The sequence below is a fragment of the Micromonospora kangleipakensis genome (genome assembly GCF_004217615.1).
Taxonomy (GTDB): Bacteria; Actinomycetota; Actinomycetes; order Mycobacteriales; family Micromonosporaceae; genus Micromonospora; species Micromonospora kangleipakensis.
This window is the reverse complement of the sequence record NZ_SHLD01000001.1, coordinates 674,927-787,427: the sequence shown is the minus strand read 5'-3', so window position 1 is coordinate 787,427 and position 112,501 is coordinate 674,927. Positions and strand designations below refer to the sequence as shown.

At 73.4% G+C, this 112,501-nt stretch carries 109 protein-coding genes (2 of these 109 cut by a window edge); 44 read left to right on the top strand and 65 right to left on the bottom strand.

Annotation, left to right across the window (positions count from 1 at the left end):
* The 3 genes from sigM to murJ all read right to left on the bottom strand — a co-directional run.
* On the bottom strand, positions 1-743 hold the 5' portion of the coding sequence (gene sigM / locus EV384_RS03815; RefSeq protein WP_242623928.1) for an RNA polymerase sigma factor SigM. The gene continues 46 nt to the left of window position 1, outside the view; the window shows 743 of its 789 coding nt (coding positions 1-743); the start codon lies at positions 741-743; the stop codon falls past the left edge of the window.
* A 43-nt stretch (positions 744-786) separates the two neighbouring features.
* The gene (locus EV384_RS03810; protein WP_130330172.1) at positions 787-2,403 is read right to left on the bottom strand and encodes a protein kinase family protein; all 1,617 of its coding nucleotides are present in this window, start codon (positions 2,401-2,403) and stop codon (positions 787-789) included.
* Positions 2,404-2,855: 452 nt separating this feature from the next.
* Positions 2,856-4,598: a murein biosynthesis integral membrane protein MurJ gene (gene murJ / locus EV384_RS03805; RefSeq protein WP_130330170.1), complete on the bottom strand. Its 1,743-nt coding sequence runs from the start codon at positions 4,596-4,598 to the stop codon at positions 2,856-2,858.
* A 127-nt stretch (positions 4,599-4,725) separates the two neighbouring features.
* Here murJ and EV384_RS03800 point away from each other — a divergent pair, with 127 nt between their 5' ends.
* From EV384_RS03800 to EV384_RS03790, 3 genes are all read left to right on the top strand, one after another.
* Positions 4,726-6,186 carry a CCA tRNA nucleotidyltransferase gene (locus EV384_RS03800; protein ID WP_130330168.1) on the top strand — a complete coding sequence of 487 codons (1,461 nt, stop codon included), beginning with the start codon at positions 4,726-4,728 and terminating at the stop codon, positions 6,184-6,186.
* Positions 6,187-6,370: 184 nt separating this feature from the next.
* On the top strand, positions 6,371-8,401 hold the full coding sequence (locus tag EV384_RS03795) for a S8 family serine peptidase (protein ID WP_130330166.1): 2,031 nt from the start codon (positions 6,371-6,373) through the stop codon (positions 8,399-8,401).
* Positions 8,402-8,480: 79 nt separating this feature from the next.
* Positions 8,481-10,523, top strand: coding sequence for a S8 family serine peptidase (locus EV384_RS03790; protein WP_130330164.1), 2,043 nt, complete (start codon positions 8,481-8,483; stop codon positions 10,521-10,523).
* Positions 10,524-10,586: 63 nt separating this feature from the next.
* Here the strand turns inward: EV384_RS03790 and EV384_RS03785 are convergent, their stop codons facing one another.
* Positions 10,587-11,690 carry a TolB family protein gene (locus tag EV384_RS03785; RefSeq protein WP_130330162.1) on the bottom strand — a complete coding sequence of 368 codons (1,104 nt, stop codon included), beginning with the start codon at positions 11,688-11,690 and terminating at the stop codon, positions 10,587-10,589.
* Entirely contained in the window at positions 11,690-12,208 is a 519-nt protein-coding gene (locus tag EV384_RS03780) for a SigE family RNA polymerase sigma factor (protein ID WP_130330160.1), read from the bottom strand. The genes EV384_RS03785 and EV384_RS03780 overlap by 1 nt, the downstream gene beginning before the upstream one ends.
* A 155-nt stretch (positions 12,209-12,363) precedes the next feature.
* Here EV384_RS03780 and EV384_RS03775 point away from each other — a divergent pair, with 155 nt between their 5' ends.
* Positions 12,364-12,768 carry a hypothetical protein gene (locus EV384_RS03775; protein ID WP_130330158.1) on the top strand — a complete coding sequence of 135 codons (405 nt, stop codon included), beginning with the start codon at positions 12,364-12,366 and terminating at the stop codon, positions 12,766-12,768.
* Positions 12,769-12,813: 45 nt separating this feature from the next.
* Entirely contained in the window at positions 12,814-13,293 is a 480-nt protein-coding gene (locus EV384_RS03770) for a methylated-DNA--[protein]-cysteine S-methyltransferase (protein ID WP_130330156.1), read from the top strand.
* Positions 13,294-13,371: 78 nt separating this feature from the next.
* On the opposite strand, the gene EV384_RS03765 is transcribed toward EV384_RS03770, so the two are convergent.
* Positions 13,372-14,451: an inositol-3-phosphate synthase gene (locus tag EV384_RS03765; protein WP_130330154.1), complete on the bottom strand. Its 1,080-nt coding sequence runs from the start codon at positions 14,449-14,451 to the stop codon at positions 13,372-13,374.
* Positions 14,452-14,474: 23 nt separating this feature from the next.
* Entirely contained in the window at positions 14,475-15,113 is a 639-nt protein-coding gene (locus EV384_RS03760) for a PadR family transcriptional regulator (protein WP_130330152.1), read from the bottom strand.
* Positions 15,114-15,287: 174 nt separating this feature from the next.
* Between EV384_RS03760 and EV384_RS03755 the strand changes: the two genes are divergently transcribed.
* The 3 genes from EV384_RS03755 to EV384_RS03745 all read left to right on the top strand — a co-directional run bounded on the left by EV384_RS03755 (position 15,288) and on the right by EV384_RS03745 (position 20,402).
* Positions 15,288-15,752: a DUF5318 domain-containing protein gene (locus EV384_RS03755; protein WP_130330150.1), complete on the top strand. Its 465-nt coding sequence runs from the start codon at positions 15,288-15,290 to the stop codon at positions 15,750-15,752.
* 197 nt (positions 15,753-15,949) lie between these two features.
* On the top strand, positions 15,950-18,748 hold the full coding sequence (locus EV384_RS03750; RefSeq protein ID WP_130330148.1) for a transglycosylase domain-containing protein: 2,799 nt from the start codon (positions 15,950-15,952) through the stop codon (positions 18,746-18,748).
* 121 nt (positions 18,749-18,869) lie between these two features.
* The gene (locus tag EV384_RS03745; protein ID WP_130330146.1) at positions 18,870-20,402 is read left to right on the top strand and encodes a glycosyltransferase family 87 protein; all 1,533 of its coding nucleotides are present in this window, start codon (positions 18,870-18,872) and stop codon (positions 20,400-20,402) included.
* Between the two features lie 27 nt (positions 20,403-20,429).
* Here EV384_RS03745 and EV384_RS03740 read toward each other — a convergent pair whose 3' ends face one another.
* Both EV384_RS03740 and EV384_RS03735 read right to left on the bottom strand, forming a co-directional pair.
* A complete protein-coding gene (locus EV384_RS03740) occupies positions 20,430-22,577 on the bottom strand; it encodes a hypothetical protein (RefSeq protein WP_130330144.1) in 2,148 nt (715 codons plus the stop codon).
* Positions 22,574-23,365 carry a deoxyribonuclease IV gene (locus EV384_RS03735; protein WP_130330142.1) on the bottom strand — a complete coding sequence of 264 codons (792 nt, stop codon included), beginning with the start codon at positions 23,363-23,365 and terminating at the stop codon, positions 22,574-22,576. The genes EV384_RS03740 and EV384_RS03735 overlap by 4 nt, the downstream gene beginning before the upstream one ends.
* 674 nt (positions 23,366-24,039) lie before the next feature.
* On the opposite strand from EV384_RS03735, the gene rpsF reads away from it, so the two are divergent.
* The 4 genes from rpsF (at position 24,040) to rplI (ending at position 25,684) form a co-directional block, all read left to right on the top strand.
* Positions 24,040-24,330: a 30S ribosomal protein S6 gene (gene rpsF / locus EV384_RS03730; protein WP_130330140.1), complete on the top strand. Its 291-nt coding sequence runs from the start codon at positions 24,040-24,042 to the stop codon at positions 24,328-24,330.
* An 81-nt stretch (positions 24,331-24,411) separates the two neighbouring features.
* On the top strand, positions 24,412-24,942 hold the full coding sequence (locus EV384_RS03725; protein ID WP_207232227.1) for a single-stranded DNA-binding protein: 531 nt from the start codon (positions 24,412-24,414) through the stop codon (positions 24,940-24,942).
* 41 nt (positions 24,943-24,983) lie between these two features.
* Positions 24,984-25,223 carry a 30S ribosomal protein S18 gene (rpsR, locus tag EV384_RS03720; RefSeq protein ID WP_013289355.1) on the top strand — a complete coding sequence of 80 codons (240 nt, stop codon included), beginning with the start codon at positions 24,984-24,986 and terminating at the stop codon, positions 25,221-25,223.
* Positions 25,224-25,237: 14 nt separating this feature from the next.
* On the top strand, positions 25,238-25,684 hold the full coding sequence (rplI, locus tag EV384_RS03715) for a 50S ribosomal protein L9 (RefSeq protein ID WP_130330136.1): 447 nt from the start codon (positions 25,238-25,240) through the stop codon (positions 25,682-25,684).
* Positions 25,685-25,828: 144 nt separating this feature from the next.
* Here the strand turns inward: rplI and EV384_RS03710 are convergent, their stop codons facing one another.
* A complete protein-coding gene (locus EV384_RS03710; protein WP_130330134.1) occupies positions 25,829-27,361 on the bottom strand; it encodes a hypothetical protein in 1,533 nt (510 codons plus the stop codon).
* A 395-nt stretch (positions 27,362-27,756) separates the two neighbouring features.
* Here EV384_RS03710 and dnaB point away from each other — a divergent pair, with 395 nt between their 5' ends.
* Positions 27,757-29,160, top strand: coding sequence for a replicative DNA helicase (gene dnaB / locus EV384_RS03705; RefSeq protein WP_130330132.1), 1,404 nt, complete (start codon positions 27,757-27,759; stop codon positions 29,158-29,160).
* Positions 29,161-29,432: 272 nt separating this feature from the next.
* Here the strand turns inward: dnaB and EV384_RS03700 are convergent, their stop codons facing one another.
* From EV384_RS03700 to EV384_RS03680, 5 genes are all read right to left on the bottom strand, one after another.
* Positions 29,433-30,113 carry a maleylpyruvate isomerase N-terminal domain-containing protein gene (locus tag EV384_RS03700; RefSeq protein ID WP_130330130.1) on the bottom strand — a complete coding sequence of 227 codons (681 nt, stop codon included), beginning with the start codon at positions 30,111-30,113 and terminating at the stop codon, positions 29,433-29,435.
* Between the two features lie 94 nt (positions 30,114-30,207).
* Positions 30,208-30,588 carry a TFIIB-type zinc ribbon-containing protein gene (locus tag EV384_RS03695; RefSeq protein WP_130330128.1) on the bottom strand — a complete coding sequence of 127 codons (381 nt, stop codon included), beginning with the start codon at positions 30,586-30,588 and terminating at the stop codon, positions 30,208-30,210.
* Positions 30,589-30,611: 23 nt separating this feature from the next.
* Positions 30,612-31,244 (bottom strand): phosphoribosyltransferase, encoded by a 633-nt coding sequence (locus EV384_RS03690; protein WP_130340210.1) that lies wholly within the window; start codon positions 31,242-31,244, stop codon positions 30,612-30,614.
* Positions 31,245-31,254: 10 nt separating this feature from the next.
* A complete protein-coding gene (locus EV384_RS03685) occupies positions 31,255-32,601 on the bottom strand; it encodes a glycosyltransferase 87 family protein (protein WP_165439868.1) in 1,347 nt (448 codons plus the stop codon).
* 70 nt (positions 32,602-32,671) lie between these two features.
* Entirely contained in the window at positions 32,672-35,227 is a 2,556-nt protein-coding gene (locus tag EV384_RS03680) for a putative bifunctional diguanylate cyclase/phosphodiesterase (protein ID WP_130330126.1), read from the bottom strand.
* Positions 35,228-35,713: 486 nt separating this feature from the next.
* Between EV384_RS03680 and EV384_RS03675 the strand changes: the two genes are divergently transcribed.
* Genes EV384_RS03675 through EV384_RS03655 form a run of 5 tightly spaced genes read left to right on the top strand, consistent with a single transcriptional unit; the run spans position 35,714 to position 39,010 of the window.
* Positions 35,714-36,316 carry a hypothetical protein gene (locus tag EV384_RS03675; protein WP_130330124.1) on the top strand — a complete coding sequence of 201 codons (603 nt, stop codon included), beginning with the start codon at positions 35,714-35,716 and terminating at the stop codon, positions 36,314-36,316.
* 10 nt (positions 36,317-36,326) lie between these two features.
* Entirely contained in the window at positions 36,327-36,818 is a 492-nt protein-coding gene (gene moaC / locus EV384_RS03670) for a cyclic pyranopterin monophosphate synthase MoaC (protein WP_130330122.1), read from the top strand.
* Positions 36,815-37,285 carry a MogA/MoaB family molybdenum cofactor biosynthesis protein gene (locus tag EV384_RS03665; protein WP_130330120.1) on the top strand — a complete coding sequence of 157 codons (471 nt, stop codon included), beginning with the start codon at positions 36,815-36,817 and terminating at the stop codon, positions 37,283-37,285. The genes moaC and EV384_RS03665 overlap by 4 nt, the downstream gene beginning before the upstream one ends.
* Positions 37,286-37,322: 37 nt before the next feature.
* Positions 37,323-38,582 carry a molybdopterin molybdotransferase MoeA gene (locus EV384_RS03660; RefSeq protein ID WP_130330118.1) on the top strand — a complete coding sequence of 420 codons (1,260 nt, stop codon included), beginning with the start codon at positions 37,323-37,325 and terminating at the stop codon, positions 38,580-38,582.
* 14 nt (positions 38,583-38,596) lie between these two features.
* Complete coding sequence (locus tag EV384_RS03655) at positions 38,597-39,010, top strand: molybdenum cofactor biosynthesis protein MoaE (protein WP_423202943.1); 414 nt, start codon at positions 38,597-38,599, stop codon at positions 39,008-39,010.
* 52 nt (positions 39,011-39,062) lie between these two features.
* On the opposite strand, the gene EV384_RS03650 is transcribed toward EV384_RS03655, so the two are convergent.
* Both EV384_RS03650 and EV384_RS03645 read right to left on the bottom strand, forming a co-directional pair.
* Complete coding sequence (locus EV384_RS03650; RefSeq protein WP_130330114.1) at positions 39,063-40,508, bottom strand: glycosyltransferase 87 family protein; 1,446 nt, start codon at positions 40,506-40,508, stop codon at positions 39,063-39,065.
* A 204-nt stretch (positions 40,509-40,712) separates the two neighbouring features.
* Positions 40,713-41,261: a DoxX family protein gene (locus EV384_RS03645; protein ID WP_130330112.1), complete on the bottom strand. Its 549-nt coding sequence runs from the start codon at positions 41,259-41,261 to the stop codon at positions 40,713-40,715.
* Between the two features lie 145 nt (positions 41,262-41,406).
* Here EV384_RS03645 and EV384_RS03640 point away from each other — a divergent pair, with 145 nt between their 5' ends.
* Positions 41,407-41,958 (top strand): GNAT family N-acetyltransferase, encoded by a 552-nt coding sequence (locus EV384_RS03640; protein WP_130330110.1) that lies wholly within the window; start codon positions 41,407-41,409, stop codon positions 41,956-41,958.
* 18 nt (positions 41,959-41,976) lie between these two features.
* On the opposite strand, the gene EV384_RS03635 is transcribed toward EV384_RS03640, so the two are convergent.
* Together EV384_RS03635 and EV384_RS37180 are read right to left on the bottom strand one after the other, a co-directional pair.
* A complete protein-coding gene (locus EV384_RS03635) occupies positions 41,977-43,212 on the bottom strand; it encodes an ATP-binding protein (protein WP_130330108.1) in 1,236 nt (411 codons plus the stop codon).
* 139 nt (positions 43,213-43,351) lie between these two features.
* The gene (locus EV384_RS37180; protein ID WP_130330106.1) at positions 43,352-44,113 is read right to left on the bottom strand and encodes an LppU/SCO3897 family protein; all 762 of its coding nucleotides are present in this window, start codon (positions 44,111-44,113) and stop codon (positions 43,352-43,354) included.
* A gap of 85 nt (positions 44,114-44,198) precedes the next feature.
* Here EV384_RS37180 and EV384_RS03625 point away from each other — a divergent pair, with 85 nt between their 5' ends.
* Positions 44,199-45,239: an EamA family transporter gene (locus EV384_RS03625; RefSeq protein WP_130330104.1), complete on the top strand. Its 1,041-nt coding sequence runs from the start codon at positions 44,199-44,201 to the stop codon at positions 45,237-45,239.
* Positions 45,240-45,299: 60 nt separating this feature from the next.
* Here EV384_RS03625 and EV384_RS03620 read toward each other — a convergent pair whose 3' ends face one another.
* The 5 genes from EV384_RS03620 to EV384_RS03600 form a co-directional block, all read right to left on the bottom strand.
* Positions 45,300-48,491, bottom strand: coding sequence for a UvrD-helicase domain-containing protein (locus tag EV384_RS03620; protein WP_130330102.1), 3,192 nt, complete (start codon positions 48,489-48,491; stop codon positions 45,300-45,302).
* A 94-nt stretch (positions 48,492-48,585) separates the two neighbouring features.
* Positions 48,586-49,821 carry a metallophosphoesterase gene (locus EV384_RS03615; RefSeq protein WP_130340208.1) on the bottom strand — a complete coding sequence of 412 codons (1,236 nt, stop codon included), beginning with the start codon at positions 49,819-49,821 and terminating at the stop codon, positions 48,586-48,588.
* Between the two features lie 19 nt (positions 49,822-49,840).
* Positions 49,841-50,086, bottom strand: a complete 246-nt coding sequence (locus EV384_RS03610) for a MoaD/ThiS family protein (RefSeq protein ID WP_130330100.1) — start codon at positions 50,084-50,086, stop codon at positions 49,841-49,843.
* A 3-nt stretch (positions 50,087-50,089) separates the two neighbouring features.
* Positions 50,090-51,103: a GTP 3',8-cyclase MoaA gene (moaA, locus tag EV384_RS03605; protein WP_130330098.1), complete on the bottom strand. Its 1,014-nt coding sequence runs from the start codon at positions 51,101-51,103 to the stop codon at positions 50,090-50,092.
* Positions 51,100-52,014, bottom strand: a complete 915-nt coding sequence (locus tag EV384_RS03600; RefSeq protein WP_130330096.1) for a fructosamine kinase family protein — start codon at positions 52,012-52,014, stop codon at positions 51,100-51,102. The genes moaA and EV384_RS03600 overlap by 4 nt, the downstream gene beginning before the upstream one ends.
* Before the next feature lie 241 nt (positions 52,015-52,255).
* On the opposite strand from EV384_RS03600, the gene EV384_RS03595 reads away from it, so the two are divergent.
* Positions 52,256-53,308 carry a DUF4192 domain-containing protein gene (locus EV384_RS03595; RefSeq protein ID WP_130330094.1) on the top strand — a complete coding sequence of 351 codons (1,053 nt, stop codon included), beginning with the start codon at positions 52,256-52,258 and terminating at the stop codon, positions 53,306-53,308.
* 81 nt (positions 53,309-53,389) lie between these two features.
* Here EV384_RS03595 and fdhD read toward each other — a convergent pair whose 3' ends face one another.
* Positions 53,390-54,250 carry a formate dehydrogenase accessory sulfurtransferase FdhD gene (gene fdhD, locus EV384_RS03590; RefSeq protein WP_130330092.1) on the bottom strand — a complete coding sequence of 287 codons (861 nt, stop codon included), beginning with the start codon at positions 54,248-54,250 and terminating at the stop codon, positions 53,390-53,392.
* A 199-nt stretch (positions 54,251-54,449) separates the two neighbouring features.
* On the opposite strand from fdhD, the gene mobA reads away from it, so the two are divergent.
* The 3 genes from mobA to EV384_RS03575 all read left to right on the top strand — a co-directional run bounded on the left by mobA (position 54,450) and on the right by EV384_RS03575 (position 56,496).
* Positions 54,450-55,049 (top strand): molybdenum cofactor guanylyltransferase, encoded by a 600-nt coding sequence (gene mobA / locus EV384_RS03585; protein ID WP_130330090.1) that lies wholly within the window; start codon positions 54,450-54,452, stop codon positions 55,047-55,049.
* Positions 55,046-55,303: a DUF6457 domain-containing protein gene (locus tag EV384_RS03580; protein WP_130330088.1), complete on the top strand. Its 258-nt coding sequence runs from the start codon at positions 55,046-55,048 to the stop codon at positions 55,301-55,303. Before mobA ends, EV384_RS03580 begins: the two co-directional genes overlap by 4 nt.
* An 89-nt stretch (positions 55,304-55,392) precedes the next feature.
* Positions 55,393-56,496: a T3SS (YopN, CesT) and YbjN peptide-binding chaperone 1 gene (locus EV384_RS03575; RefSeq protein ID WP_130330086.1), complete on the top strand. Its 1,104-nt coding sequence runs from the start codon at positions 55,393-55,395 to the stop codon at positions 56,494-56,496.
* Between the two features lie 66 nt (positions 56,497-56,562).
* Here the strand turns inward: EV384_RS03575 and EV384_RS03570 are convergent, their stop codons facing one another.
* The 4 genes from EV384_RS03570 to EV384_RS03555 all read right to left on the bottom strand — a co-directional run bounded on the left by EV384_RS03570 (position 56,563) and on the right by EV384_RS03555 (position 61,559).
* Positions 56,563-57,621, bottom strand: a complete 1,059-nt coding sequence (locus EV384_RS03570; RefSeq protein ID WP_130330084.1) for an IS110 family RNA-guided transposase — start codon at positions 57,619-57,621, stop codon at positions 56,563-56,565.
* A 250-nt stretch (positions 57,622-57,871) separates the two neighbouring features.
* Positions 57,872-58,828, bottom strand: a complete 957-nt coding sequence (locus tag EV384_RS03565) for a zinc-binding dehydrogenase (RefSeq protein WP_130340206.1) — start codon at positions 58,826-58,828, stop codon at positions 57,872-57,874.
* Positions 58,829-59,038: 210 nt separating this feature from the next.
* The gene (locus EV384_RS03560) at positions 59,039-60,982 is read right to left on the bottom strand and encodes a beta-propeller domain-containing protein (RefSeq protein ID WP_130330082.1); all 1,944 of its coding nucleotides are present in this window, start codon (positions 60,980-60,982) and stop codon (positions 59,039-59,041) included.
* A 118-nt stretch (positions 60,983-61,100) separates the two neighbouring features.
* Positions 61,101-61,559 carry an Lrp/AsnC family transcriptional regulator gene (locus tag EV384_RS03555; RefSeq protein ID WP_130330080.1) on the bottom strand — a complete coding sequence of 153 codons (459 nt, stop codon included), beginning with the start codon at positions 61,557-61,559 and terminating at the stop codon, positions 61,101-61,103.
* Between the two features lie 59 nt (positions 61,560-61,618).
* Here EV384_RS03555 and ddaH point away from each other — a divergent pair, with 59 nt between their 5' ends.
* Entirely contained in the window at positions 61,619-62,452 is an 834-nt protein-coding gene (gene ddaH / locus EV384_RS03550; protein WP_341273616.1) for a dimethylargininase, read from the top strand.
* A 76-nt stretch (positions 62,453-62,528) separates the two neighbouring features.
* Here the strand turns inward: ddaH and EV384_RS03545 are convergent, their stop codons facing one another.
* Together EV384_RS03545 and EV384_RS03540 are read right to left on the bottom strand one after the other, a co-directional pair.
* Positions 62,529-63,734: an ABC transporter substrate-binding protein gene (locus EV384_RS03545; protein ID WP_130330078.1), complete on the bottom strand. Its 1,206-nt coding sequence runs from the start codon at positions 63,732-63,734 to the stop codon at positions 62,529-62,531.
* 49 nt (positions 63,735-63,783) lie between these two features.
* The gene (locus EV384_RS03540) at positions 63,784-64,611 is read right to left on the bottom strand and encodes an alpha/beta hydrolase family protein (protein WP_130330076.1); all 828 of its coding nucleotides are present in this window, start codon (positions 64,609-64,611) and stop codon (positions 63,784-63,786) included.
* Positions 64,612-64,696: 85 nt separating this feature from the next.
* Here EV384_RS03540 and EV384_RS03535 point away from each other — a divergent pair, with 85 nt between their 5' ends.
* Complete coding sequence (locus tag EV384_RS03535) at positions 64,697-65,293, top strand: bacterial proteasome activator family protein (protein WP_130330074.1); 597 nt, start codon at positions 64,697-64,699, stop codon at positions 65,291-65,293.
* A gap of 38 nt (positions 65,294-65,331) precedes the next feature.
* Here the strand turns inward: EV384_RS03535 and EV384_RS03530 are convergent, their stop codons facing one another.
* The 3 genes from EV384_RS03530 to EV384_RS03520 form a co-directional block, all read right to left on the bottom strand.
* Positions 65,332-66,144: an HAD family hydrolase gene (locus tag EV384_RS03530; protein WP_130330072.1), complete on the bottom strand. Its 813-nt coding sequence runs from the start codon at positions 66,142-66,144 to the stop codon at positions 65,332-65,334.
* Positions 66,144-66,965: an HAD family hydrolase gene (locus tag EV384_RS03525; RefSeq protein WP_130330070.1), complete on the bottom strand. Its 822-nt coding sequence runs from the start codon at positions 66,963-66,965 to the stop codon at positions 66,144-66,146. Before EV384_RS03525 ends, EV384_RS03530 begins: the two co-directional genes overlap by 1 nt.
* Before the next feature lie 170 nt (positions 66,966-67,135).
* Positions 67,136-67,870 carry a hypothetical protein gene (locus EV384_RS03520; protein ID WP_130330068.1) on the bottom strand — a complete coding sequence of 245 codons (735 nt, stop codon included), beginning with the start codon at positions 67,868-67,870 and terminating at the stop codon, positions 67,136-67,138.
* 144 nt (positions 67,871-68,014) lie between these two features.
* Between EV384_RS03520 and EV384_RS03515 the strand changes: the two genes are divergently transcribed.
* From EV384_RS03515 to EV384_RS03505, 3 genes are all read left to right on the top strand, one after another.
* The gene (locus EV384_RS03515) at positions 68,015-68,446 is read left to right on the top strand and encodes an OsmC family protein (RefSeq protein ID WP_130330066.1); all 432 of its coding nucleotides are present in this window, start codon (positions 68,015-68,017) and stop codon (positions 68,444-68,446) included.
* A gap of 128 nt (positions 68,447-68,574) precedes the next feature.
* Positions 68,575-68,919, top strand: a complete 345-nt coding sequence (locus tag EV384_RS03510) for a metallopeptidase family protein (protein WP_207232551.1) — start codon at positions 68,575-68,577, stop codon at positions 68,917-68,919.
* A 95-nt stretch (positions 68,920-69,014) separates the two neighbouring features.
* The gene (locus EV384_RS03505) at positions 69,015-69,737 is read left to right on the top strand and encodes an AIM24 family protein (protein WP_130330064.1); all 723 of its coding nucleotides are present in this window, start codon (positions 69,015-69,017) and stop codon (positions 69,735-69,737) included.
* Positions 69,738-69,780: 43 nt separating this feature from the next.
* Here EV384_RS03505 and pheA read toward each other — a convergent pair whose 3' ends face one another.
* The 5 genes from pheA to EV384_RS03480 all read right to left on the bottom strand — a co-directional run bounded on the left by pheA (position 69,781) and on the right by EV384_RS03480 (position 73,255).
* Positions 69,781-70,737: a prephenate dehydratase gene (pheA, locus tag EV384_RS03500; RefSeq protein WP_130330062.1), complete on the bottom strand. Its 957-nt coding sequence runs from the start codon at positions 70,735-70,737 to the stop codon at positions 69,781-69,783.
* A 10-nt stretch (positions 70,738-70,747) separates the two neighbouring features.
* Positions 70,748-71,239, bottom strand: a complete 492-nt coding sequence (locus EV384_RS03495) for a hypothetical protein (protein ID WP_130340200.1) — start codon at positions 71,237-71,239, stop codon at positions 70,748-70,750.
* 122 nt (positions 71,240-71,361) lie between these two features.
* The gene (locus tag EV384_RS03490; RefSeq protein ID WP_130330060.1) at positions 71,362-71,751 is read right to left on the bottom strand and encodes an ACT domain-containing protein; all 390 of its coding nucleotides are present in this window, start codon (positions 71,749-71,751) and stop codon (positions 71,362-71,364) included.
* A 75-nt stretch (positions 71,752-71,826) separates the two neighbouring features.
* Complete coding sequence (locus tag EV384_RS03485) at positions 71,827-72,285, bottom strand: PAS domain-containing protein (protein ID WP_130330058.1); 459 nt, start codon at positions 72,283-72,285, stop codon at positions 71,827-71,829.
* 232 nt (positions 72,286-72,517) lie between these two features.
* On the bottom strand, positions 72,518-73,255 hold the full coding sequence (locus tag EV384_RS03480) for a hypothetical protein (protein WP_130330056.1): 738 nt from the start codon (positions 73,253-73,255) through the stop codon (positions 72,518-72,520).
* A 163-nt stretch (positions 73,256-73,418) separates the two neighbouring features.
* On the opposite strand from EV384_RS03480, the gene EV384_RS03475 reads away from it, so the two are divergent.
* A complete protein-coding gene (locus tag EV384_RS03475) occupies positions 73,419-74,630 on the top strand; it encodes an arginine deiminase (RefSeq protein ID WP_130330054.1) in 1,212 nt (403 codons plus the stop codon).
* Between the two features lie 71 nt (positions 74,631-74,701).
* On the opposite strand, the gene EV384_RS03470 is transcribed toward EV384_RS03475, so the two are convergent.
* The 13 genes from EV384_RS03470 to EV384_RS03410 all read right to left on the bottom strand — a co-directional run bounded on the left by EV384_RS03470 (position 74,702) and on the right by EV384_RS03410 (position 87,296).
* A complete protein-coding gene (locus tag EV384_RS03470; protein ID WP_130330052.1) occupies positions 74,702-75,586 on the bottom strand; it encodes a DUF5926 family protein in 885 nt (294 codons plus the stop codon).
* Between the two features lie 61 nt (positions 75,587-75,647).
* Positions 75,648-76,064: an ATP-binding protein gene (locus EV384_RS03465; protein WP_207232225.1), complete on the bottom strand. Its 417-nt coding sequence runs from the start codon at positions 76,062-76,064 to the stop codon at positions 75,648-75,650.
* Between the two features lie 66 nt (positions 76,065-76,130).
* Complete coding sequence (locus EV384_RS03460; protein WP_130330048.1) at positions 76,131-77,585, bottom strand: sensor histidine kinase; 1,455 nt, start codon at positions 77,583-77,585, stop codon at positions 76,131-76,133.
* An 83-nt stretch (positions 77,586-77,668) separates the two neighbouring features.
* Entirely contained in the window at positions 77,669-78,460 is a 792-nt protein-coding gene (locus tag EV384_RS03455) for a glycerophosphodiester phosphodiesterase (protein ID WP_130330046.1), read from the bottom strand.
* A gap of 10 nt (positions 78,461-78,470) precedes the next feature.
* The gene (locus tag EV384_RS03450) at positions 78,471-78,806 is read right to left on the bottom strand and encodes a rhodanese-like domain-containing protein (RefSeq protein WP_130330044.1); all 336 of its coding nucleotides are present in this window, start codon (positions 78,804-78,806) and stop codon (positions 78,471-78,473) included.
* A 29-nt stretch (positions 78,807-78,835) separates the two neighbouring features.
* Positions 78,836-79,753 carry an LCP family protein gene (locus EV384_RS03445; protein ID WP_242623927.1) on the bottom strand — a complete coding sequence of 306 codons (918 nt, stop codon included), beginning with the start codon at positions 79,751-79,753 and terminating at the stop codon, positions 78,836-78,838.
* Positions 79,754-79,976: 223 nt separating this feature from the next.
* Entirely contained in the window at positions 79,977-81,170 is a 1,194-nt protein-coding gene (locus EV384_RS03440) for an LCP family protein (RefSeq protein ID WP_130330042.1), read from the bottom strand.
* 207 nt (positions 81,171-81,377) lie between these two features.
* On the bottom strand, positions 81,378-82,625 hold the full coding sequence (locus EV384_RS03435) for an LCP family protein (RefSeq protein WP_130330040.1): 1,248 nt from the start codon (positions 82,623-82,625) through the stop codon (positions 81,378-81,380).
* Positions 82,626-82,699: 74 nt separating this feature from the next.
* The gene (locus EV384_RS03430) at positions 82,700-83,680 is read right to left on the bottom strand and encodes an NAD-dependent epimerase/dehydratase family protein (protein ID WP_130330038.1); all 981 of its coding nucleotides are present in this window, start codon (positions 83,678-83,680) and stop codon (positions 82,700-82,702) included.
* Between the two features lie 93 nt (positions 83,681-83,773).
* Positions 83,774-85,447 carry a solute symporter family protein gene (locus EV384_RS03425; RefSeq protein WP_130330036.1) on the bottom strand — a complete coding sequence of 558 codons (1,674 nt, stop codon included), beginning with the start codon at positions 85,445-85,447 and terminating at the stop codon, positions 83,774-83,776.
* Complete coding sequence (locus EV384_RS03420) at positions 85,425-85,796, bottom strand: DUF485 domain-containing protein (protein ID WP_130330034.1); 372 nt, start codon at positions 85,794-85,796, stop codon at positions 85,425-85,427. The genes EV384_RS03425 and EV384_RS03420 overlap by 23 nt, the downstream gene beginning before the upstream one ends.
* 158 nt (positions 85,797-85,954) lie before the next feature.
* Positions 85,955-86,641 (bottom strand): flavin reductase family protein, encoded by a 687-nt coding sequence (locus EV384_RS03415; protein ID WP_242624431.1) that lies wholly within the window; start codon positions 86,639-86,641, stop codon positions 85,955-85,957.
* 430 nt (positions 86,642-87,071) lie between these two features.
* Positions 87,072-87,296, bottom strand: coding sequence for a hypothetical protein (locus EV384_RS03410; protein WP_130330032.1), 225 nt, complete (start codon positions 87,294-87,296; stop codon positions 87,072-87,074).
* A 196-nt stretch (positions 87,297-87,492) separates the two neighbouring features.
* Here EV384_RS03410 and EV384_RS03405 point away from each other — a divergent pair, with 196 nt between their 5' ends.
* Both EV384_RS03405 and EV384_RS03400 read left to right on the top strand, forming a co-directional pair.
* The gene (locus EV384_RS03405) at positions 87,493-88,278 is read left to right on the top strand and encodes a helix-turn-helix domain-containing protein (RefSeq protein ID WP_130330030.1); all 786 of its coding nucleotides are present in this window, start codon (positions 87,493-87,495) and stop codon (positions 88,276-88,278) included.
* The gene (locus tag EV384_RS03400; protein WP_130330028.1) at positions 88,275-88,466 is read left to right on the top strand and encodes a DUF397 domain-containing protein; all 192 of its coding nucleotides are present in this window, start codon (positions 88,275-88,277) and stop codon (positions 88,464-88,466) included. Before EV384_RS03405 ends, EV384_RS03400 begins: the two co-directional genes overlap by 4 nt.
* Positions 88,467-88,509: 43 nt before the next feature.
* Here EV384_RS03400 and EV384_RS03395 read toward each other — a convergent pair whose 3' ends face one another.
* From EV384_RS03395 to EV384_RS36660, 4 genes are read right to left on the bottom strand one after another with little or no spacing between them, the layout of a single operon-like run.
* Positions 88,510-89,004, bottom strand: coding sequence for an SRPBCC family protein (locus EV384_RS03395; protein WP_130330026.1), 495 nt, complete (start codon positions 89,002-89,004; stop codon positions 88,510-88,512).
* Complete coding sequence (locus tag EV384_RS03390) at positions 89,004-90,698, bottom strand: ABC transporter permease (RefSeq protein ID WP_130330024.1); 1,695 nt, start codon at positions 90,696-90,698, stop codon at positions 89,004-89,006. The genes EV384_RS03395 and EV384_RS03390 overlap by 1 nt, the downstream gene beginning before the upstream one ends.
* The gene (locus EV384_RS03385) at positions 90,683-91,447 is read right to left on the bottom strand and encodes an ABC transporter ATP-binding protein (RefSeq protein WP_130330022.1); all 765 of its coding nucleotides are present in this window, start codon (positions 91,445-91,447) and stop codon (positions 90,683-90,685) included. Before EV384_RS03385 ends, EV384_RS03390 begins: the two co-directional genes overlap by 16 nt.
* A 9-nt stretch (positions 91,448-91,456) precedes the next feature.
* The gene (locus EV384_RS36660) at positions 91,457-91,582 is read right to left on the bottom strand and encodes a hypothetical protein (protein ID WP_278045585.1); all 126 of its coding nucleotides are present in this window, start codon (positions 91,580-91,582) and stop codon (positions 91,457-91,459) included.
* Between the two features lie 83 nt (positions 91,583-91,665).
* Here EV384_RS36660 and EV384_RS03380 point away from each other — a divergent pair, with 83 nt between their 5' ends.
* Together EV384_RS03380 and EV384_RS34650 are read left to right on the top strand one after the other, a co-directional pair.
* Positions 91,666-92,010, top strand: a complete 345-nt coding sequence (locus tag EV384_RS03380; protein WP_130330020.1) for a VOC family protein — start codon at positions 91,666-91,668, stop codon at positions 92,008-92,010.
* 167 nt (positions 92,011-92,177) lie between these two features.
* Complete coding sequence (locus EV384_RS34650) at positions 92,178-92,345, top strand: hypothetical protein (protein WP_165439828.1); 168 nt, start codon at positions 92,178-92,180, stop codon at positions 92,343-92,345.
* A 34-nt stretch (positions 92,346-92,379) separates the two neighbouring features.
* Here EV384_RS34650 and EV384_RS03375 read toward each other — a convergent pair whose 3' ends face one another.
* From EV384_RS03375 to EV384_RS03350, 6 genes are all read right to left on the bottom strand, one after another.
* A complete protein-coding gene (locus EV384_RS03375) occupies positions 92,380-94,020 on the bottom strand; it encodes a sodium/solute symporter (protein ID WP_130330018.1) in 1,641 nt (546 codons plus the stop codon).
* 1 nt (position 94,021) lies between these two features.
* Complete coding sequence (locus EV384_RS03370; RefSeq protein WP_242623926.1) at positions 94,022-94,468, bottom strand: DUF485 domain-containing protein; 447 nt, start codon at positions 94,466-94,468, stop codon at positions 94,022-94,024.
* A 31-nt stretch (positions 94,469-94,499) separates the two neighbouring features.
* Entirely contained in the window at positions 94,500-96,188 is a 1,689-nt protein-coding gene (locus EV384_RS03365; protein WP_130330016.1) for a DUF4153 domain-containing protein, read from the bottom strand.
* Positions 96,185-97,246 (bottom strand): HAMP domain-containing sensor histidine kinase, encoded by a 1,062-nt coding sequence (locus EV384_RS03360; RefSeq protein ID WP_130330014.1) that lies wholly within the window; start codon positions 97,244-97,246, stop codon positions 96,185-96,187. Before EV384_RS03360 ends, EV384_RS03365 begins: the two co-directional genes overlap by 4 nt.
* Positions 97,243-97,920, bottom strand: a complete 678-nt coding sequence (locus EV384_RS03355; RefSeq protein WP_130330012.1) for a response regulator transcription factor — start codon at positions 97,918-97,920, stop codon at positions 97,243-97,245. Before EV384_RS03355 ends, EV384_RS03360 begins: the two co-directional genes overlap by 4 nt.
* 288 nt (positions 97,921-98,208) lie before the next feature.
* A complete protein-coding gene (locus EV384_RS03350) occupies positions 98,209-98,871 on the bottom strand; it encodes a DUF5701 family protein (RefSeq protein WP_130330010.1) in 663 nt (220 codons plus the stop codon).
* Positions 98,872-98,974: 103 nt separating this feature from the next.
* Between EV384_RS03350 and EV384_RS03345 the strand changes: the two genes are divergently transcribed.
* The 10 genes from EV384_RS03345 (at position 98,975) to EV384_RS35740 (ending at position 110,158) form a co-directional block, all read left to right on the top strand.
* Positions 98,975-99,715 carry a prepilin peptidase gene (locus EV384_RS03345; RefSeq protein ID WP_130330008.1) on the top strand — a complete coding sequence of 247 codons (741 nt, stop codon included), beginning with the start codon at positions 98,975-98,977 and terminating at the stop codon, positions 99,713-99,715.
* 221 nt (positions 99,716-99,936) lie between these two features.
* The gene (locus EV384_RS34645) at positions 99,937-100,128 is read left to right on the top strand and encodes a Flp family type IVb pilin (protein WP_165439866.1); all 192 of its coding nucleotides are present in this window, start codon (positions 99,937-99,939) and stop codon (positions 100,126-100,128) included.
* 104 nt (positions 100,129-100,232) lie between these two features.
* Positions 100,233-100,565 (top strand): TadE/TadG family type IV pilus assembly protein, encoded by a 333-nt coding sequence (locus EV384_RS03335; protein WP_207232224.1) that lies wholly within the window; start codon positions 100,233-100,235, stop codon positions 100,563-100,565.
* Positions 100,556-101,677 carry a pilus assembly protein TadG-related protein gene (locus EV384_RS03330; protein WP_130330002.1) on the top strand — a complete coding sequence of 374 codons (1,122 nt, stop codon included), beginning with the start codon at positions 100,556-100,558 and terminating at the stop codon, positions 101,675-101,677. The genes EV384_RS03335 and EV384_RS03330 overlap by 10 nt, the downstream gene beginning before the upstream one ends.
* Positions 101,678-101,712: 35 nt before the next feature.
* On the top strand, positions 101,713-102,495 hold the full coding sequence (gene cpaB / locus EV384_RS03325; RefSeq protein ID WP_130330000.1) for a Flp pilus assembly protein CpaB: 783 nt from the start codon (positions 101,713-101,715) through the stop codon (positions 102,493-102,495).
* Positions 102,496-102,500: 5 nt separating this feature from the next.
* Positions 102,501-103,673, top strand: coding sequence for a CpaE/TadZ family protein (locus EV384_RS03320; protein WP_130329998.1), 1,173 nt, complete (start codon positions 102,501-102,503; stop codon positions 103,671-103,673).
* Complete coding sequence (locus EV384_RS03315; RefSeq protein WP_130329996.1) at positions 103,670-105,040, top strand: TadA family conjugal transfer-associated ATPase; 1,371 nt, start codon at positions 103,670-103,672, stop codon at positions 105,038-105,040. The genes EV384_RS03320 and EV384_RS03315 overlap by 4 nt, the downstream gene beginning before the upstream one ends.
* Complete coding sequence (locus EV384_RS03310) at positions 105,037-106,935, top strand: type II secretion system F family protein (RefSeq protein ID WP_130329994.1); 1,899 nt, start codon at positions 105,037-105,039, stop codon at positions 106,933-106,935. Before EV384_RS03315 ends, EV384_RS03310 begins: the two co-directional genes overlap by 4 nt.
* Positions 106,936-106,938: 3 nt before the next feature.
* Positions 106,939-107,850 (top strand): type II secretion system F family protein, encoded by a 912-nt coding sequence (locus tag EV384_RS03305; protein WP_130329992.1) that lies wholly within the window; start codon positions 106,939-106,941, stop codon positions 107,848-107,850.
* A 163-nt stretch (positions 107,851-108,013) separates the two neighbouring features.
* Positions 108,014-110,158 (top strand): protein kinase domain-containing protein, encoded by a 2,145-nt coding sequence (locus tag EV384_RS35740; protein ID WP_242623925.1) that lies wholly within the window; start codon positions 108,014-108,016, stop codon positions 110,156-110,158.
* 12 nt (positions 110,159-110,170) lie between these two features.
* Here the strand turns inward: EV384_RS35740 and EV384_RS03295 are convergent, their stop codons facing one another.
* The 3 genes in view from EV384_RS03295 to EV384_RS03285 are tightly spaced (at most 40 nt apart) and all read right to left on the bottom strand, a layout consistent with a single transcriptional unit that may run on beyond the window.
* Positions 110,171-110,932, bottom strand: coding sequence for a LytR/AlgR family response regulator transcription factor (locus EV384_RS03295; RefSeq protein ID WP_130340191.1), 762 nt, complete (start codon positions 110,930-110,932; stop codon positions 110,171-110,173).
* Between the two features lie 26 nt (positions 110,933-110,958).
* Positions 110,959-112,182, bottom strand: a complete 1,224-nt coding sequence (locus EV384_RS03290; RefSeq protein WP_130329990.1) for a sensor histidine kinase — start codon at positions 112,180-112,182, stop codon at positions 110,959-110,961.
* A gap of 40 nt (positions 112,183-112,222) precedes the next feature.
* Positions 112,223-112,501: the 3' portion of a sugar transferase gene (locus EV384_RS03285; RefSeq protein ID WP_130329988.1), read on the bottom strand. The gene runs 1,227 nt beyond the window's last position; 279 of the gene's 1,506 nt are visible here — the last part of the coding sequence; the start codon falls outside the window, past its right edge; it ends in the stop codon at positions 112,223-112,225.

Below are 112,501 nucleotides of genomic sequence, written 5' to 3'. Positions count from 1 at the left end.
TCGACGCCCTCCGGCGGTCGCGGGTTCCCCGCAGTGACGCGCGGCATGTCGGCGGCCGTCCGGCCAACCGGGCGCGGCACCGGCGGCGGGGTGTCGACACCCGTCCGCAGGTGACCGAGGCGGGTGGCCAGCCGGGCGCGGCCCCGGGCGCAGCGGCTCTTGACCGTCCCCTCGGCGACGCCGAGGATGCGGGCCACCTCGGCCACCGGATAACCCTGCACGTCCACCAGGATCAGCGCGGCGCGCTGCTCGACCGGCAGCTCGGCCAGGGCCTGCCGCACCACCAGCGCGGTGTCGTGGTCCCGGACCGGAGCGGCCGGCTCGACCCCGCCGGTGTGCCGGCCGGGCTCGCCGTCGGTGTGCACGCCGTCGGGCAGCGGGACCGTGGCGTGCGCCTGACGCCGGCGGATGCGGTCCAGGCAGGCGTTCACCACGATCCGGTGCAGCCAGGTGGTCACCGCGGAGTCACCCCGGAAGCGGGCCGCCGCGCGGTGCGCGGAGAGCAGGGCGTCCTGGAGGGCGTCGGCGGCCTCCTCCCGGTCGCCGAGCGTACGCAGCGCCACCGCCCAGAGCCGGTCCCGGTGCCGGTGAAACAGCTCGGTGAAGGCGTCCCGGTCGCCGGCCACGTGGGCGCGGAGCAGCTCGATGTCGGTCGTCCCGGCGCCCGGTCCGGCGCGGGTCGGCACGGCCACCGGTGCGCCGCCCGCCGGCCCGCCGGCCTCTCCCTCGCCGCGGTCGTCCATCACCACGTCCGGCGGGAGTGGTGCCCGGACAGCGGCGGCCGGTTCACGACCCCTGGACGGTGATCTCCTGGACACCGATCTTGTAGCCCCGGTCGTTCGAGGGCAGCTCGGTGAGCCAGAAGAGCAGGTAGCGGTACTTCTTGTCCGGGTCGAAGCCGTTGCTGAAGATCAGCGTGCTGCCAGGGGCGGGCCTGAAGCCGTCACCGATCTGCGTCTTCACCGTCACGTACTCGTTGTACAGCTTCTTGTCGCCGGAGGAGCTGGAGCCCGGGTCGGTGGTGCCGGTGTAGAGCTGGGCGGTGGCGCCGCTGGCGGAGAGGACGGCCTTCACCGACTTGACCGTGTGCTCGGAGCCGAGGTCGATCCAGACCCCCATGCCCTTCTTGAGCCCGCCGAACTTCGGCCCGTTGTAGGTGTCGGTCTCCCAGCCCTCGTCCTCGCTGCCGTCGATCACCTTCTCGGCGTCGCTCAGCTCGTCCCGGCTCTTACTGTCCGGGTCGATGATCCGGACGTCCTCCACGGCCAGCTTGCGCGCGGCGGCGGCGGGCTGGGTGGGCTGGTCGGGTGGCGCGCTGCTGGACGGGCGGGCCACCGGCTCCGTCTTCGGGTCCTTGTCGTCGCCGCCCAGCGCGCTGATCCCGATGAGCAGGCCGACCAGGGCCACCGCGAGCAGCCCGGCGATGCCGAAGGCCACCTTGCGGCCACCGGCGGCGGCCAGCGGCGACGGCTCCTCCTCGGTGTCCGCCGTGAAGCGCAGCGGGCCGGCCTGGGCCAGGAAGTGCTCGTCGGCGGGGATGTCCAGCCGGCCCAGCTCGGCCGCGAGCACGTCCGAGGAGGTCGGGGCGATCTCCGGGTCGAGCAGGTCCATGGTCAGGTCGTCGAGGTAGGCGGGCACCCCGGCCCGGACCTGACGGGGGGCGGCGATCGAGCCGCCGGCGTCGCGTACGGCGTCCGGGAGGGCGGCCCGGCCGTGCCCGGCGGTGGCGCCGTGCAGCGGCGCCTCCCCGTGCGGCCAGTGCCCGGTCAGGGCGAAGTAGAGCACCCCGCCGACCGCCCGGATGTCGTTCTCCTGGCTGTCCGCGCCGTCGGTCCGCGCGTCGGCCAGTACCACCCGGCCGTCGTCGCTGATCATCACGGTGCCGGGGTGGACGTTGCCGTGCACCATGCCGGTCGCGTGCACCGCGGCGAGGGCGCTGGCGACGGCGTTGCCGATGGCGGTCGCCCGGGCCGGGTCCAGCGGCCCGTCGACGGTGACGAGCTCGCGCAGGGACTGGCCGTCCACCCACTCGCGGACCACGTACGCCCGGTCCGCCTCGTCGATCGCGTCGTAGACGCCGACCAGGTTGGGGTGGATGACCCGGCTGGCCGCGACGGCGGCCTGAAGCATTTCGGTGGCGGAGTCGCCACCCGGGTAGCGGAGGACCACCGCGACGGGACGGCGCAGCACGACGTCGACCCCGCGCCAGACCAGCCGGCCCGCGCTGTCGTTGTTGATGTGCTCGACCAGCTCGTACCGATCGGCAAGGATCTCACCGGCCGTGGGAGCACCGAAGGTCATGACCGGCGGAGCAGTCTCCTCCGCCTCCTGACCCTCGCCGACCTGGGTCACCCGTCCTCCCTCGGTGATCGTGTCGATCGATGGACCCGTGCTGCTGGGCATGTGGCTTCCCGCTCTGCCTTCGAAGGAACCGGCAGACCGGTGCCGACGCCCACGTCGGGACCTGCCGTACCCGTCGAGTGCGACCTTACCCGGGATGCCCGGTTCTCCGACATGTCATCTTCCCGCCGCGGCCGGTGGGGCACCAGCCACGGGCTGCCCGGTCCGGTTGCGACCGTTGTCAGCCACGTTGCTGGTACATGCACCAGCCAATCTAGAGGTTGACCGCAAGTAGTCGACGTAGGGGCGCACCGCGTGTGGCGACCTGCCGCAGCCCGGCCGAATTCCCCCCGATCGGCCCTGCACCCTCATCCGTACGGATGGTTGTCCACAGGCCGAGAGGGTGGTTGAGCGGGGAAACGCTGAGTTATCCACAGTCGCATCCCCAGGCTGATGATCCTCGTTCACGGTGCGTGGCCAACGGCCCGGGCGCCGGTGGACCGGGGCGGGCGGGGTCAGCGGCCGAGGCGGCGGCGGACCATCCCGACCACCTCGGTGATCTCGCCGATCCGGAGCGCCATGGCCAGCGCCAGGTACGTCCCGCCGATCACCGCGCCACCCACCACCAGCTGGACGACCGCCGCGAACCAGCTGAGGTCGGCCGGGTCGCCGGGGAGCAGCGCGACCACGATCAGGCCGACCGCGGCGGCGCCGAGCGCGGCCAGGACGACCCGGCCCATGGTCCGCATGATGCCGCCGAGCCCGATCCGGCCCACCCGGGGCCGCAGCAGCAGCGCGGAGATCACCGCGGCGGCCACGTACGAGATGGCGTTGCCGAGCATCATGCCGGCCGCCGCGAAGGTGGCGGAGAAGGCGAGGAAGAGCCCGATCTGGAGGAGCACCCGCAGCGCCACCACCGGAATGTTGATCAGGGCCGGGGTGCGGGTGTCCGGCAGCGCGTAGAAGGCGAAGGTGAAGAGCTGGCTGATCGCGAAGGGCACCAGCCCCACCGCCGCGACCAGCAGGACGGTCGAGGTGGCGGTCGCGTTCTCGCCGGTGAAGGCGCCGTAGCGGAACACCACCACGGAGATCGGGCCGGCCAGCACGGCGTAGCAGACCGCGATCGGGGCGAGCACCGCGGTGACCATCCGGGTGCCGCGCGACAGGTCGGCGGTCACGTCGCGGAACCGGCCGTCGGCGGCGGCGGCGCTCATCCGCGGCATCAGCGCGGTGATGATCGAGACGGCGATGATGCCGTGCGCCATCATCAGCAGCAGGAAGACGTTGTTGTAGATCAGGATGCCGGCGTTGTCCTCCCCGGCGGCCCGGGTGAGCAGGTTGACCACCACGAAGAGGCCGAGCTGGTTGACCGCCACGTAGCAGAACATCCAGGTGCCGAGCTTGGCCAGCTCGCGCAGCCCCAGCTCACGGAAGTCGAAGCGCCACTTCCACCGGAAGCCCACCTTGCGCAGCGCCGGCAGCAGACCGGCGGCCTGGACCGCCACACCGAGCAGGGTGCCGCCGCCGAGCAGCAGAATCCGGCCCCAGCCCAGCTCGGCGGGCTGGAGGTTCCGCGCACCGAAGGTCACGATGTACAGGCCGAAGGTGGCGATGACCACCAGGTTGTTCAGGATCGGTGCCCACATCGGGGCGGCGAAGTGGCCCCGGGTGTTGAGCACCGCGGCGATCAGCGCGCTGACGCCCGTGAAGAAGAGCATCGGCAGCATCAGGTAGGACAGGTTGTTGACCAGCCCGGTGTAGTCGCCGCCCTTGCCGCTGGCGTAGAGCGCGGTCAGCACCGGCGCGAGGACCACCGCGATCAGCGCCGCGGCGGCCAGCGAGATCACCGCCAGGGTGAGCAGCCGCTGCGCGTACGCCTCGCCCTTGTCCGCGTCGACCTTGCGCCGACGGACCAGCACCGGGATCAGCACGCTGGTCAGCACCCCGCCGAGCAGGAACTCGTACACCTGGTTCGGCAGGAACTGCGCGGTCGTGTACGCATTGCCGATCAGGTTGCCCAGGGCCGCCCCGACCATCAGGTTGCGGATGAAGCCCGTACCCCGGCTGACCAGGCTGCCGATCGCCATCACCGCGCTGTTCGCCGCGGCGCTGGCCTCCCCGACCTGCTCCGGCGGCGGCGCGGTGGCCTCCACCGCCGGCTGGTTGAGCGGCTCGGCCGAGATGAAGGTGGCCTCGTCCGTGGGAGGCACCGCGCCGTCCGGCGTGGCGTTCGCGCTGCGGTAGAGCCCGCCGCTCATGTCCAGCCTCCCAGGGGGTACGTCGGGGCCGGGCACCGTCCCGACGGTCAGAACCTTAGTCAACCTGTACCTCTTACCCGCGCCCGGCGGCGGAGTTCCCGGGCCGGACCGATAGGCTGGCGATCCCATGTCCGAAGCCTCCGCATCCCACGCCGCCGACCGCCGCGACCTCACCGCCGCGCAGCGCAACGCCGTCGCCGAGCTGCTCCGCGTCTCGCCGGTCGCCGACGAGCTCGGCCGCCGGTTCGCCGCGGCCGGCCACGAACTGCACCTGGTGGGCGGTTCGGTGCGGGACGCGCTGCTCGGTCGGCTCGGCGAGGACCTGGACTTCTGCACCGACGCGCACCCCGACCAGACGCTGCGGATCATCAAGGGCTGGGCCGAGTCGATCTGGGAGACCGGTCGGGAGTTCGGCACCATCGGCGCCCAGCACGACGGCCTCCGCCTGGAGATCACCACCTTCCGCGCCGAGGCGTACGACCAGGTCAGCCGCAACCCGATCGTCGAGTACGGGACCAGCCTCGAAGACGACCTCAAGCGGCGGGACTTCACCATCAACGCGATGGCGGTGAGCCTCCCCGACCACCGGTTCACCGACCCGCACGGCGGCCTGGCCGACCTCGCCGCCAAGGTCATCCGTACCCCGGGGACGCCCCGGCAGTCGTTCGGCGACGACCCGCTGCGGATGCTGCGGGCGGCCCGGTTCGTCGCTCAGCTCCGCTTCGCCGTCCACCCGGACGTCCGGGAGGCGATGAGCCGGATGGCCGCCGACCTGGACCGGATCACCGCCGAGCGGATCCGGGACGAGTTCACCAAGCTGCTCTGCGGTGCGGACCCGATCACCGGGCTGCGGCTGCTGGTCGACACCGGGCTGGCCGAGCGGTTCCTGCCCGAGCTGACCGGGCTGAAGCTGACGATCGATGAGCACGCCCAGCACAAGGACGTCTACGAGCACACCCTCACCGTGGTCGAGAACGCCATGTCGATGGAGGAGGACGGCTGCGACTTCGTGCTGCGGATGGCCGCACTGACGCACGACGTCGGCAAGCCGGCCACCAAGGCGATCGGCCCGGACGGGCGGGTCAGCTTCCACCACCACGAGGTGGTCGGCGCCCGGCTGACCAAGGCCCGGATGAAGGCCATGCGGTACCCGAAGGACGTCACCTCGAAGGTGGTCGCCCTGGTCGCGCTGCACCTGCGCTTCTACGGGTACGGCCGGGGCGAGTGGACCGACTCGGCGGTGCGCCGGTACGTCGCGGACGCCGGTGACCTGCTGCCCCGGCTGCACAAGCTGACCCGGTCGGACTGCACCACCCGCAACCGGCGCAAGGCGGCCGCGCTGGCCGCCGACTACGACGCGCTGGAGGAGCGGATCGCCCGGATCGCCGCCGAGGAGGACCTGGCCCGGGTCCGTCCGGACCTGGACGGCAACGCGATCATGGAGCTGCTCGGCGTACCGCCGGGGCCGGTGGTGGGCAGGGCCTGGCAGCACCTGAAGGAGCTGCGCCTGGAGCGCGGCCCGCTGGACCGCGACGAGGCCGAGGCCGAGCTGCGGCGCTGGGCCCGGGAGCAGGGCGTCCTCGACTGAGCGCGTCGCACCGGCGTAGGACGACACGCCGCCGTATCGACCGAACGGTTGACGCGCCCGGCGGTGATCTTCCCGCATGATGGACCGGCGTCCATCGGCCTGCTGACCGATCTGTCGCAGGCCGCGCCGATCGCCCGTCGCCCACAACCGGGGACGGCCGCTGATCCACGGGGAGAACACTCAAGTGCTACGCCGCTCCGCGCTGGTGGGGCTCGCCCTCGCCTCCGCGACCACCCTCGCCTGGGTCGCCACCGGCGGTCCGGCGGCCGCCGCTCCGACCGCCCCGCACAAGGTGCGGACCGCCGACGCCTCCGAGGCCGTACCGGGCCGCTACATCGTCGTCCTCAAGGACCGCAAGGCGTCGGCGCGGACCGTCCGGGCCACCGCCGCGTCGCTCGCCGACCGCGCCGGCGGGTCGGTCGGGCAGGTCTTCAGCAGCGCTCTGCGGGGCTGGTCGGCGCGGATGACCGAGGCGCAGGCGGCCCGGTTGGCCGCCGACCCGGACGTCGCGTACGTCGAGCAGGTGCGCCGCTTCTCCATCGCCGGCACGCAGAGCAGCCCGCCCTCCTGGGGCCTGGACCGGATCGACCAGACCACGCCGGTGCTCAACAAGGCGTACGGCTATCCGGGCACCGCGGCCGACGTGACCGCGTACATCGTGGACACCGGCATCGACATCGGCCACCGGGACTTCGGCGGCCGGGCCAGCTACGGCTACGACTTCGTGGACGACGACGCCGTCGCCGACGACTGCAACGGGCACGGCACGCACGTGGCCGGCACGGTCGGCGGCGGAACGTACGGCGTGGCGAAGGACGTGAAGCTGGTCGCGGTCCGGGTGCTCGACTGCATGGGCGAAGGGGGTACCAGCGACAAGCTGGTCGCCGCCATCGACTGGGTGACCGCGCACGCGGCCGAGCCGGCCGTGGTGAACATGAGCCTCGGCTTCGGCGTCGGCGTGCAGTCGGTGGACGACGCGGTCAACCGCTCCATCGCCGCCGGCCTCACGTACGCGGTCGCGTCCGGCAACGACGATCGCGACGCCTGCCTCGCCTCCCCGGCCCGGGTCCCCGGGGCCATCACCGTCGGCGCCACCGACCATCTCGACTTCCGCGCCTGGTTCTCCAACTACGGCTCCTGCGTGGACGTCTTCGCCCCGGGCGTCAACATCACCTCGGCGATCGGCGAGGCCGACGGCACGGCCGTGGAGAGCGGCACCTCGATGGCGTCGCCGCACGTCGCCGGCGCCGCCGCGCTGATCCTCTCGGCGCATCCGGACTGGACCCCGCAGCAGGTCCGCGACGAGATCGTCACCAGCGGCATCTCCGGCGCGGTGCACGACGCGCGGAGTTCGGTGAACCGCCTGCTGCACGTCGGGCCCCGCCAGCCGGCCCGCGCCTCGTATGGCCTCAAGGCGCGGATCAACGGCAAGCTGGTGACGGCGGAGAGCGCCGGCACCCTGCCGCTGGTCGCCCGCTCCACCGCCCTCGGGCCGTGGGAGAAGTTCGACGTGGTCGACACGGGTGACGGCTTCGTCGCCCTGCTCGCCAAGGCCAACGGCAGGTACGTCACCGCGCCGGCCTCGGGCACCTCGCCGCTGATCGCCAGCAGGACGAGCATCGGTGCCGCCGAGAAGTTCACCCTCGTGCAGAACACCGACGGCAGCGTCAGCCTCAAGGCGAACTCCAACGGCAAGTACGTGATGGCGGAGAACTACGGCAAGTCGCCGTTGATCGCCAAGGCGGCCAGCATCGGGAGCTGGGAGCGGTTCGAGTTCGCCGCGCCGGCCCCGACGGTCAGCATCAAGGCGTCCGCGAACGGCAAGTACGTGATGGCGGAGAGCGCCGGCAACCTGCCGTTGATCGCCCAGGCCGCCGCGGTGGGCACCTGGGAGCGGTTCGAGCTGGTCGACCTGGGCAACGGCTACGTGGCCCTGCGGGCGAAGATCAACAACAAGTTCGTCACCGCCGAGAACGCCGGCGCGGCCGCGCTGAAGGCCCGCGCCACCAGCGTCGGGGCGTGGGAGAAGCTCTGGGTGCTCGACTACAACACCGACGGCACGCTCTGGCTCGCCGCCGACGTCAACGGCAAGGTCGTCTGCGCGGACAGCTACGGCAACAAGCCGCTGATCGCCAACCGGACGATCAACTGGTCGAGCCCCACGCTCGGCCTGGGCGGCTGGGAGCGGTTCACCGTCACCGCTATCGCGCCCTGACGGATTCGACGACGCCCGCCGGGTCGACCCGGCGGGCGTCGTCGTCCCGCTCGACCACGTCAACGGGGAGACAAGTTCCATGACAGTGCTTGGCGCCCTGCGCCATACCGCGGCGGTGGGGCTCGCCCTCGCCTCCGCGACCGCTCTCACCTGCGCCCTCACCCCCGGCGCGGGGGCAGCGGCACCCCGCGTCCCGGCGGCGCCGCAGGCCACCGACGTCGACCCGGCCATCGTGCCGGGCCGGTACATCGTCGGGTTGACGGACGACCGCGCCTCCGCCAGCCGGACCCGCTCCGCCGTCGCGGCGCTGGCGCAGGAGAACGGCGGCGTCGTCCGCCGGGTCTTCACCGGCGCCCTGCGCGGCTGGTCGGCCGAGATGACCGCCGCGCAGGCGAAGCGGCTGGCCGCCGACCCCGAGGTGGCGTACGTCGAGCCGGTCCGCCGGTACACCACGAGCGGCACCCAGACCAACCCGCCGTCCTGGGGCCTGGACCGGATCGACCAGACCACCTCGGCGCTCAACCGCTCGTACACGTACCCGGCCACGTCGGCGAGCGGGGTCACCACGTACGTCGTCGACACCGGGATCAACATCGCCCACCAGGACTTCGGCGGCCGGGCCAGCCACGGCTACGACTTCGTCGACGGCGACCCGGCGGCGGACGACTGCAACGGCCATGGCACCCACGTCGCCGGGACCATCGGTGGCACCGCGTACGGCGTGGCCAAGGACGTGAAGCTGGTCGGGGTCCGGGTGCTCAACTGCGCCGGCGCGGGCACCACGGAGACCGTCATCGCCGGGATCGACTGGGTGACCGCCCACGCGGCGAAGCCGGCCGTGGTGAACATGAGCCTTGAGGCCCCGAAGGACGCGGCCCTGAACGCCGCCGTCTCCGCGTCCATCGCGTCCGGCCTGACGTACGCGGTCGCCGCCGGCAACGACCGGAACTTCGCCTGCGTCTACTCGCCGGCCTCGGTGCCGGAGGCGATCACCGTCGGCGCCACCGACAAGCTGGACATCCGGACCACCTGGTCCAACTGGGGATCCTGCCTGGACACCTACGCCCCCGGCGTCGGCATCACCTCGGCGAGCATCGGGAGCAGCACGGCGAAGGCGACCCTCGACGGCACCTCGATGGCCTCGCCGCACGTCGCGGGCGCCGCCGCGCTGCTGCTCGCCGCGCACCCGGACTGGACCCCGCTCCAGGTCCGCGACGCCATCGTCACCACCGGCGTCTCCGGTGCGGTCTTCGCCGAGACGGACTCCATCGACCGGATGGTGCACGTCGGACCGGCCCCGGTCACCCGCAGCTCGGTCGGCCTGCGGTCGCGCAGCAGCGGCGGCCTGGCCTCCCCGGGGGTCGACGGCAGCCAGCCGCTGCTGGCCAGCGGCTACGCCCTGGAGGCGTGGCACCGGTTCGACATCGTCGCCGCGGGCGGCGGGCTGGTGGCGTTCCGGTCGAAGGCCAACGGCAGGTACGTGACGGCGGAGAGCGCCGGGACCCGGCCGCTCGTCGCCCGGGCCGGCGTGATCGGGGCCTGGGAGAAGTTCCAGCTCGCCCACCTCCCCGACGGCAGCATCACCATCAAGGCCCAGATCAACGGCCGGTACGTGGTCTCCGACGCGGCGGTCGAGCGCCCGCTGATCGCCAGCGGCACCGGAATCACCCAGGACGCGAAGTTCGACCTCCAGGCGCCCAACCCGATCATCAGCCTCCGGTCCGGGGTCAACGCCCGGTACGTGACGGCGGAGAGCGCCGGGACGAAGCCGCTCATCGCCCGGGCCACGGTGGTCGGCTCGTGGGAGAAGTTCGAGCTGATCGACTGGCGGTACCACAAGTTCGCGCTGCGCGCCCTGGTCAACAACCGGTACGTGACCGCGCAGAGCGCCGGTGCGAAGCCGCTGCTCGCCCGGGGTACCTGGATCGGACCGTGGGAGCTGTACGAGATGATCGACCACAACCCCGACGGCAGCATCTACTTCATCGCGGACATCAACACCAAGGCGGTCTGCGCGGAAAGCCGCGGCACCCTGCCGCTGATCGCCAGCCGGCCCCTCACCTGGGACGCGCCGAACCGCGGCCTCGGCACCTGGGAGAAGTTCTTCCTCGCCGCCGCGTAGCGGCCGGCACCGCGGCGCCCGCCGAGCCCGCCCCTTCCGGGCCGGCCGGCGGGCGCCGTCGTCTCAGCGGGGCGCCACCGTGATCTCCCGTTCGACCAGCTCCTTCGGCAGCGGCTGGCGGACCAGCTCCCGCCCGGTCAGGTCGGCGAGCACGACGTCGCGGGCGCCGTACGGCCGGCGGTAGAGCAGCCGGTCGTCGGAGACCCAGACCACGTCGGCGGTGGGCAGGGTGCGGACCACCCGGCCGGTGCCCGTCTCGACCAGCAGCGGATCATGCTGCCCCTGGACCACCACCAGCTTCCCGTCCGGCGACCAGGCCCACGGTCCGGCCGGGTCGCCGGGCACCGGCACGAACCGGCTCGGCCGCCCGTCGTCGGCCGAGAAGAGCCGCACGCCCGCCCGGAGGTCCCGGAGGACCGACTCGTCGCTGCTGGACTGGCCGGTCTGCGGGAGCACCACCTCCGTGCCGTCCCGGCTCCAGGTGAAGTCGCAGTAGTCGGTGCAGAAGTACCGCTTCTCGTCCACCCGGAACGTACGTTTCGTGCCGTCCGCCGCCATGATGATGAAGCCGAAGTGGTCGAGCCGGTGGGTGGTGAGCAGCAGCCGCCGGCCGTCCGGCGACCATTCCGGGGCGGAGAGCGCCCGACCGACCTCGTACCAGCGGGTCGTCCCCCTGGCCAGGTCGACCAGGGCGACCTCCCGGGGTCGGTCCTTGTCCGTGACCGCGCTGAGCGCGCCGACGGGCGCCGGGAAGACCCCGTCGTACCCCTCGGCGGTGAGGTAGCGGCCCCGGGCGCGATCCAGCACGAAGCCCTTCCCCGCTCCACCGGCGAAGGTGCCCGCGGTCACCACCCAGTCACCGGGCAGGACCAGTGGCTTCGTCGACCAGTCCGGGCCGGGCATGGGGCGGGCCGGGGGTGCCGGGGTGGCCGTCGCGGTGGGGGCCGGCCTGGCGGGGTGCGGCGCCGGCTGCGGGCGGAGCAGCACGAACGGCAGGGCGACCGCGACGACCGCCACCAGGGCGGCGCCCGCCGCCACGGCCCGGCGCCGCCGCCGCAGCCGGCGGCCCCGGCCGAGCGCGCGGACGGCCAGGTCGGGCGCCGGCCGGACCCCGTCCGCGAGATCGTGTACGGCCACCCGCAGCGCGTCCTCCACCGGTCCGGTCATCACTTCACCTCCGAACGCGTGGTCAGCTCGTCGAGGGCGGGCACCAGATCCCGAAGCTTCGCCAGCGCCCGGGACGCCTGGCTGGCCACGGTGCCGGCCCGGCAGCCGAGGATCGCCGCGGTCTGCTCGACGCTCAGGTCCTCCAGGTAGCGCAGGGTCAGCACGGCCCGCTGCCGGGGCGGCAGCGCCCGCAACGCGTCCCGCAGCAGGAGCCGCAGGTCGGCGTCGTGGCCGCCGTCGCCCGCTGCCGGCCGCTCCGGCAGTTCCGCGACCGGCACCTCGGAGCGCCGCGCCCGGCGCCGCCAGCCGGAGACCTGGTCGTGGTAGAGGATCCGTTTCACGTACGGCTCCGCGTCGCCCCGGATCTTCGGCCACCGGGCGTACGCCTTGGCCAGCGCGTTCTGGAGCAGGTCCTCCGCGGCGTGCTGGTTGCCGGCGAGCGCGTACGCGACGCGCAGCAGCGCGTCACCCCGCTCGTTGACGAACGCGGTGAACTCCCCGTCGATGACCTCTGCCACCGTCCACCTCCGTACTACAGACGCACGGGGTCGGGGGAACTTTGCCTCACGGGCGAAGACGGTTGGGCGGGAGGCCGTGACGTCGGGCGGCATCCGGCTGTTCACACCAGTGACGCCCCCTGACCCCGCCGACAGGGACAAGACGGAGACGACCGATGTCATCGGACACGCTCACCACCGCGGGAATCCTGCTGATCACCGTCGTCGCGGTGGCCTACGGCGGCCTGACCCTGCTCACCCACCTGGCCCGGCGCAAACCCGGTTACCTGGACAACCCGGTCCGGCGCGGGCTGTGGACGGCCGGCCACGCGCACGCCGGCGTCCTCGTCCTGCTGGTCCTGGTCGCCCTGCCCTACCTCGACCAGGCCGAGGCGTCGGACGGGATGCGGACGCTGATCCGGACGCTGCTGGTCGCGGCGCCGGTCCTGATGCCATTGGGCTTCTTCCTCTCGGTGCCCCGTCCCACCGACACCCGGCCGAACAAGCTCATCTGGCTCACCGTCGCGGGCGGCGTGAGCCTGAGCGTCGGAGCGGTGCTGCTGGGTGTCGCGCTGCTCTGACGGCCCGGCGGTGGTGTTCCGGGCTCCGCGCGGGACAATCGGTTCATGCGCTGGACCGTGCTCGACTCACCGATCGGGGAGTTCTCCGTGGCCACCGACGACGAGGCGGTCTGCGGGGCGCACTTCGGGCGGGTGGAGTCGGCGACCGACGAGCCCGCCGACCAGCTGTCCCGTCGGGCGGTCGCTGAGCTGCGGGCGTACTTCGCGGGCGAGCTGACCGAGTTCACCGTTCCGGTGGTGGTTCGTCGTGGGTCGGATTTCGAACGGGCGGTCTGGCAGGAGATGACCCGCATCCCGTACGGGGAGATGCTCACGTACGGCGAGGTGGCAAAGGCGGTCGGTGACCCCGGGGCGGCCCGCGCGGTCGGGGTCGCCTGCAACCGGAACCCGATCCCGGTGATCGTGCCCTGCCACCGGATCGTCGGGGCGGGCGGCAAGCTGGTCGGCTTCGGCGGCGGGCTGCCGCGCAAGGTGACGCTGCTGGAGCTGGAGGCCCGGGTCGCCCTGCAACGCGCCTGGTCCTGACGTACCTCCGGGGCGGCGGAACGGCGAGGGCCGGGTCCGTGCGGACCCGGCCCTCGCCGGTGCGTGCTGGTCAGCGCGTCAGCGCTCGACCTCACCCTTGATGAACGCCTCGACGGCGGCGTGCGCGTCGTGGTCGGCGTACTGCTCGGGCGGGGACTTCATGAAGTACGAGGAGGCCGAGAGGATCGGGCCACCGATCTTGCGGTCCAGCGCGATCTTCGCGGCCCGGACGGCGTCGATGATGACACCGGCCGAGTTCGGCGAGTCCCACACCTCGAGCTTGAGCTCGGCGTTGAGCGGGGTGTCGCCGAAGGAGCGGCCCTCCAGGCGGATGTACGCCCACTTGCGGTCGTCGAGCCACGGCACGTGGTCCGACGGGCCGATGTGCACGTCGCTCTTGCTCATCTCGTGCGGGATCTGGGAGGTCACCGACTGGGTCTTCGAGATCTTCTTGGAGACCAGGCGGGTGCGCTCCAGCATGTTCATGAAGTCCATGTTGCCGCCGAAGTTGAGCTGGTACGTGCGCAGCAGCTCGACACCGCGGTCCTCGAAGAGCTTCGCCAGCGCGCGGTGCACGATGGTGGCACCGACCTGGCTCTTGATGTCGTCGCCGACGATCGGCAGACCCGCGTCCTCGAACTTCTTCGCCCACTCGGGGTCGGAGGCGATGAAGACCGGCAGGGCGTTCACGAACGCGCAGCCGGCGTCGATCGCGGCCTGGGCGTAGAACTTGTCGGCCTGCTCGGAACCCACCGGCAGGTAGGACACGACCACGTCGACCTGCGCGTCGCGCAGCGCCTTGGCCACGTCGACCGGCGCGGCGTCCGACTCCTCGACGATCTCGCGGTAGTACTGGCCCAGGCCGTCGAAGGTCGGACCGCGCTGCACGCTGACGCCGGTTGGCGGCACGTCGCAGAGCTTGATGGTGTTGTTTTCGCTGGCGACGATCGCCTCCGCGAGGTCCATGCCCACCTTCTTGGCGTCCACGTCGAACGCCGCGACAAACTCCACGTCCGAGACGTGGTAGTCGCCGAAGGTGACGTGCATGAGACCCGGGACGCGGTCGTTCGGGTCGGCGTTCCGGTAGTACTCCACGCCCTGTACGAGGGACGAGGCGCAGTTACCCACACCGACGATGGCGACGCGGACGGAGCCCATAGCGTCTGCCTCCTTCTTCTTCATCACGGCCGCTCTTTCCTGGACTCGCCAGGCGGGGGCGGGCTGTTGTCTTCTCGTCGGCCGCCGGCTGTCCCGGCTCGCGGGACGGTCGGGGCACGGCCGGAGCGCTCATTGGCGATGAGCTCCTCCAGCCAGCGGACCTCACGCTCACAGGCGTCGAGGCCGTGGCGCTGCAGTTCCAGGGTGTACGCGTCGAGCCGCTCGGCTGCCCGGCCGAGCACGTCGCGAAGACCTTCGCGACGCTCCTCGATCTTCCGACGACGCCCTTCCAGGATCCGGAGCCGGGTGGCCTGGTCGGTCCGGGCGAAGAACGCGAAGTGCACGCCGAAGCCCGTGTCGTCGTACGTCTCGGGACCAGCCTGCGCTATCAGCTGGGCGAAGCGTTCCTTGCCCTCCGCGGTAATGGTGTAGACCACCCGACCACGTCGGCTGGTCAGCGCGGGAACCTCCTCGGCGGACGCGGGTGTCTCGGCGGCTTCGGTGATCCATCCCGCCGCCTGCAGCCTGCGCAGGGTCGGGTAGAGCGAGCCGTAGCTGATCGCCGCCCGGATCGCGCCGAGCTTGGCGGTCAACTCCTTGCGCAGCTCGTAGCCGTGCATCGGAGCCTCCTGCAGGAGGCCGAGGATGGCGAACTCGAGCACGGGCCACCCCTTCTTACCCCCGGCGCGGAGCGGGTAACCGCCGCGATGTATCGGACCGATACATCGCACGTTAGCGGAGACCCATGATCAGGGCAAACCCCCGCTCCGAGGTGTTGCTGTCACGGATCGTCACGGTGGTCGCCTCGTCCCGCCGGACCGCGTACCCTTTGCCGCATGCGTACGCAGCGCCAGGTCGTCGACTACTCGCTCCAGAAGCGAGCGGTGCTGCGTGAGCTCCTCGCCGGCCGGGTCGGCACGTACGACGTCTGCGACGCATCGCCGTACCTGAAGAACGCCGCCCGGTTCCACGGCGAGCCCACCGAGCAGCGGTGCCCGATCTGCCGCAGCGAAAACCTGATCCACGTCCACTACATTTACGGGGACGAGCTCAAGCAGTCCGCCGGCCAGGCGCGTACCCGGGCCGAGTTGCCCGTCCTGGCGATGACGCTGCGTGAGTTCCAGGTCTTCGTGGTGGAGGTGTGCCTCGGCTGTGACTGGAACCATCTCGTCGAGCAGTTCCTGCTCGGCCGGGACGGGCTGGCCGGCGGCACGGAGGACGGGTCGGAGCAGGGTGCGGTGAGCGGCTCGTCCGCCCCGAACGGCTCCACCCCTCGTCGAAGGCGAGAGGCGCAACGGTGATTTCAGCTGTATCGGCCGCCCCCGGCCCGGGTGACGACGGGTGGGCGGACCGACAGCTTCGACGTCTGATTAGTCCGATTGCTTCGGATTCGACGCCTGCGCCCCGGCACGCCCGGGGTGTAGCGTCTCGTGGTCCAGCTCACGGCAACCCGGTGGTGGCTCTTCCGCGCCCCACCGCGACCGGCAGGGTGTGAGGAATGAACTACGGCGATCCCAGTTCTTCGCGTGGGCGGGCCCAGACCCCGGGTCCGAACGGCGACCCCGGGCACGGGAACGGCTGGTCATCCGCGCCGGACGGCGGGGCCTCGGCCCGCGCCTCCGTGCCGCCCCGAGGGTCCGCGTCCGGCGGACGGGCCTCGGTCGGCGGGGCGGCCCCGGCGCCGCGCGGCGGCGCGGCGGGCTCGGCCTCGGTGGGCCGGGCCGGCCCGGGACGGGCCTCCGTCCCGGTCTCCCCGGCGCCCGGCGGCGCCTCGGGTCGGGCCGGTGCCGGCCGGGCCTCGGTGCCGGTCTCCCCGGCCCCGGGCGGTCCGGCGGGCCGCGCCTCGGTCGGCGCGGCCGCGGTGGGCTCGGCCGGGCGGGCGAGCGTCGGCTCGGCGGCCGTGGGTGGTCGGGCCGCGGTGGCCCGCGCCGGGGTGCCGGGCATGGCGGGCGGCGGTCCGGGCGGTCCCGGTGGGCCGAACGGTCCGGGCCGGGGCGGTCGTGGTGGCCGTGGTGACGACCCGGGCGCGGCGGCGCGGGCGAAGAAGCGCCGGCGGATCAACATCCTGATCGCCAGCTTCGCCGTCTTCATCATGCTCGCCGGCATCGGCGTGGTCGGCTTCACCTACTACTCGACCAACGTGATCCTCCCCGAGGACACCACCCCGCCGCTGGCCAGCACCATCTACGCGGGCGACGGCAAGCAGATCATCGCCAAGGTCGGCGCGGAGAACCGCACCTTCGTCAACATCAAGGACATCCCGCCGTGGGTGCAGGACGCGGTCGCCGCCGCGGAGGACCGGAACTTCTACCGGCACTCCGGTGTGGACTACAAGGGCATCGCCCGGGCGGCCTGGAACAACCTCACCGGCGGTGACAAGCAGGGCGCCTCGACCATCACCCAGCAGTACGCCCGCAACGCCTACGACAACCTCCAGCAGGACACGTACGGGCGGAAGGTGAAGGAGGCGATCCTCGCCTCCAAGCTGAACGACCGGTACACCAAGCCGGAAATCATGCAGCACTACCTGAACGTCATCTACTTCGGGCGGGGCGCGTACGGCATCGAGGCGGCGGCCCAGACGTACTTCCACAAGTCGACGAAGAACCTGACCGTGGCCGAGGCCGCGGTGCTCGCCGCGTTGATCAAGCAGCCGGAGCCGAGCGCGACCCACAAGGGCTACGACCCGGCGATCAACCAGGAGGCCGCGTTCGACCGGTGGAACTACGTGATCAGCGGCATGATCACCGAGGGTTGGCTGGACGCGGCGGGGAAGCCGGCGCATCCGACCGAATATCCGACCAAGACGCTCCAGAAGCCCAACTCGAAGGGCGTCGGCGTCGACTTCGGCGTCAACACGCCGTACGGCAACGTGATCAACTATGTCGCGCAGGAGATGCGGGACATGAAGCTCTGCACCGACAACGACGCCGAGGTCACCGACAACAGGCCGCTCTGCTCGCAGGCGCTCGCCAAGGGTGGCTACCGGATCACCACCACCATTGACACCAAGGTGCAGAAGTCGGCGCTCGATGCGGCCCAGCGCGCCACCAAGGGCTCCGAGCTCTACGGCCAGCCGAAGAACCTGATGGCGGCCCTGGTGTCGATCGATCCGAGGACCGGCCGGGTGCTCGCCTACTACGGCGGTGACAACGGCACCGGCACCGACTACGCCGGCAAGAACTACGACAACGGCGTCGTCAGCGGTGGGCACTCGCCGGGATCGAGCTTCAAGATCTACACCCTCGCCGCGGCGCTGGATGCCGGCAAGTCGCTCGAGTCCCGATGGAAGGGCAAGGCGTTCACCCCCGAGGGGACCAAGTTCAAGGTCACCAACGCCGGCAACGACGCCTCCTGCGGCAACTCCTGCACCCTTGAGGTGTCGACGCTGAAGTCGCTGAACGTGCCGTTCTACTACATCACCCAGGAGATCGGCCCGGACAAGGTCGTCAACATGGCCAAGCAGGCCGGCGTCACGACGATGTGGCAGACGGACACCAACCCGGCGAAGGCCCACGACCTCACCAAGGAGAAGCCGGAGGACCTGGCGCCGGCGCCCTTCTACCACGTGGTCGGCTACGGCCAGTACCCGATCACCGTGCTGGACCACGCCAACGGCGTCGCCACCTTCGCCAACGAGGGCGTCTACAACAAGGCGCACTTCGTGAAAAAGGTGGAGAAGCAGGACCAGCAGACCGGCACGTGGCGCAAGCTGGGCGGTGAGAAGCTCGACCCGAAGCAGCGGATCAAGAAGGACGTCGTGCGCGACGTCACCTCCGTGCTGGAGAAGTACCCGGCCGCGGTGGGCCGCAAGCTCGACGACGGCCGGAAGGCCGCCGAGAAGACCGGTACCTGGGAGCTGAACGAGAAGACCCTCGACAACGGCGACGCCTGGATGATCGGCTACACGCCGCAGCTCGCCACCGCCGTCTGGGTCGGCAACGTCGGGGCCCGCAAGGCGATCAAGGACAAGGACGGCAACAAGATCAGCGGCGCCAAGATGCCGGGTGCCATCTTCCAGCGGTTCATGGACGACGCGCTCAAGGGCAAGGACAAGCTGGACTTCCCGGAGGCCGCACACGTCGGCGACCCGAACTCCGGCAACGGCGAGGCCCCGCCGCCCACGGCGCCGCCCGTGCCGCCGGGCTGCCCGGACCCGCTGAACCCGTTCTGCCCGCCCGTCAACGGTGGCGGCAACGGCAACGGCGGGAACACGAACCCGTTCGACCCGCGACCCGGCGGTGGCGGCGGTGGTGGCGGCATCCTGCCGACCACACCACCACGCCAGACGTACTGATCTCCACGCACCGCCGACGGCGGCCGGACCCCTGGTCCGGCCGCCGTCGGCGTATCCGCGTACCGGAATTGTGCGGTCGAGGCGGGACGCCGACCCCTGCCGTACGGCAGGATTCCTCTCCATGAGCACCCAGTCGACGGCAGGCATCGACGACGCCGGGACCACCGACCACCCGTCCCGCTCGGACGGCTTCGTCCGCGGCGTCTCCGAAGTGATCGGCGGACCGCTGGGCGACCACGCGGTCGCGCTGGACCGACCCGCCGGCCGGGAGGGCCGATTCTGGACGGCCGCCCGGATCGTGCTGGCCCTGGTCTGCCTGACCCTCGCCCTGCACTGGGTGCAGAAGTCGCCCTGCCAGGACGGCGCCTGGCAGAACAACGTGCAGTACACCCGGCTCTGCTACACCGACGTGCTGGCGCTCTACTACGCCGAAGGGCTCAACGAGGGCAAGGTGCCCTACGCCGACCACCCCGTCGAGTACCCGGTGCTGACCGGCTACTTCATGGGCGCGCTCGGGCTGCCGGTGCACGCCCTCGGCGTCGACAACCCCGGCATCAACCAGGGCCAGTGGTTCTACAACCTGAACGCGCTGGTGCTCAGCGCCCTGGCGGTGGCCACCGTGGCGGTCATCCTCGCCCTACGGCGCCGCCGGCCCTGGGACGCGGCACTCTTCGCGCTCGCCCCCGCGCTGCTGCTCACCGCCACCGTCAACTGGGACCTGCTCGCCGTCGGGCTGGCCGCGTTCGGCCTGCTGGCCTGGGCACGCTCCCGACCCAGCCTGAATGGTGCCCTGCTGGCCGCCCTGGCCGGGGTGCTGCTCGGGCTCGGCGGCGCGGCGAAGATGTGGCCGCTGTTCATCCTCGGGCCGATCCTGGTGCTCGCGGTCCGCGCCGGCCGGGTCTGGGCCGCACTCCTGTCCATCATCACGGCCGCGGTGACGGTGGTGTTGGTGAACCTGCCGGTGGCGATTCCCTACCGGGAAAGCTGGGGGCGGTTCTTCGAGCTGAACACCACTCGGCCGATCGACTGGGGCACGCTCTGGTACATCGGCCGCTACCTGGACGGCAAGGTCAGCCCGGCCGCGCCCGGCGACCTCGGGCCCTTCGAGTGGCTGAACGCCAACATCCCCACCCTCAACTGGCTGTCGTACCTCCTCTTCGGACTGGCCTGCGTCGGGGTGGCCGCGCTGGCGCTGCTCGCCCCGCGCCGGCCGCGGCTCGCGCAGCTCGCCTTCCTGGTGGTCGCCGCGTTCCTGATCTTCAGCAAGGTGTGGTCCCAGCAGTTCGTGCTCTGGCTGCTTCCGCTCGCCGTGCTCGCCCGCCCCCGCTGGGGCGCCTTCCTCGCCTGGCAGCTCGCCGAGGTCTGCTACTTCGCCGCCTTCTACGGCGAGCTGCTCGGCGCGGCGACCAGCCGGCCGGTCTTCCCGGAGGGCATCTTCGTGCTCGCCGCCAGCCTCCGGCTGATCACCGTCGCGGTGCTCTGCGGCTTCGTGATCCGGGACATCCTGCACCCCGAGCGCGACGCGGTCCGGCACACCTACGCCGACGACCCCGACGGTGGCGTCCTCGACGGCTCCCCCGACGCCCCCTGGTACCTCCGCTGGCGCGCCCGCTCCTCGACGGGCGCCGCCCCGGCCGATCCCGTCACGGCGTAGGCCGCCGACCCCGCAACCCGAGCAGGGTCAGAGGTGGTAGACGACCGCGTCGCCGACCTCCTCGCGGGTGACGCCCAGCCCGTCCACCGGGTTGTCGACGATCCGCTCCCACGGGGTGCCGGCGAGCTGGCCACGCAGGATCACCACGTTGCGGACGCCCAGGATGCGCAGGTAGTCGACGCTGGGCTGGTCCGGGAAGCCGAGGGTCAGCTCGCGGACCCTGGCGAGCGTGTCCGGGGTGAAGCCGCTGCCGCCGTTGACCAGGTCCTGGAACCGGCTGGTCGACCAGAGCATCACCGGCTGGTCCAGGTTCTGGCTGCTCGGCAGGACCAGCATCGGACCGTCCACGGTGCGCATCGCCGCCGGCTGCACCGGCACCACCGGGTGCGGGGTGGCGTTCAGCCCCTCGACGATCACCAGCAGCAGCGGTAGCAGGGTGGCCAGCCGCAGCCAGGGCCCGGGCCACGGCGGCACCCGCTCGGCGGCCAGCTCCCGTACCCGGGCGGCGAACGCGGTGACCGCGCCCGCGGCGAGCAGGCCGAGCAGCAGCGTGGTCCAGAGCATCATCCGGCCCGGCGTCCGCAGCCCGTTCCAGCCGGGCAGGTGCTCGAAGAGCGGCACGTAGGTGAAGGTGCCGTCGAAGAACCGGGTCCCCATGGCCAGGGCCATCGTCACCAGCACCCCGGCGAGCAGCAGCAGCCGGTGCCGTAGCCGCCAGACCGAGAAGAAGAGGCCGCCGGCGGCCAGCGCGTAGAGCACGAAGCCGGGCAGCAGGGTCATCTCCGGGTGCCAGGGCAGCGTGGCCCGCGCCCCCTCGTGCAGGTCGCCCCAGATCCGCGACTCCGCCGGCGCGGTGAAGAAGCCGCTCGCCGGCGGCGAGTAGATGGCGATGTCGCCGATGGTCCGCGCCGCGTTCGGGTGCAGCTCGGCGACCTGGAAGTACGGTACGGCCAGCAGCGCGCCCACCGCGGCGAAGAGGGCGCCGCCGATCAGGTCGGCGAGGAGCAGCCGGCTGCCGAACGGTCGCTTGGCCGGCCGGACCAGCCAGCGTCGGGTGAACCAGACGACGGCCGAGACCAGCACGATGCCGGCCAACAGGTACGCGAACGGCAGGCCGATGCCGAAGCCCAGGCTGAGCTGCCACGCGGCCACCATCCAGCCGGCGTACGCCCACCCCTCGTGCCGGCGCCCCGGCCGGTAGCCGTACCGCAGGGACCAGCCGTGCCCCCGGGCGAGCATGGCCATCGCCAGCGGGATGCCGCCGTTGGAGACGATGTGCAGGTGCCCGGCCTGGGCCAGCAGCCACGGGGCGTACGCGTAGCTGACCCCGGCCACCGCGGCCCCGATCCGGCCCGCGCCCAGCTGCCGCGCCAGCACGTACGCCCCGAACGTGGCGAGCGCGTGGGCCAGCACGAAGATGATGTTGTAGCGCAGCACCGCCGCCTCGGGGCCGGTGCCGATCATGCCGGCGGGGGCGTACCCGAGCAGGGTGTCGGAGAAGGCGAAGCTCCACTTCTCCGGGAAGAACGTGTTGGACTGCCAGAGCTGCGCCGGGTCGGTCAGCAGGATGTGCCCGGACCAGGCCATCTGCCAGGACTGCAGGCTCGGGTCCCAGTAGTCCTGCGGCAGGGTGTAGAGCGGGTAGCGCAGCGTCGGCCAGGTGAGCAGGACGGCCAGGGCCAGCGCGGCGACGACCGCCAGGGTCCACTCGTGCACCAGGAACCGGCCCACCGCGCGGACCGCCCGGCGGGGCCGGGTGAGCACCCGGTCGGGGGCGGGACCGAAGGCCGACCAGGGGTCGGCCTTCTCCGTACCCCCGGTGGGCGCATCGCTGCCCGCGGGCCCCTCCCTGCCGGCCTTCCCGGCGCCGTCGCCGGCGTCGGCGCCCGCCCCGGGGGTGGGCTTGTCCGCACCGGGCGTGGGCCCGCCCTTCGCGGTGGGCGCGTTCCGATCGGCGCCGTCCCCCTCGCCGGTCCTGCCGGCGGCCGGTCCGTCCCCGCCGGCCTGCCCCGCGGCCGGCTGGTCCTTCGTGGTCTCTCCGGGGGCGCTGTCGTCCGTCGCGCGGGCGGCGGCGCTGCTCCCGGTGCCGGTGGCCGCGGCGGGCAGCCGGGTGTCGTCGTTGCCGGTCGAGCCGGCCCGGCCGCCGTCCGTCGCGTCCGACTGGTCCGTGGTCATGCCGCCGACGTCCCCGTGCCGAGCTGCCCGCGCAGGAAGGCGATGTCCGCCGCCTGGCCGTCGACCCCGCCGGGCGTCTCCACGATGACCGGGGCGCCGGCCGCGCGGATCACCGCCACCACCAGCTCGGGGTCGATCGTGCCGCCGTCGAGGTTGTCGTGCCGGTCCTGCCCCGAGTTGAAGGCGCCCTTCGAGTTGTTCGCGTGCACCAGGTCGATCCGGCCGGTGATCGCCTTGACCCGGTCGACCAGCCCCAGCAGCTCCTCGCCGCCGGCGTGGGCGTGGCAGGTGTCCAGGCAGAAGCCCACCTCGTGGTCGCCGAGGGCGTCCCAGAGCCGGGCCAGCGCGTCGAGGTGCCGGGCGCAGGCGTTGTCGCCACCGGCGGTGTTCTCGATCAGGACCGGGAGCGGGAAGCCGCCGGAGTCGGCCGCGTACGCGAAGGTCTTGCGCCAGTTGTCGAAGCCGACCGCCAGGTCGTCACCGGCGTTGACGTGGCCGCCGTGCACGATCAGCCCCTTCGCGCCGATGGCCGCCGCCGCCGTGGCGTGGCCCAGCAGCAGCTTCCGGCTCGGGATCCGGATCCGGTTGTTGAGCGTGGCCACGTTGATGACGTACGGCGCGTGGACGTAGAGGTCGACGTCGGCGTCGCGCAGCCGCTCGGCGTCCTCCCGCGGCTTCGGGGCCTTCCATCCCTGTGGATCGGAGAGGAAGAACTGCACGGCCTCGGCGTCGCGGGCGGCGGCCTCGGCCAGCGGGTCGGTCGGATCGACGTGGGCTCCGATACGCATGCAGGGGAGCCTACGTCGCGCCCCCGACGTGCGGGGTGAACGGCGGCGACGATGTCCCGGCACCCGGATCGGCGGAGCGGGGGCGGGTGGATCGTGGCGGGATGCGTCACCCGGCGGGCGGGCGGTCGTTGTGCGAGGTGGATCGATGGTCGACGCTCCGCCCGGGCGCGGTCCACACCCGGCCCGGGCGGGTAAGACCCCCGAAAAGGGGCGCCCCGCCGTGCGGCCCGGCACGACGGGGCGGATCCGACTCGCGTCACCCGGCGACCGGTCGACAGATTGGTCGGGGCAATTCCTCCATTTGCCCCAAGAGGTGACGAGAGCCGTTGTATGGTCGGATCAGCTGACAACACGATAAAGCTCCGCGGGGCGTCCCGATCCAACCTCATCGGTGTGGTCGTTCCTCCCCAGGTCCCACCCAAGGAATGCGGACGGGACGCCCCGCGGCCTCGTGGACAGGGGTCCACCTCCGGTGCTCGACGCCGGCGGTGGACCCCTGTCCACCGCGCCCGGTCGGTCCCGCCCGACCGGCCCGGGCATGATCGTCCGGACCGGGTATCCTGGTCAGGTTGTCCCCGTCCGGCCGGGTTCCCCCGGAACCGGAGTGGGCCACGACGCAGACCTCCTGCCACGGAAGGACCGTGGCCGCATAGCCCACAGGAGGTGAGCACGTCTTGCGTCATTACGAGATCATGGTGATCCTCGACCCCAGCCTCGAGGAGCGCACCGTCGCCCCGTCGCTCGACACGTACCTGAACGTGATCCGGACCGCGGGTGGCTCGGTCGAGAAGACCGACGTGTGGGGCCGCCGGCGCCTCGCGTACGAGATCAGCAAGAAGGCCGAGGGCATCTACGCCGTCGTCGACCTGCAGGCCACGCCTGCGGCGGTCGCCGAGCTCGACCGTCAGCTGCGACTCAACGAGTCCGTGCTGCGCACCAAGGTCATCCGGCCGGAGATGCGCTAAGCATTCAACCCCGGTTCGCCCGGATCAGCCTCATCGGCTCTGTCGTACGGCTCTGAGAGCCTGTACGGCGGGATCTGATGAGTGCGCGAGGAGATGGTCATGGCAGGAGACACCACCATCACGGTCATCGGCAACCTGACCGATGACCCCGAGTTGCGGTTCACCCCGTCGGGTGCGGCGGTCGCCAAGTTCCGGGTCGCTTCGACGCCCCGGTTCATGGACAAGACCACCAACGAATGGAAGGACGGCGAGCCGCTCTTCCTGGCCTGCACGGTGTGGCGCCAGGCGGCGGAGCACGTCGCCGAGTCGCTGCAGCGGGGCGCCCGCGTGATCGTCTCGGGTCGGCTGCGTCAGCGGTCGTACGAGACCCGCGAGGGTGAGAAGCGCACCGTCATCGAGCTCGAGGTCGACGAGATCGGCCCGTCGCTGCGCTACGCCACGGCGAAGGTGCAGAAGATGTCGCGCTCCGGCGGTGGCGGCGGTGGCTTCGGCTCCGGTGGTGGCGGTGGCCAGGGCGGCGGAGGCAACTCCGACGACCCCTGGGCCTCGGCTGCCCCGGCTCCCTCGCGCGGTGGTTCGGGCGGCAACTTCGACGAGGAGCCTCCGTTCTAATGGCGCCGAGCGCCCGCGATCGCAAACCAGGAGCACGAGCAATGGCCAAGGCTGCGGCACTTCGCAAGCCGAAGAAGAAGGTGAACCCGCTCGACAAGGACGGGATCACCTACATCGACTACAAGGACACCGCGCTGCTGCGCAAGTTCATCTCCGACCGCGGCAAGATCCGCGCTCGGCGGGTGACCGGCGTGACCTCGCAGCAGCAGCGGCAGATCGCCCGCGCGGTCAAGAACGCCCGCGAGATGGCGCTCCTGCCGTACACGGCCACGACCCGCTGAGAGGAGGCACCGACATGAAGATCATCCTGACTCAGGAGGTGTCCGGCCTCGGTGCCCCGGGCGACATCGTCGAGGTGAAGAACGGCTTCGGCCGTAACTACCTGCTGCCGCAGGGCTTCGCGATCGCCTGGACCAAGGGCGCGGAGAAGCAGGTCACGGTCATCAAGCGGGCCCGCTCGGCCCGGGAGATCCGCGACCTGGACCACGCCAACGAGGTCAAGGCCCAGCTCGAGGGTCTCAAGGTCAGCCTGAAGGCCCGCGCCGGCGAGGGCGGCCGGCTCTTCGGTTCGGTCACCCCGGCCGAGATCGTCGACGCCGTCAAGGCGGCCGGCGGCCCGGTCCTGGACCGTCGTCGGCTGGAGGTGCCCGGTCACATCAAGTCGACCGGCACCTACCCGGTGCGCGTCAAGCTGCACCCCGAGGTGTCCGCCAAGTTCGACCTCAACGTCGTTCAGGGCTGACACCCGACAGCACCACGAAAGGGCCCGCACCGGAACCGGTGCGGGCCCTTTCGCATGCGGACGTCGCGCGGGTGGGCCGGCACCGCGCCGCGTCGGGCCTCGCCGGGGCGGCCCGCCGTCGTCCGGCCGGGCCGCGACGGGCGCTCAGCCGATCGGCTGGCCGGTCACCGCGCTGATCAGCACCGTGGAGAGACCGCCACCGACCACCGCCGCCGCCAGCGCCACCGTCGCCGACCGCCACGTCGTCCCGACCCGGCGCAGCAGCACCGCGACGACCAGGCTGCTCACCAGCGCCAGCCCGAACCGCGGCGCCCCCGCGACCAGCGAGGCGAAGGCGTGCGCCCGGGGCGAGTCACACCCGCCGCCGGTGATGTCGGTGACGCAGCCCGGCGGCGCCTGCCCGTCGAGCGTCAGCAGCCAGAGGAAGACCAGCACCGCGGGGACCAGGTAACAGGCGGCCGTGTAGACCAGCGGGCGGATCGGCCCGCCCGGATCCGGGTCCAACAGGTCGTCCTCGAGCCGGCGGCTCCACGACCCACCGCCGATCGTCTCGATCCGTCGCCGGATCGACGCCCCGCCCGCACCACCGCCGACGTCCACCGGTTCGACCCGACGCCGCAGCGCCGTACCCGGTCGCGGCGCGCTGTACGTGACCGCAGGTGAGCGCGGCGCGGACGGCGGCGCGGCCATCCAGCGCGGATCGTCGCCGGCCAGCCGGGTCCCGGACCAGAAACCCTCGGCCTGCTCCGCCGCCGACCACCCGTCGGCCCCCCGGTCCCGCATCGGGGTCGGCGGCACCGTCCGGTCCCATTCGTCGGCCTCGGCGTACCGGTCCCAGCGGCCCGTCTCCCCGTACCGGTCCCACTGGCCGGTGTCGGTGAGCCGGTCCCACTCACCGGTGTGGTCGGAGCGGTCCCAGCGCCCGGTGCCGTCCGCCTGGTCCCACCGCCCGCCGGTCGCGGAGCGGTCCCAGGCGTGCACCCCGGAGGCGTCCCACGGGTCGACCGCCGGCTGCTCGGCCGGATCCGCCTCGGCGGCCCGGCCCCGCTCCCAGGACTCCGCCGCCGGCCGCGACCACGAGTCCGCCGCCGCCCGCCGACTGTGCCGGGTCGCCCGCCCGATGTCCCACCGGTCCTGCTCCCCCTCGAACGGGGTCGCGTCCTCCATGCCCGACCAGATCACCTGGGGGCGACGGGACGGGGCCCGGCGCGGCCGGCTCCGCGGGGCGGCGCCGGAGAGCGGCTGATCCTCGGCGGAGTCGGCGCGCCGGCTGCCGACGTACCCCTGCTCCTGCGGTGTGTCGATGGTCCACTCGGCGGTGTGCTCGCCGGCGGGGCCGGCGCCGACGGCGCGCGGCTCGCGCTCCCGGCGCCAGCCGGTGTCGGTGGACGTGCGCCACCCGTCGTCCGAACGCGGGCGGTCGAGGTCGTCGTCGGGGGCGGCGTGCCGGCCGCCGCCGTCCGCGCGGCTGACCCCCGACTCGAGGGCCCAGCGGGGAAGGTAGGCGTCGACCGGCTCCTGCTGGCCCCGCTCGACGGCGCGGCGGCGACTGGGGGTGCGGTAGCGCCCGGACGCGTACGGGTCGACCGGGAGCGGCTCGGCGGGATCGTCCCACGGGGCGATCGGCTGGCGCTCGCGCGGGCTGCCCTCCCCGCTTCCCCAGTCCCGGTAACTCACGGCCGGAGCGTGACCCTTCTCAACCGAAAGTGCAATCCGCTGTCTAGGTGTAGCCGTTCGCTGAGATAGTACGGGACGAACGGCTCCAGGGCTCGACCCGAAATCTTCCGTCCACAGGGTGGGGATTGCAATACCCCAGGTCAGAGCGGTTATGGCCGGAATTCCCCAGCTCTTGTCCACATGCTGTGCACACCCTGCGCACATGCCTGTGCACCGGCGTCCACAGGTTGTCCCGAGGCTCGTCCACCGGCGTTGTTGAGTGGCCGACCGCGGGTTCCGTATGGTTGGCCCCCGACCGTCCGGCCGGTGACCCCCGATCGACCGGAGGGTCGGCGGAAGTTGTCAGACGCCGGCGGTAGACCTGGACCGGATCCGAACGCAGTGAGGGGGGACCCGTGTCGGTCGCCGACGACATGCGAACGGAGCGGTCCGGTGGGCAGCAGCCCGCGCCGGCGCCACGCGAGGGGCACTTCGAGAAGACCCCGCCCCAGGACGTCGCCGCCGAGCAGTGCGTCCTCGGCGGCATGCTGCTCTCCAAGGACGCGATCGCCGACGTCGTCGAGATCCTGAAGTCCAACGACTTCTACCGCCCGGTGCACGCCACCATCTTCGACGCGATCCTCGACATCTACGGCCGGGGCGAGCCAGCCGACCCGATCACCGTCGCGGCCGCCCTCGCCGACTCCGGCGACCTGGCCCGGATCGGCGGCGCCCCCTACCTGCACACGCTGATCGCCAGCGTGCCCACGGCCGCCAACGCCGCGTACTACGCGCGGATCGTGGGCGAGCGCGCCGTGCTCCGCCGGCTGGTCGAGGCCGGCACCAAGATCGTCCAGCTCGGGTACGGCACCGGCCAGGGTGGCAGCCGGGACGTGGACGACATTGTCGACCTGGCCCAGCAGGCCGTCTACGACATCACCGAGCGGCGGGTCAACGAGGACTTCGCGGTGCTCGCCGACATGCTCCAGCCGACCCTCGACGAGATCGAGGCGGTGGGCGCCCACGGCGGGATGATGACCGGGGTGCCCACCGGCTTCAGCGACCTGGACCGGCTCCTCAACGGCCTGCACCCGGGCCAACTTATTATCGTGGCAGGCAGGCCCGGTTTGGGCAAATCAACGGCAAGTATGGACTTTGCCCGAAATGCGGCTATCAGGGCGAATCAAGCGGCCGCGATCTTCTCGCTGGAAATGAGCAAGGTCGAGATCGTCATGCGACTCCTCTCGGCCGAGGCCCGGGTGCCGCTGCACGTGCTGCGCAGCGGGCAGCTTTCCGACGACGACTGGACCAAGCTGGCCCGCTGCATGGGCGAGATCAGTGAGGCGCCGCTCTTCGTCGACGACACGCCGAGCATGAACCTGATGGAGATCCGGGCCAAGGCGCGGCGGCTGAAGCAGAAGCACGACCTCAAGTTGATCGTGGTCGACTACCTCCAGCTGATGACCTCGCCGAAGCGCACCGAGAGCCGCCAGCAGGAGGTCGCCGACCTCTCCCGTGGCCTCAAGCTGCTGGCCAAGGAGGTCGAATGCCCGGTCATCGCGGTGAGTCAGCTGAACCGTGGCCCCGAGCAGCGGACCGACAAGCGCCCCCAATTGTCTGATTTGCGCGAATCTGGATCAATTGAGCAAGATGCGGACGTTGTCATCCTGCTGCATCGTGACGACTACTACGACAAGGAGTCGCCGCGGGCGGGCGAGGCGGATTTTATAATTGCCAAGCACCGGAATGGGCCGACCGACACCGTGACGGTCGCCGCCCAGCTGCACCTGTCGCGCTTCGTCGACATGGCCATCGTCTGAGCCCTGCCGGCCGAGGCGCTTGCCGCGATGAGTTTTCCGGCCCGCCGCCGTCACACCGGATGACAGCGCCGGTCCGCACCGACCGGCAGGGCCGGTGACAGGGTGGGAGACATGGTGGACGGCGGCATCAGCACGACCCGTACCGAGGACGAGGCTGCGGCGGCGGGCGACGAGCGGGCCTTCGCCCGGGTGACCGAGCGGCACCGCGGCGAGCTGCGGGTGCACTGCTGCCCGACTTCGGCCTGCCCGCCGAGCTGTGAGCGGCGGGCGGGTCAGCCGATCAGCGGGAACCAGCCGGCGGCCTCGCCCAGCTCCAGCCGGTCCCGGTCGGTCAGCGGCACCCGCCCGGCCGCGTGGAGCAGGTAGTCCCGGTCGTCCCAGCCGGCCGGGCGGACGGCGTCGTCGCTGAGCAGGCCGTCCATGGTGGCCACCGCGACCCGGGTGGGCAGCTCGGCCGGGGGTGGCGCGTCGGGCAGCCTCACCACCAGGTCGAGGTGGTGGATCACCGCCTCGGTGGTCAGCGTGGCGAGCAGGTCGGCGACCCGCAGCACGTGCCCCTGGGTGGTGACGAACCCGTCCGGGTCGGCGGCGGCGGCGGCCCGGACGGCGGCGGGGGCGGTGTCCGACCAGATCCGGACCACCCCGCTGGGTCGGTCGAAGGCGGCCGCCGACCGGCGGGCCCACCAGGCGTGCTTCGCGCCGGCGCCGTCGCCGCCCGTCGGGACCGCGCGCCAGTAGCTGACGTCGTCCACGTCGGCCGGGCCGTCGGCGGGACTGGCCAGCGCGACCAGCGCCCGCTGCGCGTCGCAGAGAACGTGGAAGAGCAGGTCCGCGACCAGCCAGCCGCGGCAGCGGGTCGGCGTCTGGAGCCCCGCGTCGTCCAGCCCGGTGACCACGGCGGTGATTCCGTCGTACGCCTGCCGCAGCGCCTCGTGCTGCCGGATGGCCGTCATGTGGTGCAGCGTGCCACGACCGCGGCCGGTCGGCACGCCGGCCCGACGCGGGATCGGCCGGGCCGACGGCGCGCCGACCCGGCCGTGGCGGGCCTCAGTCGAAGAGTTCGCCGAGGAAGCCGCCGTGCTTCTTCCGCTTGTAGTGGCCGTGGTAGCCGTACTGCTGCCCGTGGCCGTACGCGGGCTGCGCGTAGCCGTGGCCGGGCGGTGGCGGGGGCGGCGGGGCGGCGCCGTACCCGGGCTGGTGCGGGGCGGGTGCGGGCGGCGGGGGCGGCGGCGGGTACCCGCCGGCCGGCTGGGTCGCCTGCGCGGGGGTGGGGTGCTGCCGGTTCCAGTTCGCCTCGGCCTCGAAGAGCTTCTCGAGCTCGCCGCGGTCGAGGAAGATGCCGCGGCACTCGCCGCACTGATCGATGATGACGCCGCTGCGCTCGTACTGGCGCATGTCTCCGTGACACTTGGGGCAGGTGAGCTGCATGACACCGAAGGTACCCGGTGGAATCACGCCGTGGCGGTCAGCATCTGCACCACCTCGTCGTCGGAGACCTCACGGAAGTCGTCGTAGTAGACGCCGACCGCGCCGAAGTCCGGCGGGGTCTGGACGCAGACCACCTGGTCGGCCTCGGCGGCGAGCATCTCGTATGCCTGCTCGGAGCCGACCGGGACGCCGACCACCACCCGGGTGGCGCCCAGGTGCCGGGCCACCTGCACGGCGGCGCGCGCGGTGGCCCCGGTGGCCAGGCCGTCGTCGACGATGACCGCGGTGCGCCCGTGCAGGTCCAGCGGGGGTCGGCCGGCACGGTAGCGGCTCTCCCGCCGGTCCAGTTCGGCCTGCTCCCGCCGCCGCACCTCGGCCCGGTCGCTCTCGCTCAGCCCGCCGGCGATCTGCTCGTTGAGCACCTCCACCCCGTCGGGGCCGAGCGCGCCGTAGGCGAGCTCGGGCGCCCAGGGCATACCGAGCTTGCGGACCACCAGCACGTCCAGCGGCGCGCCGAGCCGCTGCGCGACCACCCGGGCCACCGGGACACCGCCGCGGACCAGCCCGAGGACGATGACGTCCGGCTGCCCGGCGAGTTCGCTGAGTCGGTCGGCGAGCACCTCGGCTGCCTCGGTCCGGTCGCGATAGGTGGTCATGTCCTCAGGTTTACGCCCTGTCGGCGGGTTGCGCCCCGCACTTGCCGGGAAAGCCGGTCAGTGAGCGATCGCCGGGTCTTCGGCGGGGCGGCGTCCCGGGGAGCGTGACCGCGGGGGCCCAGACCAGCAGGGCCAGCGGGTAGAGCAGGTAGCCGAAGCGGGTCGAGGGCATCAGCAGGATCGCGGCGAGCAACCCGTACCCGCAGATCAGCGCGGTGGCGGCGGCGGTGCGCGGCGGGCGGCGGGCGAGCCGGACGGCGGTCGCCGCCCCGACCGCCACCAGCAGCGCGGCGGCGAGCACCCGGCCGGCGGGCAGCAGCGTGGCGATCAGGTGCCCGGGGAACGGGGACTGCGCCGGGCTGGTCACCAGCCCGTGCCCGAGCGGGAAGCGCAGCACGTTCTCCACCAGCGCGTCCCGGTCGACCAGCAGGGCGGGCACGAGCGCGGCCAGCGGCAGCCCGACCGCGCCGAGGGCGGTGCGGGCGCCGGCCCGGCGGGTGGCCGCCCAGCAGATCAGGACGACCGCGACCGGCCAGGCGAAGAGCTTCAGCGCGCCGGCCACCCCGATCGCGACGCCGGCCCGGCCGGGCCGGTCGGCGGCGGCGAGCGCGAGGGCCAGCAGGCAGAGCGCGAGTACGGGCAGGTCGTCGCCGCCGGTGGCCAGGGTCAGCGCGCAGACCGGCAGCACGGTGGCCGCCTGGACGCCCCGCAGCAGGGCGTCCGCGCGGCCCGGCGTCGGCGCGGCCCCGGCACGCAGAGCGCCCACGGCCAGGGCGAGCACCAGCGCGGTGGCCAGCGCGAACCAGACCCGCGAGTCGGTCCACCAGGCGTCGACGGCGGCCCGGGGCAGCCCGAACAGCGCCATCCCCGGCTGGTAGGGGGTGTAGCCGAGCAGCTGCTCGGCGGGGGACAGCGCGGCGATCGCGTCATGGCCGAGGTAGGGGGTGCCGTGTTCGACGAGCCGGGCACCGGCGTGCTCGACCACCAGCACCTCCTCCTGCGCCCGGTCGGTCCGCCCTGCCGCCCGCTGGATGCTGAGCACCGCCAACGGCAGCAGCGTCGCGGTGGCCCAGGCGAGGGCGGTCACCGCCGCGCGGGCGGGGAGCCCGGCGGCCTCCGGCCGGCGCCGCCGGACCAGGAGCTGGCCGGTCACCGTGAGCGCCGCGGCCAGGTAGCCGACGGCGGCGATCGCTCCCCAGGCGCGGTGCGGCGGGAGGGTGGAGGTGGCGGCGGTGACCGCGGCGAAGAGCGCCGACACCCCGTACAGGCCGAGGTCGAGGGCGAGGCCGCCGACGGCGGAGTCCAGGGCCCGCCAGCGCCGGCGGCTGCGGAACGTCCGTTGGGGGGTGGCGGTCACGCCGGCCAGTCTCGCAGACCGTGGCCGCCGCGCCGCCCGGCGCTCGGGGGCGCGACCCGGAGCTGGCCGGTCAGCGCCGCCGGGACTCGTCGGCGGTCTGGCCGGTGGTGGGCGGGGAGCTGGCCGTCCGGCCGCGACCGCCCTGGCGGCGGCCGGGCAGGCGGATCACCGCGCCCGCGTCGTGCAGCGGAGGCGCCAGGGTGCCCGGGCGCCCGCCCGCGCCGCGCCGGAGGGCGGCGAGCAGCGAACCGGACGGCAGCGGCCGGGCGAAGAGGTGGCCCTGCCCGGCGCCGCAGCCCAACTCCCACAGCGCCCGCCGCTGCGGCTCGCTCTCCACGCCCTCGGCGACCACGGCCAGGTCGAGGCTGCGGCCGAGGTCCAGGGTGGAGCGGATCACCGCGGCGGCCTCGGCCGAGGTCTCCATCGCGGTCACGAAGCTGCGGTCGATCTTCAGCTCGTGCACCGGGATGCGGGAGAGCAGGGAGAGCGAGGAGTAGCCGGTGCCGAAGTCGTCGAGGGCGAGCCGGACGCCGGAGTCGCGCAGCCGGCTGAGCACCCGGTCGACCACGTCGAGCTGGCTGAGCGTCAGGGTCTCCGTCAGCTCCAGCACCAGCCGGTCGGGCGGCAGGTCGTGCGCCCGCAGCCGGGCCAGCACGGCCCCGGGGAAGCGGGCGTCGAGCAGGCTCCGCGGTGAGACGTTCACCGACACCGGCAGGTCGAAACCGGCGGCGCGCCAACTGCCGGCCGCGATCAGCGCCTGGTCGAGGATCGCCTCCGCGAACGCGGGCAGCAGGCCGGAGCGCTCCACCGCCTCCAGGAAGCGCAGCGGATCGATGATGCCGTGCGTCGGGTGGTGCCAGCGGGCCAGCGCCTCCGCGCCGGTGACCTCGCCGCTGGCCAGGTCGACGATCGGCTGGAAGTTGACGGTGAACTCGTGGTCGGCCACCGCCCGGGGCAGCTCACCGCCGAGGGTGAGCCGGCCGAGGTCGGCGGTGTCCCGGGTCGGCGCGTACGTGGAGATCCGCTGGCCGGCGCGCTTGGCCTGGTACATCGCCACGTCGGCGCGGCGCAGCAGCTCGGTCATCCCGCCGGTGGCCGGCGCGACAGCGATGCCGCCGCTGGCCTCCACGCTGATCCGCATGCTGTCCAGGTGGAGCGGCTCGTGCAGGGCGGCCAGCAGGGCGTCCGCCCGGTGCGCGGCGACCGCCGGGGCGGGCAGCCCCCGCAGCAGCACGGCGAACTCGTCCCCGCCGAGCCGGGCCACCAGGTCGCCGGGGCGGGTCGCGCCGCGCAGCCGGTCGGCGACCTGCATCAGCACCCGGTCCCCGGCGCCGTGTCCGAGCGTGTCGTTGACCTCCTTGAAGTGGTTGAGGTCGATCAGCACCAGCGCGGTCACCCCGTCGGCGTGCCGGCTGGTGAGCTGCTGGGTGCCCTCGTCGAGCAGCTGGCGCCGGTTGGCCAGCCCGGTCAGGGCGTCGTGGGTGGCGTCGTGCGCGTGCTCCTCGGCGACCCGGGCCAGCTCGGCGTACGCCTGCGCGTTGCGCACCGCGGTGCAGAGGGCGGAGGCGAACGTCCGCAGCGTGTACTGCTCCCGCTCGGAGAGCTCGACCGGTCCGGCGAAGCGCAGCCGCAGCACGCCGAGGTCGACGGCCCGGTCGTGCCCCTCCAGCGGAGCCGGGATGACGGTCCCGCCGACCGCGCTCGGCTCGGCGCCGTCGCCGTCGTGCCGGATGCCGGCGGTGGTGCCGCGCACGGTGCGGGCGCCGTCGCGCAGCTCGATCTCGACCTCGTCGGCGGAGAAGAGTTCGGCGGCCTGGGTGACGGCGGTGGTCAGCACCTGGTCCAGGTCGACCACGTTGAGCGCGTCGGTGGTCCGGGCGAGCCGCTGCCAGGCCTGCTGTTCGGTGCGGGTCCGGATCCGGGTGGAATACGCGAGATGCAGGCTGAGCACCAGCGGTGGCACGGCGAGCAGCAGCCGGGGGTCGACGCGGAGGATGAGCAGGGTGCAGACGGCCACCACGAACCGGACGGCGAAGCCGGCGATCCGGAGGTCGAGGTTGCTGCGGAACTGGCGGGAGATCCTGGTACCGGAGGCGAGCGCGATGACGGGCATGGCCAGCACGTCGTCAAGAACCGCGGCAACAAGATAGGTGGCGCCCAGCGCGCCGACGAGCTCTCCGACCGAGGTCGACGACCAGTGCCAGTCCAGCACGGCGACCGTTGCTGCGGCGCCGGCCGCGATGAGGATGTTCTTGCCTACGCCGAAGGCCGTCTTGATCGCGGGGAGATGCAGTATCGCGGAGGCCGCCGCGACCCCGACGCAGGTGCTCAGAATGACCCACGGCCAGGGCGCGACCGCCACTCCGATCACGATGGCGGTCTCGACCCAGGCGATGGCGAGTGTCGTGGAGCGTATCCGTACGGGTGTCTTGACGATCACGCTGACCGCGATCATGAAGGTCAGCGTGATCAGGGTGGCGACATCCCGGACGGAACTGGGTACGTCTCGCAGGAAGAAGAGGAATGCGGAAACCGTCGCGACCGAGGCAAGGACGACGATGAGACCGACGAGCGTCACAAGGTGCCGATCGGTCCCAACAACACGTCGTCCGTCGGTGTGGCTCATTCAGCTCCACTGGCTGAATGGCTGAAGCCTGGCCGGCATCAACCAGCATCGTTGATGCCGGGAGCCTACCGTGGGAGGTTCCCTGCGTGAAGCCTTGCGTCAGTGCCACTCGCTGCCGCGCATCGCGTGACTCCCTCCGGATCGTCTCTCGAAAGGTCCGATAGGACCCGTTACCCTTCGAAAGACAGATTAGGAGCCGCAAGGGCATATTTAGAAGGCATAATGTCGCTATGCGCAAGATTAGCCAACACTGTGGTGCTTCATGACGTTCTGTCCATAGCGGTTGTGCGGAGAGCGTCCACCCCTATGCGAAAAGTGTCGGCCCGGTTGCCCAGTGCAATCCCGGCGGTGTTGGCCGGGCCGCGGACTGCCATCAGCCTTGCGGGTTTCCGAGCGAGTCTCATCAGCAGTTCGGGCGGCCTTTCACGGCGTTGCGTACGAACCGCGGACCCGCCGGGCCCCGCCCACCTCCCGCAGCGCCTGACGGTGGAATTCCACGACGATCGCCAGCGTGCGAAGCGGGCTCATTTGTGCAGGCTGAAGCCGGAGTCGGCCTTCCGGAAACTCAGCTCCCGGATGGCCGGACGGTACGGCTCGGTGGGAGAGCCGCGTCTCGGCACGCCGGAACAGCAGCTTGTCCCTGCCATGCTGGCGGTCAACGGCGCACGGATGGCCATGGTGGACGAGTTGGTTCACGAACTGTGGGCGGAGCCGACCCCTACTTCGGCGGTGGTCAATGTCCGCACCTTCTCCGCCGCCTCGGCGACATTTGCGGAACGCCGCTGGTCCGCGCGCATGGACGCGGGCACGGGCTCGGTAGCGGCCGGGTTGCCGGACGGCGCGGTCCTGGCTGTGCTCGCCGTCCCGCCCAACCGATCGCGGCGCTACCTGGAGGTCTATCGGCTGCACCCCTTCCTGGTGAAGCTATGCGAGCGACTTCGACATTGTGAACGCACTCGGCAGCAAAACGCTCCTTGTCGATTTTTGGTCGCGGGCCTCGCCAGGGTCCTCCGAAGGCACCCGGGTGCGCTCAGCGACCGCGCCACGCACCTCCCGCGCATCGCGGCAGGGGTCGTACCCGAAAGATAGGCTCGCGGCCGTGACCGAACCCGCGCAGCTCACCCACGTCGACCCGGCCGGCGCGGCCCGGATGGTCGACGTCTCCGCCAAGCCGGTCTCCGGCCGGCTCGCCGTTGCCGCCGGCCGGCTCCGCACCACCGCCGAGGTCGTCGACCTGCTGCGCCGCGACGGCCTGCCCAAGGGCGACGCGCTCGCCGTCGGGCGGCTGGCCGGGATCATGGGTGCCAAGCGCACCCCCGACCTGATCCCGCTCTGCCACCCCATCGCCCTGCACGGCGTCACCGTCGACCTGCGGCTCACCAGCGACACGGTGGAGATCACCGCCACCGCGCGAACCGCCGACCGGACCGGGGTCGAGATGGAGGCGCTGACCGCGGTGGCCGTCGCCGGCCTCGCCCTGGTCGACATGGTCAAGGCCGTCGACCCGGCGGCCAGCGTGGACGCGGTCCGGGTGCTCCGCAAGGAAGGCGGCAAGACCGGCGAGTGGGTGCGGCCGGAGGACCGGCCGTGATCCGGGCCCGGGTGGTGGTCGCCTCCAACCGGGCGGCCGCCGGCGTCTACGCCGACACCAGCGGTCCGCTGCTCGTCGCCGGCCTGCGCGAGCTGGGTTGCCAGGTCGACGAGCCGGTCGTGGTGCCGGACGGCGACCCGGTCGGCGAGGCGCTGCGGGCGGCCCGGGCCGACGGCGTCGACGTCGTGCTGACCAGCGGCGGGACCGGCATCACCCCGACCGACCGGACGCCGGACGTGACCCGGGCCCTGCTCGACTACGAGATCCCCGGCATCGCCGAAGCCATCCGGGCGCACAGCCGGGACCGGGTCCCCACCTCCGCGCTCTCCCGGGGGGTCGCCGGGGTGGCGGGCCGGATGCTGGTGGTCAACCTGCCCGGGTCGACCGGCGGCGCGAAGGACGGGCTCGCCGTGCTGGGGCCGATCCTCACCCACGCCGTCGACCAGCTCCGCGGCGGCGACCACTGACGGCGCGCGCCCGCCCGGCCGGCGATAGGCTCGCCGGATGAGCACGGAAACCGCAGCCGCGGCGGCCCAGGTCGCCGCGCCGCCGCCGGCCGGCTGGGAGGAGGCCCGCTCCCGGGTGTACGCCGTCGGCCTCGCCGCCGCGCTTCCCGCCGTCAACCGGCCGATCGCCGACACCGACGGCCACACCCTCGCCGAGCCGCTGACCACCCGGACGGACCTGCCCGCGTTCCCCACCTCCAGCGTCGACGGCTGGGCGGTGCGCGGGGACGGCCCGTGGGAGGTCGTGGGGCGGGTGCTCGCCGGGAACACCCCGTCGCCGCTGACCGCCGACGGCACCACCGTCGAGATCGCCACCGGCGCGATGGTCCCGGAGGGAACCACCGCCATCCTGCGGATCGAGGAGTCCACCCGGACCGCCGACGGCCGGGTCGCCGGCACGCCCCGGCCCGCGCCGGAGTGGCGCCAGCCGGGCGAGGAGGCGTACGCCGGGGAGGAGTTGCTTCCCGCCGGCAGCCCGGTCGACCCGGCGCTGATCGGGCTGGCCGCCTCCTGCGGCCACGACACCCTGCGGGTCCGCCGGCAGCCCCGCGCCGCGCTGCTGGTCTTCGGCGACGAGCTGCTGACCTCCGGCCCGCCGGCCGCCGGCCGGGTCCGGGACGCCCTCGGCCCGGCGGTCCCCGCCTGGCTGCGCCGGTACGGCTGCCAGGTCCGCCCGGCCGACGTGGTCGGCCCGGTGGCGGACACCCTCCCCGCCCACGTGGCCGCCCTGCGCGCGGCGCTCGCCAACGCCGACCTGGTCTGCACCACCGGCGGCACCATGCACGGGCCGGTCGACCACCTGCACCCGACGTTGGAGGCGCTCGGCGCCGACTACGTCGTCAACACCGTCGCGGTCCGCCCCGGCTTCCCGATGCTGCTGGCCCGGCTGGTCGACGCGGACGGCCGGGTGCGGTTCGTCGCCGGCCTGCCCGGCAACCCGCAGTCCGCCATCGTCGCGCTGGTCTCGCTGGTCGCGCCGCTCCTCGCCGGTCTGCAGGGGCGACCGATGCCGGCGCTGCCGCTGGCCACCCTCGCCGAGCCGGTGCCCGGCCGGGGCGACTACACCCACCTCGCCCTGGTCCGGCTGGACCGGGCCGCCGGCACGGCCCATCCGGTCCGCCACGTCGGCTCGGCGATGCTGCGCGGCCTGGCCGGCGCGGACGGCTTCGCGGTGATCCGCCCCGGCACCAGCGGCGAGGCCGGGGTCCGGGTGCCGATCGTGCCGCTGCCGTTGGCCCCCGGGGAGCGGACATGGTGAGCCCCGCCGGGACGATGGCCCACGGCACCGTCACCGACCAGCCGCTCGACCTCGCCGCCCACGAGGCGGCGGTCGCCGACCGGCGGACCGGCGCGATCGTCTCCTTCCAGGGCGTGGTCCGCGACCACGACCACGGCCGTCCGGTGACCAGCCTCGAGTACGAGGGTCATCCGAGCGCCGAGGCCGTGCTGCGGGAGGTCGCCGCCGAGATCGCCGCCGAGCCGGACGTGTACGCGGTCGCCGTCTCGCACCGGATCGGCCCGCTGGAGATCGGCGACGTGGCCCTCGTCGCGGCGGTCAGCACCGCCCACCGGGCCGCCGCGTTCGCGGCCTGCGCCCGCCTCGTCGACGAGGTGAAGGCGCGGCTGCCGATCTGGAAGCGGCAGGTCTTCGCCGACGGCACCGAGGAGTGGGTGAACTGCCCCTGAGCGGCCGAGCCCGACCGGACCGGTGTGAGCGGTCGCCGTCCCGGTGGAACGGTCAGCGGCGACCGGTGAGCTGGGCGGCGCGCAGCGGCCGGTCGTTGTAGAACGCCGGCTCCGCGCCCGGCCGCCAGGGCAGCGCCGCGACCAGCACGATCAGGGCGATCGCCAGCGAGTTCTCCATCAGCGCGCCGGACAGGCCGTCCTGGTAGTGCGACACCTCGGGGAGTTGGTGCTCGTACGGCCAGATGGGCGAGACCAGGAAGAGCAGGTAGAGGCCGATCGCGGCGACGGCGTGCCGCAGGCCGGTGAGCGCCGGGTACCAGATCGGCGGGCGCAGCGCGTTGACCCCCGGCACCCCACCGGCCGTCGCCGACGAGCTGACCCGGGGCAGCAGGCCGCGGCTCGCCTCGTGGCGGCGGACCGCCGCGTCGGCCAGCACGATGATCGCCGGGATGACCCAGACCAGGTGGTGCGACCAGGAGATCGGGCTGATCACGTTGGCGGTGAGCCCGACCAGGGTGAACGCGGTCAGCTCGTCGCCGTCGGCCCGGGCGGCGGCGGCCCGGGACAGCCCGAGCGCCAGGACCAGCACCGCGAAGGCCAGCCAGAGCAGGCCGGGCGTCTCGATCGAGTCGTAGAGCCGCGCCAGCAGGCCCGCCAGTGACTGGTTGGGGGTCATGTCCGCCGCGCCGACCCGCTCGGTCTGCCAGAGCACGCTGCTGAAGTACGTCCGTGACTCCTCGCCGACCAGCGCGAACGTCCCGAGGGTCACGCCGATCGTGGTGCCGACCGCGGTCAGCGCCGCCCGCCACTGGCGGGTGATCATCAGGTACGCGATGAAGAGCGCGGGCGTCAGCTTGACCGCGGTGGCCAGGCCGATCCCGGCGCCGGCCCAGGTGCCGCTGTAGACGAAGCGGGCCAGCGCCGAGTCGGCGGTGTCGTGATGGGTGCCCCGCCTCGCCCGCCAGCGCAGGCCGACCAGGTCCGCCATGATCAGGGCGAAGAGCAGCAGGTTGACCTGGCCGTAGCCGAGGGTCTCCCGGGCCGGCTCGATGGCGACGGCCATCGGCGTGGCGATGCCCACGGTGAACCAGAGCGGCCAGCCCAGCCGGTCGACGATCGGGCGCAGCAGCGCGGCCAGGACGACCGCCACCGCGCCGATGCTGGCCAGCGCGTTGAGCCAGCCGGCGGCCTCGACCGGCAGCCAGGACATCGGCAGCATGACCAGACCGGCGAAGGGCGGGTAGGTGAAACCCAGCGTCGTTGAGGGTGCGATGAAGTCGTACAGCTCGTTGCCGCTCGCCCACCACACCACGGCACCGTGGTAGATCTTCATGTCGAAGAAGTTGTACGGCCGCCCGAACGCGCCGATGGCGAGCCATGCGGCGTAGGCGACGGCGGCCACGATGCCGGTCCGTACGACTGTCCTGCGATCGATCCCACGTGTCACGTGATGGACTGGGGCGAGGCGGCCCATCCGTCTACCGACGGTCGCCGGCATGGCGTGGCCCCCCCCGTACCAAGGTCGTCCTACCCGTCCAGGTCCTGCACGGAGCCTAGAACGGCGCCTCACGTCGTTGCCTCCCGCGTTATGCGACCGTGTCCGATCCCACACATGTTTTTGACATTTCCACCGCGTTAACGGGTGTCGGGTGGTTCAGGTAATTCGCGGCCTTGCGGGGGGTGGCGGCCGTATTGACGCAGGTCAACCCGGGAGTCGGCGGGCGGTGGCCGCCGAGCGGGCAGCGATCTTCGCCTCCCGGCGGGCGGTCCGGACGACCCGCTGCACCGAACGTCGGGAGTGGCCGATCCGGTGGCCGGCGCGCCAGCGCAGCCCGGGCTTGCCCTCGGTGTCGGCGGCGGCGAGCAGCAGCCCGCCGCAGAGGCCGAGGTTCTTCAGGAAGTGGACCTGGTTGTTGTTCCGCGCCGCCGGGTCGTCGTTGGTCCAGAAGGGATGGCCGGCCACGGTCACCGGCACCAGGCTGCCGGCGAGGACCAGCGCGGCCGGTCGGGTGAACTTGCCGGTGGCCAGCATCAGGCCAGCGACGAGCTGGGTGGCCGAGTTGATCCGGACCAGCGTCTCGGCGTCGGTCGGGAACCGGGGGTGGACGTTCTTCTGGAGCAGGGGCGCGACCCGGTCGGTGACCGGCTTGGCGGCCGGGGCCAGGCGACCGGGATTCTGGAAGTTGCGGACGCCGCTGACCACGAAGATTCCGCTCAACATGACACGGGCGAGGGAGCGCACGGGTTTCATGGCTCAGTCATACCCCGTGTCGGAGCCCGCTACCCCGGCAACACCCGAAAGGGATCGGCCGACATGGACGTTCAGCGAAACCCGCGCACATCGAATTCCAGCGACCGTCACGGATGGACGGGCGCGGGCCGGTAAGGTCGCGCGGGTGACCACCCTTCGGCTGCGACCAGAGGACCCGGCGGACGAGGCGCCGGTCGCCCGGGTGCTGGCCGCCGCCTTCGCCCGGCCCGACGTGGCCACCCCGCCCGAGGTGGAGCTGGTCGACGAACTGCGGCACAGCGACGCCTGGATACCCGAACTGGCCATGGTCGCCGAGTACGGCGGCGAGGTGGTCGGTTACGCGCTGCTGACCCGGGTCCGGGTCCGGTCGGACGGCGACGCGGCGCCGGCGCCGGCGCTGGCGCTCGGCCCGGTGGCGGTCGCGCCGCACCGGCAGCGGATCGGCCACGGCACGGCGGTGGTGCAGGCGGCGCTGGACGCCGCGACCGAGCTGGGCGAGCGGCTGGTGGTGGTGCTCGGTGACCCGGCCTTCTACCGCCGCTTCGGCTTCGAACGGGCCGACCGGATGGGGCTGACCAGTCCCTGGTCGGGGCTCGGGGAGCCGTGGCAGGCGCTGGCGCTGCCCCCGTCGACCAGCGGCGAGGCCCCGCCGCCGCGCGGCGAGGTGATCTTCCCGCCGCCCTGGGCCAAGGTCTGACCCCGGCGGTGGCCCCGGTCAGGCCGGCTGGGTGCGTAGGTAGCGGCCGAAGTGCGGGACGGTGAAGGCGACCGTGCCCCGCTCCCCGGAGTAGATCAGCCCCTTCTTGATCAGCGCGTCCCGGGCCGGCGACAGGCTCGCCGGCTTGCGCCCGAGCGAGCGGGCGATATCCGCGGTGGGCACCGCGGCGTCCATGTCGTCGCGCCCGCTCTCCTCCCCCTCGACCAGGGAGAGCGTCGCCATCGCCCGCATGTACTCGCGCTCGGCCGGGGTGGCCCGCTCGAACCGGGAGCCGAAGAAGCCGACGGCCAGCTCCGCCTCGGCCTCCGGGGCGGCGACCCGGACGTCGGCGGCGGTGATCGGCGAGCGGGGAGCGTGGTCCCAGGTCGCCTTCCCGTACGCCTGGACGAAGTAGGGGTAGCCGCCGGACTTCTCGTAGAGCAGGTCGAGCGCCTTCTGCTCGTACTCGACCTCCTCGCGCTCGGCCGGGGCGCAGAGCGCCTGGTCGGCGGCGATCCGGTCCAGCCGGTCGATCCGCTGGTAGCGGAAGAGCCGTTCGGAGTACGACTTGGCGGCGCTGAGCACGGCCGGCAGGTGCGGCAGCCCGGCGCCGACCACGATCAGCGGCGCGCCGAGCTGGGACAGCTCGTGGCAGGCGGCGCAGAGCGCGGAGACGTCCTCCGCGCCGAGGTCCTGCATCTCGTCGATGAAGACCGCGACGCCGGTGCCCACGTCGGTGGCGACCGCCGCGGCGTCGGTGAGCAGCTCGACCAGGTCGATCTCGATGTCCCCGGAGTCGGCCCGGCCGCTGCTGGCCGGCACGTCGATGCCGGGTTGCCAGCGGTCGCGCAGCCGGGGCCCGGCCGCGCCGCGTCCGTTCGGCGCGGAGCGCTGGGCGAACGCCTTGAGCACGCCGAGGAAGCCGTCGATCCGGTCCGGCGCGCGGTGCCGGGGCGCGAGTTCGCGGACCGCCATGTGCAGGGCGGCGGCGACCGGCCGGCGCAGCGACTGGTCCGGGCGGGCCTCGATCTTGCCGGTGCCCCAGAGGTGGTTGATCGCCTGCGAGCGGAGGGTGTTGAGCAGGACCGTCTTGCCGACGCCGCGCAGGCCGGTGAGCATCAGGCTGCGCTCGGGGCGGCCCCGGGCGATGCGTTCCAGCACCACGTCGAAGACGTCCAGCTCCCGCCCCCGCCCGGCGAGCTCGGGCGGGCGCTGCCCGGCGCCCGGGGCGTACGGGTTGCGGACCGGATCCACGCATCGCAGAGTATCGGGCCGTCTAGCCGCGGGGCTAGACATGGATAGATGAGCCTACTGGCGTGTCGGAGCCGTCGAGACGAAACTAGGGCTGTCTAGCATCCACGCTAGACAGCCCTAGTTTTGCCTACGGGTGGGATCAGCGCTGCTTGAGGCAGAGGACGAAGTCGAGGGTGTCCAGCTCGCTGTCGAAGAAGTACCAGTTGGTGTAGCCGTCGACCTTGGCGCACTTGGCCTGGGCGTCCTTCTCCCCGCTGGTCGCGCCGTCGTAGCGGCGCAGCACCTGGTACGTCCTCGCGCCGCACTTGCTGATCAGCAGCTTCGGCTTGCCGCCAGCCGGACTCTCGTTGCGCACGCACTGCCCCGCCTTGACGAACCGGGGATCCGCCGAGGACGCCGGCGCCGGCGCGGTGGTGGCCGGCTCGGTCACCGCCGCCGACGGTTCCGTGGCCGGGGGCTGGGTCGTCCCCGCCTGCGGGGCCGCGTCGTCCCGGCCGAGCAGGTAGAGGGTCGCCGCGCCGCCGAGGACGAGCACCGCCAGCACGGCGAGTACCGCGATCAGCGGGCCCTTGCCGCGCTTCGGCGGGGGCGGCGGATCGGCGTACGGCTGACCGTCGCCGACGTACGGCCCGGCCGGCGGGTAACCGGGCTGCCCGGCAGGCGGGTACCCCTGGGCGGCCGGCTGGTAGGGCTGGTGCGCGGAGGCGTAGGTGGGCTGCCGCGGCGGCTGCCCCTCCCAACCCGTCCCCGCCGTCGGCTCGTACCGCTGGGTGGGTGGCTCGCCCCACCCGCCGGGCTGCGCGTCGTACCGCGGGTCGGCCGGCGGAGCGTACGCGTCGTCGGGCCGCCGTCCACCCCACGGCTCCGGGGAGCCGCCGACCGGTGGTCCGAAGTTCGTCATGAACGCCCTCCTGGTGCGCCAGTGTTGAGAGGCCGGCCACCAACGGGGGACGCCGACGCCGTGGTCACCGTAGCGTGGTCCACCGATGAGCTCACACCCCCCAAGTGCGACATCGTCCGGACCCGGTTCCGCCCCCGCGCCCGCGCCGGCCGGGCCGGTCGACGTCCACCACCCCGCCCTGCCGACCCGACCCGCGCTGATCTGGACCGCGCTGGTCCTGGTGTACGTGCTGTGGGGCTCCACCTACCTGGGCATCCGGATCGCGGTCGAGTCGCTGCCGCCGCTCACCTCCGCGGCCGGCCGGTTCGCCGCCGCCGCGCTGGTGCTGGCGGCGGTGCTGCGGATCCGGCGCGGCCCCGGCGCGCTCCGCGTGGACCGCCGGCAACTCGGCTCGGCCGCGCTGGTCGGGGTGCTCCTGCTGGCCGGCGGCAACGGCCTGGTGGTGCTCGCCGAGTCCGGTCCGGCCGGCGTCGCCGTGCCCTCCGGCATCGCCGCGCTGCTGGTGGCGACCGTCCCGCTGCTGGTGGTGCTGCTCCGTACGCTCGGCGGCGACCGGCCCGGGCGGTGGACCTTCGCCGGGGTCACCCTGGGCTTCGCCGGCCTGGTCCTGCTCGTGCTCCCCACCGGCGGTTCGGGGGCGGTGCCGCTGGCCGGGGCGCTGACCGTGGTCGTGGCGGCCACCTGCTGGTCCGTCGGATCCTTCCTCTCCGGACGCCTGCGGATGCCGGCCGACCCCTTCGTGGCCACGGTCTACGAGATGGTCGCCGGCGCGGTGGCGCTCGCCGTGACCGGCGCTGCACGGGGCGAGTGGCACGGCTTCTCCCCGGCCGAGGTGACCGGCCGGTCCTGGGCCGCGCTGGCGTACCTGATGGTCGCCGGTTCGCTGGTCGCCTTCACCGCGTACGTCTGGCTGCTGCACCACGCGCCGATCTCCCTGGTCGCCACGTACGCCTACGTCAACCCGGCGGTCGCGGTGGCGCTCGGCGCGCTGCTCGCCGCCGAGCCGGTCACCGCCCGGGTGCTGCTCGGCGGGGCGGTGATCGTCGCCGGGGTGGCGCTGGTGGTGACCACCGAACGTCCGCGCCGGCCGGTGGACGGGACAGCCCCGGAGCCGGCCCGCCGGTAATTCCCGTCGGGGGTCGGCGCGGCCACGATGGTCGACGCGTACCGGCGACCGCCACCCGCCTCAGATCAGGCGGAGCTGGCGGTCCCTCGGGCGGCGGGGCTCGGCGTCGCCGAAGCGTTCGAACAGGCCCGGGTCGATCACGTCGAGGAACGGCGACGGCCGGCACTCGCGTTCCGCGCCGTGCCGGGCCCGGCGGGCGGCGTGGCTGACGTACAGCCGGTCCTGGGCGCGGGTCAGGCCGACGAAGAAGAGCCGGCGCTCCTCGGCCACCGCGTCGTCGTCCGGCTCCGCGCCGGGCCAGCGCAGCGGCAGCAGCCCGTCCTCGGCGCCGACCAGGAAGACCACCGGGAACTCCAGGCCCTTCGCCGCGTGCAGGGTGAGCAGGGTGACCGCCTCGGCGCGCGGGTCGAGGGCGTCCACCTCCGCGCCGGTGGCGAGCTGGGCGAGGAACAGCTCCAGGTCGTCGCCGCAGCGACGGGCCAGCGGAGTGAGCAGGTCGACCGCCGTCCGGACGTCCTCGGGGCGTACCGCGCCGGCGCCGTCCAGGGTGGGGATGGCGAAGCGCTCGGCGAGGACCTGCCCGGCCAGCCGGACCCGGGCGGGCAACGAGCCGTCGAGGCCGTCGGCGTGCCGCAGCTCCCGGGCGATCGCCAGCACGCCGGGGCGGTCCCGCAGCCGGTCGTGCGAGCGCTTCTGCACCGGGATGTTCGCCCGGGCCAGCGCGTCCACGATCGGCGCGGCCTGCTGGTCCGTGCGGTAGAGCACCGCGATGTCGGAGAACGAGAGCGTGGTCGACCGCCCGTCGATCCGGCCCGAGTCCAGCGACCGGTGGGAGAGGCCGCCCACCAGCTCGTCGACGGTGCGTACCACGAAATCGGCCTCGTCGGAGACGGAGGCCGCGGGGTAGCGACCGACCAGCGGGGCCTCCGGGTCGAGCCGGGCCGGGTCCAGCCGGCGGCCGCGGACCAGCGACGACGGCGCGATGGCCTGCACGGCGGCGGCCAGGATCGGCGCCGACGAGCGGTAGTTGCGGTTCAGCCGGACCAGCCGGGCGTCGGTGAAGTCCTGCGAGAAGCGCAGGAAGTAGCCGACGTCCGCGCCGCGGAACGAGTAGATCGCCTGGTCCGGGTCGCCGATCGCGCAGAGGTTGCCGTCGGCGGGGCTGAGCAGCCGCAGCAGCTCGTACTGGACGGCGTCGACGTCCTGGTACTCGTCGACGAAGATCCAGCGCCAGCGGTCGCGGTACTCGCGGACCAGCTTCCGGTCGGCCTTCAGCAGCGCGACCGGCAGGGTGAGCAGCTCGTCCAGGTCCACCAGGTCCTGCTTGCGCAGCAGCGCGGTGTAGCGGGCCGTGTCGTCGCCGGCCTCCGCGCGGGCCGCGGAGCGTTCCGCGTCGTCGGCGATCCGGAAGTCCTTCGGCAGGCCGGCCGCCTCGGCGTTCTCCCGCAGGATGGCCAGCCCGAGGGAGTGGAAGGTGCCGACGGTGACGTCCTCGGCCACCGGGCCGAGCAGGCCGTCCAGCCGGTGCCGCAGCTCCTCGGCGGCCCGCCGGGTGAAGGTGATCGCCAGGCACTGCTCGGGGAAGACGTTCAGCTCCGCGCAGAGGTAGGCGATCCGGTGGGTCAGCGTCCGGGTCTTGCCGGTGCCCGGGCCGGCCACGATCAGCAGCGGACCGCCCGGCGCGGAGGCGGCCACCCGCTGCATCGCGTCCAGCCGGTCCAGCAGGCCGGTGCCGACCTCCTCCATGCCGGCGAGCATCGGCTCGAACGGCTCGTGCGGGGAGGGCGCCGGCGCGATCGGCGGCGGCGGTGGCGGTGCGGCCTTCCGCTTCGGCTCGGCCTTCGCCGCCGGGCGCCGGGCCTTCGGCTTCGGCGCCGGCTCCGCGGGCCGTCGCTGCGCCGGCACGGGTACGTCGAAGAGCGTCTCCGCCTGCGTCCCCGTCGAGGCTCCGCCCAGCTCGGCCGGGTCGAAGAGGGTGATCACGCCGTACTCGCCGTCGTAACCCGGCACCCGGCGCACGTCGCCGCGGCGCAGCCGGCCGATCCCCTCGGCGAGCAGCTCGCCGCCGACCCGGCCCACCTCGTCCAGCGGGGTGGCGGTGAGGATCTCCAGCTCCGGGCCGAGCGCGGCGACCAGCTCGTTGAGCTTCCCCTCGACCTTCTTGGCGCGGGCCCCCACCTTGTTGATCTCGCCGAGGATCTCGGCCAGCGGCACCAGGTGGGTGACCGGGCGGGCGTGCGCGGGCCGGTGCCCCGCCGGCCGGTCGGCCAGCTCCTCGACCCGGCTCAGGACGCCCACCGTCAACGGCTTGCCGCACTCCGGGCAGCGCCCGCCCGCCTCCCGGGTCCGCTCCGGCGACCAGTTCACGCCGCAGAGCCGGTGGCCGTCCGCGTGGTACTTCCCCTCTTCCGGGAAGAACTCGATCGTCCCGGCCAGCCCGTCGCCGGTCCGCAGCGCCTCCCGGATGGCGAAGTAGTCCCGGGCCGAGCTCAGGACCGTGGCCTCCCGGGCCAGCGCCGGCGGCGAGTGCGCGTCGGAGTTCGAGACGAGCTGGTAGCGGTCGAGGCTGCCGACCCGCCAGTTCATCTCCGGATCGGAGGAGAGGCCGGTCTCCACCGCGAAGATGTGCTCGGCCAGGTCCGCGTAGCAGTCGGCGATCGCGTCGAAGCCGGACTTCGAGCCGAGCGCGGAGAACCACGGCGTCCAGATGTGCGCGGGGACCAGGTAGCCGTCCGGGCTGGCCGCCAGGGTGATCTCCAGCACGTCCCGGGAGTCCAGGCCGAGGATCGGCCGGCCGTCCGAGCCCAGGTTGCCGATCCGCCCCAGCGCGGCGTTGAACCGGGCCACCGCGTCCAGGTCGGGCAGGTAGATCAGGTGGTGCACCTTGCGGGTCCGGTCGTCCCGCTTGTAGATCGTGGAGATCTCCACGCTGAGCATGAACCGGACCGGGTCCGCCTCCGCCGTGCTGGCCAGCCGGGGCGGCAGCCGGCGGGCGATGTCCCGCTCCGCCTCCGGGCTCAGCCGGTACAGGCCCGGCTCGGCCGGATGCAGGGTCTCGCGCAGGTGGTCGTACCAGGCGGGGTGGGTGAAGTCGCCGGTGCCGAGTACGCCGATGCCCTTGCGCCGGGCCCACCAGCCGAGGTTCGGCAGGGTCAGGTCACGGCTGCACGCCCGCGAGTACTTCGAGTGGATGTGCAGATCCGCGACGAATGGCGGGAGGCCACCGGGGGGTGCGGCGCTGAACGGAGGCACGCCGCATCCTGTCACGGCCGGCGCACCGCCCGCCCGCCGCCACGCGTACGCGTGACCTGAGCAATGCGGTGCTGGACTGCGCGGCGCGGGCGCGCTATGGGGCGCGCAGCTCGACCAGGGTGACCTGCGGCCCGGCGCCGACCCGGACCGGCGGGCCCCAGAAGCCGGCGCCGTTGGTCACGTAGACCTTGGTGCCGTCCACCTCGCCGAGGCCGGAGACCACCGGCTGCTGGAGCTTGACCAGGTAGTTGAAGGGCACCATCTGGCCGCCGTGGGTGTGCCCGGAGAGTTGCAGGTCGACGCCGAACTTCGCCGCCTCGACCACGGCCACCGGCTGGTGCGCCAGCAGCACCACCGGGCGGCTCGGGTCGCGGTCGCCCAGCGCGGCGGCGTAGTCGGCGGGCGCGGCCAGGCCGGTGCCGGCGGCGGTGACGTCGTTGACCCCCGCCAGGTCCAGCACGCCGCCCCGGGCCCGGATCTCCTGGCGGGTGTTCTGGAGCACCCGCAGGCCGAGCCGGTCCACCTCCTGGACCCACTCCTCCACGCCGGAGTAGTACTCGTGGTTGCCGGTGACGAAGAAGCTGCCGTAGCGGGAGCGCAGGTCGCGCAGCGGCGCCGCCGCCTCGCCCAGCTCGGCCACCGAGCCGTCGACCAGGTCGCCGACGACCGCCACCAGGTCGGCGTCCAGCCGATTGATCATCTCGACGATCCGCTCGGTGTGCGCCCGGCCGCGCAGCGGGCCCAGGTGGATGTCGGAGACGGTGGCGATGCGCAGGCCGTCCATGCTGCGCGGGAGCTTCGCCAGCGGGATCCGTACCCGGTCGAGGCGCGGCGGGCCCGTCGCGGTGCGGACGCCGTACCCGGTGATCCCGGCCGCGGTGAGCCCGGCGAAGATCGCGGCGCCGCGGGCGAGCAGCAACCGGCGCGCCGGGTCGTGGTCCGGCTGGTCGACCGCCGCGGCGGCCGGCGGCTCGGCGGCGCCGCCGGCCCCGACCAGCACCGGCTCCGGCGCGGCGGTGGTCGGCTCGGCGACCATCGCCCGGCGGCGCAGCACCAGCTTCGCCACCGCCATCGGCGCCTCCAGCGCCACCAGCAGGACCAGCAGGTAGAACATCAGCGCCAGCCAGAGATAGCCGGGCCAGGCCAGCCAGAACAGCCCGGCGCGGGTCCCCGCCATGGTCGCTGGCACCAGCAGCGCCAGCACCAGCGCGGCGATGCCGCCGACCCTGCGCCAGCGGCCCGGGCCGGTGGTGTCCCGCACCAGCCGTTTCCACAGGTACAGGTGGATCAGGGCGGTGACGAGCACCGCGAAGCCCACGAAGGTCGCCATCGCCAGCACGTGAGCCTCCTCAGCCGCCGGCGAACGGCGGCAGCACGTCAACCGTCACCCCGGCCGGCAGCGGTACTCGACGATCATGGCAGGCCACGCCGTCGACCAGGAAACTCGCCACCCGCAGCACGGCGGCGAGCCGCTCGCCGTGCCGTTCGGCGAGTTCACCCAGCAGTTCGTCGAGCGAGCGCCCGGCGGATGCGGTCTCCTCGGTCCGGCCGGCCGCGGCCCGCGCGCCAGCGAAGTAGCGGACGGTCAGCTCCACCGGTCAGCCCCCGATCGCGGACATCGGCCGGACGGGTTGCAGGAACGACGGGTCGTCGATGCCGTGGCCGGCGCGCTTGCCCCACATCGCCGTACGCCAGCGGGCCGCCAGCTCGGCGTCGTCCGCGCCGTCGCGCAGCGCGCCGCGCAGGTCCGACTCCTCGGTGGCGAAGAGGCAGGCGCGGACCTGGCCGTCGGCGGTGAGCCGGGTCCGGTCGCAGTCGCCGCAGAACGGCCGGGTCACGCTGGCGATCACCCCGACCCGGGCCGGACCGCCGTCGACCAGCCAGGTCTCGGCGGGCGCGGCCCCGCGCTCCGCCGGGTCGGCGGTCAGGGTGAACTCCCGGTGCAGCGCGGCCAGGATCTCGTCGGCGGTGACCATCGTCGTCCGGTCCCAGCCGTGCTGGGCGTCGAGCGGCATCTGCTCGATGAAGCGCAGCTCGTAGCCGTGGTCGAGGGCGAAACGCAGCAGCTCCGGCGCCTCGTCGTCGTTGACCCCGCGCATCAGCACCGAGTTGACCTTCACCGGGGTCAGCCCGGCCTCCGCCGCGCCGGCCATCCCGGCGAGCACGTCGGCCAGCCGGTCCCGCCGGGTCAGCTCCGTGAAGCGGGCCCGGTCCAGGGTGTCCAGGGAGACGTTCACCCGGTCCAGACCGGCGTCGCGCAGGCTCGGCGCCAGCCGCGCCAGCCCGATGCCGTTGGTGGTCAGCGAGATCCGGGGCCGGGGTTCCAGCGCGGCCACGGCGGAGACGATGCCGACCAGCCCGGGCCGGATCAGCGGCTCGCCGCCGGTGAAGCGCACCTCGGTGACGCCGAGCTGCTGCACCGCGACCCGGACCAGCCGGACGATCTCCTCGTCGCTGAGCAGCTGCGGCCCGGCCAGCCAGGGCAGCCCCTCGGCCGGCATGCAGTACGTGCAGCGCAGGTTGCACTTGTCGGTCAGCGAGACCCGCAGGTCCCGGGCGACGCGGCCGTACCGGTCGACGAGGACGCCGGCGGTCGTCGGGGCGGCGGTCACCTGTCGACGGTAGCGCGTCCGGCCCCGCGCAGCGCGGCTCGGGCGGCGGTACCGACCGCATCCCGGTACGCCGCGCCGAACAGGGCGGTGTGCACCAGCAGCAGGTGGAGCTGGTGCAGCGGCACCCGCTCCCGCCACCCGTCGGCGAGCGGCCACGTCTCGTCGTAGGCGGCCAGGATCCGGTCCAGGTGGGGTGCGCCGCCGAAGAGCGCGAGCTGGGCGAGGTCGGTCTCCCGGTGTCCGCCGTGCGCCGCCGGGTCGACCAGCCAGACCCGGTCGTCGGCGCCCCAGAGCAGGTTGCCCGGCCAGAGGTCGCCGTGGATCCGGGCCGGTGGCTCGTCGCCGCCGAGCTCCCCGATCCGCTCGATCACCTTCTCGGCCAGTGCGGCCGGGACCCCGGTCAGGGCGCCGTTGTCGACCGACATCCGGAAGTACGGCAGGAGCCGACGACGGGCGAACCAGTCCGACCACGGGCCCGGGCCGGGGGTGTTGTCCTGGGGCAGCGCGCCGATGAAGCCGGGCCACTCCGCCCCGAACGCGGGCGCCCCCGCCCGGTGCAGCGCGGCCAGCTCGCGACCGAACCGCTCGGCCGCCTCCGACGTCGGTTCGCCGGGCTCCACCCAGTCGAGCGCCAGCAGCTCCGGCAGCGCCACCACCACCTCCGGTACGGCCACCGCGCCGGCCTCGCGCAGCCAGCGCAGCCCGGCGGCCTCGGTGGCGAAAAAGCCGTCCGGCACCGGCCGTCCCGCCGTCTCCGACCAGGTCTTGGTGAAGACCGAGTGCCCGTCGTCCAGGGTGAGCCGGGAGGCGGCGCAGATGTCACCGCCGGAGACCGGCGTCTCCCGGATCCGCTGATGGGTCAGGAACGTCGGCAGGTGCTCCGGGTGCGCCCGCAGGTACGCCAGGTCCATGAGCGCAAGGTAGCCCTTCCCGGCGTCCGGCGAGGGCCGTGCCGGGCCGCGTCCGCTGCCGGACCGGCTGCCACGCCGTTCGACGTCGACCGATGCGCATCCCGACGGGTGCCGTCACCGCGCTCGCCGGCTCGGTGCAGAACCGTCCTCACCTGCGCCGATACTCTCCGTGTCTGTGGACAAGCCGCGTGTCGTCCACAGGGCCTGTCGGCCGGGCACCGGTCCGCCGCACGCTCCCGGCATGACACCGACCGACCGCCCCCGACTCGCCGTCCGCTCACCCGCCGACCTCATCGCCGCCGTGCCGTACCTGCTCGGCTTCCACCCCGCCGACAGCGTGGTCGTGGTGGCGCTGCGCGGCCGACGGGTCGTCTTCGCCGCCCGAGGCGACCTGCCCGAGCCCGGCGCCGATCCCCGTCCGCCGGCCCGACACCTGGCCGGGGTCATCCTCCGGCAGGGCACCGAGTCGGCCACCGTGATCGGCTACGGGCCGGCGTCCCGGGTGACCGGGGCGGTGGACGCGGTCGGCGAGGCGCTGGACGCGGCCGGGGTGGTCGTCCTCGACGCGCTGCGGGTGACCGACGGGCGCTGGTGGTCGTACCTGTGCGCCGAACCCGACTGCTGCCCGCCCGACGGCACCCCGTACGACCCGGCGGCCAGCGAGGTCAGCGCGGCGGCCGTCTTCGCCGGTCAGGTCGCCCTCCCCGACCGGGCCGCGCTGACCGCGCAGGTGGCCCCGCTCGACGGTCCCGTCCGGGTGGCGATGCGCCGCGCCACCGCCCGGGCCCGGCGGCGGTTGGCGGCCCTCAGCGAGGAGGCGGCGGAGACCGCCCTGGTCGGCGGCCGGTCGGTCCGGTCGGCCGGGGTGGCCGCGGTCCGCACCGCGTTCCGCCGGCACCGGCGGGGCGAGCGGCTGGGCGACGACGAGGTGGCCTGGCTGGCCGTGCTCCTGACCCAACTCCCGGTCCGCGACCACGCCTGGGAGCGGACCGACGGGCGGGACGGGGACATCGGCCTCTGGACCGACGTGCTGCGCCGCGCCGAGCCGGAGCTGATCGCCGCTCCGGGCAGCCTGCTCGCCTTCGCCGCCTGGCGGGCCGGGTACGGCGCACTGGCGGCGGTGGCGCTGGAACGGGTGCTCGCCACCCACCCCGACTACTCCCTCGCGCTGCTCCTCGACGACCTGCTCCGGCGCGGTGTGCCCCCGTCCGAGCTGGACGGCTGGCCGGCCGTCGGCTTCCCCGGAGTGGTCCGCCGTCGGGCCCGCCGCCGTGGCACCTCCCGGGGCGGCTGATGCCGCCCCGGCACCCCTCCGCACCGGCCACCGGCCCTACCCTCCGATGCGGTCGGGCCGGGCTCGGCGGTCGGGCCGGGCTCAGTCGACGTCGGCGAGCCGGTGGGCGCCGGCGTAGACGTTCATGGTCCGGCCGCGCAGGAAGCCGACCAGGGTCATGCCGGCCTCCTCGGCCAGCTCTGCGGCGAGGGTGCTGGGCGCGGAGACCGCCGCGAGCAGCGGCACGCCGGCCATCCACGCCTTCTGGGTCAGCTCGAAGCTGGCCCGGCCGGAGACCAGCAGCAGGTGCCCGGCGAGCGGCAGCCGCCGCTCCCGCACCGCCCAGCCGACCACCTTGTCGACTGCGTTGTGCCGACCCACGTCCTCGCGCAGCACCAGCAGCTCGCCGTCCGGGGTGAAGAGGCCGGCGGCGTGCAGGCCACCGGTCCGGTCGAAGGTCCGCTGGGCCGCCCGGAGCCGGTCCGGCAGGGCGGCCAGCACCTCCGCCGGCACGGTCGTCGGGTCGTCCCGCACCGCGAAGAGCGAGCGGGTCCGTATCGCGTCGATGCTCGCCTTGCCGCAGACCCCGCACGAGCTGGTCGTGTAGAAGTTGCGGGACGGGTCGGTGGTGGGCTCCGGCACGCCCGGGGCCAGCACCACGTCGACCACGTTGTAGGTGTTCGGCGTCTCCGCCCCGGCGCAGAGCTGGGCGGTGTGCACGTCGTCGGTGGACCGGACCAGCCCTTCGGTGAGCAGGAAGCCGATCGCCAGGTCCAGGTCGTCGCCGGGGGTGCGCATGGTCACCGCGAGCGGCCGCCGCCGGCCGGGGCCGGCCAGGCCGACCCGGATCTCCAGCGGCTCCTCCACGACCAGGGTGTCCGGGCGGCGTACCCGGGCGCGTCCGTCCGCCGCCGCGTCGAGGTCGATCCGGAGCACCCCGCGCCGATCAGTCGCCCGTCCCATCCCGCCATCCTGCCCCGCCCGGCCGTCGTACCGCACGGCGACCGTGGGGCGCGCGATGCACTCCGCTCGCGGCGGACGGCGGTGACCGTCTGCTCGGACCCGGCCGGATGCCGCCCACGGGTGGATCAAGCCGCCGTCCGCGCGGACCCCGCCCGTCGGCCGCGGGCAGCGGCTCGGCGGCCCGGGTTACCGTGGCGGGATGACGGCGTACGCGGCGGTGCTGCTCGCGGGTGGCGCGGCCCGCCGGATGGGCGGGGTGGACAAGCCCGCGCGCCCGGTCGGCGGCCAACCGATGCTGCACCGGGTGCTGGCGGCGGTCGCCCGCGCCGAGCCGCGGATCGTGGTCGGTGTGGCCGGTGCCGTCCCGCCCGGCGTGCGGGTGACCCGGGAGGAGCCGCCCGGCGGCGGCCCGGTCGCCGCCACCCGGGCCGGGATCGCCCTGCTCGACGCGGGTACGACCACCGTCGCCCTGCTCGCCGCCGACCTGCCGCTGCTCACCGCCGGCGCGGTCGACGACCTGCTGCGGCAGCTCGCCGGCTCGCCGGTCGACGGGGCCTGCTACCTCGACGGCGACGGTCGCCGGCAGCAGCTCTGCGGCGTGTGGCGGGTCGCCGCGCTGCGGGCCGCCCTGGACGAGCTCGCCGCGCAGCGGGGCGGCACGCTCGACGGGGCTCCGGTGCGGGCGCTGCTGGCCGGGCTGACGGTGCGGGAGGTGGCCTGGTCCGGCTCCGGCCCGCCGCCCTGGTTCGACTGCGACACTGACGAGGACGTACGCCGGGCCGAGGAGTGGACACGATGACGGTGATGGACGACTGGGTCACGGCGGCCTGCGCCGAGCTGGGTCTCGATCCGGCTCAGGTGCCGGTGCCGGTCGTGCTCGACCTGGCCAAGGACGTGGCCCACCAGGTGCTGCGTCCGGGCGCACCGGTGACCGCGTACCTGCTGGGGCTCGCCGTGGGCCGCGGCGCCGATCCCGCCGGGACCGCGTCCCGGCTCAGCGAGCTGGCCGCCACCTGGCCGGTCGAGCTGGACGGCACCGGCCCGGCCAGATGACCGGCCGGCGGCCCGGAGTCCGATCCCGGTCGGCCTGATTCGGCCCCCACCGTCCGTGGGTAGGGTGACCCTGACGGACGGAGGCGATCATGACGGCAGACCACCCCTCGATGCCGACGGATGACCCGACCGGCGGTGCGCCGGAGCAGTACGAGTCGATCCTGCTGGACGAGCCGACCACTGCCGACCTGCGGGCGAAGGTGACGGAGGCCTGGCGGGAGTTCGCCCGGGCGCTGGCCGACCGGCTGCGCGGCCTGCCCACCGGCGCCCACGTGGAGCTGACCCTCGACCCCACCGCCTCCGGCACCGGGGACGCCGTCTACTCGATCAGCGTGGACGCCGGCGCGGAGGGCAGGCTCGCCGCGCGGGCGGTCGGCAACGCCACCCTGCCGCCGGGCTACCGGCTGGACCGGGCCGCCGTGGCCGACATGATCGCGCTCGGCTGGTCCCCGCCCGGCGTGGTCGAGGGCTCCGGCGAGCAGTTCGGCCTGGACTGCGCCGTCTCCGAGTCGACCCGGCTCGCGGCGGTGCTCTCCCGCACCCTCCGCGACGTCTACGGCGCGCCGCACCCCGCCTTCCTCGTCTACCTGGTGCACGACGCCGAGGGGGAGCCGCTGCCGGTGGAGCCCATGGGCACCGCGCGGAGCGAGTTCGGCCCGGGCCGCGACGTCGAGTCCGACCTCGACGAGGCGCTGGCCGCCGCGGCCACCGCCCAGGCCGGCGAGAACGACGTGCTGGCGCTGGAGGAGCGGGTCCGCACGGTCGTCTCCACCATGCTCAAGTCGGCGTCCGACCAGGTGCAGGTCGACTCGGACGGCGACATCAACATCCGGGCCGGCTCCGCCATGGTCTTCGTCCGGGTACGCGACAACCCGCCCCTGGTCGACGTCTTCTCCCCGGTGCTCACCGAGGTCGAGCCGACCGAACGCCTCTACGTGAAGCTCTCCGAGCTGACCAATCGGATGCCGATCGGCCGGCTCTACTGCGCCGACGACACGGTCTGGGCCTCGATCCCGGTCTTCGGCCGGAACTTCCAGGCCACCCACCTGATGCTCGCCGTCCAGGTGATGACCGGGCTCGCCGACGAGCTGGACGACCGGCTGCACGGCGAGTTCGGCGGCAAGCGCTTCTTCGGCGAGGGGGACAAGCCGTCCCGCTCGGAGGGTGAGCATCGCACCGGCATGTACCTCTGACACCACCCGTCGGGCGGCGGGACTCCGGGCGGAGCCTCGGCGGGCCGCGGGTGGCGTTGGACGCTCCTATGCCGCGTCAAGTGGTTGGGGCGGGGTTTCCAGGCGTCGGTAGATTTCGCGGGCGACGTAGCGTTTGAGGCAGCGTTTAATCTCGCGGTCGGTTTTGCCTTGGGCGCGGCGGCGGTCGGCGTAGGCGCGGGTGCGTTCGTCGCGTTGTAGCCGGGTCAGGACGATGGTGTGCAGGGCGCGGTTGAGTTGGCGGTCGCCTGAGCGGTTGAGCCGGTAGCGGACGGTCTTTCCCGACGAGGCGGGAATCGGCGCGGCGCCGGCGAGCATGGCGAACGCGGCGTCGTCGCGGCAGCGCCCGGGGTGGGACCAGGCGGTGAGCACGGTGGCGGCGACGATCGGTCCGACGCCGGTGAGGGTGAGAAGGTCCGGTCGCCAGGTGCGGACGATCGCGCGGATCGCCTTTTCGTGGTCGGCGGCTTCGGCTTCGAGGAAGCGGACGCGGCGGGCGAGGTCCCGCAGCACGGTCAGGCAGGTGAACACGTCAACATTTGCGCTGGTGGTAGGGCGCAGTCGGGTGGCGGTGGTGAGCATGATCCGGGTGCTCTGGCCGCGGAAGCGGGCCCGCACCACCTCAGGAGCGGTGATCACCAACGCGTGCAGCTGCCGCTGGGCGTCGGCGCTGGCTTCCACGGCCGCCCGGCGGGCGGTCAGCCGCACCTGCAGCGCTGCTCGTTGCGCCCCGGTCTTGGGCTGAGCCAGCCGCGTGCGGGCCAGGGCGTCGCGAGCGGCGCGTTCGGCGTCGATCGGGTCGGACTTCGCCCCGGCGCGGCGGGCCGGGCGCAGCGGACGGTCCAGTTCGACGACCAGTTCACCGGCGTCGGCCAGGTGCCGGGCCAGGCCGGCGCCGTAGCCACCGGAGCCTTCCAGCGCCCAGGCCCGCAGCCCCGAATGCTGCTCGGCCAGGGCCACCAGTTGCGCGTAGCCATCCGGATCGGTGGCGACCGTGGCCCTGGCCAGCACCCCGCCGGTGCGGGTATCCAGTAGCGCGGCGGTGTGGGTGTCTTTGTGGGTGTCGACGCCGATGACGACCTCGACCAGATCTGCCAGCATGGACATGCGTTCTCTCCTCACCGTGGGGACGCAAGGGTCCGGTCCGGTGCGGAGATGGCAGGACTGTGATGAGACACGCCAGCCGCTAACTGGCGGTCAAGCTCCTGATCAGGCCAACGTCTCCCGCCGGGCCGGCGCCGGCAGCAGCAGGCGGACAAGTCCCGCCAAAGGCACGAAGCCAGTCAGAGCAAGAGTCACGCCCGCCACCACCAGCTGTCAGCTCACCACTGCTGAACCGACCCCGCCACCCTCACAGTCAGTGCAGGTCGAGGAGGGTCTTGCCGACGGTGGCCCGGGACTCCATCGCGGCATGCGCCTCGGCCGCCCGTTCCAGCGGGAAGCGCTGCCCGATCAGCGGTCGCAGCCGCCCGGCCGCCGTCTCGGCCAGCGCCCGCTCGGTGAACGCGCGCAGCGCCGCCGGGTCGGCGGTCGGGCGGAGCAGGGTCACTCCCCGGGCCGCCACGAGGTCGGCGGGGAGTTCCGCCCAGGCGCCGCTGGCCAGCCCGAAGGTCAGCATCCGCCCGCCCGCGTCCAGCAGGTCGAACGCGGCCCGTGCCAGCACGCCGCCGACCCCGTCGAAGACCACGTCCACGCCGCCGGTGGCGGCCCGGACCTGGTCGGTCCAGTCCGGCTGCCGGTAGTCCACCACCACCTCGAGGCCGCGCTCGCGCAGCAGGGCCACCTTCCGGGCGCCCCCGGCGGCGGCGACGACCCGCGCGCCGGCGGCCGCCGCGAGCTGCGCCAGCAGGGTGCCGACCCCGCCCGCCGCCGCCTCGACCAGCACCCGGTCGCCGGGCCGCGGTCGCGCCGCGTCCATCAGCAGGGTGGCGGTACGGCCGTCGGCGAACACCGCGACCGCCTCGTCTAGGGGCAGCCCGGCGGGCACCTCGACGGGGAGGTCCCGGTCCACCACCACCCGCTCGGCGTAGCCTCCCGAGCCGCCGGTGCCGCTGACCACCCGCCGGCCGACCAGTCCCGGGTCCACGCCGGGACCGACGGCGGCGATCATGCCGCCGACCCCGTTGCCGGGGATCAGCGGCGGCGCGGCGCGGAACGGTCCGAAGCCGGTCGCCCGGAACATGGTCTCCACGAAGGTGAGGTTGGCGTGGGCCACCTCGATCAGCACCTGGCCCGGGCCGGGCGTCGGATCGGGCGCGGGCCCCGGCACCAGCACCTCCGGACCTCCGAACTCCCGCAGCCACACCGCGCGCACGTCTCCCCCCTCCGCAGCCTCGCCCACATTCAACAACCTCAACCGGCGTTGAGGTCAACCACCGACCGCCGACCGGCGAGGACCGGCGGCCGGCGATCAGCGCCAGTCAGCGGGGAGCGGAGTCGGCGGACGTGAGTGTCCCGGCCTGGTCGGCGGGCGGGGGCCGGAAGCCGGTGGGCTCCCGGCCCCCGCCCGCCGGGGAGGGAGGTGTCAGGTCCAGGGCAGCCAGGCGAGGCCGCCCGCCGTGGTCGGGTCGACGACCGCCAGCCCGGCGTCGGAGACGGCCCACAGTCGGCCGTCGATCAGCAGGGACCGGCTGGCGGGGCCGCCCTGCGGCAGGGTGAGCGTGCCGACGTCGGTGATCCCCCGTTCGGTCACGGTGAGCAGGCGGATGCCGCCCCCGCCCAGCGGCAGCGCCACCAGGCCGGTGGTCGGGTCGAACAGGAACGCGTGCGGGTCGAACTCCGCCACCGAACTGCCGCCGGGCAGGTGGTGGCGGGCCAGCCGGGCGGGCCGGGCCGGGTCGTGGACGTCGAAGAGCGAGACCTGGAGGCCCTGCGCCCGCCCCCGGTCGTCCGCCTCCTGGCCGACGCCGAGCAGGCGGTCGCCCGGCACCGGGTGCAGGTACGCCGACCAGCCGTTGATCTTCAGCTCGCCGGTGAGCCGGGGTGCGGCCGGGTCGGTCAGGTCGAGCGCGTAGAGCGGGTCGGTCTGCCGGAAGGTCACCACGTAGCCGGTGCCGCCGAGGAACCGCACGGAGTAGATCCGCTCGCCGCGACCGAGGCCGTCGACCCGGCCGGTCTCCGTCAACCGGTCGCCCTGCCGGGCGAGCACGTGCACCGCCGACGCGCTGGTCCCGCCCCCGGACCCCGCGCGGGTGGTCGCCACCCGCAGGTGGCCCTGCCACTCGGAGAGGGCGTACTGGTTGAGCAGCGATCCGGGGACGCTGCCGGCGGCGACGTACCGGGGCCGGCCGGGGCCGCCGGTGTCGAACTGGTAGATGTCGGTGCGCTCCGGCCCGGGCCGCCGCGGATCCGCCCGGCCGCTCCGCCAGCCGGCGCCGCTCGCGCCGGCGAGGTAGAGGCTGCCGGCGGTGCCGTAGACGGTGTCGGCGTCCGAGGCGACGGTGACCGGGTCGCCGTCGCCCAGCCGACCGGTGGTGAGGTCGAAGCTGAGCACGGTCAGCAGGGCGGTGCCGGTGGCGGCGGCCGGCCGGCTCAGCCGGTCGCAGCCGACCCGGCCGGTGTGGCGTTCCTCGGCCGCCGTCCATGCGTAGCGGGGCAGCCAGGCGTCCAGGCCGGCCCGGGCGATCACCGCCCGGTTGGCGGCGGTCCGCTCGGCGTCGGTGCGCCGCTCGTCGTACGGGAAGGAGAGCCGGGGCTGCGAACGGATCACGACCCGGGCGGTCGGGCCGGTCTGCCGCGCGTCCAGCAGGCTGCCCTCGATCCGGTACGTCCCGACGACCCTGAGCGGCCCGGCCAGGTCGACCAGGATCAGGCGCGGCCCGTCGGGGTCGGCCGGCCGGTCGGAGCTGGTGGGCCGGTCGGTGTCGGCCGGACGGTCGGGGCTGATCGGGCGGTCGATCGCCGGCATCACCTCCGGTGCGGCCCGGACCAGCACCAACGCCCGGTCCCCGTGCAGCAGCAGGCTGCCCTCCGGCCACCACCGGCGGCCCTCCCCGGTGGAGAGGTCGAGCTGCCCGGTGACCTCCCGGGTGGCCGCGTCGACCACCCGCAGCACGCCCCGGGTGACCACGACGATCCGCCGGCCGTCGGTCTTCACCAGGTCCGGCTCGTCCGCCCCCGGTTCGTGGCTGTTGGTCGCGGAGTGCTCCGGCGCCGCCGACCCGGCCGCCTTGGCGGCCCCGGGCGGCAGCGCCGCTTCAGCGCGCGCGGCGGCGTCGGCGGGCATCACCGCGTCACCGGCCATCCCGGTACGCCAACCCGGCCCGAAGCCGTACGGCCCGACGGCCGCGCTGGCGGCGGCGCGCAGCCCGGCCAGGGCCGCCGCGCAGGAGTCGTACCCGACGAGCCGGGGCGCGGCCGCGGGTGGGGCCGGCTCGGGCGCCGCCGCCCGGGGCGCGACGGCGCTCCCGGCGAGCAGGCTCAGGGCCAGCAGGGTTCCGGTCGTGGCGTAGGCGGTCACCGGTCTCATGCGCCCTTGGACGCCGCCCTCCGCCGCCCGGTTCCCGGCCGCTCCCCGGCTCCCGGCCGGCCCTTCCGCCCGCCGCGCCGCGACGAGGAGGGGCACGGCAGGGGGAGGGGGTGGACGGTCAGCCGCCGGAGGGGCCGACGCCGGGCGACTCGACCAGCCGGGAGAGGACGATGGTGCTCCGGGAGGAGGTGACGAAGGACTCGGCCCGCAGCCGTTCCAACGCCTCCTCGAGGTGGGCGATGTCGGCGGCCCGCAGGTGCACCAGGGCGTCCGCCTCCCCGGAGACGGTGTACGCGCCGACCACCTCGGGGTGCCGGCGGGCGGCCGCCCCGATCTGCGCCGGGGTGGTCCGGCCGGCGCAGAACAGCTCGACGAAGGCCTCGGTGGTCCAGCCGACGGCGGCCGGGTCGACGACCGCGGTGAACCCGCGGATCACCCCGGCCGAGCGGAGCCGGTCGACCCGTCGCTTGACGGCGGGGGCGGAGAGTGACACCCGGATGCCGATGTCCGCGTACGACGCGCGAGCATCCGCCACGAGCAACGCAATGATTCGCTGGTCAACTGCGTCTATCTGCAACGTTCCGCCTCTGGGAAGCAATGGTTGTGGCTGTTACCAAAGTTCCAGGCTACCTACTCTTGGTGACCGTGAACCAGCAGCGAGTCCCGCGAAAGCGGACATATCTCATGTGCTCGCCCGAGCACTTCGCGGTCGAGTACGCCATCAATCCGTGGATGGACGTGACCGCGCCGGTCGACGCGGAGCTGGCGGTCAAGCAGTGGGACCGCCTGCGGGAGACGCTCGTCGGCCTCGGCCATGAGGTGCACCTGCTCACCCCCGAGCGCGGGCTGCCCGACATGGTCTTCGCGGCCAACGGCGCCTTCGTGGTCGACGGCACCGTCTACGGCGCCCAGTTCAAGCACGAGCAGCGGGCCGCCGAGGCCGCCGCGCACCGGGCGTTCTACGAGTCGCAGGGCTGGCGGTTCATCGCGCCGAGCGAGACCAACGAGGGCGAGGGCGACTTCGCGTACCTGCCGGACGCGCACGGCGGCCTGATCCTCGCCGGCCACGGCTTCCGCACCGAGCTGCCGGCGCACGCCGAGGCCCAGGAAGCGCTCGGCCGCCCGGTGGTGTCCCTGCGCCTGGTCGATCCGCGCTTCTACCACCTCGACGTGGCGCTCGCGTCGATCGACGACGAGAACATCGTCTACTACCCGGGCGCCTTCTCGGCGGCCAGCCAGAAGGTGCTGGCCCAGCTCTTCCCGGACGCGGTGATCGCGGACGACGAGGACGCCCTGGCCTTCGGTCTCAACCTGGTCAGCGACGGCGCGAACGTGGTGCTGAACAGCGAGGCGACCCGGCTGGCGGGCAAGCTCAAGGCGGCCGGCTACACCCCGGTCCCGGTCGAGCTGGCCGAGGTGAAGAAGGGCGGCGGCAGCGTGAAGTGCTGCATCGCCGAGCTGCGCCACTGACCGTCCCGCACCGCGCCGAGCACACGACGGGCCGGCCCCCACCGGGGGCCGGCCCGTCGGCGTACGGGGCAGCGGCTCAGCCGAGCGTGGCCAGCTCGTTGATCACGACGTTGGAGAGCAGCTGGCCGTCGTGCTGGACCCGGCGCAGGTACCACTTCTGCTGCGGGGTACGCGGCTGGTTGAACTGCCAGGGCCCGCGCGGGCTGTCGATCTGGCCGATCTTGCCGAGCGCCAGGTTGACCTGCTGCGGGGTGGGGTTCCCGGGGACCAGCCGGATCGCCTTGTCGAGCACCTGGGCGGCGTCGTAGGAGGCCATCGCGTAGGTGGTCGGGGAGGCGTTGTACGTCTCGCGGTACGCCGAGGCGAACACCCGGTTGGCCGTGTTGTTGAGGTCGGCCGAGTAGTTGAGGGCGGTCTCGATGCCGTACTTCTCGATCGACTCGTCCTCGGTCTCCAGCTCACCGAGGACCGTGCCCTCGGTGAGGAACCCGGGGGCGTAGATCGGGCCGTGGTAGCCCGCGTTGTAGACCTGCTTGATGAACTGGACCGCGGCCGGGCCGGCGTAGTGGCAGAAGATCGCGTCGGGCCGTTGGCTCAGCGCTTGGCCGATGGCACCGACGTAGGTGTCCTTGCCCAGCTTGGCGGCTTCGGCGGTGAGGATGGGTTTGTCGGCGATGCTGCGGCCGTTCACCTCGTAGCCCTTCCGGAAGCCGTCGATGACGTCCCGACTGCTCGGGCTGTTCGGGGCGACGATGGCGATCCGGCTGTTGGCGGGCAGTAACTCGTGAAGGTACTGACCGAGCGCCCGGCCGGGTTCGTCGAGCACGTACGAGGTACGCCAGATGTAGACGACGCTCTGCAGGCTGGTCGGGGAGGCGTTCGAGCCGATCAGCGGAACCCGGGCCTGCTCGACGCTGTCCCGGATGCCCAACATGACGGCGGAGCTCACCACGCCGGTGAGCGCGAGGACGCCCTCCTTGAGCAGGCGGTCGACGGCGGCTTGGCCACTCTTGGCGTTCGCGCCCTCCTCGGCGGTGACCAGGGTCGCGGGGTGGCCGCCGAGCCGCTGGTCGTTGAGGCGGAGGAAGAGCTGGAAGCCGTTGGTGATCTCGTCGCCGATCGGCTTGTTCGCGCCGGTGCCGGGCACGATGAGCCCGATCTTGATCGGGCTGCCGGAGTCGGCGGCCGTCTCCTCGGAGTCGGAGCCGCAGCCGGCCGCCAATCCGCTGGTACCGAGCGCGGCCAGCAGTTGAAGTGCCCGCCTGCGGTTCATCTGCGACACCGATTTCCTTTCGAGAAGCGTTGCAGGGGCTCAGCGCCCCTTCGGCGTTCTACCTGGTCGGCGACTCTGCGTCAATGCCCTGAAGATCATCGTGCAAGGACCGCAACGCGTCGACCACCCGGGGCCAGGCCGCGGAGCCCGGCGCGATCAGACCGAAATGCTCGCATTCGGGCAGCTCGACAAGGGTGGCGGGGGAGCCGGCGGCCCGGGCCGCGGCGACCCAGGAGCGGCTCATCCGCACCGGCACCTGGCGATCCTGCCCACCATGCACGACTACGCTCCGTACTCGAATCGGCACCAACGCCGATGGATCGGCCGTCGCGTACCGGTCGGGCACGTCCGCCGGGCCGCCGCCGAGCAGCGCGGCCACCGCCCCCGCGTCCAGGTCCAGCCGGTACGCCTCGGCGAGGTCGGCCACCGGGGCCAGCGCCAGCACGCCGCCGACCGTCTCCGGCGCGTGCGCCGCGACGTAGAGCGCCAGGTGACCGCCGGCCGAGTGACCCACCAGGATCGGCGGCACGCCGGCCACCCGCCCCGGCATCGCGGCGGCGGCCAGCCCGGGCAGCGCGGCCACCCCGGCCAGCACGTCGGTCAGCGTGTGCGGCCAGCCCCCGTCGGGCTGTCCGGTGCGCCGGTACTCGACCTGGGCGACCGGGTGGCCGAGCGCGGCGAGCGCCGCGGCCATCGGCCCGGTGTGGCTCCGGTCGTACTCCGCCCGCCAGAACCCGCCGTGCACCACGACGACCAGCGGCCGGGCCGGGCCGTCGCCGGCGGGCCGGCGCAGGTCGGCGACCTGTTCCGGGTGGTCGCCGTAGGCGACCGTGACGTCCGGCGGCGGGGCGGGCCGCGTCAGCACGGCGCGCGGGTCTGCGGACATGAGCGCGACGGTAGCGCGCCCCGGCCGGGTGGTTCCGCGCCGGGACCCGGTCCCGCCGCGTGTGGGTGGCGGGCGCTGGGTAAAGATGGGACCCATGACCGAAGCGCGCTCAGCTGGACAGAACGACGAGCCGGGCCACGACGGCATCCCCGGCACCGTGGTGGTGGTCGGCCCGGACGGCCGGCCGGTCGGCACCGTGCAGACCGAGGAGGGGCCGGGCGAGGACCCGACCCGCCTGGTCGAGCAGCCGGCCAAGGTGATGCGGATCGGCAGCATGATCAAGCAACTGCTGGAGGAGGTCAAGTCCGCCCCCCTCGACGACGCCAGCCGGCACCGGATGCGCGAGATCCACGAGCGCTCGATCGTCGAGCTCAAGGAGGGGCTCGCCCCCGAGCTGCGTGAGGAGCTGGAGCGGATCTCGCTGCCCTTCACCGAGGAGAAGGCGCCCAGCGAGAGCGAGCTGCGGATCGCCCACGCCCAGCTGGTCGGCTGGCTGGAGGGGCTCTTCCACGGCATCCAGGCGGCTCTGGTCGCCCAGCAGATGGCCGCCCGGGTGCAGCTGGAGCAGATGCGGTCCGGCCGGCAGGCCCTGCCCAGCGGCCCCACCGGGGTCATGCCGGGGATGCCCGGCATGGGCCAGCCGCAGGGCGGCGAGGGGCACGGCACCGGCCAGTACCTCTGACCGGGCCCGGGCGTCGCCCGCGCGGGCGCCCGGACCGCTCAGCCCACCCCGAAGACCTTCTCCAGGTACGCGGCCACGCCGTCCGCGGAGTTCGCCGCCGTCACCTCGTCGGCGATCTCCAGGACGGCGGGGTGCGCGTTGGCGACCGCCACCGCCCGGCCGGCCCAGGTCAGCATCGGTACGTCGTTCGGCATGTCGCCGAAGGCCAGCACGTCCCGCTCGTCGATGCCGAGCCGGGCGCAGTACCAGGCCAGCCCGGCCGCCTTGGTCACCCCGGCGGCGGAGATCTCCACCAGCCCGGTGTACGACGAGTGGGTCGCCTCGGCCAGCCCCGCCAGCGCCCCCGCCACCAGTTGGACGAACGCGTCCGGGTCCTGCTCGCCGGCGCGGGCCAGCAGCTTGACCGCCGGGGCGGAGAGCAGCTCCTCGGGGGACTCGACCGCCCGGATGGCGTCGTGGTCGGCGTCCCAGCGCAGCGGGTAGTGCGCCTCGTGCCGCATCTGCCGGCTGTCCACGATCTCCACCGCGAAGCTCACCTCGGGCACCTCGGCCCGCAGCCGCCGGGCCACCTCCGCCAGCAGCTCCGGGGCCAGCGGGTCGGCCCGCAGCACCTCGTCGGCGGCCGGGTCGTAGACGACCGCGCCGTTGGCGCAGATCGCCGGGAGCGGCTCGGCGAGCTGGTCGTACACGAGCTGGAGCCAGCGGATGGGCCGGCCGGTGACCAGCACGACCGGCGTGCCCTGGGCGGAGATCCGGGCCAGCACCGCCGCGGTGTGCGGGCTGAGCGTCCGGTCGTCCCGGAGCAGGGTGCCGTCGATGTCCGTCGCGACCAGTCGAGGTGCCTCTCCCATCAGCGGGAGAGTAGTCGGTCCAGGTAGACCGCCACGCCGTCGTCGTCGTTGCGCAGGGTCACCTCGTCGGCCGCGGCGCGGACCTCCGGGTGGGCGTTGGCGACCGCCACCCGCGCCCAGCCCGCCCAGGCGAACATCGGCAGGTCGTTGGGCATGTCGCCGAAGACCAGCACCTCGGCCGGGTCGACCCCGAGGGTCTGCGCGACCACGCTGAGCCCGGTCGACTTGTCCACCCCGGGCGGGCAGATCTCGATGAAGCCGAGCCCGGCCTGGGTGAGCGTGGCCGTCTCCGGCGGGACGATCCGGCGGGCCGTGGCCAGCAGCTCGTCGACGTGGTGGTCGGCGGTCCGGGCGAACGCCTTGATCACGTCCGAGGAGACGCACTCCGCGCGGCTGCGCGCCTCGAACCGGTCCGGGTAGGGCCAGCTCGGGTGGTAGTCGCCCCAGAGCGGGGCGTCGTGCTCGTCGGAGGCCTCGACCATGACGGTGAGCGGGCCGACCGCCGCCTCCAGGTCGGCGAGGAGCCGGGCGAGCACCGGGCCGGGGAGACGTTCGTCACGCAGTACCACCGGGCCGGTCGGGTCGCTCTGGTCGACCACCCGTCCCCCGCCGGCCATCACCAGGAAGTCGGCGGCGCGGATGTCGTTGCGGGTCAGCTCGGTCAGGCGGGGTCCGCGACCGGTCGCGCCGACCACCGGGATCCCGGCGGCCCGCACCCGGTCGAGCACCTCGTGGGTGTACGCGGAGACGGTGTCGTCGCTGCGGACGAGCGTCCCGTCGAGGTCGGTGGCGATCAGCTTGGGCAGTCCCGGGCGGGTCATGGTTCCTCCTTCGCCCGCCGCCGTCGTGCCAGCCGTCCTGGTCGTCGATGCCTCGGCCCACGACCGGCGGGCAGCAACCGTACCTCGCGGAACAGGTCGCATCCATGGCTTCCCGGCGAATCGGGCACCAACCCGCGGCGACCGCCCGGTGACGGTCCGTCGGCCCTCGATCAGGCCGGCGGCTCGGGGCGGGCGAACGGCACGGTGGGCCGGACCGTCAGGTCGGCCGGCGCGGGCGGGAGGTCGTCGTCCGCCCGCCCCCGCTCCCGGCGGCGACCCCGGCCGGGCGGCCCGGCTTCCGGCTCCGCCCCGGGCTCGGCGGCGGCCCGCGCGGGCGCGGTCCGGCCGGAGAGGTGCAGCGCGGCCGCGAGCAGGACGGTGGCCAGGAACGCGGTCACCAGCCCCCGGCCGTAGTCGACCCGGATCCCCGCCTCCGAGGAGTAGAAGAGCGTCCGCTGGCCCAGGTCGTCGAGGGAGAACGTGGTCGCGGTCAGTACGGCGAGCACCGCCACCGCGAGGCCGAGACCGGCCACCCGGGCGTTGTGCCGGACCGCGGGGGTGCCGCCCAGGGCCAGCGCCACCGCGCCGGCGAGGCCGAGCAGGCCCACCAGGTAGCCGACCCCGAAGCCGTCCACGTGGGCCACCCCGCCCGGGACCCGGATCGAGGTGTTCCCCTCCGGGCCGCCGTTCGGGACCGTCATCACCAGCCACTCGCCGATCAGCGAGGCGACCGCGGCCACCGCGCCGAGCCCGGCGAGCACCAGCGGCAGCCGGTGGTCCCGTCCCAGCCCGGCCAGCGAGCGTCCGGCCCGGCCCGGCGGTTCGGGTTCCCCCTCGCCCCACTCCACGACGGTCGTCCCGTCGGACCGGTTGTCCTGCCTGGGGATGGGGAGATCCTGGGACATCGGCCACCCTTCCGCGCGTGGGCCTGTGCCGAATCATGACACAGCCGGCACTCGGCGACGGGTACCGCGAGTCGGGCGGCCGGTTGTCGCCGCTCGTCCGCGCTGGTCGGTGCGGGGCCGCCCGGTTTCGGTTAGCGTCGGGGCATGCCTATCCGTACCGCTTCCGCACGTTGGCAGGGCAACCTCACCGAGGGTGCCGGGACCGTCCGCACCGGAAAGGGCGGGCTGACCGGGAACTACTCGTTCAAGTCGCGCTTCGAGGAGGGTGAGGGGACCAACCCCGAGGAGCTGATCGGCGCCGCGCACGCGAGCTGCTTCTCGATGGCCCTCTCCAAGCAGCTCGCCGACGCGGGCGCGACCGACACCTCGGTGGAGACCACCGCCAAGGTCCACTTCGACAAGACCGACGCGGGCATGACCGTGACCCGGATCGACCTGGAGACGGTCGGCCAGGCCCCGGGCATGGACGAGGCCCAGTTCACCAAGCTGGCCGAGGCCGCCAAGGAGAACTGCCCGATCTCGCGGCTGCTCTCCCCGGGCGCGCAGATCAGCCTCACCGCCCGCCTCGCCTCCTGATCCACTCCCGCGCCGCGCTCTCCCGGAGAGAGTGCTCATCCGTACGCCGGTGGGCACTCTCTCCGTGATCTTCTAGTGATCTTGATGGATGGGAACGCGCCCGGGTCGGGGAGGATGGGGGCGTGCCGGTGGAGATGAGCCGTGAACGGTTCGAGGAGTTGGTCGGCGAGGCCCTCGACGAGGTGCCCGAGGAGCTGCTCGGGCTGATGAGCAACGTGGTGATCCTGGTCGAGGACGATCCACCGCCGGGCGAGCACCTGCTCGGCCTCTACGAGGGGCACGCGCTGACCGAGCGGGGCTGGGACTACTCCGGCGTCCTCCCGGACCGCATCCTCATCTACCGGCGCCCGATCCTGCGGATCTGCGACACGGAGGAGGACGTCGTCGACGAGGTGGCGGTGACCGTGGTGCACGAGATCGCCCACCACTTCGGCATCGACGACGCCCGGCTGCACGCGCTCGGCTGGGGCTGACCGGGCCCGCCGCTCCGCCCCCCTCGGCCGATGCCGGCCGTTGCGCGGGTCACCTAGCCTGCGGGAGAGGCACACCCGATGCAGGAGGAAAACCCATGCGCAGCGCGCTCTTCTCCGCGGAGAACCTTGAGAAGGAGTCCCAGCAGCCGGGCATGCGGCTGCAGAACTCCAAGATGCTGAAGATCGAGCTGAACGGCGAGGCGATGGCCCGGGTCGGGTCCATGGTCGCGTACCAGGGGCAGGTGCAGTTTCAGGCGCTCGGCTCCGGCGGCATCGGCAAGTTCATCAAGCAGCGCCTGACCGGCGAGGGCGTCCCGCTGATGAAGCTCTCCGGCCACGGCGACGTCTTCCTCGCCGAGCTCGCCAAGGACGTGCACATCATCGACCTGGAGCCCGGCGACGCGCTGTCGATCAACGGCTCCAGCGTGCTCGCCTTCGACTCCAGCCTCCAGTACGACATCAAGATGGTCGGCGGTGCCGGCATGGCGTCCTCGTCCGGCCTGTTCAACTGCGTCTTCACCGGTCACGGCAGGATCGCGATCACCACCAAGGGCACCCCGGTGGTGCTGAACGTCGACCAGCCCACCTACGTCGACCCGCAGGCGGCGGTCTGCTGGTCGGCCAGCCTCCAGACCGGCTACCACCGGGCGGAGCAGCTCGGCCTGGGCACGCTGCTCGGCCGCAGCACCGGCGAGGCGTTCACGATGAGCTTCGCCGGTCAGGGCTTCGTGGTGGTGCAGCCCTCCGAGGAGCCGCCGGTGCAGGGCAGCGGCGTCCAGCAGCAGCAGGGCGGCCTGCTCGGCGGCCTGCTGCAGTGACCGCCCGGTGCGCGGGACGCCCCGTCCGGGCGTCCCGGCACCGTCAGCTCAGCTCGCCGGCGCGCAGCCGCGACAGCCAGGCCGCCGCGTCGGCGTAGTCGGCGTCGGAGAGGCCGGCCGGTGCGGGGACCGGCCGTTCGGCCGCCGCCGGGCTCCAGCGGTGCCGGGGGTACGACCCGAGAAAGCGCACATCGGCGCAGACCCGCCGCAGCCCCTGCAACGCCTCGCCGAGCCGGACGTCGGCGACGTGGCCGGTGCAGTCGAGGAAGAAGACGTACCGGCCGAGCGCCTCGCCGGTCGGGCGGGACTCGATCCGGGTCAGGTTGATCCCCCGGACGGCCAGCTCCATCAGCACGGAGAGCAGGGCACCCACCCGGTCGTGGGCGATGTAGACGGCCAGCGAGGTGACGTCGTCCCCGGTGGGCGGCGGGGGTGGGCCGGGGCGGGAGACCAGGGCGAACCGGGTCACCGCGTCCGGGTGGTCGGCGATCTTGTCGGCGAGCACCGTCAGCCGGTGCCGGGACGCCCCGATCGGGGCGCAGACCGCCGCGTCGTACTCGCCGCCGGCCGCGCCGGCCGCGGCGGCGCCGTTGGAGAGCACGTCGACCACCGTCGCGTCGGGCAGGTGGTCGCGGAGCCAGCCCCGGCACTGGGTGGACGCCTGCGGGTGCGCCGCCACGCTGCGCACGTCGGCGAGGCTGGTCCCCGGACGGGCGGCCAGCACGAACTCCACCGGCAGGATCACCTCCCGGGTGATCACCAGTGGCTCGCCCTCGGCCATCTCGTCGAGGGTCACCCCGACCGCGCCGCCGATCGAGTTCTCCAGCGGCACCAGGGCGGCGTCGGCGTCCCCGGCCCGTACGCTGTCCAGCGCCTCGCCGACGCTGCGGGCCGGCGTACGGCTGCCCCGCTCGGCGGCGGGCACGGTACGCAGCGCCTGCTCGGCGAAGGTGCCCTCGGGCCCCAGATAGACGTAGCGGGTCGGCGGTGTTCCGGGCATGGCGACCAGCCTACGCACCCGGAGTGCCGTCGCAGGCCAACGTCCGGATGCCGGGCGGCCCGGCGGCACGTACCTCGGCCCCGCAGACGTCCGTCCCGGCGGTGACCAGCTTCAGTGCCCCCGGCCGGCCCCGGGTGACCACCTGGAGCTCCTCGTGCCCGGTCACGTCGAGCACGGTGTACTGCCAGTCCCCGGCGCAGAGCGGCCCGGTCCGGACCCGGACCCGGACGTCCCGGGGCAGGACCCCGGCCGCACCACGCAGCAGCGAGACCACCCGGTCTCCGGACGGGCCGGCCGGGCAGGGCACCGCGACCAGGTCCGCGGCGGTGGGGGTGGCCGTCGGCGTGGTCGGCGCCGTCGGGGTGGCGGTCGGCGTGGGCGAGCTGGGGGTACCGGTCGCGGTCGGGGCGGTGGCCGTCTGCTGGGCCGGTCCGCGCAGCTCGGGTGGGGTGCCGCAGGCGGCGAGGGGCAGCAGCGCGAGCAGCGTGACCGGGACGGTCAGCCGCCGGCGGGTGGTGGGGCGGGATGCGCTTGGTGGCACGGTCCGATCCTCGGAATCGACGGACGTCGTTGCGGCCGGGGTGGCCGAGCCCATCGTAGGAGGATCGGGCGGCGGGGTGAAGGTCACTTGCGGACGCGGTGTCCGGCCCGCTCCAGCGCGGCCGTCGCCTCGACCAGCCGCACCGCGGGGACCAGCACGTGGTCGGTGTCGTACGTGGAGAACGCCACCACGTTCACCCGGGCCCGGGCCAGCGGGTCGACCAGCGCGGCGAGGGTGCCGGTGACGGCCAGGTCGAGCGGACCGACGATCCGCAGGCACCGCCAGTCCGTCTCCACCACCGCCTGCTCCGGCACCCGGCGGGCGGGGCAGATCAGGGAGATCCCGTCGACGCTCCAGCTCACCGTCACCAGGTCGTGGTCGCCCAGTCCGACCCACAGGGTCGGGGAGAAGCTGGAGCCCGCCGGCAGCCGGCACACGGCGTACTCGCCGGGCAACAGAGCGACATCGAGCATGTGGGCACCATACGTCCTCGGCGCGGGTCGGCCCCAGCACCGTCGGGCGCGGCGAGCGCCACCCGTTGTCGCAGGTCAGACCTCGGAGAAGAAGGTGAGTGAGCCGGCGACCGAGCCGTCGGTGAGCACCGGCGTCGAGATCGCGTCGACGGTGGTGCCCGGCGCGTCGGGCCCGGACCCCTGGACCCGGAGCAGTCCGCGGGCCAGCCGGCCGGAGTGCAGGGCGAGCAGCGGCGGGATCTTGTCCGTCTCCTGCTCGGTCAGCTCGCTGCGGTTGGCGGTGAAGTCGACCAGGCGCAGACCACCCTCCAGCAGCGGCCGCCCGATCACGTCCTCCGGCGTACCGAGGCAGAGCAGCTCGCACCCGGACGCGGAGACGGCCACCACCGTGGTGTCGGCGTCGATCAGCAGGCAGGGCTCGGCGGCGTGGGAGACCGTGCTCGACCACTGCCCGAAGTTGTCGGACTCCTGCTCTGTCGGTGTCCCTGCGGTGGGCGCGAACACTTCCGAGAGCGAGAGCTCGACGTGGGCCACCGCGCCTCCTATTTGCACCGCCGGTCTGTCCACGCTATCCGGTCGCCGCGACGACCGCCCGACCGCGTTCGGGTGCACCGGAAATCGGTGCTCCTCGGTTGCCCGGGGCACCGGTGGCGCCGTGGGACAGGTGTCGGTGGGACGGGTGCCCGGTGACCGGGCCGTCGGCGACGGCGCGGACCGACCGAGCTGCCGAGACGGATCCTCGGAGCGCGTGGCGTCGCCGGTGACGTTACCGCCGGGCGGCCCCCTTGTCAGCGGCCGTTCGGCCCTCGTCGTACCACCGGTAGTCGGCTGCTGGACGGTACGTGCCGTTGAGCCAGGTGTTCGGGTGCTGGGCGACCCGGGACAGCTTCTCGGCGGTGGCGGGGCTGATCCGGTTGCCCCCGCCGACGAGGAGGCGGTCCAGCTCCCGGTGGGTCGCCATCAGGCAGTCCTTCGGCAGGCCGTACACGCTGATCACGCCGGAGCCGACGAAGGTCAGCACCGGGCTCACCGGGATCGGCAGGCCGACCGCCTCGGAGAGCGCCTTGCTCGCCCGCTTCGCGTCCCGGCGCGCCTCGGCCACATAGGGCGGACGCTTGCCGTTGATCTGCACGACGTCGCCGGCGACGAGCACCCGGGCGCGGCCGTGGTCGGCGATGGTGACCGCGAAGAGGCCGCTCGGGCCGATGGCCAGGAAGCCGGCGCGGTCGTCCCGGTCGTGGTCGAGCAGGACGTCCACGGCGTCCGTACGCGGCCACTCGATGACGTGCCAGGCGGGACCGAGGTGGTCGAGCTGGCCCAGGGCGCGGGCTCCGGCCGCCTCCAGGCGGCGGGCACCCCGCTCGGCCCGGCGACGGCGGGCCCACTCCAGAGGAGTCGGTCGGGCCGGTTCGAGGACCGAGGTGGACTCGATCCTGGGCTGTGGCACCGCGGCGGGCGGCAGTGCCCGGGTGGGTACGGCTCGACGAGCGGGAAAGACAGTCATCGCGACCTCCGGCAAAAGGTCCCTCGAAGTTATGTCTTCACTACCCTACGTTGCGGACCCCGGTGTTCGGCAAGTTGGACCGCCGGAATGAGTGTGGATGAATGCCATACTCATTCACACTTCTTTTCCGGATGGTGCCGAACCCCTGCCCTACGCTGCGAAGGTGACCCACTACGTGGACAGCGAGGTCGCCCGGCTCGGCACGGTGCTGCTGCACCGACCCGGACCGGAACTCGCCCGGCTCACCCCACGCAACAACGACTCGTTGCTCTTCGACGCTATCCCATGGGTGGGCCGGGCACAGGAGGAGCACGACGCCTTCGCCGCCGCGCTGCGCGGTCGCGGGGTGGAGGTGCTCTACCTGGCCACCCTGCTGGCCGAGACGCTCGCCGTGGCCGACGCCCGGGCCGAACTCACCGACCTGGTGCTGCGCTCGCCCCGACTCGGCGACACCCTCCGCCGCCGGATCGCCGACCATCTCGCCTACCTCGACCCGGCCGCCCTCGCCGACGTGTTCACCGCCGGGCTCGCCCACGAGGAGCTGCGGCTGGGCCGGGACCGCCCCGGCGGCCTGGTCTGGACGCTGATGGACCGGCACGACTTCGTCATCGACCCGCTGCCCAACCTGCTGTTCACCCGGGACTCCTCGGTCTGGATCGGCGACCGGGTCGGGGTGACCAGCCTGGCCATGCCGGCCCGGCGGCGGGAGACCACGCTGACCGACGCCATCTACCGGTACCACCCGCGCTTCGCCGGCACCGAGTTCGTCTACCACCCGGAGATGGAGCACCTGGAGGGCGGCGACGTGCTGCTGCTGGCGCCGGGCGTGCTCGCCGTCGGAGTGGGCGAGCGGACCACCCCGGCCGGCGCGGAACGGCTCGCCCGGCAGGTCTTCGCCGCCGGCCTGGCGCACACCATCCTGGTGGTGCCGATCGCGCAGGAGCGGGCCACCATGCATCTGGACACCGTCTGCACGATGGTCGACGTGGACGCCGTGCTGATGTACCCGAACATCGCCAGCACCCTGTCGGCGTACACGGTCATCGCCGGCGCGGACGGCGACGAGCCGCGGGTCGACGGGCCGGCGCCCTTCCTGCGCGCCGCCGCCGACGCGATGGACCTGGACCAGCTCCGGGTCATCGACACCGGACTGGACCCGGTGACCGCCGAGCGGGAGCAGTGGGACGACGGGAACAACACCCTCGCCCTCGCCCCCCGGCTCTGCGTGGGCTACGAGCGCAACGTGGAGACCAACGCCCAGCTGGAGCGGGCCGGCATCGAGGTGATCGCGATCGCCGGCTCCGAGCTGGGCTCCGGCCGGGGCGGTCCGCGCTGCATGTCCTGCCCGCTGGTCCGCGAGCCGCTGCGCCGCTGACCCCGAAGGGCCGGGACCGGTACGGGCCCGCCCGGCGCGAGGCGTCCGGCGGGCCCGTCAGGACGGTCGGGTCAGCGGAGGGTGAGCTGCCGGCCGACCAGGCCGTGCCGGGCCCGCCGGCCCGCCGCGTCCAGCGGCTCGGTCTCCTTGAGCGCCTCGGCGTACCGGTCGGCGAACGCGGCCACCGGCGCCTCCCACACGGCCGCCGGGGTCTCCTCGGGCAGGTCCCACACCGGCACCAGACGGCCGTGCGCCCGGAACATGCCGGCGAAGCGGGTGCTCTCCCCGAGGGTCAGCATGCCGGCCACGCTCAGCCGGGACAGCGCGTCCAGCGCGGCGTCCTCGTCGTCCGGCAGCACCCAGCGCACGTGGGCCTTGTCCGGCACCTGGCACCAGTACGCGGCCCGGGCGGCGGCCAGCCGGACGGTCGGGTAGACCGCCGCGTTGGCGCGTTCCAGGGACGCCTGCACGGCCGGGTCGTCGGCCGCTCCCGGGTCGAGCCAGAACTCGAAGCCGTCGTGCATGGTGATCTCCAGCGGGCCGTCCACCAGGATGTCCTGGAGGCGGGGGCCCGGACCGGGCAGCGGCGGCACGGTGACCTGGCCGCCCGGCTCGGTCCGCAGCGCGCAGAGCAGCGCCTCGGCCAGGTCCCGGGAGACGTCGCCGGACTGCTGGTGCCGCTGGAGGCCGATCAGGATCCGCCCGTCCGGCTTGGTCATCGCCGGGGCGGCCATCGGCAGCACGGTGGCCAGGGTGACCGGGCGGTCGCCGTACTCCTCGACCAGCTCGGGGGTCAGCCGCAGCGGCGCCGAGGCGGCCGGGACCAGCTCGCGCAGGGCGATCCACTCCGGCTCGTCCACCAGCCCCTCGAACGGGCGGGGCACGAAGATGTCGCGCACCTTCTCCCGCTTGGGGGTGGCTTCGGCGGCTCGCTGGCTCTTTCGACGCTTGCTCACGGCGAGACAGCCTAGATGCCGGGCCGGCGCGCGGTGGGGACGACCCGCCCCCGGGGCCCGCTCAGCCGGCCGCGACCAGGTCCGGCCGGGGCGTCGCGACCGGGTCGAACTCGGCCCAGACGCTCTGGCCGAGGCCGTCCCGCTCGACCCCCCAGCGGCTGGCCAGGCCGGAGACGATGTGCAGCCCCCGCCCGTCGACGGCGTCCGGGTTGGCCGCCCGCATCAGCGGGCCGGAGCCGGAGCCGCCGTCGGTCACCCGGAGCTGGACGCGCTGCCCCTCGGCGGTCGACCGGAGCCGCCAGGCCACCCGGACCACCCCGCCGGGCAGCGGGTCGGCGTGCCGCACGGCGTTGCCGACCAGCTCGGCGAGGACCGCGACCAGGTCGGCGAGGAGGATCGGCGCTACGACGTCGGCCAGCTCGTCGGCGAGCCGGTGCCGGGCCAGGCGCGCGCCGGTCGCGTGGTGGGGCACCACCACGCACCATGATCGTTCGGCCGAACCCGTCGACAATGTCGTCCCTCTCCACCCCCGTCGGCGCCGGGATCATCCCCGCGGCAGCCGCACCTCTGCGACGGTACCGCCACCGACCCTCGGTCGGAGGGATACCCATCCATTCTGCTGTTCAACGATCTGCCGGACGAGATAGAGACCGAGCCCGGCCCCCGGATAGCGCCGCCGGTCGCCCGACTCGCCCTGCCAGAACCGGTCGAACGCCCGCTCCACATGCTCCGGGCGGATGCCGATGCCCCGGTCGGCGACCCGGAACGAGACCGTCCCGTCGCTGGCCGACGCGCCCACCTCGATCGGGGTGTCGGGCAGCGAGTACTTCCCGGCGTTGGTGCTCAGCTCGGTCAGCACGGTGGCCAGGCTGCGCCGGTCACCGAGCGCCTTGGGCAGGTCGTCCGGCAGGTCGAGGACGATCCGGTGCCGGACGTCGGCCGGCAGGTCGGGCACCGCGGCGCGGAGGGCGTCGGCGAGGTCGAAGGGGGCGGCCGGTTCACCGCCGGGCCGGCTGTCGGTGGCCGCGGAGAGCAGCCGGTCGACGAGTCGGGCCAGCTCGTTGGCCCGCTGCCCGATGATCCGGGCGGCCTGCCGCCGGTCGTCGTCGTGGAGCGACTCCCAGTGGTCGGTGAGGGTGTCCGCGTACCCCTTGATCACCGTGACCGGGGTACGCAGCTCGTGGCTGGTCACCGCGACGAAGAGATCCCGGTCGTGGTCGCGCCGCTGCTGGTCGGTGATGTCGCGAAAGGTGACCACCCGCAGCGTGCCGGGGCCGGGCAGCTCCCCGGAGGTGACCCGCAGCCAGCGGCCGTCGGGCATCCGGTGGTCGAGCACCTGCCCCGGCGGGGGCAGCGGGAAGGGCAGCGGGCGGTTCAGCGCCTCCCCGGTCGAGCGGCTGGTGACCTGGGCGGCGGCCGGGTTCCAGAGCCGGACGTGGTGGTCCCGGTCCACCACCGCCAGCCCGTCGGCGAGGGCCGCCACCACCGGGCCGTCGCCGTGCACGGGCAGGCCGGTCTGATCGCCGTACATGTGCGCGATGCAGGAGGCGACGTAGCCGAGCACGGCGTGCTGGGAGGTGTCCTCCGGGTCGCCGTCCGGGTAGAGGGCGTGCAGGCTGCCCACGGTCAGGCCGCCGATCTCGGCGCGGGCCACGATCATGCGCAGCAGACCCCGGTCGGCCAGGTCGTCGGCGAGCACGCCCGGGATCCGGTCCACCCGCACCTGGCGTACCGGAGGGCCGGAGAGGAGGCAGACGGTGGCCGGATCGGCGGCCGGCAGCGGCCGGCCGATGGCCCACTCGGCGGCGCCGGTCGCCGCGATCACCCGGCCGCCGGTGGGGGCGAACTCAACGAACGCCAGGCTGGCCGCGCCGATGGCCGGCTGGACCACCCGGAGCAGCCGGGTGAGGACGGGCAGCCCGGAACCCCCGGCGTTGATCATTTGGATCACGTTGGTGTGGCCGGCGATGAGGGCGGTGTAGTCGGTTCGCTCCGGCATGTCCCGAGTGTGCCCCGGCCGACCGGCCCGGGGACACCCCCGCGCGGCCGACCCGCACCGACCGCCGGGCCGACCGGCGAAGCTCAGCGGCCGAGCCGGGCCAGCGCGTGAGCCGGGCGGTCGGTGATCACCCCGTCCACCCCGGCGTCCAGGACCAGCTCCAGGTCGTCGGGCTCGTTGACCGTCCAGACGTACACCTGGTTGCCGGCCGCCCGCAGCGCGGGGACGAGCTGCGGCCGGGCCCGGACCAGCCCGATCCCCGGTCCGGCGATCCGGGTGCCGAACGGCAGCCGGCCCAGCCGCAGCCAGCGCGGCAGCACCTCCAGCAGCAGCACCGTGGGCAGGGCGGGGGCGAGGTCGCGGATCCGGCGTACGGCCAGCGGGGAGAAGGACATCACGGTGACGCTCACCGGGTTGTCCGGCGTCGGGTCGGCGAGGCCGTACCGGCGCAGCAGGGTGACCAGGCGGCGCTCCACGTCCCCGCCGTACCGCGAGGGGTGCTTCGTCTCCACCAGCAGCCGGACCGGCCGGCCGGCGGCCAGCACGGCGTCGAGCAGCCGTTCCAGGGTGAGCAGCCGGGTGTGCGACACGTCGAGCCGCTCGTCGCCGTCGGCCGGCACCCCGCCGGGGTGCCAGGAGCCGAAGTCGAGCGTCTCCAGCTCGGCGAGCGTCCGGGCGCTGACCAGACCGTGGCCGTTGCTGGTCCGGTCCAGCCGGCGGTCGTGCACGCAGACCAGATGCCCGTCCCGGGTCAGCCGGACGTCGCACTCCAGGCCGTCGGCGCCCTCGTCGAGGGCGCGCAGGTAGGCGGCGAGGGTGTGCTCGGGCAGGTCGTACGAGGAGCCGCGGTGCGCGAAGACCAGAGGGTCGCCCATGCCTCGGTCCCTAGACGACCCGGCCCGGCTGCCCGTTGTCGGTGACCACCGGCCGGCCGGCGGCGGCCCAGTCACCCATCCCGCCCTCGACGTTGCGCACCTGGTCCCAGCCGTTGCGCATCAGATAGGTGACGACCTGCGCGGACCGCCCGCCGGAGCGGCAGATGACCGCGACCTCCCGGTCGTTCGGCACCTCGGCGAGCCGGGCGGGCAGCTCCATCATCGGGAGGTGGTGGGCGGCCGGCGCGTGGCCGGCGGTCCACTCGTCGTCCTCCCGGACGTCGAGCAGATAGGTGTCGTCGGGCACGGCCGACGCGGGCACGCTGGGAACCTGGGGTCCGAACACGGCTACCAAGCCTAGTCGGGCCGGTCCGGTCACAGCCGGTTGACCCAGCGGGGATTGGCTCCGGCCCACTCGGGCAGCCGGGTGCCCCGGACCGCGTCGAAGAGCCCGTTGCCGCCGTTGTCGAGCACCACGTAGGAGACCTCGCCGATGGTCTGCGGGTAGGACGGGACCTGCACCCCGCGCAGCCCGTCCGCGGGCAGCGACCGGAACGCGAGCAGCAGGTCCTCCAGCGGTACGCCGTTGGTGTCCACGGTCAGCGAGCCGCCGACCGCCCGGAGCACCTGGTCGAGCTTCACCGGGTCGCCGCGCAGGTGCGTCTCGCCGGCCTTGTCCAGCACGGCGCGGAGCATCTGCTGCTGGTGCCGCTGCCGGTCGAAGTCGCCGCCGGGCAGGTCGTAGCGCTGCCGGACGTAGTCCAGCGTCCGCGCGCCGTCCATCTGCTGGCAGCCGGGGGTGAAGAGGGTCCTCGTGTGGATCGAGCGGACCTCGGTGTCCACGCACATCCGGATGCCGCCGAGCAGGTCGATGACCTCCTTGAAGCCGGAGAAGTCGACCAGCGCGGCCCCGTCGAAGCGGATGCCGGTGAGCCGGGTCAGGGTGGTGGAGAGCAGCCGGGCGCCGGCCTGGCCGCCGCCGCCGTGCTCGTACGCGGCATTGATCTTGTCCTGGCCGCCGCCGTAGCCCGGTGCGGGCGGGATGGCGACCAGCAGGTCCCGGGGGATGGAGATCAGATACGCCTGCCGCATGCCGGCCGGCACGTGCACGATGAGGATGCTGTCCGAGCGCTGGTCCTCGGCGCTGGCGCCGGTGCGGTGGTCGGAGCCGACGAGGAGGTAGTTGAGCGAGCCGGAGAGGTCGGTCCGCCGCTGTCGGGCGGCCGGGTCGAGCAGCTGCTCCTTGACCACGGCGCGGTCGTACCGGTTGGTCAGCCAGTGCAGCCCGGTCACGGCGAGGGTGGCGAGCAGGACCAGGGCGAGGCCCGTGCCGAGCAGGAACCGGGGGAGGCGGGCGCCGCGTCCGGCCCGCCCGCGTCTGCTCCGTGCTGGCCTGGACGTGACATCCCTCCCGCAGCCGATACGTGAGACCTGCTCACGTCAGGCTACGGGTGAAACACCCTGCGGTGGCCGCTTTCGCAGCCACCGCCGGAGTGCCTGGGTCAATGCGGGCCGGTTACTTACGGGTGGAGAGAACGTTCGGGTTGGCCACCACGAACTCGGCCAGCTTGTCGTCCTTGACCGCCTGGAACATGTCCATGCTCAGCTGGTTCAGGGACTCCCGGGTGTGGTCCGCGTTGGGGCTGTAGGTGCCCCCGTTGGTGCGCAGCGTGGTGAGGTCGTTGCCGGTGACGCCCTTCATCGTGAAGATGAAGTCGTCGATCGGGACGCCGCCGGTGTCCAGGATGAAGGCCTTGCCGGCCGCCTTGATCAGCTGGTTCAGCTTGATCGGGTTGGTCAGCGTGCCGTTCTGGGTGGCCTTCTTGGCCATCGCCTTGATCAGCTGCTGCTGGTTCTGCTGGCGGTCGTAGTCGCTGTTCGGCAGGCCGTAGCGCTGACGGGCGAAGTCGAGCGCTTCCCAGCCCTCCATCTCCTTGCAGCCCTTCTTGTGCACCACCGGCGTCATCGGCTTGCCGGTCTTCTTGGCGTCGGCGTTCCACATCGGCTTACCGTCGACCATCATCATGTGGTGCGACGGCACCTCGTGGCTGACGCAGATCCGAACGGTGCCGAGAGCGTCGATGACGCCCTTGAAGCCGCCGAAGTTGATGATCGCGGCGCCGTCGAAGCTGATCCCGGTCATCTTCTTGATGGTCTTGGCCATCAGTTGGGCGCCGCCCTCCCAGCCGCCGCCGTTGCGGGCGCCGAACTGGAAGGCCGCGTTGATCTTGTCGGTGCCGTGCCCGGGGATCTGCGCCTCGGTGTCCCGGGGGATCGAGATCAGGTACGCCTGGTCGTGGCTGGCCGGGATGTGCAGGATGATGATCGTGTCCGAGCGGACGTCGTCGGCGGCCCAGCGGGCCCGGGCGTCGACGCCGAGCAGCAGCATGTCGATCGGGCCGTCCAGGCTGTTGCCGCCCTCGGCGTCGGTCTTGCCCGCCTCGCCGAGCAGATTGCGCTGCGCGATGTTGCCGGTGGCCTGGCCGATCACGGCCTTGCTGCCGACGATGGCGAGGCCGCTGGTCATCATCAGCACCGCGCCGAAGATCACCGTGAGTCGAGCCCAGAGCGGGTCCTTGCGACGGCTGCGCTTCTTGGACCCTCCGTTGCCGCGGCCGCCGGGGCCGGGCTGCGTGGGGATGAGGGGCGGCACCCGGCCTGGTGCTCCGGGATCCGGTGACTGAGGGCGACGGCTGGTCTGAACCGGCATGCGTGCTCCAGCTCGGTGATCGGGGGCTCGACCACTGTACGTACCCGTACCCGTTGTTGCGACCTCGTCGGGGAACTATTCCCGCCAATCCCGGCACTCGTCATTGCGGTTCGACCGAACGGCCAATTGAAAAGGACCGGTCGGCGGTTGGCTCGCCGTGGAGGAGCCTTGACCGCCGACCGGTGGGGTGTTCCGGAGGGGTGGGCGTCAGCCGCCGTTCCCGGCGCCGCTCTCCTGGTTGGCCTTCACCCAGTCGGCCATGGTGTCCGCCGACATCGCCTTGTACATCGCGAGGGCCTTCTCCCGGTCGGAGACCACCACCGACTCGCCGTTGATCGTCTGGCTGCCCACGTTGGGGCTGGTGATGAAGGTCAGGTTCTCGCCGCGCAGGCTGCGGAACTGCATCGCCATGTCGACCAGCGAGAATCCCTGGTCGACGGTGACCGCGTCGGTCACCGACTTGAGGAAAGCGTTCAGCTTCTTCGGGTTGGTCAATGTGCCGGTGCTCGCCGCCTTGTCCATCAGCGCCTTGAGGAATTCCTGCTGGTGGCGCATCCGGGCGAAGTCCCCCTCGGGGAACTGCTTGCGCTGCCGGATCCAGTCCAGCGCCTCCGCGCCGTCCATGTGGTTCACGCCCTTGGTGAACGTCCGGTACGGCTTGTGGATCGAGGTGATGGTCCGCTCCACCTTCAGGTCCACCCCGCCGAGCGCGTCGGTGACCTCCTTGAACCCGGCGAAGTCGATCGCCATGACGTGGTCGATCCGCACGTCGCTGAAGCACTCGACGGTCTTCACCGCGAGCGGCAGGCCACCGAACGCGAACGCCGCGTTGACCTTCGCGCGCTGGCCGGAGTCGCAGTCCGCGCCCGCGTTCTCCGGGATCCGCACGTAGAGGTCGCGCGGGATGGAGACCAGGTAGGCCTGCTTGTGGTCGGCCGGGATGTGCATCACGATCAGCGTGTCCGCCCGCCACTTGCCGGCGCTCTCCAGCGGGGCGTCCGGGTCCCGGGAGTCGCTGCCGACCAGCAGGATGTTCAGCGCGCCGTCGACGGTCTTGGTGGGCCGGCCCCCGGTGATCTCCGAGAAGGGATCGGTGCGGGCCAGGTCGTTGTTGAGGTTGCGGGCATAGAACCAGGCGCCCGCGCCGCCGAGCAGCGCGAGCACCAGCACCGCGACGCCGGCCACCAGACCGATCCGGCCCCAACGCGGGCGCGGGCCGCGCTGGCCGGGCCCGCCGGTGCCGCCGGTGCCGCCGCCCGGGCCACCCGGGCCGGCGGGTCCGCCCGGCCCGCCGGGGCCGCCGGGGCGCGGCTCCTCGTCGTACGACGGGTACCACTGGGCCTCGGTGGCGCGGGCGCGCCCGGTGGGGCCCCGGCCGGAGCCGGGGACCTGGGCGCGGCCCGCGCTCCGAAGCAGGTACGGGAGCGGGACGCCAACTGTGGTGGTCGCTGACATGTAACCGAGGGTAGGTCGGTTGAGCCAGTACCGCCCTCAGGTGCGGGCCGGTGTCAACGTCCTTCCAGCCGGGTTCAGTACCCTAGCCGCTCGCGGAAGTACTCGATCGTGCGTCCCAGGCCGTCTTCGGGCGCCACGGTGGGCTCGTATCCGAGCAGTTCCCGGGCGAGGGTGAGGTCCGGCCGGCGCATCTCCGGGTCGTCCGCGCTGCGGGTGATGTAGCTCACCTCGGAGCTGCTTCCGGAGAGTGACACGATCAGTTCGGCGAGTTGCCGCATCGACATCTCGTGCTCGGTGCCGCAGTTGATCGGGCCCGTCTCGGTCGAGTCGAGCAGCAGCAGGATGCCGCGCACCAGGTCGTCGACGTAGCAGATCGAGCGGGTCTGGTTGCCGGTGCCGTGCACGGTGATCGGCTCGCCGCGCAGCGCCTGGGAGATGAAGGTCGGGATCGCCCGGCCGTCGTCCGGGCGCATCCGCGGACCGTACGTGTTGAAGATCCGGACGATCGCGGTGTCCGTGCCCCGGCTGCGGTGGTACGCCATGGTGGCCGCCTCCGAGAAGCGCTTCGCCTCGTCGTAGACGCTGCGCACGCCGATCGGGTTGACGTTGCCCCAGTAGGTCTCGCGCTGCGGGTGCTCCTTCGGGTCCCCGTACGCCTCGGAGGTGGAGGCCATCAGGAATCGGGCGCCGTCGGCGGTGGCCCGCTCCAGCAGGTGCAGGGTGGCCACCGAGCCGACCCGCAGGATCTCCACCGGCAGCTTCTCGAAGTCGGTGGGGCTGGCCGGGGAGGCCATGTGCAGGATCGCGTCGAAGCGCTCGGCCAACGCCGGGTGGTCGGTCGGCAGCCCTTCGGAGATGTCCGCCTCGACCAGGGTGAAGGTCGGCTTCTCGAACAGGTGGGCGACGTTGTCCTTGGAACCCGTGACGAAGTTGTCCAGCACCACGACGGTGCAGTCGCGGGCGATGAGGGCGTCGACCAGGTGGGACGGCACGAAGCCGGCGCCGCCGGTGACGAGGATGCGATGTCCGGGTCCGAAGCGGGGCTCTACCTTCATGCCGGCCAGCCTACTCAGCGTGCCTTCTCCGCGTGGTGCGGCATACGGCGAGGGGCCCCGCCGGCTCGGCGGGGCCCCTCGTCACGTCGAGCGTCAGTGGGCGCCCGCGCCGGTGAGGGAGCGCACCTCCAGCTCCGCGTACTTCTCCTCGTCGTGCTCCTTGGAGAGCACGGTGCCGATCCAGCCGCAGAGGAAGCCGAACGGGATCGAGATGAGGCCCGGGTTGGAGAGCGGGAACCAGTGCCAGTCGTGGTCGGGGAACATGGCCGTCGGCGCCCCGGAGACCACCGGGGAGAAGAAGACCAGTACCACGGCGGCGAGCAGGCCACCGTAGATCGCCCAGACCGCGCCCGAGGTGTTGAACCGCTTCCAGAACAGGCTGTAGAGGATCGCCGGCAGGTTGCCCGAGGCGGCCACCGCGAAGGCCAGCGCCACCAGGAACGCCACGTTCAGGCTCTGCGCGAAGATCGACAGGACGATCGAGATCGCGCCGATGACCAGGGCCGAGATCCGGGCGACGTTCACCTCCTGCCGCTCCGACGCCTGGCCGTCCTTCATCACGTTGGCGTAGAAGTCGTGCGCCAGGCTGGACGACGAGGCCAGGGTCAACCCGGCGACCACCGCCAGGATGGTGGCGAAGGCGACCGCCGCGATGATCGCCAGCAGCGTCGCGCCGCCCAGGCTGCCGCCGAAGAAGTCCCGGCCGAGCGCCTCGGCGAGCTGCGGTGCCGCCGTGTTGCCCGCCTTGTCCTGCGCGGTGATCGCCGTGCCGCCGACCAGTGCCGCCGCGCCGAAGCCGAGGGCAAGCGTGAGCAGGTAGAAGGTGCCGATGATGCCGATCGCCCAGAGCACGCTCTTCCGGGCCGCCTTGGCGGTCGGCACGGTGTAGAAGCGGATCAGGATGTGTGGCAGGCCGGCCGTGCCGAGCACCAGCGCGATGCCGAGCGAGAGCAGGTCCATCTTGCTGTAGAAGGTCTTCAACGCGTCGCCCGGCGTCTCCACGCCGTACCGGAGGCCGGGCTTGAGGAAGTTCTCTCCCTTGCCGGAGGCCGCCGCCGCGTCGCCGAGCAGCGTGGAGAGGTTGAACTTGTAGTGCGCCAGCACCAGCAGGGTCATCACGATCGCGCCGGTCATCAGCAGGAATGCCTTGACGATCTGGACGTACGTGGTGCCCTTCATGCCGCCCACAGTGACGTAGATGATCATCAGGGCGCCGACCATGATGATGGTCGCGACCTTCGCCGTGTCGGCGTCCATCCCGAGGAAGGTGGTGCCCGGCTTGATGCCGAGCAGGAGCGCGACCAGCGCGCCCGCGCCGACCATCTGGGCCAGCAGGTAGAAGATCGACACGGTGATGGTGGAGACCGCGGCGGCCGTCCGGACCGGGCGCTGGCGCATCCGGAACGCCAGCACGTCGGCCATCGTGTACCGGCCGGAGTTGCGCAGCAGTTCGGCCACGAGCAGCAGCGCCACCAGCCAGGCGACCAGGAAGCCGATGGAGTAGAGGAAGCCGTCGTAGCCGTAGAGGGCGATGATCCCGGCGATGCCCAGGAAGGACGCGGCCGACATGTAGTCGCCGCCGATCGCCATGCCGTTCTGGAAGCCGGAGAAGGAGCGACCGCCCGCGTAGAAGTCGGTGGCGGTCTTGGTCTGCCGGCTGGCCCAGATGGTGATGGCCAGCGTGATCGCCACGAAGATCAGGAAGAGCGTGATGGTGAGGTTCCGGGCGGTGGTGCTGCCCGCCTCAGCCGCGAGAACCGTGCTCATGGGTCACCTCCCCGATCTCGGCGCGGATCCGGTCGGCGACCGGGTCGATCCGCCGGTCGGCGAACCGCGAGTAGAGCCAGGCGATGACGAACGTCGAGACGAACTGGAGCAGGCCGAAGACGAGGGCGACGTTGATGTGGCTGCCGAAGAGCTTCGTGCCCATGAAGCCCCGCGCGTAGGCGGAGAGAATGACGTAGAGCGCGTACCACAGGAAGAACGCGACGGTCATTGGGAAGACGAAGCCGCGCAGTGCGCGCCGCAACCCGGCGAACTCGTCCGACCGCTGTACGGCGAGGTACCGCTCCGCGGCGGAGTCGGCCGGCGCGGACGCGGGTGTGTCCGTGGACATCTGTGGATCACCACCTTCACAGGCGTGGGGAGTTTCGCGCACCGTAAGGAGCGCGCTCCCCGGCGGGGAAGGCCGAGATCGGCGTCGGTCGTCGGCTGCGCCGAACGGTGGTCCGGCTGCGCCGAGTGACTCAGATCACTGCGTTGACCGGTCGCCGTTCAGTCGGTCAGCTCGCGGTACCGCCCCCGGTAATGCAGCAGCGGGGCGGTCTCCTCGGCCAGGTCGATCGCCTCGATCGTGGCCTCGACCAGCAGTCCCCAGCCGTACTCCCGGGCGGTGTCGAGCCGGCAGCCGGCCCACCCGCCGGCGTCGGCCGGCACCGGGCCGTAGGGGGTGTCGGTCCACGTGCCGGTGGCGAAGAGGCCGCCGGGGGACGGGAAGAGGCCGGCGAACCGGTCGGCGAGCTGCCGGTGCGTCGGGCCGAGTGGGCAGACCGCGAACCGGCCGGCCTCATCGATCGCGGCCCACAGGTCCGACTCCGGGTCGATCAGCCCGAGCAGCCGGTCCGGTTCGCCCTCGGCGACCAGGGTGGACGAGACGGTCAGCCCGGCCGGCCCCGGCGCGGTCCAGAGGGTGACCGGGGCGGCGAGCCGCCCGCGCAGCCGGCGTACCGGTGAACGCTGCCCGGCCGGCACGGCGAACGGGTCGGTGTGGTGGATCTCGGCACCCGGCTCATGATTCACGTGAAACATTGTGCCGCCCCGGGCCCGCGCCCAACCGAGGAAGCGGTCGTGCAGGTCGGCGGGGCGGGCCTGCCCGTTGAGCTGGGCGAGCTGGTCGCCGGCCTCCGCCATCAACAGGCCCAGGTAGACCAGCAGGGCGGTCCGGTCGTCCCGGTACTCCACGAGGAGCGCGAGCCGGGCCGGCTGGCAGGGCCAGGGCGCACCGCAGGCCCGGCAGCGCCAGAGCGGACGCATCGGCGCGTGCGGCACGTACCGGCTCACCGCGCGGCCCCTGCGGCACTGGTCCCGGCGGCGGCCCGGTTCCCGGCCGCGGTCGGGGCGGCCCGGCCGCAGCCGCCACCCTCGTCCTGCCGGTCGTCGTGGCCCTGCCGGTCGCCGTGGCCCTGCCGGTCGTCGTGGCCGCTGGCGTCGCGCCGGCCGTGGTGTCGGGCGTCGCGCGGACCGTGGGCGGCTCCTTGCGCCGGTGCTCGCCTGCCGCCGGGTGGACGCCGGTGTACCGGAGAGCGATATACCTGAGCCTCATAATTATGCCTGTCAGTCATATCGCTCGCCGGCATGCCTGGCGCTGCGACGCGACACGCGGGGGCGGGAGTCACCACCGGCCGCCGTTCGCCCGCCAGGCCTGCGCCGGGGTCAGCCAGCCGGCGCGGCCAGGACGCGGCACGGCCACCGTCGGGGCGTAGGCCCAGGCCGGCGCGGCGTTCGGCCGGGTCGCCCCCGGCGCGCCCGCCGGGGGCGGCGGCGTGATTCCGCGGTACGACATCCCGCGGTACGACCGCGCGGCGGCGTTCCTGCGGCGGCGGAACAGGGTGAACATCGGGGCCTCCTCCGGTCGGAAGGGGCCGCCCCGGATCGGGGGAATGACCGGGGCGGCCCGACGCGGGACCGGCCGCCGGGTCGTCGCCTCCACCGGCCGGGCCGCATGCCTCCACCCTGGACTCAAGGACTCGGACAGGGGAGGATTCCAGGGCTTACTACGCAGCGCGGTCGCGTACTTACCGGAGAGGTACGGGATGAACGTCGAGATGTGGATCCGGGCGCTCAAGGCCGCCCGGGCCGGCGCGGACGTCTCGCAGGAGGGGCTGGCGGCCCTGATCAAGTGGAGCCCATCCACCGTGGCGGCCATCGAGACCGGCCGCCGCCGCCCGACCATGGAGTTCGCCGTCGCCGCCGACCACGCCCTCGGCACCGGCGGCCTCCTCGCCGGCCTCCTCAAGGAGAGTGAGGGCAGCAGCTCGCCATCCTGGTTTGAGTTATGGCCGAGCTATGAGCAGCGGGCGGTCCGGTTGCGCCACTTCGAGCCGTGTCTGATTCCTGGCCTACTGCAAACCGAGGATTACGCCCGGGCCATCTTTTCGGCCGGCCGTTTTCATCCTACCGAGCGGGCCGAGGAGTTGCTCAGCCTCCGGATGAGCCGGCAGCGACTACTGCACCGGGAAGACCCACCGGAGTGCGTCTTCGTCATCGACGAGAGCGCACTGCGCCGGTCGATCGGGGGACCGGCGGTCATGGATCGCCAGCTTGGCCGATTGTTGGAGGTAGCCGAGCTATCTAACGTGCGGCTTCACGTGCTGCCGCTCGATGTGGGCGCGCATGTGTCACTGGGAGGCGGGTTTGTAATCGCTGAGCTCCCCGGAAACGACCATCTGCTCTGCCTCGACAATGCTGCGCGGGGCCAGATCGCGGACTATCCGGAGTGGATTGGCCTGGTGCAGCGAAAGTGGGAACATCTCCTTGGCGAGGCGCTTTCTGCGCGCGCCACGCTTGAACTGGTCAACAAGCTAAAGGTGACGCCATGACTCGTGTCGCACCCCGTTGGCGCAAGTCGAGCCGATCAGACAATGACGGCAACTGCGTCGAGGTGGCGGACAACCTGCCCGGGGTGGTGCTGGTCCGGGACAGCAAGGACCGCTCCGGCCCTACGCTCAGCTTCGCCCCGGACGCCTGGCGCTCCTTCCTCGCCCGGTGGAGCGCGGTCCGGCCGTAATCTGCCGTGACCGACGTGGCCAACACCCGCGGCCGGTACGCGTTCATGCGCCGGCGTTGAGCGACCGGCGGGCGGCCGCCAGCACCTCCGGGTCGGCGCAGCCGGCCGCGTACCCGGCGATCCGGCGGCGGATGTCCCGGCCGAGCAGCCGGACGCCGATCCGCTCGGCGACCGGTCGCAGGAACCCCGGCCGACGGCGGAAGTTGTACCGCCAGGTGGCGATCGTGTGCCCCGGCTGCGGGGCCGGGGCGAAACGCCAGCCACCGGCGAACATCTCGAAGAACCAGGGCCCGCGCACCATCTTCATCCCGACATGGCTCGGCGGCGCCCAGGAGACGTACTCGCTGACCATGACGAGGCCGTGGCGCGACCGGGTGAAGGTACGCACGCCCTTGCCGGGGCGGGCCGCGCCGTCGGTGAAGTGCTGTTCCCGGACGAAGGGATCCCACCGGTAGCGGACCGGCGCGACGGTCTGCGACACCGCGAAGGCCAGCTCGGGCGGCACCGGCACGGTGACCACCGCCTCCACGACCGGCATCAGCGGCGCGGGGTGACGGCGGCCAGCAGCTCCGGCTGGCGGCGGTCCAGCACGTCACCGGCCAGGTACGAGCCGAGCAGCGCCGCGCCCAGCCCATACGCCAGGCCGACCGGCAGGGCCAGCCAGAGCCACAGGTCGCCGAGCAGCGCCGCGGCCACCACCATCGGCACTGCCGCCACCGCCGAGGCGACCATGGACAGCAGTGCGAGGAAGCTCTTCGCCAACCCGGTGCCGGTGTTCATCGCGAACGGGTTGCTCGTCTCCGGCAGCGCGTACGCGCCGAGCACCGAGATGAACGCGTTGATCGCCAGTCCGCTGCCGTACGCGGCGAGCAACGCGCCGGCCATCACGCCCAGCCAGGCCGGGTGTCCGAGCAGCGTGGCGAGGACGACCGCGACCACGCCCAGGATGGGCACCACGTAGAGCGAGAACGCGGTCATCCGGGCCCGCAGCTCCAGCCGCCCGGGTACGCCGGCCACCACGTTCGCCGCGTACGCGCTGCCGTCGAAGCCGAACTGGTTGGCCAGGGTCAGCGAGGCGAGCACCCCGACGAAGAGCATCGAGAGGCTGACCAGGAACGGCGAGGAGTCGGCGGTGGCCTCGCCGAACGCCTGCCCGCCTTCGGTGGCGAGCCGGGAGCCGCCCAGGTTGACCATCACCGGCACGAAGACGCCGACCACCGCGATGGTGATCAGGTTGGCGCGCCGCCGGGCGTCCCGCCACCAGTAGCGGCACTCCCGGGCGACCAGCGCGCCGAACCGGTCCCGCCGGGCCCAGCCGACGGCGCGGGGGAAGAGCTGGGCGACCGCCCCGCCGGCCGGGCCCCGCCGGTCCCGGGCCGGGCCGGCGCTGACCGTACCGACCATCGCCGACTCCAGCGACCGGGACCACCACAGCAGCAGCGCGCCGATGGTCAGCGCGGTGATCAGCAGCTTGACCGGGCCGGCCCACACCCGCCCCTCGGCCACGTCGATGCCGGCGGTCCACGGCGCCCCGAACGGGGTCCAGCCGATCACCCGGGCCACCCCGGTCAGCCGGTCCCAGTCGGCCTGGCGGACCGCCGCCAGCACCAGGATCTGCAACGGCCCGAGCAGGGCCGCGACCACCGCCAGCAGCACGGCCGCCAGGTCGCGGACCCGGCGGGAGCGGAGCATGGTGGCGAAGGCGCTGGTCACCGCGCGGGCCGCCGCCACGCAGAGCAGCAGCCCGGCGGCCGCCCCGACGACCGCGACCAGGCCGGCCGACCAGCCGCCCAACGCGCCGGCGGTGACCACCAGCCCGGACACCGCCACCAGCATCGCGAGCACCGGCACGCTGACCAGGGCGGCCGCGAACAAGCCGGTGACCAGGGTGCGGCGGCTCAGCGGCAGCAGCGCGAACCGGGCCGGGTCGAGCGTCTCGTCCACGCCGAAGAAGACCAGCGGCAGCAGCAGCCAGCCGAGCACCAGCAGGCCCCCGCCGAAGGCGGCGGTCAGCAGCGCGTACCGGGGCTCGCCGGCCAGGCCGGGCGCCGCCAGCGCGAAGAAGCCGCCGGCGGCGAACCAGAGCCCGCCCAGCACGCCGACCACGAAGAGCGCGATCCGCCAACCCTGGCCGCGGAAGTTGTTGCCGAGCACCCGCAGCTTCAGCCGGACGAAGTGCCCGGCGGAGACCCGCCGGGCCGGCCCGGCCGGCGCGGTCACCGGGACAGCCACGACAGCTCCTCGCCCGTCGCGGTCCGCCCGCCGACCACCTCGACGAAGGCCTCCTCCAGGGACCGGTCCCCGCGCACCTGGTCGAGCGTGCCGACCCGCTTGATGGTCCCGTCGGCGAGGATCGCCACGTGCGAGCAGAGCCGCTCGACGACCTCCATCACGTGGCTGGAGAAGACCACCGTGCCGCCGCCGGTGACGTACCGGTGCAGGATGTCGCGGATCAGCGCGGCCGACACCGGGTCGACCGCCTCGAACGGCTCGTCCAGCACCAGCAGCCGGGGGCCGTGCAGCAGCGCGCAGGCCAGGCCGATCTTCTTCTTCATGCCGGCCGAGTAGTCCACCACCAGGGTCCGGCCGGCGTCGGTGAGCGCCAGCACGTCCAGCAGCTCCGCCGCCCGCTGCTCGACCACCGCCGGGTCCATGCCGCGCAGCAGACCGTGGTACGCCAGCAGCTCCGCCCCGCTGAGCCGGTCGAAGAGCCGTACGCCGTCCGGCATCACGCCGAGCAGGCTCTTGGCGCGGACCGGGTCGGCCCAGACGTCGTACCCGAGCACCCGGGCCTGGCCGGCGTCGGGCCGCAGCAGTCCGACGGCCATGGAGAGGGTCGTGGTCTTGCCCGCGCCGTTCGGGCCGAGCAGCCCGTAGAAGGAGCCGGCCGGAACGTCCAGGTCGACCCCGGCGACCGCCACCTTGGTGTCGAACTGCTTGGCCAGGCCGCGCAACGCGAGCGCGGGGTGCTCTTGGGTCATGTCCCGACGTTAGTCGGCCGACGCCAGCGATCTCTCCCGCCAGGGGACGACCTCGATCTCCTTCCCGGGCAGGAGATCGGCTGCGGCCCGGGTGTGTTCCTCAAACCGCTCCGCGAGCCAGTTCTGCTCGTCCACCGTTACCTTTCCTCCCCGCCGTCCTTCAGCACTGTGAAGGACCGGAGCGGTCCGAGGTGACACCTCGAGTGGAGGAGCGACGCGTGACGTCAGGCATGAAGACCATCATCTACCCGGTCCGCGACCTGGAGCGGGCGAAGGCGCTGTACGGCCGGCTGCTGGGCGTCGAGCCGGTCGTGGACGAGCCGTACTACGTCGGGTTCGCCCTGGCCGGGCAGGACGTCGGCCTGGACCCGAACGGCTACGGCCAGGGCATGACCGGGCCGGTGGCGTACTGGCACGTGGACGACATCGAGGGGAGCCTGAAGGAGCTCCTCGATGCCGGGGCGGAGAAGGTGCAGACGATCAAGGACGTCGGCGGCGGCAAGCTGATCGCCTCCGTACGCGACGCGGACGGCAACGTGGTCGGCCTGATCCAGGCGCCCTGACGGAGACCGGATCTCGTCGGGCGTCACCGCCCCCCGGCGCCCGACGAGATCCGGGAGGATCACGACGGCCCTGACGCCCGAGGAGGATCCCCGATGACCCCGCCGCCCCGCCCACATCAGCAGCGCTGGAAGGACACCCTGCATCGGCTGGAGAACTCCCCGACGGGGTGGGCGACGCGTTCGCCGCGAAGACCGGCTTCGATCCGCGCCGGCTCACCGGCCGATACCGCTACTTCCGGGTACGCCCGCAGCGGATCCAGGCCTGGCGCGAGGAGAACGAGCTGGCCGGCCGCGACCTGATCCGGGAGGGTCGGCGGGTCGACACCATCGGGTGAGGTGTCGGCCCTGCCCCACCGGAGGCGCCCCAGCTCAGAGGCGCAGCGCTTCGGGGGCGTGCAGGCGCAGCATGGTCGCGCCGACATCGGGGGGGAGCCGGCGGCGGGTGGCGAGGGACACCGCCACCATCACGGTGAACGCCAGCGGCACGGTCCACGCCGCCGGCTGGGTGGTCAGTGTGGCCGGCCAGCCGCTCAGCGGCGGGCCGAGCACCGTGAGCAGCACGGCGCCGATCGCCGCGCCGCCGCCGACCAGCACCCCGGCCGCCGCGCCCAGGTCGGTCAGCCCCCGCCACCAGATGCCCAGCACCAGCAGCGGGCAGAAGCTCGACGCGGCGACCGCGAAGGCCAGCCCGACCACCTGGGAGACGTCCAGCCCGGAGACGTTCAGCGCGAGTACCGCCGGCACCCCGCCGGCGATCACCGTGGCCAGCCGGAAGCCGCGTACCGAGCCGCGCCCGAGCACGTCCGTGGAGATCACCCCGGCGACGCTGGTGAGCAGCCCGGATGAGGTGGAGAGGAAGGCCGCGAACGCCCCGGCGGCGACCAGCGCGGCGAGCAGCCGCCCGGTCAGGCCGTCGCCGAGCGCCGCCCCGGGCAGCAGCACCACCACCGCGTCGGTCTGGCCGGTGAGCAGCAGCTGCGGCGTGTAGATCCGACCCAGCACGCCGTAGATCGTGGGCAGCAGGTAGAAGACGCCGACCAGGGCGAGCACCACCAGCGTGGTGCGGCGGGCAGCCGCGCCGTCCGGGTTGGTGTAGAAGCGCACCAGGACGTGCGGCAGCCCCATGGTGCCGAGGAAGGTGGCCAGGATCAGCGAGTACGTCGCGAACAGCCCCCGGTCGTCGTCCCCGGCGGTGTCCGGCAGCAGCCAGTCGGTCGCCCGGGTGGCCGTGCCGGAGACCTCCGGCACCGGGTCGCCGGCCGCGAAGTCGAGGCGGTCGCCGGGGCGTACCTCCCGGACGTCGCCGTCGGGGAGGGTGAGGGTCGCGCGGTGCTCGACCACGACGGTGGTCGCGGTCCGGAACGCCGGCCCGTCGGGCGGGGCCACCGCCGGGCGGGCGTCGGCCTGCCACTGCAACGCCAGGAAGATCGCCGGTACGGCCAGCGCGGTCAGCTTCAGCCAGTACTGGAAAGCCTGGACGAAGGTGATTGCCCGCATCCCGCCGAGCGCCACGTTCGCGGTGACCACCACCGCGACCAGCAGCGCCCCCACCGGGTACGGCGAGCCGGCCACCGTGGCCAGGGTCAGCCCGGCGCCCTGCAACTGCGGCACCAGGTAGAGCCAGCCGATGAAGATCACGAAGACGGTGGCCAGTTTCCGCAGCCGCCGCGACCCGAGCCGCAGCTCGCAGAAGTCCGGCAGGGTGAACGCCCCCGAACGGCGCAGCGGTGCGGCCACGAAGAGCAGCAACGCCAGGTAGCCGGCGGCGAAACCCACCGGGTACCAGAGCACGTCGACGCCGTATTTGAGGATCAGCCCCGCCACGCCCAGGAAGCTCGCCGCGGAGAGGTATTCCCCGCCGATCGCGGCGGCGTTCCAGGTCGGGCTGATCGCCCGGGAGGCGACCAGGAAGTCGGAGGTGGTCCGGGCCAGCCGCAGCCCGTAGAAGCCGATCCCGACGGTGACCAGGGTGACCGCCACGATCGCCGGGACGACGAAGCCGTTACCCACCTCAGCGCTCCGGCCGCTGGACCAGATCGGTGAAGTCCTGCTCGTTCCGCTCGGCCAGCCGCACGTAGGCCCAGCCGACGCCGATCAGGAACGGGAACGAGGCCACCCCGAGCAGCAGCCACGGCAGGTTGACCCCGAGCAGCGTGATCCGGCCGACCGAGGGCGCGATGGCGAAGAGCCAGGGCAGCCCGCCGAGGGCGATCAGCACCACCAGGCTCAGCCGCAGGGCCAGCGCGAGCTGGGCCTGGACCAGGCCCCGGACCAGCGCCTCACCGACCCGGGTCTGCTCCGCCAGCTCGGCGCGGGTCCGCCCGGACCGGTCGTCCCGGCGGGACACCTCGGCCAGCACGATCCGGGCCCGCCGGGGCGGCTCGGCGGCGCGCGGGGCCGGCACCGGGACGGCCTCGGCGGGTCGCCCCGGGCCGTCTTGCTTCGCCGGGCCGGTCATCCTCGGCAGTCTTGCCTGCTCAGTGGGAATGTCAAGGGCATGCCGTCGCGCCGGTCTCGGCCAGATCCGGGCCGAGCACCGCGCGGGCCTGCGTCCGGCCCACGTTCGCGGCCCGCCATCCGTCCTCGGGGAGCTGCGCGGCGATCTCCCGCAGCGCGCAGGAGCGCATCGGCTCGGGCAGCCGGTCCAGCGCCGGTACGGCATCCGCCGAGAGCCCGGACAGGTAGGCAACGTCCAGCCGGTCGATGCGCTGCCACCGGTCGACGTTCCAGTCCGCGATCAGCCGGTCCGGGTTGACCACCGCGAGCCCGAGCAGGGCGACCACGGCCGCGCCCAGCGCCAGCCGGGGCAGCCACCCGCTCCGGAGCCGGACCGTGGCCACTCCGACCAGCACGAAGAGCAGCCCGAGCCAGAGCTCCGCGGTCGCCACCACCAGGCGCAGCCGGGTCGCCCCGTACGCGTCGGTGTAGACCCGCATCCGGTACAGCGCCGACGCCACGACCACCAGGCTCAGTGCGGTCAGCCCGCCGACCAGCAGCCGGATCAGCACCCGGTCCGCCCGGGTACGCCGGGGCGCCCAGCGCATCGCGCCGGCGATCACCAGGAGGGTCAGCGCGGAGACCGCGAGCAGTTGCCAGAAGCCGCCCCGGGCGTACTCGGCGTAGGTCAGCCCGGCCGTGCGCAGCACGTGGGCGGAACCGCCGAACAGCACGGCGAGCTGCACCAGGACGAACGCCGCGAAGAGCGCGTCGAGCAGGGCCAGCGGCAGCACCCACTCCAGCAGGCGGACCGCCCGGGCCGGCCCGACCCGCAGCTCCAGATCGGGCGGCGCGGCCAGCAGGTACGCCCCACCGAGCAGCACCGCGCCCACCAGCAGGAGGCGGAACACCCAGCCGAACACCCCCGGGGTCGAGACGTCCGGCAGCGCCTGGGCCACCAGGTCGGCGAAGACCGCGTCGGCCGAGGAGAAGAGCAGCCCGAACAGCAGGAGCAGCGCGACGGTGATCCCGATGCTGGCCAGGCTCCGCCCGACGCCCGGGCCGCCCGGCCGGGCCCGGGGCAACCCCCGGGCCGCCCAGGGCAGTGCCCGCAGGCTGGCGATCGGCGGCAGTACCCCGGCGGTCAGCAGGCCCAGCGGCGTACGCCCGCCCGCCACGGTGAGCGAGGCGGTGCCGAGCGCGGCCAGCAGGCAGATCGCGAAGAGCCAGCCGGCGGCGCGTACCGTGCCGACCCCGACCAGGGCGACGGTGGCGACCGCCCAGACCAGCCGGGCCGCCCGTCCCGGCGCCCCCGTGGCGTCGGGACGGGCGGCCGCGCCGGCCCCCGCGGTGGTGCTGCTCTCCTCGGATCCGCGGACCCGCGGCGATCCGGCCGCACCGGCCGCTGGCGGCGACTGTGGCCCGGCGACTGCCGGCCGGGGCCGGGTCACGGCTGCCGTGCCGAGGGCGGCGGCCCCGGCGACGGTGGCCACCAGCCAACCCAGGCCGGGCCGGTCCAGCGGTACCACGGACGCGCTCACCCCGGCGGCCACCGCCACCGCCCCGAGCACCACCGGCCGGGCCGCTCCGGTGGCTCCCGGCCAGCGCCGCTCCCACGCGGACGGCTGCGGCACCGGGCCGACCGTCGCGGGCGGCGTGGTGAGCTGCGAGCGCAGGCCCGCCGGGCGGGGCAGCGCCAGTCGGGGGTCCACGGGCGGTCGCGGCGGGGGTGCGGTGGTCATGCGGCCTCTTCTCGGACGGGTTCGGTACGTGGCAGGGTGACTTCGATCCGGCAGCCGGGGCGAGTGCCGGGCGGGTCGGCCACCCGGATGGAGCCGCCGTGCAGTTCGACCACCCAGCGGGCGATGGCCAGGCCCAGCCCGGTGCCGCCGCCGGCGGCCCGCTCGCCCCGGGTGAACCGTTCGAACACCCGGGAGCGTTCCGCCGCCGGGATGCCCTCGCCCTCGTCGCTGACCTCGACGTGCAGCTGCCCCGTCCGCTCCTCGGCGGCGACGAGCACGGTCCCGCCGGGCGGGCTGTGCCGGGCGGCGTTGTCGAGCAGATTGGCGAAGACCTGGTGCAGCCGCCACGGGTCGGCGTGCACGGTCAGCGGGGCGGCCGGCGGCCGGAGTCGGAAATGGACGTCCTGCCCGGTGCCGGCGGCCGTCGCGGCGGCGTGCTCCACCGCCTCGTCGAGGAAGTCGGCGACATCCACCCGGACCCGGCGCAGTGGCACCACGCCGGCGTCGAGCCGGGACAGGTCGAGCAGGTCGGCGACGAGGTGCCCGAGCCGTTCGGTCTGGGTGAGCGCGGCGCGCAGCGCCGGCGGCTCCGGGGTGGCGACCCCGTCGACCAGGTTCTCCAACACGCCTTGGAGGGCGCTGATCGGCGTACGCAACTCGTGCGAGACGTTCGCGATCAGCTCGCGCCGGCGCTGGTCGGCGGCGGCCAGGTCGGCGGCCATCTTGTTGAACGCGTGGGCCAGCTCGCCCACCTCGTCGCGGGAGGTGGCCCGCACCCGGCGGGTGTAGTCGCCCCGGGCCATCGCCCCGGCGGCGGCGGTCATCTCGCGCAGCGGGGAGGTCATGCCGTGGGCGAGCACCTGGGCGGTCAGCAGGGCGATGCCGATGGCGGTCAGCGCCGTGCCCGGTGGGAGCCAGCCGACGCCGTACCAGAAGTAGCCGACGGCGACCGCCCAGGAGGCGACCAGCAGGACGCCGAGCTTCATCTTGATCGAGCGGACCGGGTCGAGCGGTCGGGGCAGCACGCGGTTCAGCCAGTCCACCAGGCGGCCGGTCACGCGGGCACCTCCAGCGCGTACCCGACGCCGTGCACCGTCCGGATGAGGTCCGCGCCGAGCTTGCGGCGCAGCGCCTTGACGTGGCTGTCGACCGTACGGGTGCCGGCACCGTCGGCCCAGCCCCACACGTCGGCGAGCAGCCGTTCTCGGGGCAGCACCGTCCGCGGCCGGCCGGCCAGGTGCACCAGCAGGTCGAACTCGGTGGGGGTCAGATGCACCTCGGCGGCGTCCTTGACCACCCGCCGCTCCGCCGGGCTGATCTCGATGTCGCCCAGCCGCAGGGTGGTCGGCGGGGTGGTCGCCGCCCGCTCCACCCGGCGCAGCAGCACGTGCACCCGGGCCGCCAGCTCGCGCATGGAGAACGGCTTGGTCAGGTAGTCGTCCGCACCGACCGCCAACCCGACCAGCAGGTCGGTCTCGTCGTCCCGGGCGGTGAGCATCAGCACCGGCACCGGGCGGTCGGCCTGGATCCGCCGGCACACCTCCAGCCCGTCGAAGCCGGGCAGCATCACGTCGAGGACGACGAGATCGGGCTGCCCGTCCCGGAACCGGTCGACGGCGCTCGGGCCGTCCCCGGCGATGTCCACCGTGAAGCCCTCCGCCCGCAGGCGGGCGGCGACCGACTCGGCGATGGTCCGTTCGTCCTCGACCACCAGTACCCGGCGTTCCCTCATGGCGTCCGACTGTAGGGACCGGCCGTGGAGATCGGTGGCTCGCCTTGTGAACAACCTGTGGAGAACGCCTCACTCCTGTGGATAACCCGGTGGATGAGTGCGGGTTCGTTGTGGACGACGAGCCGCGGTGTCACGGCTACGCCTGGCTCTACGGCCGGGACGACAGGTCGGTGGGCGGGGCGAACCACGTGGTGGTCACGACTGACGGGTCGACGTGGACCCGGTTCGCGCTCCCGCACTGAGCCGGTGCGTCGGCGCCGGCCCGGGTGGCCGCGCCGACGTCGTGGCTCACTCCGGCCCGACCCGGACCGGGTGGGCGGTGGCGGAGCCGAGCCAGGTGTGCGGGTTGCCGTACCAGCACCAGCCCAGCTTCGGCGCGCCCTGGCTGATCCAGAGCGCCGGCACCCGCTTGTCGCCGCACCGGGACCCGACCAGTGAGAAGCAGCGGTTGCTGGCCAGCGCGGACGGGAACTGGGTGATGAAGGCGATCCCCTCGTCGATGGTGAGCGGCAACCGGTCCTGTGCCGCCATCCTCTCCACCGCTGCGGAGGGTGCCAGGTTGCGGAACTCCTCGCCCCGGTCGACATCGAAGAGCAGGTACGCCGGCCCGGTCGGCACCTCCAGCTCCTTGATCGGGTCGAACCGGGCGAGATCGCCCTCGGCGAAGTGTCGGTCGACGAAGCCCGGCTTGCGCTTGCCGGCCAGCGCCGTGATTCGGAGCCGCTCCTCGACCTGAATCAGCTCCCGGGTGACGACCAGCAGGAACGGCACCCGTGCCTCGGTGGGCGGCGCCAGCTCCGCTGCGCGGGGGTCTATCGCGCCGCGCAGCGGGGTGACCAGCTCGGTGAACTGCTCGGTGGACATCCCGGCGAGCCCGGGGTAGCCCTTGTCCATCAGGGTGCCGACCTGGCGGTCGAACTCGGCGGCGACGTCGAACGCGGATCCGGTCACGGGCGGGCCTCCACTCACTCGTACTGTCTACCGTACAGCGTACGGTAACCCTCCGGTATTCCCGTACGGCGTTTTTCGATGGCCGGTTGGCTACCATGCGCCGGTGCTGCTCCCCCTCGTGGCCGCCGCCACCCTCGCCGGTGCCTGCTGGGGAACGCTGCTGCCCGGACTGGTCAACCGGTACGCCGTGGAGTGGCCGGACGGGACCCCCCGGCCTCCGTGGCGACGGGGGTGCGCGCACTGCGGGGCCGCCCGGGCCGGCTGGTGGCCGTCGGCCGGTGCCTGCCCGGCCTGCGGCCTGCGGCCCACTCCCGGGCGGTGCATCACCGTCCCGCTCGCCGCCGTGGTCTGCGGGGGCGTCGCCGCCGCCATCGGTGCGACCCCGGCGCTGCCGGCGTTCCTGCTGCTCGCCGCGATCGCCGTCCCGCTGGCGCTGGTCGACCTCAAGGTGCTCCGGCTGCCCGACCCGCTGGTCGGCGCGGGTCTCGTCGGCGGGGTGCTGCTCCTGGTGGTCGCCGCGGTCGTCGAACGGGACGGGACCGCCCCGCTCCGCGCCGGGCTCGCGGCGCTGGCCTGCGGTGTCGGCTATGCGACGCTGGCGATCCTGCCCCGGTCGCAGCTGGGGTTCGGCGACGTCAAGCTGGGCGCCGTGCTCGGTCTCTACCTTGGCTGGCTCGGGTGGTTCCCCGTCGTGGCGGGGGTGCTTCTCGCCCCGGTGCTGAACCTTCCGCTGGTGATCGGCCTGGTCATCGCGGGTCGGGCCGGCCGGAAGACGGCCGTGCCGTACGGCCCGGCGATGCTGCTCGCGGCGGTTGTTGCGACCGTCCTGGCGGCCCTGCGCTAGCCCGACCGGCCACCGTCACCCTCCGCCGTCCGATGGCGTCCTGTCCGGACTTTCTCGACGATCATCCGGTGACGGATCGGCCTGCGGCGTCATTGACACATTTACTTGTAGCAGGGAAAACTCGGCTCGTTCCTTGCCCGGCGTCAACCATCTGCCGCGGTCACCGACCGCGACACCCTCCCCTGGAGCGTTGTTCAATGAACGATTTCATCCTTCGTGTGATGGCTTGGGCCAAGAGCCGGGACCGCGGCGCCAGCGCGGTCGAGTACGCGCTGATCGTCGGCCTCATCGCCGCCGTCGTCGGTGGCGTCATCTGGGTACTCGGCAACCGGGTCAACTGGATGTTCGAACAGGCCTGCGACAACGTGACGACGGGGAGCGCCGCGAACAAGTGCGTCGACCCCGCTCGCTAATGGGGGGAACGCTGCCGTGCCTCCGTTCGGCCCGGCGGGCCAACCGGAGCCCGGTCACCCGAGGCGGTCAACGCAGGCCGACGGTTGATCGGGGAGCGGCGGCGGTGGAGATGGCGCTCGTCCTACCGCTGCTGTTGATCCTCATCTTCGGGATCATCGACTTCGGACGGATGCTCAACAACCAGATCGCGCTGACCGAGGCGGCCCGGGACGCAGCCCGGGTCGCCTCGTTCGGCGGCGACCCGACCGCCCGCGCCACCCGGATCGTCAGCGGCGACGTGGTCGTCAAGGTGACGGGCAGCTGCTCCGGCCCGGGGCAGGACGCCGAGGTGACCGTCACCAACGACTTCAGCTTCGTGACGCCGATCGGCCTGCTCGGCGGCGGCTTCGACGGCGAGGTCACGCTCACCGGAACGGGAGTCGTACCGTGCCAGTGAACCGTCGGCTCCGCGCCCGCATCCTCGGCGCGCGGGGTGACCGCGGCGCGGTGGCGACGACGGTCGCGCTGCTCCTCGGCTCCGGGGTCCTGCTGGGTATGGCCGCTCTGGTGGTGGACCTGGGCAACCTCTACGTCGAACGCGGCCAGCTCCAGAACGGGGCGGACGCCGGCGCCATCAAGGTCGCCCAGATTTGCGCGACGGATCCAGCCGACTGCTCGCCCGACGTGACCGACTTCGACGACGTGGTCGACCGGTACGCCGACCGGAACGCCAACGACGGCGCGGCAGCCGCCACCGTCTGCGGCCGCGGCGGCGAACTGCCGGCGTGCGCGCCGTGGGAGAACCGACTCACCGACTGCGTCGGGCCGCCTCCGGTGGGGGGCAGCTACGTCGAGGTGCACACCAGCACCCGGGGGGACGACGACTCCACGGTGCTTCCGCCGGTGTTCGCGCAGGCGGTGGTGGGCGGCTACGAGGGTGCGCAGGTGGGTGCCTGCTCCCGGGTGGCCTGGGGGCCGCCCGCCCGGGCGACCACGCTGGCGCTGGCCGTCTCGATCTGCGACTGGAACCGGTACACCACCGACACCACCGACGGCAGGCAGTACGACGAGGAAGAAGCGGTCCTCCCGGTGTACGACGAGACCGCGCCGAAGGCCTGCGGGGTTGCCGGCACGTCGGCCGAAAACCTGGGCGGGTACCGGTGGCTCGAAGACGCTGACCGGGAATGCCGCGCCACGGCGTCGATCGCCGAGGCCGACGGATACTCGGTCAGTACGGGCGACAGCAGGCCGCGCGGCAGGGCGGACGACTGCGACAAGGCTCTGGCTTCCCTGCGGACCTCGAAGCAGCCGGTTCTGGTGCCGGTCTTCGACCAGGTGACCGGTCGCGGCGGCACCGCTCGGTACCACGTCTCGGGCTTCGCGGCGTTCGTGGTCACCGGCTGGCATCTGCCGACGTCGAAGGTGCCGTCGAGGTTGACCGGGCAGGACTCCTGTGCCGACGAGGAAAGGTCCTGCATCTTCGGCTACTTCACCCAGACCCTCGTACCCGGCGGCGGTGCGATCGGGGGCCCGGATCTGGGCGCGCACGTGGTCGCCCCCATCGGCTGACATCGGAACACTGGAGAAGGTAGGAACCCGCACTCATGGCCCGACGCATCATTCCGGTGCTGATCTCCGTCGTCCTGGCGGCGCTGGGCACCGGCGCCGTCCTGCTCTATCTCCGTTCGGCCGACGACCGGGCGCTGGCGGGCAAGCAGGCCCGTACGGTGCTGGTCGCCGACAAGCAGATCCCGGCCGGTACGTCCGGGAGGGCGCTGCGGACCAAGGGGTACCTGCGCGAGGTGCGGATGCCGGTGGAGACCCTGCCCGAGGACGCGCTGGAACAGGTGAGCGGCAGCCTGGACGCGCTGGTCACCACCGCCCCGGTGCAGCGTGGCCAGCTCATGCTGCGGGCCATGTTCGGCAGTGCGGTCACGAACGGGAGCGGCCTGGCCATCCCGGACGGCCAGATGGCGATCACGGCCCGGGTGAAGTCGGCGGTGTTCGGCCCGGCCTCGCTGCGGGCCGGCGCCCGGGTGGCCATCTTCTACACGTACACGCCGATGGACGACCAGAAGCGGGACGTGGTCTCCGGCTCGGGGCTGGAGAAGGGCCACAAGACCAACAGTGTGACCCGGCTGCTGATGACGGATGTCGAGGTGATCTCGGTGGGGCCGGCACCCGCGGCGGACGGAGCCACCGTGGCCGACCGGACCGGCGGCGGCTCCCAGGACGAGCTCTCGGTGACCTTCGGGCTGAACCAGGTCGACGCCGAGCGGCTGGCCCACGCGGTCGCCCTCGGCGGTGAGCTGAACGTCGGCGTGCTCGGCGAGTCCTCGGACGTCAAGCCGGACAGCGGCGTGGACAACCGATCGCTGTTCGAGTAGCCGACATGACGATCCTCTTCGAACCCCACCGGCAGTGGAGCGCCCACCTGGCCTCCCAGCTCGGGACCGGCGTCCTCACCACGAGCCGGCTCGAGGACGTCGAGCGCCTCCTCGCCGACCAGCACCCCGATCCGCTGGTGCTCTTCGGCCCGACCACCGATCCCGGGCTGGCGCTCGACTTCGCGGCCCGGCAGCGGCTCGCCCGGCCGGCCCTGGGCGTTCTCCTGCTGCGCGAGCGGCTGGACGTGGAGACGATGGGCCAGGCGCTCCGGGCCGGGGTACGCGACGTGGTCGACGCCCGGGACCTCCCGGCCGTACAGGCGGCCTGCACCCGCTCGCTGGAGGTCTCCCGGCATCTGCTCGGCGCCGGTACGCCGGCGAAGGCCGCCGCCGAGGCGCGGGTGGTGACCATCTTCTCCGCCAAGGGCGGCTGCGGGAAGTCCACCCTCGCCACCAACCTGGCGGTGGCGCTGGCCGAGGGCGGCCGCCGGCGGGTCTGCCTGGTCGACCTGGACCTCGCCTTCGGCGACGTCGGGATCATGCTGCAACTGGCGCCCGAGCGGAGCATCGCCGACGCGGCGAACGCCCGGGACCGGATCGACCCCACCCTGGTCCGCGCCCTGCTGACCTCGTACGCGCCCGGCGTCGACGTGCTGCTCGCCCCGGTCGGGCCGGCCGAGGCGGAGCGGATCGGGCGGGACCTGGTCGCCCGGGTCCTCGCCGCGGTCCGCACGCTGGCCGACTACGTCGTGGTGGACACGCCCCCGGCGTTCACCGACGGGGTGCTCGCCGCGCTCGACGTCTCCGACGTCCAGGTGCTGGTGGCCACCCCGGACGTTCCCGCGCTGAAGAACCTTCGGGTCGCCATGGACATGCTCGACCTCCTCGAACTGCCCACGCAGACCCGACTCGTGGTGCTCAACCGCAGCGACGCCCGGGTCGGGCTGACCGGCGCGGACGTCGAACGCGTACTCCAGACGCCGACCTCGGTGCACATCCCGTCCAGCCGGGACGTGCCCGTGTCGATCAACCGGGGGGTGCCGATCGTGGTGGAGAAGCCGGGACATCCGGTCAGCCGGGCCATCCGGGGGCTGGCGCTGGAGCGGATCGCCGCCGACCCGCCCGCCCGCTCCGGTCGTGGGCTGCGGGAGCGGATCGGTCGGGTGGGCAGCCGATGAGCCTCTCCGACCGGCTCGCGCAGCGCTACCCGCCCGGCAGCGACAGCGGCCGGACCACCCGTACCTCCGGCCCGATCACCGGGCCCACCGGCGGCACCAGCACCTCCGCTCTCCGCCTGCGCATCCACCGCGAACTGCTCGACATCCTCGGCCCCCAGCTGTACGACAACCGGACCCCGGACACCGTGCTGGAGAAGAAGGTCCGGGACACGATCAACGAGGTGCTGGCCCGCAGCGACTCGCCACTGGCCGTCACGGATTCGGCCCGGATCTCGGCCGAGCTGCTCGACGAGATCCTCGGTCACGGCCCGGTCGAGCCGCTGCTGCGCGACCCGGACGTCACCGAGATCATGGTGAACGGCCCGGACCAGATCTTCGTGGAGCGGTTCGGGCGTATCCACCAGGTCGACGCGTCCTTCGTGGACGAGCAGCATCTTCGGCGGGTCATCGACCGCATCGTCTCCCGAGTGGGCCGCCGGGTCGACGAGTCCAGCCCGATGGTGGACGCCCGCCTCCCCGACGGGAGCCGGGTGAACGTCGTCCTGCCGCCGGTGGCGCTCGACGGTTCGATGCTGACCATCCGCAAGTTCGCCCGGGACGCCTTCACCACCGACGACCTGATCGGCTTCGGCACCTTCACGCCGGAGGTGGCGCAGTTCCTGTATGCCTGCGTGCGCGGCCGCCTCGACATCGTGATCAGCGGCGGCACCGGCTCCGGCAAGACCACCACGCTCAACGTGCTGTCCAGCTTCCTGCCGCCCGACGAGCGGATCGTCACCATCGAGGACGCGGCGGAACTCCAGCTCCGCCAGAACCACGTGCTGCGGCTGGAGTCCCGGCCGCCGAACATCGAGGGGCGGGGCGAGATCACCGTCCGGGACCTGGTCCGGAACGCGCTGCGGATGCGCCCGGACCGGATCGTCATCGGCGAGGTCCGCGACGGTGCCGCCCTGGACCTGCTCCAGGCGATGAACACCGGGCACAACGGCTCCCTGACCACGGTGCACGCCAACAGCCCGCGGGACTCGGTCGCGCGGCTGGAGACCATGTCGCTGATGGCCGGCCTGGACCTGCCGGTCCGCGCGATCCGGGAACAGATCGCCTCCGCCGTCGACCTCGTGGTGCACCAGAGCCGGTTGCGGGACGGCAGCCGGCGGGTCACCCACGTGACCGAGGTGCTCGGCATGGAGGGCGAGGTGGTGACCATGCAGGACCTCTTCGTCTTCGACCACCGGGCCGGGCACGACGAGAACGGGCGGCACCTCGGCGCTCTGCGCTGGACCGGCCTTCGCCCCCGGCTGCTCGACACCCTCGCCGACGCCGGTGTCCCGGTGCCCGTCGGCCTGTTCGAGGGCCGGCAGTGGTGACCCGCCGCCTCGGGCTCGCCCTGCTGGCCGCCCTGGCCGTGCTGCTGGCGTCGGCCGCCCCGGCGGCAGCCGCCCGGGACCTGCCCGTCACGGTGGACGAGGTGAAGCCGGACCAGGTGCGGCTCGTCGCGGACCTCCCGGGCGTTTCGGCCGCCGGGATTCCGCCGGTCACCGTCGCCCGGGACGGCTGGCTGCTCTCGTCCAGCGTGGCGGTCGAGGAGGCCGGCGCGGCGCGTACGGTCCTGGTGGTACTCGACAATGGCGCTGCGATGGCCGGCGCTCCGCTGCGGGCGGCGCAGGCCGGGGTGCTCGCCTACGCCGAGCGGGTGCCGGCGGATGTCGCCATCGGCCTCGTGGCCGCCGCCGGCGAGCCGACCGTGCTGGTTCGGCCGACCCGGGACCGGGGTGAGCTGCGGGCGGCCCTCGCCGACCTGCGGGCTACCGGTGACACCGCCCTGTACGCCGGGTTGCGCGCGGCGGCGGGACTGGTGACGGACGAAGCGGAGGCGCGGCTGCTGGTGCTGGCCGGTGGGTTGGACAGCAAGGATCCGGCCCCGGCGCTGCGGGAGCTTCTCGCCGCCGGCGTCCGGGTGGACCTGGTCGGCATCCCCGGCGGGCGGGCGGTGCCGGCCGAGCTGCGGCAGCTGGTCACCGCCACCGGCGGCACCGTCCGATCGGCCGGCCCGGACGGCGTGAGCGCGGTGTTGCGGGCCGCCGCCGACACCGTCCCGCTGCGGGTCGCCATCACCGTGTCCGTCCCGCCGGAGCTCGCCGGCACCACGAGCACCCTCACCGTCACCGCCGGCACCGGTGCCGCTGCGGCCAGGGGCACCGCCCCGGTCCGGTTCGCCGCGTCGGCTTCCGCCAACTCGTCCGGATCGTCGGCGGCCGCCGACGACCGGGCCCTCCCGAGCCTGCCGGCGCTGCGGGTGGACCTGGTCGCCGTGCTCGTCTTCGGCGTCCTGCTGGTCTCGACCCTGCTCGTCGCCTTCAGCCTGAACGGGTCGGTCCGGCAGCGCCGGCTGCGGCAGGTCGAGCAGTTCCGCCCGGCCACCGCCGGCGCGCGTGCCGCTCAGTCGGGCCAACCGCCTGGGCCGACGGGCGGCTTCGTAAGGACCACGCTCGGCGTCTCCGGCCGGCTGAGGGGAGCGCGGAGCGGTGCGGACACCGCGCACGGTGGGCCGGGGAGCGAACCGAGGGCACGGTCGTCGGATCCGGCGGTGCGGGTGGGCGCGCCCCTGGCCGGCGCCGTCCTGCTCGGACTGCTCGGTGGAGTGCTCGGCGTCCTGCTCGGCGCGGCGCTGGGCTGGTTGGGCCCCAGGCTGCACCGCCGGCTGCGGGAGAGCCGGCGCCGCCGGGCCTTCGCCGATCAGCTCCCGGACGCCCTGCAGCTGATCGTCGGGTCGTTGCGGTCCGGATTCTCCCTCGCCCAGGCGATCGACGCGGTGGTCCAGGACTCCCCGCCGGGTCCGCTGACCGCCGAACTGGGTCGGGCCATGGCCGAGATCCGGCTCGGCTCCGACCTGGACGAGGCGTTGGAGCGGGTGGCGCAGCGGGTGGAGAACGACGACCTGGCGTGGGCGGTGATGGCGATCCGGATCCAGCGCGACACCGGCGGCAACCTCGCCGAGGTCCTCGAGACCACGGTGGAGACGCTGCGCGAGCGCGACCGGTTGCGCCGGCACGTCCGGGCGCTCTCCGCGGAGGGGCGGCTCTCCGCGTACGTGCTCATCGCCCTGCCGGTCGTGATGGCGATCTGGATGCTGCTGACCCGGCGCGAGTACCTCAGCCCGCTCTGGACCACACCGGTCGGGCTGCTGATGCTGGTCGGCGCGGTGGTGCTGATGGTGGTCGGCATCTTCTGGATGGCGCGCTGGATCAAGGTCGAGGTGTGAGGCATGGATTCGCTGCTGTTGCTGGCCGGCCTGGGCGCGCTGTTCCTGGCCCTGGTGGTGGCCCTGGTCGGCGCCACCGGGGGCGCTGACCGCCGTGCGGTCGCCCGTACCCTGCGGGTGGCCGACCAGGGCTACCGCCTGCTCCCGTCGACTCCGCGGCCCACCGGCCAGCCGCACGGGGCACTGGCCGACCGGGCGCGGACGCTCGGCCGGCGGCTGACCCCCGCGGATGCCTTCGAGGGCCTCGGTCGCCGGCTGGACCAGGCGGGTAATCCCTCCTGGCTGAGCATGGACGCGGTGCTGGCGTACAAGGGGGTGCTGCTCTTCGCCGGCGGCGCCGTGGGCCTGGTGCTGGCCGCTCTCGTCGCCGGTCCGGTCGCCTCGGTGTTCTGGGTGCTGGCCGGCGCCGCCGCCGGCTTCCTCGCCCCGGACCTGCTCGTGCTGCACCTGGCCCAGGAGCGGCAGCAGGAGATCCGCCGGACCCTGCCCGACATCATGGACACCCTCGTGGTGACCGTCGAGGCGGGTCTCGGGTTCGAGGCGGCCCTGGCGCAGGTGGTCCGCAACGGCCGGGGGCCGATGGTCGGCGAGTTCGCCCGGGTGCTGCACGAGATGCAGATCGGCCGGCCGCGGGTGGACGCCCTGCGCGAGATGGCCGTCCGGACCAGCGTCAACGAGCTGAAGGCGTTCTCCTCGGCGGCCGTGCAGGCGACCACCCTGGGCGTCCCGATGGCCCGCGTGCTGCGGCAGCAGGCCGCCGAGATGCGGCTGCGGCGCCGCCAGCGGGCGGAGGAGCTCGCGCAGAAGGTGCCGGTGAAGATCCTCTTTCCGATGATCTTCTGTCTCTTTCCCGCGCTCTTCGTCGTCGTGATCGGGCCGGGTGTGCTCCGGCTGCTGGACGCCTTCGGCAACTGACCGCGTACTCACCGTGCGCCGGGCGCGGACCGGGACGATGATTACCACGTCGGACCCGATCCATCCGGGTCCGTGCCGGGAATCCGTCGCACCCCGCCGGGCCGACCTGCGGGGATGGATTTCCGACAGATCGACGGGGGCACGGAAAGGGCAGACTGAGCCGGTGGGGGGCGAGGCGATCCTGGGTTACCGCTACCGGCTGGTCGACCAGATCGGCAAGGGCGGCATGGGGGTCGTCTGGCGTGCCTTCGACGAGGTCCTGGACCGGCAGGTGGCGGTGAAGGTGCTCGGCCCCCGGTTCGCCGAGGACGCGGACTCCCGGCAGCGCGTGCTGGCCGAGGCCCGGGCCGCCGCCCGATTGACCCACCCGCACATCGCCGCCGTGTACGACTACGGCGAGTCGATGACCGACGACGGTCGTCAGGTGCCGTTCGTGGTGATGGAACTCCTCCAGGGTCGCTCGCTGCACCAGCGGCTCAAGCGGGGGCCGCTCTCCGTCGAGTCCGCGCTGCGCAACTGCGCCGAGGTCGCCTCGGCGCTCGCCGCCGCGCACGCGCAGGGAGTGGTGCACCGCGACGTCAAACCGGGCAACGTGATGCTCACCCCGGCCGGCGCCAAGGTGGTCGACTTCGGGCTGGCGGCGGTGGCCGGCCAGCGCGACCCGGACGGGGAGGGGGAAGAACTGGTCGGCACCCCGGAGTACGTGGCGCCGGAGCGGCTCTTCGGCAACACGGTCGTCCCGGCCACCGACGTCTACGCGCTCGGGATGATCCTCTACCGGCTGCTCGCCGGCCGGCCGCCGTGGACCGTGCAGTCGAACGCGGAGATGCTGGAGGCGCACGCGTTCCTCGAACCCGCCCCGCTGCCCCGGCTGCCCGGCCTGCCCCCGATCGTCCGCGACCTCGTGCACCGCTGCCTGGCGAAGGAGCCGGCACAGCGGCCGGACAGCCACGAGCTCGCGGTCACCCTGGCGTACGCGGCCGGTGTCCAGGTACCGCTGGACCGCCCCGTGGAGGACGATCTCGACGATCCGGACGGGCCGGAGAGCTCTGCGGGGGAGACGGGCAGCGGCAGCCCGGCCGGCTCCGACCGGGGCAGGATCGTCGTCCGGCCCGATCCGCTCGCCGTGCTGCCCACCACCGGCTCCGCCCGTGAACCGTACGTGGCGCGGCTCGCCCGGCACCTCGACGGCTCGCTCGACCACGTCGGGCTCCGCCAGCAGGCGAGCGTGCTGCTGCGCGACGCGGTCGGGTTCGACCTGGCGTTCTGGACCGTGCTGGACCCGACCACGCTGATGTGGGCGTCCTGCGTGGTCGACGGCGGCCCGCACGACGAGCAGTTCGAACGTGAGCTGTTCGCCAACGAGTACGGGCAGGAGGACGTCCTGCGGATCGTCGACCTCGCGGAGGGCGCCCGGGTCGGCACCCTCGGCGCCAGCACCCAGGGGGACCCGTCCGCCAGTTGGCGGTTCCGCAACGTCCTGCAGCCGCGCGGCTTCTCCGACGAACTGCGTCTGGCCTGCTACGACGACGAGGGGACCTGGGGGACGCTGCTGCTGTACCGGGCCGGGGGCCGGTTCACGGACGCCGACCTCGCCCACCTCGCGCCCGCGAGCCGGCCGCTCGGCGCGGCGCTGCACCGCAGCCTCGTCCGCGGGGACGCGCCAGCGGTGACCCCGCCGCCGGAGGCCGCTCCCGAGCCGACCGAGGAGCCGTCCGCGTCCCGGTGGCTCCGGGTGCCCAGGGCCCGCCGGGGACGCGGCAGGCCGCCCGTACCCCCGGCGGCTGTGCCGGCGCAGCCGACCCGGCGCGGGTCGCCGCTGGCGGGCTCGCTGACCCTCTCGCCCGACGGTCGGCTCTTCGACATGACCGAGGACGCCCGGCACCTGCTGGACACCGCGGAGCTGGCCCGGATGGGCGCGGCCGTCACCCGGGGACGGGCTTCGGGGGTGCTCGATCCGTCGGGCGTCCACCACGACGGCCGCTGGCTGGCCTTCCACGCGGTGCCGCGGGAGGCGGCGGTGTCGGTGACCGTGCAGCGCATCCGGCCACACCAGGTGAGCGAGTTCGTCATCCGGGCCCTCGGGCTGGAGCCCTGGCAGGGGCGGTTGCTGAGGGCCGTCGCCCGGGGGCGCAACACCCGCCAGATCGCCCAGGATCTGGGCATCTCCGCGTACGCGGTGCAGGACGGCATGATGTCGCTGTTCGCGGCGTTCGGGGTGTCCGGCCGGGTCGAGCTGGTCAAGGCGCTCTTCTTCGACCACTACGTGCCCCTGCATGCGGCCGACACCCGGGTGCCGCCGGTCTGACGGGTACGCCGGTCAGCGGTTCCAGTCCTGCTTGGCCGCCCGGACCAGCTTGTCCTTCAGCTCCCGGGTGTGCCGGCGGCTCACCGGCAGCTCGGCCCCGTCGATCACCACCACGTAGCCGGAGTTGACCAGCCGCAGCTCGGCGATCAGCTTCAACTGCACCAGGTACGACCGGTGGATCCGGACGAACCCGGCGTCGGCCCAGCGCTCGGCGAGGGTCGCCAGCGACACCCGGACCAGGTGCGAGCCGTCCGCGGTGTGCAGCCGGGCATAGTCGCCCTGCGCCTCCACCCAGCGCACCGCCGAGCGGGGCAGCATCCGGGTCGTCCCGGCCAGCTCGATCGGGATGGTCGGGTCCTCCTCCGCCCGGGCCATGGCCGCCGGGTGCGACGGCACCACCCGGGAGCCGATCACCCGGCGCAGCGACTCGGCCAGCCGCTCGGCGCGGACCGGCTTGCGCACGTAGTCGGTGGCGCCCAGGTCGAAGGCGTCCACCGCGCCGTCGTCGTACGCGGTGACGAAGACGATCGCTGGCGGCCGGGCGAACCGGCGCAGCACCCGGGCCAGCTCCATCCCGTCCAGCCCGGGCATCCGGATGTCCAGGAAGACCACGTCCACGTCGCCGTCCCGGAGCACCCGCAGCGCCTCGGTGGCGTCCCCGGCCGTGTGCAGCCGGGCCACCCGCGGGTCGGCCCGCAGGTGGTACGCCAGCTCGTCCAGCGCCGGCGGCTCGTCGTCCACCGCCAGCACCCGGAGGAACCCGGTCGCGTTCAGCCCGCCGACCCGGTCGGTCCGCTCGCTCACGATCCCGCCCGTACGCCGGGGTGGAACTTCGGCACCCGCATGCTCACCTTCGTACCCGAACCGAGGCCCGTCTCCACCACCAGGCCGAACCGGTCCCCGAAGGCCGACCGGAGCCGCTCGTCGACGTTGGAGAGGCCGACGTGCTGGCCCGGGTCGTCGGTCGGGTCGCTGCCGGCGCCGGCCAGCTCGGCGATGCCGGCGGTCAGCGTCGTCGGATCCATCCCCACTCCGTCGTCCTCCACCGTGATGTGGCATTCCGCGCCCGCGTCCCGGGCCTCGATGCTCACCATGCCGGTGCCCGGCTTGCGGGACAACCCGTGCCGGACCGCGTTCTCCACCAGCGGCTGGAGGCAGAGGAACGGCAGGGTCACCGGCAGCACCTCCGGGGCGATCTGCAACCGCACCTGGAGCCGGTCACCGAACCGGGCCCGCTCGATGGTCAGGTAGCGGTCGATCGAGCGCAGCTCCTCGGCGAGGGTGGTGAACTCGCCGTGCGCCCGGAACGAGTAGCGGGTGAACTCGGCGAACTCCAGGATCAGCTCCCGGGCCCGCTCCGGGTCGGTCCGGACGAACGAGCCGATCGCGGTCAGCGCGTTGTAGATGAAGTGCGGGCTGATCTGGGCGCGCAGCGCCCGCACCTCGGCCCGGGCCAGCCGCTCCCGGGACGAGTCCAGCTCGGCCAGGGCGAGCTGGTCGCCGGCCCAGTGCGCGGTCTCCAGGGTGGCCTGCACGAGGCCCGGCGCCGGCTGGCCGTCCGCGATCGCGACCAGCGCCCCGACCACCCGGCCGTCCGCGCTCAGCGGGGCCACCACCGCGCCGCGTACCGGGCAGTCCACCAGGTCGCACTGCAGCTCCGACTCGCGCAGCACCGTCGAGCGCCCGGCCGCCGCCGCCCGCCGGGCCGCCGCGAGCAGCTGCTCGCCGTGGTGCGCGCCGCGCCCGTCGAGGGCGAGCAGCACCTCCCGGTCGGTCAGGGCCAGCCCGGCCGCGCCCACCAGGGCCCGCAGATGCCGTACGGCCTTCGCCGCGCCCGCCGCGCTCAGCCCCGCCCGCAACGGCTCGGCGGCCAGCCCGGCGGTGTGCAGCACCTCGTAGGTGGCCCGCTGGGTCGCCGTGGCGATGCCCCGCCGGGCGCGCAGCCGCAGCACCGCCCAGAGCGCCGCGGCCAGCGCGGTGATCAGCGAGACGACGCCGAACCCGGCGGAGAGGTTGCCACCCACGCAGCGATCCTGACGCCTCGCGGCCGCTAGGCCAAGAGGATCAGTACGCGCCCTTGCGGGCCAGCACCACGCCCACCGTGCGCCACAGGATGCTCAGGTCGTACGCCAGCGACCAGTTGTCGACGTAGTAGAGGTCCAGCCGGACCGCCTCGTCCCAGGACAGGTCGGAGCGGCCGGAGACCTGCCACAGCCCGGTCATGCCCGGCCGGACCAGCAGCCGGCGGCGCACGTCACCGAGGAAGTCGCCGTCGTCGGCGGGGAGCGGGCGCGGCCCGACCAGGGACATCTCGCCCCGGAGCACGTTGATCAGCTGCGGCAG

What these genes read in the sequence shown, in the direction of transcription:
- EV384_RS03810 (WP_130330172.1), bottom strand. Translation starts at nt 2,403, where the DNA reads ATGCCCAGCAGCACGGGTCCATCGATCGACACGATCACCGAGGGAGGA.
- murJ (WP_130330170.1), bottom strand. Translation starts at nt 4,598, where the DNA reads ATGAGCGGCGGGCTCTACCGCAGCGCGAACGCCACGCCGGACGGCGCG.
- EV384_RS03800 (WP_130330168.1), top strand. Translation starts at nt 4,726, where the DNA reads ATGTCCGAAGCCTCCGCATCCCACGCCGCCGACCGCCGCGACCTCACC.
- EV384_RS03790 (WP_130330164.1), top strand. Translation starts at nt 8,481, where the DNA reads ATGACAGTGCTTGGCGCCCTGCGCCATACCGCGGCGGTGGGGCTCGCC.
- EV384_RS03785 (WP_130330162.1), bottom strand. Translation starts at nt 11,690, where the DNA reads ATGACCGGACCGGTGGAGGACGCGCTGCGGGTGGCCGTACACGATCTC.
- EV384_RS03775 (WP_130330158.1), top strand. Translation starts at nt 12,364, where the DNA reads ATGTCATCGGACACGCTCACCACCGCGGGAATCCTGCTGATCACCGTC.
- EV384_RS03770 (WP_130330156.1), top strand. Translation starts at nt 12,814, where the DNA reads ATGCGCTGGACCGTGCTCGACTCACCGATCGGGGAGTTCTCCGTGGCC.
- EV384_RS03765 (WP_130330154.1), bottom strand. Translation starts at nt 14,451, where the DNA reads ATGGGCTCCGTCCGCGTCGCCATCGTCGGTGTGGGTAACTGCGCCTCG.
- EV384_RS03755 (WP_130330150.1), top strand. Translation starts at nt 15,288, where the DNA reads ATGCGTACGCAGCGCCAGGTCGTCGACTACTCGCTCCAGAAGCGAGCG.
- EV384_RS03750 (WP_130330148.1), top strand. Translation starts at nt 15,950, where the DNA reads ATGAACTACGGCGATCCCAGTTCTTCGCGTGGGCGGGCCCAGACCCCG.
- EV384_RS03745 (WP_130330146.1), top strand. Translation starts at nt 18,870, where the DNA reads ATGAGCACCCAGTCGACGGCAGGCATCGACGACGCCGGGACCACCGAC.
- EV384_RS03740 (WP_130330144.1), bottom strand. Translation starts at nt 22,577, where the DNA reads ATGACCACGGACCAGTCGGACGCGACGGACGGCGGCCGGGCCGGCTCG.
- EV384_RS03735 (WP_130330142.1), bottom strand. Translation starts at nt 23,365, where the DNA reads ATGCGTATCGGAGCCCACGTCGATCCGACCGACCCGCTGGCCGAGGCC.
- rpsR (WP_013289355.1), top strand. Translation starts at nt 24,984, where the DNA reads ATGGCCAAGGCTGCGGCACTTCGCAAGCCGAAGAAGAAGGTGAACCCG.
- rplI (WP_130330136.1), top strand. Translation starts at nt 25,238, where the DNA reads ATGAAGATCATCCTGACTCAGGAGGTGTCCGGCCTCGGTGCCCCGGGC.
- EV384_RS03700 (WP_130330130.1), bottom strand. Translation starts at nt 30,113, where the DNA reads ATGACGGCCATCCGGCAGCACGAGGCGCTGCGGCAGGCGTACGACGGA.
- EV384_RS03695 (WP_130330128.1), bottom strand. Translation starts at nt 30,588, where the DNA reads ATGCAGCTCACCTGCCCCAAGTGTCACGGAGACATGCGCCAGTACGAG.
- EV384_RS03690 (WP_130340210.1), bottom strand. Translation starts at nt 31,244, where the DNA reads ATGACCACCTATCGCGACCGGACCGAGGCAGCCGAGGTGCTCGCCGAC.
- EV384_RS03680 (WP_130330126.1), bottom strand. Translation starts at nt 35,227, where the DNA reads ATGAGCCACACCGACGGACGACGTGTTGTTGGGACCGATCGGCACCTT.
- EV384_RS03660 (WP_130330118.1), top strand. Translation starts at nt 37,323, where the DNA reads ATGAGCACGGAAACCGCAGCCGCGGCGGCCCAGGTCGCCGCGCCGCCG.
- EV384_RS03655 (WP_423202943.1), top strand. Translation starts at nt 38,597, where the DNA reads ATGGCCCACGGCACCGTCACCGACCAGCCGCTCGACCTCGCCGCCCAC.
- EV384_RS03650 (WP_130330114.1), bottom strand. Translation starts at nt 40,508, where the DNA reads ATGCCGGCGACCGTCGGTAGACGGATGGGCCGCCTCGCCCCAGTCCAT.
- EV384_RS03645 (WP_130330112.1), bottom strand. Translation starts at nt 41,261, where the DNA reads ATGAAACCCGTGCGCTCCCTCGCCCGTGTCATGTTGAGCGGAATCTTC.
- EV384_RS37180 (WP_130330106.1), bottom strand. Translation starts at nt 44,113, where the DNA reads ATGACGAACTTCGGACCACCGGTCGGCGGCTCCCCGGAGCCGTGGGGT.
- EV384_RS03625 (WP_130330104.1), top strand. Translation starts at nt 44,199, where the DNA reads ATGAGCTCACACCCCCCAAGTGCGACATCGTCCGGACCCGGTTCCGCC.
- EV384_RS03615 (WP_130340208.1), bottom strand. Translation starts at nt 49,821, where the DNA reads ATGGCGACCTTCGTGGGCTTCGCGGTGCTCGTCACCGCCCTGATCCAC.
- EV384_RS03600 (WP_130330096.1), bottom strand. Translation starts at nt 52,014, where the DNA reads ATGGACCTGGCGTACCTGCGGGCGCACCCGGAGCACCTGCCGACGTTC.
- EV384_RS03595 (WP_130330094.1), top strand. Translation starts at nt 52,256, where the DNA reads ATGACACCGACCGACCGCCCCCGACTCGCCGTCCGCTCACCCGCCGAC.
- fdhD (WP_130330092.1), bottom strand. Translation starts at nt 54,250, where the DNA reads ATGGGACGGGCGACTGATCGGCGCGGGGTGCTCCGGATCGACCTCGAC.
- mobA (WP_130330090.1), top strand. Translation starts at nt 54,450, where the DNA reads ATGACGGCGTACGCGGCGGTGCTGCTCGCGGGTGGCGCGGCCCGCCGG.
- EV384_RS03580 (WP_130330088.1), top strand. Translation starts at nt 55,046, where the DNA reads ATGACGGTGATGGACGACTGGGTCACGGCGGCCTGCGCCGAGCTGGGT.
- EV384_RS03575 (WP_130330086.1), top strand. Translation starts at nt 55,393, where the DNA reads ATGACGGCAGACCACCCCTCGATGCCGACGGATGACCCGACCGGCGGT.
- EV384_RS03570 (WP_130330084.1), bottom strand. Translation starts at nt 57,621, where the DNA reads ATGTCCATGCTGGCAGATCTGGTCGAGGTCGTCATCGGCGTCGACACC.
- EV384_RS03560 (WP_130330082.1), bottom strand. Translation starts at nt 60,982, where the DNA reads ATGAGACCGGTGACCGCCTACGCCACGACCGGAACCCTGCTGGCCCTG.
- EV384_RS03540 (WP_130330076.1), bottom strand. Translation starts at nt 64,611, where the DNA reads ATGTCCGCAGACCCGCGCGCCGTGCTGACGCGGCCCGCCCCGCCGCCG.
- EV384_RS03535 (WP_130330074.1), top strand. Translation starts at nt 64,697, where the DNA reads ATGGGACCCATGACCGAAGCGCGCTCAGCTGGACAGAACGACGAGCCG.
- EV384_RS03530 (WP_130330072.1), bottom strand. Translation starts at nt 66,144, where the DNA reads ATGGGAGAGGCACCTCGACTGGTCGCGACGGACATCGACGGCACCCTG.
- EV384_RS03525 (WP_130330070.1), bottom strand. Translation starts at nt 66,965, where the DNA reads ATGACCCGCCCGGGACTGCCCAAGCTGATCGCCACCGACCTCGACGGG.
- EV384_RS03520 (WP_130330068.1), bottom strand. Translation starts at nt 67,870, where the DNA reads ATGTCCCAGGATCTCCCCATCCCCAGGCAGGACAACCGGTCCGACGGG.
- EV384_RS03515 (WP_130330066.1), top strand. Translation starts at nt 68,015, where the DNA reads ATGCCTATCCGTACCGCTTCCGCACGTTGGCAGGGCAACCTCACCGAG.
- EV384_RS03505 (WP_130330064.1), top strand. Translation starts at nt 69,015, where the DNA reads ATGCGCAGCGCGCTCTTCTCCGCGGAGAACCTTGAGAAGGAGTCCCAG.
- pheA (WP_130330062.1), bottom strand. Translation starts at nt 70,737, where the DNA reads ATGCCCGGAACACCGCCGACCCGCTACGTCTATCTGGGGCCCGAGGGC.
- EV384_RS03490 (WP_130330060.1), bottom strand. Translation starts at nt 71,751, where the DNA reads ATGCTCGATGTCGCTCTGTTGCCCGGCGAGTACGCCGTGTGCCGGCTG.
- EV384_RS03480 (WP_130330056.1), bottom strand. Translation starts at nt 73,255, where the DNA reads ATGACTGTCTTTCCCGCTCGTCGAGCCGTACCCACCCGGGCACTGCCG.
- EV384_RS03460 (WP_130330048.1), bottom strand. Translation starts at nt 77,585, where the DNA reads ATGCCGGAGCGAACCGACTACACCGCCCTCATCGCCGGCCACACCAAC.
- EV384_RS03455 (WP_130330046.1), bottom strand. Translation starts at nt 78,460, where the DNA reads ATGGGCGACCCTCTGGTCTTCGCGCACCGCGGCTCCTCGTACGACCTG.
- EV384_RS03440 (WP_130330042.1), bottom strand. Translation starts at nt 81,170, where the DNA reads ATGCCGGTTCAGACCAGCCGTCGCCCTCAGTCACCGGATCCCGGAGCA.
- EV384_RS03435 (WP_130330040.1), bottom strand. Translation starts at nt 82,625, where the DNA reads ATGTCAGCGACCACCACAGTTGGCGTCCCGCTCCCGTACCTGCTTCGG.
- EV384_RS03430 (WP_130330038.1), bottom strand. Translation starts at nt 83,680, where the DNA reads ATGAAGGTAGAGCCCCGCTTCGGACCCGGACATCGCATCCTCGTCACC.
- EV384_RS03425 (WP_130330036.1), bottom strand. Translation starts at nt 85,447, where the DNA reads ATGAGCACGGTTCTCGCGGCTGAGGCGGGCAGCACCACCGCCCGGAAC.
- EV384_RS03420 (WP_130330034.1), bottom strand. Translation starts at nt 85,796, where the DNA reads ATGTCCACGGACACACCCGCGTCCGCGCCGGCCGACTCCGCCGCGGAG.
- EV384_RS03410 (WP_130330032.1), bottom strand. Translation starts at nt 87,296, where the DNA reads ATGTTCACCCTGTTCCGCCGCCGCAGGAACGCCGCCGCGCGGTCGTAC.
- EV384_RS03405 (WP_130330030.1), top strand. Translation starts at nt 87,493, where the DNA reads ATGAACGTCGAGATGTGGATCCGGGCGCTCAAGGCCGCCCGGGCCGGC.
- EV384_RS03400 (WP_130330028.1), top strand. Translation starts at nt 88,275, where the DNA reads ATGACTCGTGTCGCACCCCGTTGGCGCAAGTCGAGCCGATCAGACAAT.
- EV384_RS03395 (WP_130330026.1), bottom strand. Translation starts at nt 89,004, where the DNA reads ATGCCGGTCGTGGAGGCGGTGGTCACCGTGCCGGTGCCGCCCGAGCTG.
- EV384_RS03385 (WP_130330022.1), bottom strand. Translation starts at nt 91,447, where the DNA reads ATGACCCAAGAGCACCCCGCGCTCGCGTTGCGCGGCCTGGCCAAGCAG.
- EV384_RS03370 (WP_242623926.1), bottom strand. Translation starts at nt 94,468, where the DNA reads ATGACCGGCCCGGCGAAGCAAGACGGCCCGGGGCGACCCGCCGAGGCC.
- EV384_RS03365 (WP_130330016.1), bottom strand. Translation starts at nt 96,188, where the DNA reads ATGACCACCGCACCCCCGCCGCGACCGCCCGTGGACCCCCGACTGGCG.
- EV384_RS03355 (WP_130330012.1), bottom strand. Translation starts at nt 97,920, where the DNA reads ATGAGGGAACGCCGGGTACTGGTGGTCGAGGACGAACGGACCATCGCC.
- EV384_RS34645 (WP_165439866.1), top strand. Translation starts at nt 99,937, where the DNA reads ATGGCTTGGGCCAAGAGCCGGGACCGCGGCGCCAGCGCGGTCGAGTAC.
- cpaB (WP_130330000.1), top strand. Translation starts at nt 101,713, where the DNA reads ATGGCCCGACGCATCATTCCGGTGCTGATCTCCGTCGTCCTGGCGGCG.
- EV384_RS03320 (WP_130329998.1), top strand. Translation starts at nt 102,501, where the DNA reads ATGACGATCCTCTTCGAACCCCACCGGCAGTGGAGCGCCCACCTGGCC.
- EV384_RS03315 (WP_130329996.1), top strand. Translation starts at nt 103,670, where the DNA reads ATGAGCCTCTCCGACCGGCTCGCGCAGCGCTACCCGCCCGGCAGCGAC.
- EV384_RS03305 (WP_130329992.1), top strand. Translation starts at nt 106,939, where the DNA reads ATGGATTCGCTGCTGTTGCTGGCCGGCCTGGGCGCGCTGTTCCTGGCC.